The sequence below is a fragment of the uncultured Chloroflexus sp. genome, from assembly GCF_938091255.1.
In the GTDB taxonomy this organism is placed as follows: domain Bacteria; phylum Chloroflexota; class Chloroflexia; order Chloroflexales; family Chloroflexaceae; genus Chloroflexus.
This window is the reverse complement of the sequence record NZ_CALLJH010000007.1, coordinates 1-115,343: the sequence shown is the minus strand read 5'-3', so window position 1 is coordinate 115,343 and position 115,343 is coordinate 1. Positions and strand designations below refer to the sequence as shown.

Annotated in this window: 84 protein-coding genes, 1 tRNA gene and 1 riboswitch (1 of these 86 running past the window's edge); of the genes, 37 read left to right on the top strand and 48 right to left on the bottom strand. The window is 59.3% G+C overall.

What is annotated here, in order from left to right; translation table 11 throughout:
• Positions 1–2: a 2-nt sliver of a hypothetical protein gene (locus Q1A00_RS03605; protein WP_298482126.1), read on the bottom strand. Its footprint begins 1,969 nt before the window's first position; a 2-nt sliver of its 1,971-nt coding sequence is all that appears in the window; only part of the start codon is in view: it crosses the left edge, with 2 bases visible at positions 1–2; its stop codon lies beyond the left edge, outside the window.
• Positions 3–465: 463 nt separating this feature from the next.
• Here Q1A00_RS03605 and Q1A00_RS03600 point away from each other — a divergent pair, with 463 nt between their 5' ends.
• The 12 genes from Q1A00_RS03600 (at position 466) to Q1A00_RS03545 (ending at position 17,090) form a co-directional block, all read left to right on the top strand.
• Positions 466–843 (top strand): 6-carboxytetrahydropterin synthase, encoded by a 378-nt coding sequence (locus Q1A00_RS03600; RefSeq protein ID WP_298406485.1) that lies wholly within the window; start codon positions 466–468, stop codon positions 841–843.
• A gap of 199 nt (positions 844–1,042) precedes the next feature.
• Positions 1,043–2,074 (top strand): glycosyltransferase family 4 protein, encoded by a 1,032-nt coding sequence (locus Q1A00_RS03595; protein ID WP_298490020.1) that lies wholly within the window; start codon positions 1,043–1,045, stop codon positions 2,072–2,074.
• Between the two features lie 262 nt (positions 2,075–2,336).
• The gene (locus Q1A00_RS03590; RefSeq protein WP_298406481.1) at positions 2,337–3,473 is read left to right on the top strand and encodes a hypothetical protein; all 1,137 of its coding nucleotides are present in this window, start codon (positions 2,337–2,339) and stop codon (positions 3,471–3,473) included.
• A gap of 756 nt (positions 3,474–4,229) precedes the next feature.
• A complete protein-coding gene (gene ilvB, locus Q1A00_RS03585) occupies positions 4,230–5,972 on the top strand; it encodes a biosynthetic-type acetolactate synthase large subunit (RefSeq protein WP_298406479.1) in 1,743 nt (580 codons plus the stop codon).
• Between the two features lie 35 nt (positions 5,973–6,007).
• Positions 6,008–6,547 carry an acetolactate synthase small subunit gene (gene ilvN / locus Q1A00_RS03580; protein WP_298406477.1) on the top strand — a complete coding sequence of 180 codons (540 nt, stop codon included), beginning with the start codon at positions 6,008–6,010 and terminating at the stop codon, positions 6,545–6,547.
• Positions 6,548–6,646: 99 nt separating this feature from the next.
• Complete coding sequence (gene ilvC / locus Q1A00_RS03575; protein WP_298406475.1) at positions 6,647–7,669, top strand: ketol-acid reductoisomerase; 1,023 nt, start codon at positions 6,647–6,649, stop codon at positions 7,667–7,669.
• 327 nt (positions 7,670–7,996) lie between these two features.
• On the top strand, positions 7,997–9,703 hold the full coding sequence (locus Q1A00_RS03570) for a 2-isopropylmalate synthase (RefSeq protein ID WP_298406473.1): 1,707 nt from the start codon (positions 7,997–7,999) through the stop codon (positions 9,701–9,703).
• A gap of 64 nt (positions 9,704–9,767) precedes the next feature.
• Complete coding sequence (pheA, locus tag Q1A00_RS03565) at positions 9,768–10,646, top strand: prephenate dehydratase (protein ID WP_299755303.1); 879 nt, start codon at positions 9,768–9,770, stop codon at positions 10,644–10,646.
• Entirely contained in the window at positions 10,643–12,067 is a 1,425-nt protein-coding gene (gene leuC, locus Q1A00_RS03560; RefSeq protein WP_298406469.1) for a 3-isopropylmalate dehydratase large subunit, read from the top strand. The genes pheA and leuC overlap by 4 nt, the downstream gene beginning before the upstream one ends.
• 16 nt (positions 12,068–12,083) lie before the next feature.
• Positions 12,084–12,692 (top strand): 3-isopropylmalate dehydratase small subunit, encoded by a 609-nt coding sequence (leuD, locus tag Q1A00_RS03555; RefSeq protein WP_298406467.1) that lies wholly within the window; start codon positions 12,084–12,086, stop codon positions 12,690–12,692.
• A gap of 247 nt (positions 12,693–12,939) precedes the next feature.
• Complete coding sequence (locus tag Q1A00_RS03550; protein ID WP_299755299.1) at positions 12,940–15,315, top strand: LamG-like jellyroll fold domain-containing protein; 2,376 nt, start codon at positions 12,940–12,942, stop codon at positions 15,313–15,315.
• 191 nt (positions 15,316–15,506) lie between these two features.
• A complete protein-coding gene (locus tag Q1A00_RS03545) occupies positions 15,507–17,090 on the top strand; it encodes a choice-of-anchor I family protein (RefSeq protein WP_298490022.1) in 1,584 nt (527 codons plus the stop codon).
• A 64-nt stretch (positions 17,091–17,154) separates the two neighbouring features.
• On the opposite strand, the gene Q1A00_RS03540 is transcribed toward Q1A00_RS03545, so the two are convergent.
• The 8 genes from Q1A00_RS03540 to Q1A00_RS03505 form a co-directional block, all read right to left on the bottom strand.
• Entirely contained in the window at positions 17,155–17,508 is a 354-nt protein-coding gene (locus Q1A00_RS03540) for a hypothetical protein (RefSeq protein WP_298406461.1), read from the bottom strand.
• A 48-nt stretch (positions 17,509–17,556) separates the two neighbouring features.
• Positions 17,557–19,470, bottom strand: a complete 1,914-nt coding sequence (locus Q1A00_RS03535) for a hypothetical protein (RefSeq protein WP_299755296.1) — start codon at positions 19,468–19,470, stop codon at positions 17,557–17,559.
• Positions 19,467–20,990 (bottom strand): serine hydrolase, encoded by a 1,524-nt coding sequence (locus tag Q1A00_RS03530; RefSeq protein ID WP_299755293.1) that lies wholly within the window; start codon positions 20,988–20,990, stop codon positions 19,467–19,469. The genes Q1A00_RS03535 and Q1A00_RS03530 overlap by 4 nt, the downstream gene beginning before the upstream one ends.
• 229 nt (positions 20,991–21,219) lie before the next feature.
• Positions 21,220–21,543, bottom strand: coding sequence for an ATP-dependent Clp protease adaptor ClpS (locus Q1A00_RS03525; protein ID WP_298406456.1), 324 nt, complete (start codon positions 21,541–21,543; stop codon positions 21,220–21,222).
• A 61-nt stretch (positions 21,544–21,604) separates the two neighbouring features.
• Positions 21,605–24,328, bottom strand: a complete 2,724-nt coding sequence (locus Q1A00_RS03520) for a VWA domain-containing protein (RefSeq protein ID WP_298406454.1) — start codon at positions 24,326–24,328, stop codon at positions 21,605–21,607.
• Between the two features lie 333 nt (positions 24,329–24,661).
• A complete protein-coding gene (locus Q1A00_RS03515) occupies positions 24,662–28,633 on the bottom strand; it encodes a GAF domain-containing protein (RefSeq protein ID WP_298482133.1) in 3,972 nt (1,323 codons plus the stop codon).
• A complete protein-coding gene (locus Q1A00_RS03510; RefSeq protein ID WP_298406452.1) occupies positions 28,630–29,616 on the bottom strand; it encodes a glycine cleavage T C-terminal barrel domain-containing protein in 987 nt (328 codons plus the stop codon). The genes Q1A00_RS03515 and Q1A00_RS03510 overlap by 4 nt, the downstream gene beginning before the upstream one ends.
• A 56-nt stretch (positions 29,617–29,672) precedes the next feature.
• Complete coding sequence (locus Q1A00_RS03505; protein ID WP_298406451.1) at positions 29,673–31,013, bottom strand: cytochrome P450; 1,341 nt, start codon at positions 31,011–31,013, stop codon at positions 29,673–29,675.
• A 291-nt stretch (positions 31,014–31,304) separates the two neighbouring features.
• Between Q1A00_RS03505 and Q1A00_RS03500 the strand changes: the two genes are divergently transcribed.
• The 3 genes from Q1A00_RS03500 (at position 31,305) to Q1A00_RS03490 (ending at position 37,660) form a co-directional block, all read left to right on the top strand.
• Positions 31,305–34,964: an SDR family NAD(P)-dependent oxidoreductase gene (locus tag Q1A00_RS03500; protein ID WP_298406450.1), complete on the top strand. Its 3,660-nt coding sequence runs from the start codon at positions 31,305–31,307 to the stop codon at positions 34,962–34,964.
• A gap of 242 nt (positions 34,965–35,206) precedes the next feature.
• A complete protein-coding gene (locus Q1A00_RS03495) occupies positions 35,207–36,625 on the top strand; it encodes a hypothetical protein (RefSeq protein ID WP_299755288.1) in 1,419 nt (472 codons plus the stop codon).
• A 27-nt stretch (positions 36,626–36,652) separates the two neighbouring features.
• Entirely contained in the window at positions 36,653–37,660 is a 1,008-nt protein-coding gene (locus Q1A00_RS03490) for a tetratricopeptide repeat-containing protein (RefSeq protein ID WP_299755285.1), read from the top strand.
• Here the strand turns inward: Q1A00_RS03490 and Q1A00_RS03485 are convergent.
• From Q1A00_RS03485 to ltaE, 24 genes are all read right to left on the bottom strand, one after another.
• Positions 37,652–39,127: a cobyric acid synthase gene (locus Q1A00_RS03485; protein WP_298406447.1), complete on the bottom strand. Its 1,476-nt coding sequence runs from the start codon at positions 39,125–39,127 to the stop codon at positions 37,652–37,654. The two genes, Q1A00_RS03490 and Q1A00_RS03485, sit on opposite strands and share 9 nt — an antisense overlap.
• Before the next feature lie 183 nt (positions 39,128–39,310).
• The gene (locus tag Q1A00_RS03480) at positions 39,311–40,378 is read right to left on the bottom strand and encodes a histidinol-phosphate transaminase (RefSeq protein WP_298406444.1); all 1,068 of its coding nucleotides are present in this window, start codon (positions 40,376–40,378) and stop codon (positions 39,311–39,313) included.
• Positions 40,360–40,911, bottom strand: a complete 552-nt coding sequence (gene cobU, locus Q1A00_RS03475) for a bifunctional adenosylcobinamide kinase/adenosylcobinamide-phosphate guanylyltransferase (protein WP_298406442.1) — start codon at positions 40,909–40,911, stop codon at positions 40,360–40,362. The genes Q1A00_RS03480 and cobU overlap by 19 nt, the downstream gene beginning before the upstream one ends.
• 133 nt (positions 40,912–41,044) lie before the next feature.
• Positions 41,045–42,466, bottom strand: a complete 1,422-nt coding sequence (locus Q1A00_RS03470; protein ID WP_299755280.1) for a cobyrinate a,c-diamide synthase — start codon at positions 42,464–42,466, stop codon at positions 41,045–41,047.
• A 126-nt stretch (positions 42,467–42,592) separates the two neighbouring features.
• A complete protein-coding gene (gene cobA / locus Q1A00_RS03465; protein ID WP_298406438.1) occupies positions 42,593–43,372 on the bottom strand; it encodes a uroporphyrinogen-III C-methyltransferase in 780 nt (259 codons plus the stop codon).
• Between the two features lie 72 nt (positions 43,373–43,444).
• A complete protein-coding gene (gene cobJ, locus Q1A00_RS03460) occupies positions 43,445–45,787 on the bottom strand; it encodes a precorrin-3B C(17)-methyltransferase (RefSeq protein ID WP_299755277.1) in 2,343 nt (780 codons plus the stop codon).
• A 118-nt stretch (positions 45,788–45,905) separates the two neighbouring features.
• Positions 45,906–46,715, bottom strand: coding sequence for a precorrin-4 C(11)-methyltransferase (cobM, locus tag Q1A00_RS03455; RefSeq protein WP_298406435.1), 810 nt, complete (start codon positions 46,713–46,715; stop codon positions 45,906–45,908).
• Complete coding sequence (gene cobI, locus Q1A00_RS03450) at positions 46,712–47,434, bottom strand: precorrin-2 C(20)-methyltransferase (RefSeq protein WP_298482139.1); 723 nt, start codon at positions 47,432–47,434, stop codon at positions 46,712–46,714. Before cobI ends, cobM begins: the two co-directional genes overlap by 4 nt.
• 309 nt (positions 47,435–47,743) lie before the next feature.
• Positions 47,744–48,961 carry a precorrin-6y C5,15-methyltransferase (decarboxylating) subunit CbiE gene (cbiE, locus tag Q1A00_RS03445; protein ID WP_298406431.1) on the bottom strand — a complete coding sequence of 406 codons (1,218 nt, stop codon included), beginning with the start codon at positions 48,959–48,961 and terminating at the stop codon, positions 47,744–47,746.
• The gene (locus tag Q1A00_RS03440; protein ID WP_298406429.1) at positions 48,958–50,193 is read right to left on the bottom strand and encodes a cobalt-precorrin-5B (C(1))-methyltransferase; all 1,236 of its coding nucleotides are present in this window, start codon (positions 50,191–50,193) and stop codon (positions 48,958–48,960) included. The genes cbiE and Q1A00_RS03440 overlap by 4 nt, the downstream gene beginning before the upstream one ends.
• 212 nt (positions 50,194–50,405) lie before the next feature.
• Positions 50,406–51,065: a precorrin-8X methylmutase gene (locus tag Q1A00_RS03435; RefSeq protein ID WP_298406427.1), complete on the bottom strand. Its 660-nt coding sequence runs from the start codon at positions 51,063–51,065 to the stop codon at positions 50,406–50,408.
• The gene (locus tag Q1A00_RS03430; RefSeq protein WP_298406425.1) at positions 51,062–51,586 is read right to left on the bottom strand and encodes an NAD(P)H-dependent oxidoreductase; all 525 of its coding nucleotides are present in this window, start codon (positions 51,584–51,586) and stop codon (positions 51,062–51,064) included. Before Q1A00_RS03430 ends, Q1A00_RS03435 begins: the two co-directional genes overlap by 4 nt.
• On the bottom strand, positions 51,583–52,980 hold the full coding sequence (locus Q1A00_RS03425) for a sirohydrochlorin chelatase (protein ID WP_299755270.1): 1,398 nt from the start codon (positions 52,978–52,980) through the stop codon (positions 51,583–51,585). The genes Q1A00_RS03430 and Q1A00_RS03425 overlap by 4 nt, the downstream gene beginning before the upstream one ends.
• Positions 52,977–53,921, bottom strand: a complete 945-nt coding sequence (cbiB, locus tag Q1A00_RS03420; protein WP_298406423.1) for an adenosylcobinamide-phosphate synthase CbiB — start codon at positions 53,919–53,921, stop codon at positions 52,977–52,979. Before cbiB ends, Q1A00_RS03425 begins: the two co-directional genes overlap by 4 nt.
• 284 nt (positions 53,922–54,205) lie before the next feature.
• Entirely contained in the window at positions 54,206–54,949 is a 744-nt protein-coding gene (locus Q1A00_RS03415; protein ID WP_298406422.1) for an energy-coupling factor ABC transporter ATP-binding protein, read from the bottom strand.
• A complete protein-coding gene (gene cbiQ / locus Q1A00_RS03410; protein ID WP_298406420.1) occupies positions 54,946–55,719 on the bottom strand; it encodes a cobalt ECF transporter T component CbiQ in 774 nt (257 codons plus the stop codon). The genes Q1A00_RS03415 and cbiQ overlap by 4 nt, the downstream gene beginning before the upstream one ends.
• A gap of 3 nt (positions 55,720–55,722) precedes the next feature.
• Positions 55,723–56,022, bottom strand: a complete 300-nt coding sequence (locus Q1A00_RS03405; RefSeq protein WP_298406417.1) for an energy-coupling factor ABC transporter substrate-binding protein — start codon at positions 56,020–56,022, stop codon at positions 55,723–55,725.
• Positions 56,019–56,759: an energy-coupling factor ABC transporter permease gene (locus Q1A00_RS03400; RefSeq protein ID WP_298406415.1), complete on the bottom strand. Its 741-nt coding sequence runs from the start codon at positions 56,757–56,759 to the stop codon at positions 56,019–56,021. Before Q1A00_RS03400 ends, Q1A00_RS03405 begins: the two co-directional genes overlap by 4 nt.
• A gap of 72 nt (positions 56,760–56,831) precedes the next feature.
• A complete protein-coding gene (gene cobT / locus Q1A00_RS03395; protein WP_298406414.1) occupies positions 56,832–57,887 on the bottom strand; it encodes a nicotinate-nucleotide--dimethylbenzimidazole phosphoribosyltransferase in 1,056 nt (351 codons plus the stop codon).
• Between the two features lie 84 nt (positions 57,888–57,971).
• Complete coding sequence (gene cobN, locus Q1A00_RS03390) at positions 57,972–62,204, bottom strand: cobaltochelatase subunit CobN (protein WP_298406413.1); 4,233 nt, start codon at positions 62,202–62,204, stop codon at positions 57,972–57,974.
• A gap of 169 nt (positions 62,205–62,373) precedes the next feature.
• Positions 62,374–62,982 carry a cob(I)yrinic acid a,c-diamide adenosyltransferase gene (cobO, locus tag Q1A00_RS03385; protein ID WP_298406411.1) on the bottom strand — a complete coding sequence of 203 codons (609 nt, stop codon included), beginning with the start codon at positions 62,980–62,982 and terminating at the stop codon, positions 62,374–62,376.
• Between the two features lie 117 nt (positions 62,983–63,099).
• Positions 63,100–63,245, bottom strand: a riboswitch (cobalamin riboswitch).
• Between the two features lie 76 nt (positions 63,246–63,321).
• On the bottom strand, positions 63,322–64,839 hold the full coding sequence (gene ilvA / locus Q1A00_RS03380) for a threonine ammonia-lyase, biosynthetic (RefSeq protein WP_298406409.1): 1,518 nt from the start codon (positions 64,837–64,839) through the stop codon (positions 63,322–63,324).
• A complete protein-coding gene (locus Q1A00_RS03375) occupies positions 64,826–66,601 on the bottom strand; it encodes a sensor domain-containing diguanylate cyclase (protein WP_298406407.1) in 1,776 nt (591 codons plus the stop codon). The genes ilvA and Q1A00_RS03375 overlap by 14 nt, the downstream gene beginning before the upstream one ends.
• Positions 66,602–66,622: 21 nt before the next feature.
• The gene (gene ltaE / locus Q1A00_RS03370) at positions 66,623–67,696 is read right to left on the bottom strand and encodes a low-specificity L-threonine aldolase (RefSeq protein WP_298406406.1); all 1,074 of its coding nucleotides are present in this window, start codon (positions 67,694–67,696) and stop codon (positions 66,623–66,625) included.
• 485 nt (positions 67,697–68,181) lie between these two features.
• Here ltaE and bchM point away from each other — a divergent pair, with 485 nt between their 5' ends.
• The 16 genes from bchM (at position 68,182) to bchL (ending at position 89,174) form a co-directional block, all read left to right on the top strand.
• Positions 68,182–68,862 carry a magnesium protoporphyrin IX methyltransferase gene (bchM, locus tag Q1A00_RS03365; RefSeq protein WP_298406403.1) on the top strand — a complete coding sequence of 227 codons (681 nt, stop codon included), beginning with the start codon at positions 68,182–68,184 and terminating at the stop codon, positions 68,860–68,862.
• 44 nt (positions 68,863–68,906) lie between these two features.
• The gene (locus Q1A00_RS03360; protein WP_066789123.1) at positions 68,907–69,242 is read left to right on the top strand and encodes a hypothetical protein; all 336 of its coding nucleotides are present in this window, start codon (positions 68,907–68,909) and stop codon (positions 69,240–69,242) included.
• Positions 69,243–69,304: 62 nt separating this feature from the next.
• Positions 69,305–70,432 (top strand): magnesium-protoporphyrin IX monomethyl ester (oxidative) cyclase, encoded by a 1,128-nt coding sequence (gene acsF / locus Q1A00_RS03355; RefSeq protein WP_298406399.1) that lies wholly within the window; start codon positions 69,305–69,307, stop codon positions 70,430–70,432.
• A gap of 127 nt (positions 70,433–70,559) precedes the next feature.
• Positions 70,560–74,297 (top strand): magnesium chelatase subunit H, encoded by a 3,738-nt coding sequence (locus Q1A00_RS03350; protein ID WP_299755259.1) that lies wholly within the window; start codon positions 70,560–70,562, stop codon positions 74,295–74,297.
• Entirely contained in the window at positions 74,294–75,592 is a 1,299-nt protein-coding gene (locus Q1A00_RS03345; protein WP_298406397.1) for a BCD family MFS transporter, read from the top strand. The genes Q1A00_RS03350 and Q1A00_RS03345 overlap by 4 nt, the downstream gene beginning before the upstream one ends.
• 177 nt (positions 75,593–75,769) lie before the next feature.
• On the top strand, positions 75,770–77,119 hold the full coding sequence (gene hemA, locus Q1A00_RS03340) for a glutamyl-tRNA reductase (protein WP_298406396.1): 1,350 nt from the start codon (positions 75,770–75,772) through the stop codon (positions 77,117–77,119).
• Between the two features lie 208 nt (positions 77,120–77,327).
• Positions 77,328–78,302 carry a hydroxymethylbilane synthase gene (hemC, locus tag Q1A00_RS03335; protein WP_298406395.1) on the top strand — a complete coding sequence of 325 codons (975 nt, stop codon included), beginning with the start codon at positions 77,328–77,330 and terminating at the stop codon, positions 78,300–78,302.
• On the top strand, positions 78,299–79,054 hold the full coding sequence (locus Q1A00_RS03330; RefSeq protein WP_298406394.1) for a uroporphyrinogen-III synthase: 756 nt from the start codon (positions 78,299–78,301) through the stop codon (positions 79,052–79,054). Before hemC ends, Q1A00_RS03330 begins: the two co-directional genes overlap by 4 nt.
• 138 nt (positions 79,055–79,192) lie before the next feature.
• Positions 79,193–80,251, top strand: coding sequence for a porphobilinogen synthase (hemB, locus tag Q1A00_RS03325; RefSeq protein WP_298406393.1), 1,059 nt, complete (start codon positions 79,193–79,195; stop codon positions 80,249–80,251).
• 61 nt (positions 80,252–80,312) lie between these two features.
• Complete coding sequence (gene hemE / locus Q1A00_RS03320) at positions 80,313–81,383, top strand: uroporphyrinogen decarboxylase (protein ID WP_298406392.1); 1,071 nt, start codon at positions 80,313–80,315, stop codon at positions 81,381–81,383.
• Positions 81,380–82,696 carry a glutamate-1-semialdehyde 2,1-aminomutase gene (gene hemL, locus Q1A00_RS03315; RefSeq protein WP_299755253.1) on the top strand — a complete coding sequence of 439 codons (1,317 nt, stop codon included), beginning with the start codon at positions 81,380–81,382 and terminating at the stop codon, positions 82,694–82,696. Before hemE ends, hemL begins: the two co-directional genes overlap by 4 nt.
• 166 nt (positions 82,697–82,862) lie before the next feature.
• Positions 82,863–83,771 (top strand): oxygen-dependent coproporphyrinogen oxidase, encoded by a 909-nt coding sequence (hemF, locus tag Q1A00_RS03310; protein WP_298406388.1) that lies wholly within the window; start codon positions 82,863–82,865, stop codon positions 83,769–83,771.
• A gap of 209 nt (positions 83,772–83,980) precedes the next feature.
• A complete protein-coding gene (gene bchN / locus Q1A00_RS03305) occupies positions 83,981–85,258 on the top strand; it encodes a ferredoxin:protochlorophyllide reductase (ATP-dependent) subunit N (RefSeq protein WP_298406386.1) in 1,278 nt (425 codons plus the stop codon).
• A gap of 12 nt (positions 85,259–85,270) precedes the next feature.
• Positions 85,271–86,908: a ferredoxin:protochlorophyllide reductase (ATP-dependent) subunit B gene (locus Q1A00_RS03300; protein ID WP_298482503.1), complete on the top strand. Its 1,638-nt coding sequence runs from the start codon at positions 85,271–85,273 to the stop codon at positions 86,906–86,908.
• On the top strand, positions 86,905–88,191 hold the full coding sequence (locus Q1A00_RS03295; RefSeq protein ID WP_298405969.1) for a Coenzyme F420 hydrogenase/dehydrogenase, beta subunit C-terminal domain: 1,287 nt from the start codon (positions 86,905–86,907) through the stop codon (positions 88,189–88,191). Before Q1A00_RS03300 ends, Q1A00_RS03295 begins: the two co-directional genes overlap by 4 nt.
• 164 nt (positions 88,192–88,355) lie before the next feature.
• A complete protein-coding gene (gene bchL / locus Q1A00_RS03290; protein ID WP_298405967.1) occupies positions 88,356–89,174 on the top strand; it encodes a ferredoxin:protochlorophyllide reductase (ATP-dependent) iron-sulfur ATP-binding protein in 819 nt (272 codons plus the stop codon).
• 177 nt (positions 89,175–89,351) lie between these two features.
• Here bchL and pgl read toward each other — a convergent pair whose 3' ends face one another.
• The 7 genes from pgl to Q1A00_RS03255 form a co-directional block, all read right to left on the bottom strand.
• Positions 89,352–90,101, bottom strand: a complete 750-nt coding sequence (gene pgl / locus Q1A00_RS03285; protein ID WP_298405966.1) for a 6-phosphogluconolactonase — start codon at positions 90,099–90,101, stop codon at positions 89,352–89,354.
• A 249-nt stretch (positions 90,102–90,350) separates the two neighbouring features.
• Positions 90,351–91,349, bottom strand: coding sequence for an aminoglycoside phosphotransferase family protein (locus tag Q1A00_RS03280; RefSeq protein WP_298405964.1), 999 nt, complete (start codon positions 91,347–91,349; stop codon positions 90,351–90,353).
• Entirely contained in the window at positions 91,346–94,717 is a 3,372-nt protein-coding gene (locus Q1A00_RS03275) for a flippase activity-associated protein Agl23 (protein ID WP_299755245.1), read from the bottom strand. Before Q1A00_RS03275 ends, Q1A00_RS03280 begins: the two co-directional genes overlap by 4 nt.
• A 137-nt stretch (positions 94,718–94,854) precedes the next feature.
• Positions 94,855–97,302, bottom strand: coding sequence for a flippase activity-associated protein Agl23 (locus Q1A00_RS03270; protein WP_298482499.1), 2,448 nt, complete (start codon positions 97,300–97,302; stop codon positions 94,855–94,857).
• Positions 97,303–97,576: 274 nt separating this feature from the next.
• The gene (locus Q1A00_RS03265) at positions 97,577–97,864 is read right to left on the bottom strand and encodes a hypothetical protein (protein WP_298407351.1); all 288 of its coding nucleotides are present in this window, start codon (positions 97,862–97,864) and stop codon (positions 97,577–97,579) included.
• A gap of 170 nt (positions 97,865–98,034) precedes the next feature.
• On the bottom strand, positions 98,035–99,273 hold the full coding sequence (locus Q1A00_RS03260) for an MFS transporter (protein ID WP_299755241.1): 1,239 nt from the start codon (positions 99,271–99,273) through the stop codon (positions 98,035–98,037).
• 94 nt (positions 99,274–99,367) lie between these two features.
• Positions 99,368–99,444 (bottom strand) — tRNA-Val (locus Q1A00_RS03255).
• Positions 99,445–99,638: 194 nt separating this feature from the next.
• Here Q1A00_RS03255 and ppk1 point away from each other — a divergent pair.
• Positions 99,639–101,741 carry a polyphosphate kinase 1 gene (ppk1, locus tag Q1A00_RS03250; RefSeq protein WP_298482495.1) on the top strand — a complete coding sequence of 701 codons (2,103 nt, stop codon included), beginning with the start codon at positions 99,639–99,641 and terminating at the stop codon, positions 101,739–101,741.
• Here ppk1 and Q1A00_RS03245 read toward each other — a convergent pair.
• The gene (locus Q1A00_RS03245) at positions 101,725–102,918 is read right to left on the bottom strand and encodes a DUF3095 domain-containing protein (protein ID WP_299755238.1); all 1,194 of its coding nucleotides are present in this window, start codon (positions 102,916–102,918) and stop codon (positions 101,725–101,727) included. The genes ppk1 and Q1A00_RS03245 overlap by 17 nt on opposite strands.
• Positions 102,919–103,071: 153 nt before the next feature.
• Between Q1A00_RS03245 and Q1A00_RS03240 the strand changes: the two genes are divergently transcribed.
• Positions 103,072–104,454, top strand: coding sequence for a peptidase MA family metallohydrolase (locus Q1A00_RS03240; protein WP_299755235.1), 1,383 nt, complete (start codon positions 103,072–103,074; stop codon positions 104,452–104,454).
• A gap of 38 nt (positions 104,455–104,492) precedes the next feature.
• Here Q1A00_RS03240 and glyA read toward each other — a convergent pair whose 3' ends face one another.
• Both glyA and Q1A00_RS03230 read right to left on the bottom strand, forming a co-directional pair.
• Entirely contained in the window at positions 104,493–105,749 is a 1,257-nt protein-coding gene (glyA, locus tag Q1A00_RS03235) for a serine hydroxymethyltransferase (protein ID WP_298406332.1), read from the bottom strand.
• A gap of 102 nt (positions 105,750–105,851) precedes the next feature.
• Positions 105,852–106,583, bottom strand: coding sequence for a metal-dependent hydrolase (locus Q1A00_RS03230; RefSeq protein ID WP_298406331.1), 732 nt, complete (start codon positions 106,581–106,583; stop codon positions 105,852–105,854).
• 210 nt (positions 106,584–106,793) lie between these two features.
• On the opposite strand from Q1A00_RS03230, the gene trxA reads away from it, so the two are divergent.
• Both trxA and Q1A00_RS03220 read left to right on the top strand, forming a co-directional pair.
• Positions 106,794–107,126, top strand: coding sequence for a thioredoxin (gene trxA / locus Q1A00_RS03225; protein ID WP_298406322.1), 333 nt, complete (start codon positions 106,794–106,796; stop codon positions 107,124–107,126).
• Between the two features lie 41 nt (positions 107,127–107,167).
• Positions 107,168–107,446: a metal-sensitive transcriptional regulator gene (locus Q1A00_RS03220; protein ID WP_298406320.1), complete on the top strand. Its 279-nt coding sequence runs from the start codon at positions 107,168–107,170 to the stop codon at positions 107,444–107,446.
• Between the two features lie 45 nt (positions 107,447–107,491).
• Here the strand turns inward: Q1A00_RS03220 and Q1A00_RS03215 are convergent, their stop codons facing one another.
• The 4 genes from Q1A00_RS03215 to Q1A00_RS03200 form a co-directional block, all read right to left on the bottom strand.
• Positions 107,492–107,809, bottom strand: a complete 318-nt coding sequence (locus Q1A00_RS03215; protein WP_298406318.1) for a helix-turn-helix domain-containing protein — start codon at positions 107,807–107,809, stop codon at positions 107,492–107,494.
• Between the two features lie 112 nt (positions 107,810–107,921).
• Complete coding sequence (locus Q1A00_RS03210; RefSeq protein ID WP_299645093.1) at positions 107,922–109,184, bottom strand: DUF5010 domain-containing protein; 1,263 nt, start codon at positions 109,182–109,184, stop codon at positions 107,922–107,924.
• Between the two features lie 103 nt (positions 109,185–109,287).
• Positions 109,288–111,447 (bottom strand): sodium:solute symporter family protein, encoded by a 2,160-nt coding sequence (locus Q1A00_RS03205; RefSeq protein WP_299755228.1) that lies wholly within the window; start codon positions 111,445–111,447, stop codon positions 109,288–109,290.
• A gap of 39 nt (positions 111,448–111,486) precedes the next feature.
• Positions 111,487–111,768, bottom strand: coding sequence for a DUF4212 domain-containing protein (locus Q1A00_RS03200; protein WP_299755225.1), 282 nt, complete (start codon positions 111,766–111,768; stop codon positions 111,487–111,489).
• 344 nt (positions 111,769–112,112) lie between these two features.
• On the opposite strand from Q1A00_RS03200, the gene Q1A00_RS03195 reads away from it, so the two are divergent.
• A complete protein-coding gene (locus Q1A00_RS03195; protein WP_299755222.1) occupies positions 112,113–113,090 on the top strand; it encodes a deoxyhypusine synthase family protein in 978 nt (325 codons plus the stop codon).
• A 125-nt stretch (positions 113,091–113,215) separates the two neighbouring features.
• Positions 113,216–114,091, top strand: coding sequence for an alpha/beta hydrolase (locus tag Q1A00_RS03190; protein WP_299755220.1), 876 nt, complete (start codon positions 113,216–113,218; stop codon positions 114,089–114,091).
• Here Q1A00_RS03190 and Q1A00_RS03185 read toward each other — a convergent pair.
• The coding region (locus tag Q1A00_RS03185; RefSeq protein ID WP_299755218.1) for an FAD-binding oxidoreductase at positions 114,079–115,343 on the bottom strand (1,265 nt) is incomplete at its 5' end. The two genes, Q1A00_RS03190 and Q1A00_RS03185, sit on opposite strands and share 13 nt — an antisense overlap.

Here is a 115,343-nt window from a genome sequence, read left to right as displayed (position 1 = left end):
ATAGCAATAGCCTTGTGCTAGATGCGAGACTGCCTAACTGATTGCTAGGCGCAACGCAGCGATTATACCAAATAGACATCCTAGGCGCTTGCGCAGGAGATTGCGGCGGACGCTGCATACCCTCGCAATAACATCAGCCCGTTGGCCTACACACCATCTTGCCCCTCTCCCGCCGCTCCCCGCTGAGGGAAGGGGGGGGCAAGCGGTTTACCGCAGCGAATGCCGAGTATGCAGAGGGTGAAGGTGCAGAGGACGCAAAGGGTTTTATGCGACCTCTGCGCCCTTTCGTTAAAACTCTGTGCGCCCTCGGCGTCTACGATAGCGCACATTCCGCTTGCCCGAAACATAGACAAGACCTTGACAAATAAAGCAGGCTGTGAGATAAGGTGCTAACTTTCCACGACAACGAAATGCAGCAGCACGCTATCGCATCAACTGGCCATTATCCAAGACAGGAGTACCTCCATGTACGAAATCGGCGTCAATGCCCAATTTGAAGCTGCCCATCGGCTTGAAGGCAACTTCGGGCCGGCCACCCGGATGCATGGCCACACCTACCGGCTGGAGGCGATCGTGACTGGCCCGCACTTGCAACCCGACGGCACACTCTTCGACATTACCCGCCTGCACGAGGCGGTCAACGCGATTGTGGCCGATCTGCATTACCGTGATTTGGGCACCATCGAAGGGTTGCGTGACGTGAACACGACCGCCGAGAATGTCGCTCACTACTGTTGGGAACGCATCGCCGCTGCGCTGCGCGGGACCGGTCTCACCACGTTGACGGTTCGGATTTGGGAAAATCCGCAGGCGTATGCGGCGTATAGCAGTACGTTAGAATGAGGAGGGGCGTACTCAGCGGAAATAGCCTACGAGCCGGCGACCCGCGTCCTGATGCACTGAGATCGCGTGCGGGCTGGCGGCCTGCGCTCTTTACGCGCTGCGATCGCATGCGGGTCGGCGGCCCGCACTTCGTAGATGCGAGAGAGGCTGATAAGATCTTAGCGTTCTCTGCACCCTCTGTGGTTAACAAATGGACACTATGAACCTACACCTCGCCTTTCTCACCGTTGGCGATCCGAACCGGCTCACTGGCGGCTACCTCTACCACCGCGAAGTCTTCCGGCGCTGGCGCGCGCAGGGCCACCGTGTTGACGAAATCGCGTTAGGTCCGGCGGATGTCGCCGGGCAATTGGCGGCTGCGCCGCTAGCCGGGACACGAGTGGTCGCTGAACGCTACGACGCGCTGCTGGTTGATGCCCTAGCACGGGCCGTGGTTGCGCCATGGCTCGATCAGTGGCGCGCGCAGCGTCCGCTGATTGCGCTGATCCACGAATTGCCGGCAGTAGCCGGGGCGAGCGATTCGCGAGAACAGGAATGGGAACAGGCCCTGCTGCATGCCGATGCGCTCGTCGCAGTGAGTGATGACGGCGCTGCGACGCTCATTGCCCGCGGCGCCGATCCGGCGCGGGTCTTCGTTGCATCGGGTGGATGCGACCGTCTGTTGGCTCGCTTGCCGGCAGGTATGCCACGCGAGCCGCTGGTGATCGCGGTTGGGCAATGGATCCCGCGTAAGAATCTGGCTCACTTGGTGCGGGCATGGGGGCAAGCCGCGATTCACGATTGGCGATTGGACCTGATCGGCGAGACTAATGCTGATCCAGCCTATGCCGCCGAAGTTTGGCAAGCGGTGCGTAGCTGCCCGGCCCAAGTCAGTGTACGCGGCACGCTTGATGACGATGCGTTAGCAAACCTCTACGCGCGCGCCAGCGTCTTTGCCCTTCCCTCACGCTTTGAAGGCTACGGCTTGGTCTTCGCCGAGGCGCTGGCCTGCGGCTTGCCAGTGATTGCTGGCGCGGTAGGGCCAGTGCCAGCGCTGGTAGGCAATGGCGGCCTGCTCGTGCCGCCCGACGATGAAGCGGCGCTAGCCGCAGCGTTGCGCGCCATCACCACTGATCCTGCCCTGCGCGCGCGCCTCAGCGCCGCGGCTCGGCAACACGCTGCTGGCTTGCCGTGTTGGGATGATACTGCGGAGCGATTGTTGCAGGCGGTGGTATGGGCTTGCCGACAATGAGTTGTCACCCGCTGCTTATCACTTTATACCTCTTGCAACGCTTGGCGTCAGTTGCTAGGAAGCCTTCGACACTGATAGAAAGACCTGCAAGCCGCCTAGACTAGGTACATAAGCGGACCAGCACTATCTCACTTCACCGCATCGCTCCAACCCAAACCTGACAAAATCTTCATCCAATCTCCCTTGTGAGACCCTCTCTCGCATGCTACAGTGACAAACGTCAACTACGCTTCAGATCGCGATTAGTGGGGAGCAACTTCCGATGATCACCACCCGCAGCATCTTCACCCTGCTCAGCATTGCCCTCGTGGCGCTGCTCGCCGCCTGTGGCGGCGGCACAGCCAGCAATTCTTCACCAACACCAACCACGGAAGCCCCGCCGACCCGCACACCCCGCCCAACGGTAGCGGCAAATCCAGCAGCTACCGCAGCGCCAACGACGGCAACCGAGCCAACCGCTGCTGCGGGAGGTGTAACTGAACGCCCGCCGGTTACCAGCACTGAGACCGACTTTACGGCGCTTGGCAATGTGCAGGTCGAGATGAAGATTAACGGTTTGCTGAAGACCGAGGGCCAAGCCGATGAACCGATCAAACTGACCTTCCTCGAAATCTGGCTGCAAAATGGCAATCGCAGCCTCACCATTGAGTCTGATTCACCAGATACAGGATTTTCGCGCCTCATCTACATACAAATAGGCGACCAAGCATACCAGTATGTCGAGAGCGGCACTGATCGGAACTGCCTAAACATGACCGGCAGCGACATGTTCGCCGGCAGTATCTTGACCCCTGATTCGCTGATTGGCGACCTGAACGATGCCCGGCTCGCTGAACGCGGCGTACAGGTCAACGGCTTTACCACTGATCGCTACACCTTCAATTTAACTGAACAAACGCTTGGCTATCAGGGGCAAGCCAACGGTGAGATCTGGGTATCATCCAATCCGGCAGTGGTTGTGCGCCACATCGGCGAACTCACCGGCACTATTACTGATAATGCGCTCGACGAAAGCGGCGCACCGTTGCCGTTGCCCGGCGCGCTCAGCAACCTGCGCTGGGAGTACAACGTCACTAAGCTTCCCGGCAATGCCACTATCACCTTGCCCGAGGTATGTGCGCAACAGCAAGCCACCGGCGCTGACATTCCGCTACCGCCTAATGTCAGCAATCAGTTGCGAATGGGTGATCTGATCAGCTTTGAGACAACCGAATCGGCGGCGAATATAGCAGCCTTTTACAGAACAGAAATGGCTGCTAAGGGCTGGAAGGCCGGGGAAGAAGTGGAGTACGGTGGTACCTTCCAACTCTCATTCACCAAAGACGGACGCAGTGCAGCGATTACCATTTCGACTGCTGATAACAAGACAACGGTCATCATTTTGCTCTCGTCGTCGTAGACAACAAGGGTGCCATTTGCTGTGTTCCCCTGGGAACAACGCACGGTGTGACGGTGGATTTAATGATTCAATCCGGTACCGAGGGCACAGCGATGCTGTGCCCCTACTGGTGCCTTACGTTCTGACCTGCTGCCCCGTCGCCGCCCCCGCCGGTACGGGCACAGCGGTGCTGTGCCCCCTGCGATGCCATTCCCCCATAATGCTAGTTGACAAAGTGTTCACCTCATGGTATTCTCTTGGCGGATCGTCATTTAGGCAAAGTACACAAATCTATGGCCGCTCACTTTGTAAGCCTTATCCTCCTCGTACTCGTACTCCTCCTTAGCCTTATCGGCGGGTGGAGCAAGCGTGTTTAGGGAGGGGAAGGTCACAAAGCCCCGGCTCAGGAAGTAAGACTGAACCTCCCGCCTTGCGGGAGGTTTTTTAGTACCCGTGCGAGGATACGCGATGCGGCTCATCACCATCATCATCGGCTACTGGCAACAACAGTTGTTGCGGCCGCAACTCGCGCTGGCGCCGGTTATTATCATCCGGCGCCGTTAGATCCACGCTCAGTTCACCGCCGCCTTGCCAGCGCATTGCCTCGCGACTGGCGCTCACAGAGTGGTGAGCAGCGGCGCAGCGCCCCATTGCTGTGGCTCGTCGGTTGTTGGATCGGTCGTCGCCAGCGGTGCAGCGCACTGAAGCGCTCGACACCGTTGGGTACGGCTGCGTGCAAAGGTTTTGTTTCAGACTCATCATCACAGGAGTAGTTCGATGACCAAACCACTCACCGGCGCCCAGATTATGTGTGAGGCCCTCATCCGTGAGGGGGTCGAAGTTATGTTTGGTATCCCCGGCGGCGCAATTATGCCCTTCTATTACGCGATGTGGGATTACCGTGACCGGCTACGCCACGTACTCTGCCGCCACGAGCAGGGTGCCGGCCACGCCGCTGAAGGCTACGCTCGCGCTACCGGCAAAATTGGGGTCTGTATCGGCACTAGCGGCCCCGGTGCTACCAACCTTGTCACTCCGATTGCCGATGCGATGATGGACAGCACGCCGCTGCTGGCGATTACCGGTCAAGTTGGCAGCCACGTGCTCGGCAAAGATGCCTTCCAAGAGACTGACATCACCGGCATTACGATGCCGATCACCAAGCACAATTATCTAGTGAAAAATGTCGATGAATTGCCCTATGTGTTCAAAGAGGCAATCCATATCGCTACTACTGGCCGGCCCGGCCCGGTGCTGATCGACATTACAAAGGATGCGATGCAGAAGACGACCGTGCCCAATTGGGATATCAAGCTCAATCTACCCGGTTACAAGCCCACGTATCAAGGCAACCGCCGCCAAATCCGCGAGGCAATTAAGCTGCTGATCAGCGCTAAGAAGCCACTGATTATTGCCGGCCACGGCATCATTATGGCCGGTGCCCACCGCGAGCTGCAAGAATTCGCCGAACGGCTGCGCATCCCGGTGATTACGACCCTGCACGGCATCGGCGCCATTCCCGAAAATCACCCGCTCGCGATCGGTATGCCCGGTATGCACGGTTGGGTTCACGTTAATCGCGCCATTCAAGAGTGTGATGTATTGTTCAATATCGGTGGCCGCTTCGATGACCGCGTGACCGGCAAAGCCAGCACCTTCGCCCCCCACGCTCGCATTATCCACGTTGACATTGATCCGTCTGAGATTGGCAAGAATGTGCGGGTTGATGTGCCGATTGTCGGCGATGCTCGCCTTGTGTTGCAAGCACTGCTGGAAGACCTACCGCCGCCCAGCGAGCTGGCCGAGTTGCATACCCATGCTTCTGACTGGATGGAGCACATCCGCGAGATGCAAGACAAGCATCAGGGCAAGCAGCAGTACAAGAATCGGGCCGCGATGGCCAATATGTCACTGCCGCCGCACGATGTCTACGAAGCGCTCAGCCGCACCCTTAACGCGCGCGGCAACTATCGCGTCGTTACCGACGTTGGTCAGCATCAGATGTGGGCGGCGCAGTTGATTGACTGGAATCATGGCCCCCGCACCCATATCACCTCCGGCGGTGCCGGTACGATGGGTTTCGCCGTCCCGGCGGCATTGGGGGTGGCGATTGCCTACCCGAACGAAACGGTGTGGGCGATCGTCGGCGACGGCGGCTTCCAGATGACCAATCAAGAGATGGCGACGATCGTGCAAGAGGGGTTGAAGAATGTGAAGGTGGCGGTGATCAACAATGGCTACCTCGGCATGGTGCGCCAGTGGCAAGAGCTATTCGAGCACAAGCGTTACAGCGGCACCCCGCTCTCTGGCCCTAATTTCGCCAAGCTGGCTGAAGCCTACGGCTGGAAGGGGCTTACGGTTGAACGCAGCGAAGATGTGCAAGCCGCGATCGACGAAGCGCATGCTACCGATGGCCCGGTGCTGATCGACTTCCGCGTCGAGCGTGAGGTCAACGTCTTCCCGATGGTGCCGCAGAACAAGTCGATCGGCGAGATGATTTTGTCGGAGTCGCAGGCGTAGGGCGCCAATACCATTTCACTTGAGGAGTAGCAACCATGAAAAAACACACCATCGTCGCCCTTTTGCAAGATCGGCCCGGTGTGCTGAGCCGCGTGATCGGGTTGATCCGCCGCCGCGGCTACAACATCGAGAGCTTGGCCGTCGGCCATAGCGAGACCGCTGGCGTTAGCCGCCTTACCCTCGTAGTCGAGTCGGAAGATGTTGAGCAGGTTGTCAAACAACTCTACCGGTTGATCGAGGTGATTAAGGTAAGTGATGTCACCGATGATCCGACGGTTGAGCGCGAGATGACAATGATCAAACTGCACGCTCCACCTGCAGCACGCCACGAGATCATCTCGATGTGTAGCGTCTTTGGGGCGCGGATCGTTGATGTTGGCTCGAATACGATGATTATCGAGATGACCGGCACCCCCGGTAAGGTCGAGAATTTCATTGAGGTGGTACGTCCCTACGGGATCAAAGAGATGATGCGCACTGGCCGGATTGCCATGGTACGCGGCGCACGCGGCCACAACGCCAGCGAGTACGTTGAGCCGGCTACCAATGGCGTAGCTGTACCAGCCCTTAACTAGTCGCGCGATCCTCTGAGACGCCCTCGCTGGGCGTCTCAGTGGTTCTTGTTACCGTGCGCGGCGGATGATCGCCGCATAAGTTATGAGGAATAACATAACATGGCAGAGCTGTATTACGACAATCAGGCCGATCTCAACCGCTTGAAGAACAAGCCAATTGCCATCATTGGCTTTGGCAGCCAAGGTCATGCCCATGCCCGCAACCTTGCCGATAGCGGCCTCGATGTGCGGGTTGGTCTTTACCCCGGCTCGAAGAGCTGGAGCAAGGTTGAAGAAGCTGGCTTAAAGGTGATGACTGTCGCCGAAGCGGCCCGCGAAGCGCAGGTGGTTATGATTCTGACCCCTGACATCGGACAAGCCGACTTGTACCGCGAGCACATCGCGCCAGCAATGGAACCGGGCAAAACGCTGATGTTCGCCCACGGGTTCAACATCCGCTTCGGGCAGATTGTGCCGCCCAAAGGCATCGATGTGAGCATGGTCGCCCCAAAGGCACCCGGTCACCGCGTGCGCGAGGTGTTTGTGCAGGGCGGCGGCGTGCCGGCGCTGATCGCCGTCGAGCAAGACGCCACCGGCGGCGCGTTTGAGGATGCGCTGGCCTATGCTAAGGGCCTTGGCTGTACCCGCGCCGGTGTGTTGCGCACGACCTTCGCCGAAGAAACCGAGACCGACCTGTTCGGCGAGCAGGTGGTGCTCTGCGGCGGTGTCAGCGCGCTAGTCAAGGCCGCTTTTGAGACGTTGGTCGAGGCCGGTTATCAGCCGGAAGTTGCCTACTTCGAGTGCATGCACGAGCTGAAGCTGATCGTTGACCTGTTCTATCAGGGTGGTCTTAATTACATGCGCTACTCGGTGAGTGATACCGCCGAGTGGGGCGATTACACCGCCGGCCCCAAGATCATCACCGATCAGACCCGCGCCGCGATGCGCCAGATTCTGGCCGACATCCAGAGCGGCGCCTTTGCCGAAGACTGGATCGACGAAAACCACAATGGTCGGCCCCGGTTCAACGCCTACCGCCAAGCCGATATTAATCACCCAATTGAGCAAATCGGCCGCGAATTGCGCCGCATGATGCCCTTTGTTAATCCGCGCGAAGTTAAGCCGGGCGAGGGTGGGGCGTAAGGAGTTAGGGCCAAGGCAATGCCTTGCCCCTGCGTGAGCGGATTGCACCTGCACAAACAGTACACATACCTGTATCATTGCGAGCCGTAGAGGGGCATCACGTAGTGCTGCCCCGCCCGGCGAAGCAATCCCCCACGAGCACGGCAGAGGTGCGCTCAGGCATGCGTTCCGCCAAAGTGGGAGATTGCTGCGGGGGCTTGCGCCCCCTCGCAATGAAGAGGGCTGCCCGCCCTCACAAAGACGTATAGGCACCTATGCAATGGCAGCGTGAGCACCCCCGCCCAATAACCACGCGGAAATTGACTACCATCACATCAGGAGGCAACAATGACCAACACTACCGAACCGAGTGTAGATTACGTCCGTATCTTTGACACGACTCTGCGCGATGGCGAGCAGGCCCCCGGCTGCACCATGACGCTGGAAGAGAAGCTGGAAGTCGCTCGCCAACTGGCTCGCCTGAAAGTAGATATTATCGAGGCCGGCTTCCCCGCCGCGTCACCCGGCGACTGGGCCGCAGTGCATGAGATTGCCCGCGAAATCGGTACGCCCGATGGCCCGATTATCGCGGCGCTGGCCCGCGCGAACCGTGATGATATTGATAAGGCATGGAGCGCGATCCAGCCCGCAGCTAAGAAGCGCATCCATACTTTTATGTCAACTTCCGACATCCACCTCGAATACCAATTTCGCAAGACGCGGGCCGAGGCGCTGCAACTCATCCACGAAATGGTGAGCTATGCCCGCTCGCTGTGCGAGGATGTCGAGTTTTCGCCGATGGATGCCGGGCGCACCGATCCGCTCTTCTTGCGCGAGGCGGTGGCGGTCGCGGTGGCGGCGGGTGCCACGACGCTCAATATCCCCGATACGGTTGGCTATCTCACCCCCGACGAGTATGGTGCGATGATCCGCGATCTGCGCGAGCATGTGCCGGGGATCGAGAACTGCATCCTCTCGACCCACTGTCACGATGATCTAGGGATGGCGGTGGCCAACTCATTGGCCGGGGTACGGGCCGGTGCGCGGCAGGTGGAGTGTACGATTAACGGGATCGGCGAACGGGCCGGTAATGCTTCGCTCGAAGAGGTAGTGATGGCGCTGCACACGCGCCAGCAGTATTATGGCTTGCGCACCCGGATCGAGACGCGCGAAATCGCCCGCACCTCACGGCTGGTCAGCAGTTTCATTGGTGTACCGGTACCGCCCAACAAGGCCATCGTCGGCGCGAACGCCTTCGCCCACGAGTCGGGCATCCATCAGGATGGTGTCTTGAAGTATCGCCAGACCTACGAAATCATGAGCGCCGAGACGGTTGGTCTCGACAGCAATACGTTAGTGCTGGGCAAGCATTCTGGCCGCCATGCCTTCCGCAAGTACCTTGAAGAGAAGGGTTATACACTGAACGATGACGAGTTCCAGCACGTCTTCACCCGCTTCAAGGAGTTATGCGACCGTAAGAAGAAGGTCGATGACCGTGACATCGAGGCGCTGATTGCAGGTGAGATGCAACACACACCAGAGCTATACAAGCTCGATCACGTTCAGTACACATCAGGCGTGGGAATGATCCCAACCGCTACCGTGCGCTTGATCGGCCCCGATGGTCAGGCTAAGACCGATAGCGCGCAGGGTACCGGCCCGGTTGATGCGGTCTATCAGGCGATTAACCGGATTATTCAGCGCCCGAACGAGCTGATCGAGTTTTCGATCAACGCGATTACCGAGGGGCTGGATGCGGTCGCTGAGGTGACGGTGCGCATTCGCGAGCAGGGTGCGCCGGCCCGCCTAAACGAGAGCAGCAGCACAGCGACGAGCCTAACCGGTCGCCGGCAAGCGCAGCAGATCTTTAGCGGTTACGGTGTGAATACCGACACCATCGTCGCCGCGGCCCAAGCGTATATGGCAGCGTTGAACAAGATGCTGGCCGCTCGCCAAGAGCGGATTAAGGCCGAGGCGATGGCCTATTCCGCCGGGTACAGTGGTGAAGCAAACACGTTGCCGGTGGACATTTTCGGCGGGAGCACCCTCGGATAGGACAAGCTGAGTCGATGCGCGTAAGGGCGAAGTCTGCTTCGCCCTCACCCATCGTTTCATTCCCATGACATACACGATTGCCTATCTCGGCCCACCCGGCACCTTCAGCGAAGAAGCTGCATTAGCGCACGCCGCCGAACGTGATGCGCGTCTGTTGCCGCTGGCCAGCATTCCAGCGGTAGTTACCGCCATCGAAACCGAGGCGGCAACGGTCGGCGTGTTGCCAATTGAGAACCTGCTGGAAGGAAGTGTCAGTTATACGCTTGACTTGCTCATCCACGAAACCAATTTGCAAATCGCCGGCGAGATTGTCGTCCCAATTCGTCAGTATCTGCTGGCACGGCCCGGGTTGCAATTAAGCGACATCAAAGTCTTGTACGCCCATCCCCAATCACTCGCCCAATGCCGGCGTTTTGTGGAACGCTGCTTGCCCGGCGTCGCGACGGTCGCATCGCTGAGCAACTCAGCCGCACCTGCCGAGGCATTGGCCGACGAGCGACCGGCAGCCGCGATTGGCACCCTACGCGCCGCCGAATTGGTTGGAGCCAGCATCTTGGCCCGCGAGATTGCCGATAGCCCGCACAACGTCACTCGTTTCATCGTGCTGGCCCGCGAAGACGCGCCTCCTACCGGCGATGACAAGACCAGCTTCTGTTTTGGGTTTACCCGCGAAGACCGGCCCGGCAGTCTGGTTGGCGCACTGCAAGAATTGGCTGCGGAAAACATCAACATGACCAAACTCGAGTCGCGCCCGACTCGTGCTATTCTAGGACAATACATCTTCTTAGTTGACATTAACGGACACCGCCGCGATCCCCACGTTGCCCGCGCTCTTGAGCGCATTCGCCAGCATACCGGTATGCTCAAAATCTTTGGCAGCTATCCGCGCTGGCGAGGAACCAATGGCAACCATCATCATCTGCGGCAAGGAGAGGAGAAATGAGCAAACCGCGCACCTTGTTTGAAAAGGTCTGGGACGCACATCTGGTGCGGCCAGAGACGCCGGAGACGCCGGCGGTGCTCTATATTGATTTGCATTTGATCCACGAAGTAACTTCGCCGCAGGCGTTTACCGAATTGCGCCAGCGCGGCTTGCGGGTACGCCGGCCCGACAAGACGTTGGGGACGATGGATCATAGTACGCCAACAACCCCGCGTAACCATCTCGGCATTATTCCGGTGATTGACCCAATGGCGATCAGTCAACTGGAGCAATTGCGCAAAAACTGCGCCGAGTTCGGCATTCCGCTGTTTGAGTTGGGTGATGAAAATCAGGGCATTGTGCATGTGATCGGGCCAGAGCAGGGGTTGACCCAACCGGGCATGACAATCGTATGCGGCGATAGCCACACCAGCACCCACGGCGCGTTCGGCGCGCTGGCGTTCGGTATTGGCACCTCAGAAGTTGGGCACGTATTGGCGACCCAGTGCCTCTTGCAGCGCAAGCCCAAGACCTGCGCCGTGCGGATTGATGGCCGGCTTGGCCTCGGTGTGACGGCCAAAGACATTATTCTGGCGCTGATCGCCAAATATGGCGTCGGCGGCGGAACCGGTTACGTCTTTGAGTATATGGGGGAAGCGATCCGAGCACTCTCGATGGAAGAGCGCATGACGATCTGCAATATGAGCATCGAAGGCGGGGCACGAGCCGGGATGGTTGCACCCGATGACACTACCTTCGAGTATATTGCCGGACGACCATTCGCACCGAAGGGAGCTGATTTCGAGGCGGCGGTGGCACGCTGGCGCACCTTGCCCTCTGATGAAGGCGCAGTCTTTGATCACGAATTAACGCTCTCGGCCAGCGAGTTGAAACCGATGATTACCTACGGGACTAACCCCGGCATGGGCATTCCCATTGACGCTCCAGTGCCACGACCAGAAGACATGCCTGACCCACGCAGCCGGGCCGCGCTCGACAAAGCGCTGGCCTACATGGGGCTTGAACCGGGCAAGCCGCTGCTGGGGCATCCGGTCGATGTGGTCTTTATCGGTTCTTGCACCAACTCGCGGCTATCTGATCTGCGCCAAGCGGCCCAGTTCTTCCGCGGGCGTAAGGTGGCGCCGGGGGTGCGGGTAATGGTCGTACCCGGCTCGCAGCAAGTCAAGCGGGCTGCTGAAGCGGAAGGGCTGGATCGCATTTTCAAAGAGGCAGGTGCCGAATGGCGCGAAGCCGGCTGCAGCGCCTGCTTGGGGATGAACGACGACAAAGTGCCGCCCGGCAAGTACGCGGTCAGCACCTCGAACCGCAACTTCGAGGGCCGGCAAGGGCCGGGAGCACGCACGATGTTGGCCAGTCCGTTGACCGCCGCCGCCACCGCCGTGACTGGTGTCGTCACTGACCCGCGCACGTTGTTGAATTAACCTCAAGGAGAGCGGTATGCAACCTATTGCAACCATCACCGGCAAAGCGGTCGTCTTGCCGGTTGAAAATATCGATACTGACCAGATCATTCCGGCCCGCTTCCTAAAAGTTACCGACAAGAGTGGACTAGCTGCCGGCTTGTTCGAGGCGTGGCGCTACCTGCCCGATGGTACTCCCAACCCTGATTTCCCGCTCAATCGGCCAGAAGCGGCAGGCGCGACGATCCTGATCAGCGGGCGCAACTTCGGCTGCGGTAGCTCGCGTGAGCATGCACCGTGGGCTTTGCAAGACTACGGCTTCCGCGCAGTGATTGCACCCTCGTTTGCCGACATTTTCCGTAGCAATGCGCTGAAAATTGGCTTACTGCCGGTGACGATTGAGCAGACGATCTACGACGAGCTGGTGGCGATGTACGCCAGCGATCCGCAGATGACGCTGACCGTTGATCTGGCTGCGCAGACAGTGACACTGCCCAATGGCCGACAGGTGAACTTTCCAATCGATGCGTTCAGCAAATATTGCCTGTTGCACGGCGTTGACCAGCTTGGCTTTTTGCTCAGCCAAGCCGATGCTATTGCCGCATACGAAGCGAGCCACCCGCAGCCAGTGAAAACCACTGGCTAATGCGAAGGGCGCAACGTGTAACAACGCAAAGGCGCAAGGGGCGCAGAGGTATATAGGTATATACAGTTGTTCATACCAAGTACGCTTATTGCTCCTATTACCTTTGCGGCTTCGCGACTTTGCGTTTGCCATTCTTTGCACTTTTGCGTTTATTCCTCATCTGTGCGCAACCAACTGACGCTGGCTACGTTATTATAGATAGGAGCAGCAGCGCCGGGCTGATTCTGCGCATCACACCAATCGTCCCATGCACCGACTTGCCCGCTGGTTCTTGATTGTCTGTCTCATCTTCTTAGCAACCCCGTTGCACGCGCAACCGGCGGGTGGTTGGAATGTGGCTGAGTTTTTAGCCAAACAACCCGGCCTCTTGAAAGACCTTCGTACTGACGAGCGCAGCGCGGCCCAGATCATCGAAGAGCAGAGTACCTACTACGGCGTTAGCCCATTTCTAACCCTTGCCCTGCTCGAAGCGACCGCCGGCTTGCTTAGCAATCCCACACCGCCGGAGGCGGCGATCGCCCAACCCTTCGGCGCGCACGGGCCGGTTGGCTTTGCCGCGCAGATCGAGTGGGCGAACCGCGAGCTGCGCGCCGGGTTGGGGCCATACCAGCAACCGCCTACTATCCGGTTGCGCGACGGCTTGACCCTGACCCTCTCGCTCGATGAACCGGCGGAATGGATTGCGATCAAGCGCTTTCTAGCACGGGGACGCGATTCGGCTGAGTGGTTAGCGGCCATCAAAGCGACACACACTGCCTTACGCACCTACTTTGATGCCCAGCTCGCACCGCCGGCCACGGTCGCGGCAGATGTCGCCGGCTGGTTGCGTGCGCCGTGGCCATTGGGCACACGGGTCACGCATCTTGCCTACTTTGACCACATGTACCCGATGGTTGATCTTGGCGGCGACGGCAACAACGAGATGGTTGACTATCTGGGCCGACGCAACGTACAGTACAACAGCCACGACGGTCACGATTACGTCTTCCCCGATGCACCGTTCGCCACCCCCATCCTCGCCGCCGCCGCCGGCAGTGCGTATGCCTTTAACGAATCGCGCGGGATGGGAGTGGTCATTGTCCACCCTAATGGCTACGAGACGGTGTACTGGCATCTCAGCGCACTCGATCCGATCTTCAACAATGGCAATGGCATTCGTGTCACCACTGGCCAACAGATTGGCGTTAGCGGCGCTAGCGGCGTAAGCGGCACACCGCATCTGCACTTTGAGGTGCGACGTTGGGAAGGCGGCATTCGTAAGCAGGTTGACCCGTATGGTTGGTACGGCCCCGGCCCCGACCCGTGCCCGGCTTACGCCGGCTGCGCGGCCAGCACGTGGCTCTGGCACCCTGATTTGATCGGGATGTACGATTTTACGCCGCCCGACTACACGCCACCGCCGAGCGATACCACGCCGCCAATCGGAACGATGCGGGTCGCGCCACCTGCCGATCTGTTGCTAGCAGTCACCTTCAATGGGCACCCACTGCAAACCGTTGGGCAAGGATTGCCGCAGATTAACGGCACGCCAAGCTTCGGGCCGGGCCGGTTTGGGCAAGCACTGATCAGCGACAACGCCGAGGTTGCATTCCCTACCACCGGCAATCTTGATGTCGTCCAAGGTACGATTAGCCTGTGGGTCAAGATACCGGAATACTATCCGGCTAACCGTCGCAATCGTCATTACCTCCTCGCTGCCAGCGCCGAACCAGAAGGAGCACCCGTCTATACCGGCACGCTAGCGCTGCGCCGCGACCAGCTCGGCCCTGATGGGAGCGCACAGTGGACGTTCTGGACGGTAGGGGATGCCAGCAGTGGCGAAGATCTGCTTAGCGTGCCGGACACCTTGGCGGCAGGATGGCATCACTTCGCGGTGAGTTGGGACGCAACGAGTGGCAGCAAAGCCTTGTACATTGACGGTATCCTCGTGGCTGAACGGCGTAATGCTGTCTTGCCAATCATCACCGGCGTACACTTACACCTTGGCCGCTTTAGTACCGGTAGTGCGGCTGCTGGGGTACGCTTCGACGAATTAGCCATCTTCGCCCGTCCGCTCACTGCCGATGAAATTGCCGACCTAGCGACAGGGCCACTCTTTGGGCCAGAACCGATTGGTGTAACCGACCGCGCCATCCGCATCGACACCAATGCGATGGATGACAACGGCGGGATTGCGGCGGTCATCCTTGGTATCAACGGCGAACTGAGCGATCCAATGCCCTACTACGATAGCTACCGTTGGAGCCTGCCGCCAGTCGAAGGCGAGCACGTCGTGGAAGTTCGCTACCTTGATCGAGCCGGCAATACGACGACCGTCTCGCAAACAGTGACTCTCAATCTGCCGCCGCGGGTTGATCTCCAAACCACGTGGCTCACCGATGACACGGTACAGATACGAATCAATGCCACCGATCATCACTTACCAATCGATATGCAGTTTAGCGACACCCCGACCTTCGACGAAGCGCCGTGGCTGCCGTTGCTGCCAGAGGTGCGCTGGCGGTGGGATGGAACTGAACTCCCGCGCCTGTTTATGCGTTTCCGCGATGCCACCGGCCTGCCGAGCGAGCCGGTCGAGATTGAGCGGCAGTATCAGGTATTTGTGCCGCTGGTAGGGAGGTAAGGCGCGTTAAAGACGGGCATATCCAGTAATACCGCCCTTAAGCGCCTCTGCGGTTATATCGGCGTTAACCCCCACCCATGGCGCCGTGATCGCAATCACACCCACGCTTAACATACTCATGACACAGGCTTAATCGACAATGTATATATTAGTAGACGCAAGTGTCCGCGTTCAGGAAGGGAATTACCACTATGCGTCTCCGTGGGTTGACCATGTTTGTCGCCATCGCGCTGCTGATCGGCGCGATCAGTCCGTTGCCGGTATTTGCGGCAGCATCAGTCCCTACCTTTACCCTACTAGCCAGCTACACCACCGGACTCGGCAATTTGTCGGGAGAAACGGTTGCCTTTGGCCGCAACCGTATGTTCGTTACCAACAGCGTTAACAACTCGCTCGATATCGTCGATCTGAGCAACGCGAGTGCTCCCAACCGGCTGAGCCGGATCGATCTGTCGCCGTATGGAGCCGGGCCGAACAGTGTCGCCGTGCGTGGCAATCTAGTGGCCGTGGCAGTGGAAGCCGCGCCAAAGACCGATCCCGGTTTTGTGGTCTTTTTTGACCTCAATGGCAACTACCTGAATCAGGTGCAAGTAGGGGCATTGCCTGATATGCTGACCTTCACCCCTAACGGTCGCTTGTTGTTGGTGGCCAACGAAGGTGAGCCGAACGACGATTACACCATCGATCCTTACGGCACGATCAGCATTATCCCGGTCAGCGGTAATATTCGTCGCCTAAGCGATCACGATGTCATCCATCTCGGCTTTGCCGAGTTTGAAATTGGCGGCATGTACCGCGACCAGTTCGATCCAGCGACTCGCATCTTCGGGCCGACGGCCAACGACCCCGATGCAGTACAGAAGAATCTGGAGCCAGAATACATCACCGTGACACCGGACAATCTGTTCGCGTATGTGACACTGCAAGAGAACAATGCGATTGCCAAGATCGATCTGCGCTATTTCTGCATCGAGTGGGTGCGTTCACTTGGCCTGAAAGATCACAGTCTGCCGGGCAACGGGCTTGATGCCAGCGACCGTGACAATGCGATCAACATTACCAACTGGCCAGTGTTTGGGATGTATCAGCCGGACGCGATCGCTAGTTACCGCGTGCGCGGACAGACCTATCTAGTCACAGCCAATGAAGGCGACGCGCGCGAGTATGCCGGCTACGTAGAAGAGGTGCGAGTTGGCGCGAGCCGGTACCGGCTCGATCCCACCGCCTTCCCCAATGCGGCGGCGCTGAAGAACAATGCGGCGCTAGGCCGGCTGACCGTTAGCATTGCCAGCGGCGATCTCGATGGAGACGGCGACTTCGATCAGATCCATGTGTTTGGCGCGCGTTCATTCTCAATTTGGGATGCTGAAGGCCGGCTGGTGTTCGACAGTGGCGATCAGATCGAGCGGATCGTGGCTGAGACGTATCCTACCTTCTTCAACAGCAACCATAGCGCCAACGATTTCGATACGCGCAGCGACAACAAAGGGCCGGAACCGGAAGGACTTGCGTTGGGATCGATCCGTAACCGGACGTATGCCTTCATCGGTCTGGAACGGCAGGGGGGTGTGATGATATTCGACATCAGTAACCCGACAGCGCCGGTATTCGTACAATATGTCAATAACCGCGATTTCAGTAGCGCCACCGTTGGGCCAGACAGCGGGCCTGAGATTGTGAAGTTTGTGCCGGCTAACCAAAGCCCAACCGGCAAGCCGTTGTTGCTCGTAGCGAACGAGATCAGCGGAACGGTGAGTATATACGAGGCGAATTGAACGATTCGCAATCCAAGCCCCTTCTCTCGACCAATGAGAGAAGGGGCGATTCTACCTGTCTCTTCTACCTCCCTCGCCACCACGCCAGTGCGATCCCACCAATCAGGTGCAACGCTAAGACGCTAATGAAATAGACCGTGTGCGGGCCAACCGTCTGGCGAGCCGCATCAGGAGTAAGAATCGTCTCGATCCGGCCGGCGATAAAGGGGGTAAAGAAGTAGAGCGCACCGCAGCAGGCTACCGCCAGCCGCCATTCGTCACGTCGTGCTATCACCCAACCGAAAAAGATCGCCAGCGGCGTTGCCAGAATGACCAGCGCCAACCAGCGTAACACCTCAGGATTGCGGTTATCGCCAACGATAGTGTATGTAGCAGCAGCGATAGCCCAACCCACGAGGGTAGCGAGGGTGATGAACAAAAGCGTGCGCCTATCACGGATCATCGGTCTGATTGAGAACATCATCAATCACTTAAGACGGCGAAGCCGGCGCTCGATCTGGTCTTTGTACTTTTGAATGAGCGCATGCTGTTCAGCAATAGCGGTATCGATCTGTTCAACCTGATCTTCAAGCTGAGCCAGCGTTGCGACGTACCGCTGTCGCAACGCGCCTTCATCGCCATCGCTGCGCAGTGGCGCAATCTGCTGCTGCAAGCGTTGCTGACGCTCGAAGATACGCTGCCGTTCGCGCTCACGCTCGGCAATCGTCTGCTCGGCGGCACTGATCTGGCGGAAGAGGTTGAGTACACCTGATAACTGTTGGAAGGTTCCTGCATCGAGCACTTTGTCGCGTAGCCACTGCTGCAACTGTTCACCCGTTAGACTACTGATCTGCTCATAGCGTGAGAGCAACTGACGCTCGCAAACGACCAATTCGGCGTTGGCAAAAGCAGGAACAGCAACCGCCCACCGCGCAAGTTGATCCTCTTCACTCAATGGCGGTGGTGTATCAACAAGCTCGGTATTCTCGGCGCGAGGATGCTCAACGATGACAGTGCAAGGTTCGGCGAGAGTACTCGTGATGACATAGTGGTGAGATAAAAGCAGATACTCGTCAACGATCAAATCGCCGTCGTGTAACCTGATACTGTGCAAAGCACGGGTTGTTGCGGTCGTCTCTGCGACTGTCACACCTAATTCAACCGCGTGAAAGACATTGATCGCGGCGCCGGCGCGGGTAAAGGGCAGCACCGACTCGCCAGCGTATTCGCCGTTGATCAGTACCGTCACCGGACCTTGTTCGAGAGTTAGGCCCGTCTCATTGGTGAGGCGAATAGCCGCGAGCGGATGGCGTTCGCGCCGCGAGTGGTTGTAGACCAATTTGCGCCGGCCTGCTAATGCTGCGCCGATAATTGGAGCCATGGCCGATTTGCCACGCCCTACGCTGACCGGCTGGGTCACGCGATAGGCAAAGAGCGCCCCTCGATCTTCCCCTTCGGCTACCGGAGAAATGCTTGCATCGATGGTCTTTATCGACACTTCCGGCGACTCAGCTTCTTTGCGCAAGAAATGTATGTCGCTATCTAATCCGAAAACCTCTTTTCGTAATGCCAGTGGCCGCATGAAGGCTTTTTTTGGTTGAGGACGCTGAACATCATCGATCACCGGGCGTTCAGGCGTCTGCGGTTCGTAAAGCCGGTAACGGAACGAAACAGGCTGACCGGCGACGAGCGTGACCTCAACATCAACCAGATCTTCTTCCAACTGATTATCAAACAGGCCCCAGCCCTGTAACAAGCAACGGGCCGCGCCATCACCGTCATCTTCGCAGATCAAGCGATAACTGACCCGCCATGCCGACGCCGGCGCGACATAGCCTACCAGTAGATCGTGCTCACCGGGAGTGAGGTGAATAGTAGCGGTGCGATTGCGCTCATCGTTTTGGGCAGCGCGCAAGAAAAAGGCGAGATCGTTATGAGCCGCGTCATCGAGCAACTCAACGCGAGCGACATCATCGAGCGGGATAGGGCGCACAGCGCGTTCATCACTCAGATAGAGGCTTACTATTGCCCGCCGCAGCGGTTCTTCATCTTCCACATCCACCCCGATCACCAGACCGCTGATCGTCTCGCCCTGCTTACCGGCCAAGGTGAAGCGCGCGGTACGCCCGCGCAGATCGCGGAGCAAATCGAGCAAGCTCCGCTCGTGCGAAAGGTGAATACTGCCGCGGGCGATTAACGCAGTGCGATCTTCGGGAGTGGCCACATCAATATTGCGCACTTGCCCGCTGCGGTCAATGACAATCAGACTCTTGAGCACATCGTCCATCGCCTCGAGCGGAAAGCTGAGGGTCAGTGTTTCACCGTTCAACGTCCCGCGCCGCTCAAAATAACCTATCCCGTGTTTGTAGAGCACCATCCGCTTCACAGGCAAGTTGATCATGGCGTTTCTCCCGCAGGTAGCGTGTCAAGCCGGATCGGATTGTAGGCAGTGTACACCAGCCGGCTGACATCGGCAATCGCGCCGCCGAGCACTTCATCAGGCCATGCCCATTGGTCGCCAAGGGGTTTATAGACATAGATTGCCAGCACATAATCACCGCCGGTTGAGCGAACGATACCGGCATCGGCTTGGGTGTGTTCGATCCAACCCGACTTATGTTCAACCCGCACGCCAGCGGGGATACCGCCAACCATGCGCGTATCGTCAGCATTTTCTGACAGCAGATCGAGCATCTCTTGGCAGCGATTCGGCGTAAGCAGCTCAAACCTCTCAAGCAACGTCCCTTCACCACGAGCGCACTCATCAATCATGCGGTAGAGCTGCCCCATCGCATACGGAGTGGCCCGCAAGGCGCAGCCAGTTTCGGTGTACGGTGGTTCACCGACGGGGTCTTTCGGCCCGCAACGGAACTTGACATTATAGAGCTTGATGTAATCGAGCGACTCGAACGGAATATACAGATAGAGATGTTCGAGACCGAGATCGGCCAGCATATCGCTCATCTCTTCAGCGCCGCGGAAAGCCGTCTCGGTATTGGTGCCGCCGGCACCCGCCGCCAAAATATCATTCGCCGCCAGATTATCACTCTCGATAATCATCGCCCGCATGCTTTCCTTTTGCCGTTCGCTGAATTCGGCTAACTTGGCGTAGCCATACAACATAATTGCAGTTTTAATCGTACTCGCACCAGCAAACACACTGTGCGCATTCACCGCCACTTCGGCGCCAGTCGCCAGATCGTAAAGATAGACTCCGATCACGCCATCCCATGCGGCTGCCATCGCTTCAAGCTGTTCGGCAAGCTGCGCAAACGAAGCGCGGGGCGGATCAGTCGGCCAGCGAGTAAGGAATATCGGATCGGCGGTTTGGCCGCGGCGAAGGAAACTACTCACAATTTCAAATGAACGGTCGAGATTAATTTTTCGTCCGGGCACGTAGGCAAAACTGCGCGAGAGAACATCAGTTGAGCTAAGCACAGTCAGGGTGGGCGCAGTAGCCGACGCGACGGCAAACGCTGCCATCTGCTCACGCAATGCGGCTTGATCAAACGCCAACTGTAGCAGTACCGATACTGGCATATCGCTGCCTAGCGCTGGCGCTGCTGCCGCCAGCATTGCCGACAGATCAGGGCGTACCGCAATGGTGGTCGGATCGATAGTCTGGGAATACTCGTCAGCAACCAATTGCAACGGCATTATGTGTTCGGCAAGCGCGGCAGATAAGACAGTTTCTGCTTCAACAGGAGTCAGGCCACTAATCGACACACCAGCCACCTTAGAACTAGGCGCGTATACCGGCACGAGTGGCGGCAATACAGCAAGCGCTGGCGGTGTCCGCTCTACAGTTGATGCAGAAGCAACCACTGCATCAGCGGGTAACGAACGGGAAGCTGAGCTACATCCGGCAAGGACAGCCACGCAGAGCAGGGCGATGGCAACGAGACGGGGCCGGAGGTTCATAGTCGTGTTCATGCTCCTTTGCGATGTAGATTAGCAGGCAACACGCCCTCTCCGGCTAGGGAAAGGAAGCGTTTTCTAGCCTGCGCGAAACTCCTTTGGGCAATACGTTGCGCGTCGCTTCCTGCCAAGCAGAGCAGCCAGAGACTCCCGCTAGCAATGGAAAGCGAGAAGGGTAACAGCGCGACAGGCATCGTTCATTAATCCACACGTGGCCAGTAACGTACCGCCATCACTGATCTGGTTCAAGGTAGAACGTGAGCGGATAGCCAGCTTCACGGGCGGCGTGATGAGCCTGATAGACCCGCTCTTGCGCCTCTTGGAACGGTAACACCGTCACCAGCGCGCGCCCTTCGTAATGCGCCGTGAGCATCACTTGTTCGGCGCGGGCCAGATCAAGTTCAAAAAAGACGCGCAACACAATTACGACAAAATCCATCGGCGTCACGTCGTCATTTTCGACAATGACGCGATACGGACGCTCAAGCTCTTCATCGCTGGCAACCGCAAAGGTAACGGCGGGCCGCACGACGACTGTTGGTTGTTCAGTTGACATGGGCTGCTCCGACGGTGACAGCGAGAACCGATATTTTAAGGCAGTATAACACAAAGCGTTACTACTCTTTGCGCTGCCGGCGCCGTTTGGCCGCCAGCAAGGCTGCAATCCGCTCTTCGTCACTGAGGGTAGCCGCTGGCTTTGGCGGGGGCGGGGCAGCCGGCGGGGCCGACGGATCAGGCACGGCCACCCGGCGGGCAGGGCGTTTGAGCGGCACAGCAGTGAATTCGGGCAATGGTACAAACAGCCGGCGCAGCGCAATATCGATCGGCAACAGGATCAGCGCCAACCAGAGCAGTGGCATTGTTACAGGCCAGACATCGTACACAGCGCGGGTGGTAGGCGTAAAGATAGCAGTTGGCGGTGGATCGACGCTACCGCCGGTCAGAGCCGCAATATCGACCAACAAGCCGGGGTTGGCGGCAAACCGGCCATATTCGGGTGAATAGCTCACAGCAAAGCCGGCAGTGGCGCTGCCGAGAGACTGACCGGCACGATCGAGGGCGCTGACCTGCACCAGATACGCACCCACCTGATCGATCGTCGCAATGGCGCGATAACGACCGGGAGCAACTTGGGTAAATGCCAGCTCAAAACTGGTGGCCAGCCCGCTGACCCGGCTACGAATCTCGCCTAGTTCAAGCGGCAAGCCTCGCTCATCGAGCGCCATAAGATCGATCTCGGCGCGATTAGCCATCACCGACGCAGTAAGGGCTAGCCGTTCACCACCACTGAGTGGCAGTGTCTCGGCAACCAGATTGGCGGCAAAACGGGGGAACTCAGGCCATGTTAACCACGCTGCCGCCCAACGACCACTCAGATCGCTCGTCCACGCCAACACGCGCCCCAAGCCAACCTGCGCCGTAGCCAGCAGCGGCGCACCATCATCGGCCACTAACAACGTGCGGGCCAGCGAGCGATGATCAGCAGCATTGCGACCACGCAACGGCGGCAATGGAGTCAAATCGCGCAGCCACGGTGTAGGTAAAGCCAACGCCGGCACAAACGGCTCTTCGATCAGATCACGATTCGCGATTCGGACTGTCTCCTCAAGAAAAATGCGCGGTAGCGCATCAGCCCGCTGCACGAGATAGTACCGTCCCCCGCCAAGCTGTGCCGCGCGCTCAAGCGCCGGATCGGTATCTAACCCGATCGCCACGGTGCTTACCGTCACCCCCTGCGCGCGTAGATCGGCGATCAGATCGGCATAATTGGTTTCGGAAATACCATCAGTGAGCAGAATCAGGTGACGAATCCGGGCATTTGCTCGCGTGATCGTTTCGGCAGCAAGCGCCACCCCGCTGCGAATATTGGTGCCGCCGCCGGCAGCCAACCGGCTGAGCGCATCTTCGATCGTGAACAGATCGGGCAGCGGTTGCAACGGTAGTAGCGTATCAGCAAAACTATCGAAGGCGATAATGGCGATCTGATCATGTGGTGACAAGCCGCGGCTAGCTTGATAAACAGCTTCGCGGGCCAGATCAAGTTGGGTGCGCCTCCCATCAACCGGCGCGCTCATACTGCCGCTGCGGTCAATCACCAGCACCAGCGCCAGATCGGGCCGCTCTACACGAAACGGCGGATCAAGCGCCACCGGCAAGATCGACTCAAGGAGCGATCGCCGCCAACCGCCGGCGCCAAACGACTGCGTGCCACCTATTACAAGCAACCCACCACCCAAATCGCGGACATATGAGGTCAAGGCGCGTTGCAGCGCCGTCGAAACCGACTCAGCCGGCGTATCAACCAATGCAATCGCATCAAATGCGCGCAGATCGAGCGGATTGGCCGGAACTTGCACTGGCGCTTGCACTGCAATCTCGATCCCGGCAGCCCGCCACGCAGCAGCCAGCGCAGCGGTACGTTCAGGGTCAACCGTGATCAACAACACCCGCGGTGGCCCACTGACAAACGTAAACGCTACTGCACGATTATTAGCCGGTTGGGGGTCGAACGGCGCAATCAAACGCGCCTCGAACTGGCGAAAGCCCGGATTGCCCGCCGGCGCGGTAAGCGTTATTTGATTAAGCCCGGCAGCCAGCTCAACCGGCTCTTCAACCGTCAACTGCCCATCAACGATAAGCTGCACCGTTGCCGGCCCGATCACTTCGCTGTCAATCTGTACCGTGAGCGGAATAGTTTGCTCAACGCTGGCCGTCGTTGGCGCGATTAATGCAGTGATAAGCGCATCAGGGCCGCGCTCGGCCAAGAGCGGTACAACTTCAATCGGTACTTTACGCGCCGCAGCCAGCCGAGCAGCGACCAGCGCATCGCCCTCATTTTCGCCACCATCGGACAACAACACGAGGCGTTGATGCATTGCGCCGGGCAAGATCGCCAACCCAAGCTGGATCGCATCTTCGATATTGGTACGCGACGCAATAACCAACGAATCGAGCCGGGTCAGCGGTCGCGGTGGCTCAGCCACGCGCTCTACTGCTGCGCGCGCACCAAAGACGATCACCGCCATGCGATCATCGGGATCGGCTGCGGCGAGGGCCTGTTCGATATACGTCAGTGCGGCAGCGCGTTGGGCCGGCGCCACTGAATCACTCGCATCAATCAGAAACACGGTGGCGGTGGCTTGCACGGGCCGGCCCACCTGCAAACCGGCTAACGCCAAAACCAACGCTGCGAGCAGCGCCAAGCGCACAACGACCAGCGCCAACATGCGCGCCCGGCCAAGGCGACGGCGCAAATCGGCGCGGCCAAGCCACATGAACCACAGCAGAAGAATGGCGAGCGCAAACAGCCACAGAGCTGCCGGCTCAATCACACTCAGCACAATAACCTCCGTTCAACGGTTGCGGTGGATCGCTAGCCAGCCAACAACATTGTATACCAGATGCTGGGATCATCTCCTGTCATTGCGAGAAGGCGCACCTCCTTTGTCATTGTGAGGGCGCGTAGCGCCCGCAGCCATCGCCTACTCAGGCGGGATAATGCCACTAGGCATCCGTCCCGTGCTCGCGGGGGATTGCTGAGGGCACACCAGAGCCGAAGCGCTGGGGACGGATCCGTCCCGTGCTCGCGGGGGGGTTGCCTCGCTTCGCTCGGCTCACAACGACATAGGTGCGGGAAATTATTGCACCGTGCAGGGCATTGCAACGCGATGACCCTACTCAACCCGCACTACAACGAGGGTCATATCATCGTGAACCATTCGCCCTTCGCTAAACGCTTGCACTTCCGCCAACAGGCGATCAAGCAGAGCCTCGGGCGGCAAATAGCCCCAATGGCGCACCAATTGTTCAAGCCGGTCGAACCCGAACAATTCGCGTTGAGCATTCTGCGCTTCGACAATGCCATCAGTATAGAAAACGACGGTATCACCGGGAGCAAGCACCAACTCGATCTGATTGTAGCGGGTATCGCGCTGCACTCCTAATGGCAGCGCGCCAGCCGTTTCGAGAAATGTCGTGCGGCCATCGGCATGGCGCAACAAAGGCGCTAACTGGCCGGCATTGGCCAGCGTCAACCGCAGTTCAATCGGATCGATCAACGCATACCCCAAGGCGACAAAAGCATGACGTGGCACATCATCCACCAGCCAGCGATTGGTCTCGGCCAACACCAAACGGGGCAACTCGTGATTGCGCGCCTCGGAACGGGCTGTCGAACGAGCCACAGCCATCAGCATCGCCGCCGGCAATGATTTGCCGCTCACATCGCCAACGATCACCCCGATCCGCGAACCAAGATCGATCACATCGTAGAAATCGCCACCGGTCTCGCGGGCCGGCAAACAACGGGCAGCCACACTGAGACCGGGGCACACCGGCAGCTCACGCGGGAACAGATTCGATTGAATCTGGCGGGCAATTGCCAGTTCTTGTTCGACTCGCGCCACCGATTCTTGATAGAGTTGCGCATTCTCGATTGCCAGCGCTGCGTGATTAGCAAACGCTAACGCGACATCGAGATCTCGCTCGGTAAAGGCATACCGGCGATACGAATCGATATTGAGTACCCCCAGCACCCGCCCTTTAGAGATTAACGGCACGCCAAGCCATGTCAAAATGCGTTCACCAATATCACCGGGCGGCCAGATCGTGCCATCGGTCGGCGCCACCACCAAGATGGGCCGGCGCTCGCGCACAACCTGACCAGCGCCACTACCTGCGAGCGGCAAAATCTTCCCGCGCGGCATCTCTTCAGGTGGCCAACCGCTGGCAGCCACAATCCGCAACACTTGATCATCGATCAACATGATCGTGGCCGTATCGTAATTGATCACTTTGCGCAACTCGGCCAGCACGAGTTGCAATACCTCATTAGGGTCGAAACTCGAACTGAGCACCCGTGCCACCTCGCGCAGCGTCTCAGCCGTGCGCCGCTGTTCTTGCTCAGCGGCAAAGAGCAGCGCGTTTTCATAGGCAGTCGCAACCGAGGTCGTCACTGTCATCATCAAATCTAACTCTTCTTCAGAATATGACCGCGGTTCGCCAAAGCTGTCAAACGAGATCGAACCAAACACCCGATCGCGGCTGATCAGCGGCACAACCACGAGCGAGCGCAACCCCATCTCACGCCAACGGTCGCGAGAGATCATTGCGCGCGGATCGGTTTCGATGTCGGTAATCACTTGTGGACGACGGGTGGTGCAGAGCGACTTAATCAACAGATTGTGGCGCAGATCGATCGTCATGCCGAGAATACCGGTCGGCGGATATTCGGCCACAACTTCGCCGGTCTCGTCGTCGTGAAACAGCACCAAGCCAGTATGATCGGCCCAGAAGAGCTGCACCAACTCGCGGGCAGCAATATCGAGAATCGCCTGTTGGTCGAGACGAGCCGCGAGTAGGCCAGCGATCCGGTTGACTAACGCCATGCGGGCCGCTTGCTGTTCGGCGGCAACCGCGTGCGCCTGCGCCGCCTCAAAGAGACGTGCATTCTCGTGCGCCTGCCGCTCGCGCTCTTCAAACAACTGCACCTTCTGCACTGCCAGACTTATCAAGCTCACAATTTGGGCCAGAAAATCAATCGTGCCGTTATCGTACTGATAGGGACGCTCATCTTGCAGCACGATCACGCCGATGGCTTCCTCATGGTGAGCTAATATCGTCACACCAACCCACGACCGCATCAGGTGGGCCGAGCCAATCGGATAAGGCTTGATCCCCATCTCGTCAATCCGCTGACGATCAGCCATCAAATCATCAAAGCGCAGCGGCTGCCGGTGCGTCAACAGCCAATCGGTCAATGAATCCGGCGGCGTCCGCCGTCCCACCAGCTCATCACCAAGCGAACGATTATGCTCAACAAAGACGGCATAGCGCACCAAACGCGAGTGCGGATCGCAGAGGAGCAAATAAAAGACCGAGGCGGCGGTCAGATCAACCACAATCTGGCGCGTCTCATTCAGAATACGGTTCAGATCGTATGAAGCGGCCACCAGCGTGCCGATCTGATTAATCGCCTGCAACTCGGCAATCTGGCGCGCCCGTTGCGCCAGCAAAGTGACATTCTGCACGTGCAAGGCTAATTGAGCCGCCACATTACCGAGAAATTCCATATCGCGCGGCGTAAAGGCATGCGAACGGTAACTCTGCACGCTCACCATACCAATCGCGCGCCCATCGCGATCGAGCAGTGGCCATCCCATCCACGACCGCGCGGCCCGCTCGGTGCCAATGATCACGTTATCGACATCAGCCCAAGCTCGGATTTCAACTGGCAGATCGCGCAAGAAGATCGGCTGGCGTTCGCGCAGAATCCGCGCCGTCAGCGACCGAGGCGGCGGCGGCTGACTGATCCAATAGGTGTAGAGTTGACCTTCATCAAGCGTAATGCCATCGCTAATCAGGTGGCGTTCTGGATCGTAAATCACCATCGAAAAGACATCGAACGCCAAGCACGACTGTAACTCGATCGCGGTGCGTTGCAAGAGATCACGGGCCGTTTGGGTCGTTGAAGCCGCCAGACTAATTTCACGCATCGCACGCAGTTCGGCAATTTGGCGTTCGCGCTCTTGGGTCAAGCGGCTATGCTCGACGAGGATCGCAATCTGATTCGCCACCGACTGGGCCAACGCCAGCTCGTGCGGCGCAATCTCACGCGGTGTAAAACCAAAAAAGCTTAAGGTTCCCAATACATGCCGGCCCACTACCAGCGGCAAGTTAATCGTCGATTCAAAGCGGGGAAAGAGATGGAGCGGAAACGTGGCCGGATCATACTGAGCGTACCATTCACGGCTCACGATCCGCGGCTGCATCTGCGTAACCACCTCGCGCAGCGGGCTGATTTCAAGCGGAATTTGCCGGGTTTGCTCAATATATTCTGTGCTAAATCCGCGCTGCGCGCGCAAGACCAAGAGGGTGCCGGTGGAGTCGAGCAGGCGCACATTGCCGGCCTCGAAGTGCAAGGTTCTCATCGCGATCGCTAGCGCCTGATCGAGCAATTCATCGAGTGAGCGCGGATCGACCAGCGTCGAAGCCAGCGCACTCAGCGCAGCGAGTTCTTCGCGCCGTGCCGCTAGTTGCGCTGTCAATGTACGGCTCAGCCGTTCCTGATCTTCAACCAGCACTGCGTTCTCAAGCGCCAATGCGATCACATTGGCAATCCGTTGCAACAGTTCGAGCGTCTCGTGGGTGTAGAGGTTTGGCTGATAACTTTGCAGCGAGATAACACCGACCACCGCCTCGCTAATCATCAGCGGCACGCCGATCCACGAGCGCGAGAGTTTGGCGGTATTGCCAAAGGGTACCGGCGGCAAACTAGGATCGCGCTCGACCAACAGATCGCGGAAGAGCATCGGTTCGCGCCGGCGCACGATCATGCCGGTCAGGTAGCCATATTCGCGGTTTTCCAGAAAATCAATCTGACCTTCATCATACAAGAGCGCGGCTTTGAACCGTTCAGGCCGTTCATCGCAAAAGGCAAGGTAACAGGCGTCAAAATCGAACACTGTGTGCAATTCATGCACAATTGTTTCAAAGATCACGCGCAGCGACGGGCGGCTACGCGCAGCCAACCCAATCGCATACAGAGCCGCCAAAATCTGTTGATCACGCTCTTGCTGGCGTCGCAGCGCATCGCGCTGGCGTTCGAGATCACCGATCAATTGGCGACGGCGGGCCGTGCGAGTCATTGGTCGTAAACCTGTGCTGTGGCGGTAAATGGTAGGCGACAAACAATGGCCGGTTGATCATCGACAAACACAGTGACATCGGGTTCAGCGTAGGCGCTCCGCAGGTAGGCCAACCCGATCCAGCCGTGGCGCGGTGAGCGGACCACGCTGGTCAGATCGCCAATCTCTTTGCCATCAACGATGACCTTTGCCGGCAGGGATTGGGGGGCAGCCGGCAATCGTAAGCCGCGCAACTGTTTCGCAATCCGCCCGCGACTCTCCATGCGCGCGATAATCTCTTGGCCGACGTAACAACCCTTTTGAAAACTCACCGCTCGCCAGAGATCGGCTTCGAGCGGGATATAGTCGAGGGTGATTTCGCGTCCAAAGCTCGGATAGCCGTGTTCAACCCGCACGATGTCAAACGTATCTGCATCAAGCATTATTGCGCCCGCCGCTTGGCAGGCCGCCAGCAGAGCCGCAGTATACACTGCCGGCGGATAGAGCGTATAGCCGTCGCCGCCAAGCGGCTCACAGCGCGCCACTAACACCTGCGCTTCATTCCACTCACCGCTGGCGATGCCGTAGCGCGGCATATCTGCAGGCAAGCCCAATGCCTGTATAATCTGGCCGGCCTGCGGCCCATACACGCCGATCTGGCCCAACTCAGCGCCGGCATCGGCTACCGTCACCTGATCGTTAAAAAAGATATTCTTGCGCAGATGGCGGAGAACCGGCGTCCCATGGCGAGGGCCGGTCTCTAACAGGAAAGCATCAGGCAGCGCATAAACACGCAACAGATCGATCATCCGCCCGATTGGCGTGGTCAGCACGGTCAACGTGCCTTGGCCAGCTTGCAACCGCTCGATATGGTTGGTCGAAAGCCGGTGCAGCAACGAGGCCCGATCACGGCCCCGCATCCACAGCCGGCCCCGGTCTGACTCATCAATGGCTACAGCGCCGGCATATACCGCCTCGTAGCTCGACGTTACTGCCTCATTCATAGCAGCTCTCATGCTATCTGTATCATCATTGAAAATGGTGATCACACTCCATTGTATCATGTACTGCTTGCGGTTGGCTGAATCAACCGCAGTCGCAACGGCATCCCGTAGCGCGGGCGCAAGGTAATGCCGGTTTGCAATGTGATCGGATGCTCAGGCACCGGCTCAAAGCGCCAGCGCCGGGCCAGCGTTGCCAGTACCAACACCCCCTCCATCCATGCAAACGGCTCGCCGATACAGTTGCGCGGCCCGCCGCCAAACGGGAAGAAGGCGAATTTAGGGCGCGCCGCCTGCGCCTCCGGGGTATGGCGCAACGGATCGCACCGGTAAGGATCGGGAAAGAAGCGTGGATCGTGATGCATCAGCCACGGACTCATCAGAACAATCGTATTCGGTGCGACCCGCACCTCGCCAATCGTCACCGGCGTGATGGCGCGCCGCCCGATCAGCCATGCCGGCGGGTAGAGCCGCAGCGCCTCGGCGAACAACCACTCGGTGTAGCGCAGCGCAGGTAGGTCGGCCACAGTTGGTAAGCGATCGCCAAGCACGGTGTCGAGTTCGGCCGCCACTGCGGCAGCAATCGCAGGATGCTGCGCCAGCAGATACAAGGCCCATGCCAAGGCGTTGGCCGTCGTTTCGTGACCGGCGAGAAAGATAGTCAACAGCTCATCACGCAACTGGGTGTCGGTCATGCGGTAGCCATCACCCTCGTGATCGACCGCCATCAGCAGCATTGAAAGTAGATCACCGCGATCGACCGGGTTGGCGCGGCGTTCGGCAATGATCCGGTAGATAATTGCATCGAGCCGGGCTTTGGCCGCTTGAAACCGGCGCACCGGCGGTAAAGGCAGCCTCATCAACCAATCGGCGAGCGGCAGCACCGCCAGATCGAACATCGCCACCAGATCATGCATTGCGGCAAAGACCTCGGCAGCGTCGGCTTCGGTATTGGCGGAAAAGAGCGTTTCGCCAACGACGCGCAGCGTGATCGCCTGCAGCTCGCGGCTCATATCCAGCCTAGCGCCGTCGTGCCAGCGCGCGCTGCGTGCTTCAGCCGCCACCACCATCGCTTCGCCATAGGCAGCGATACGCTGGCGATGAAACGCCGGCTGGATCAACCGGCGCTGGCGGAGATGCACCGCTCCCTCGCTGGTCAGCAAGCCTTCACCCAGCAACCGTTTCGCCCGCTCTAACACCCGCCCCTTGACAAAGGCACGATTGTGCGTCACCAACACCTCGCGGATGAACGTCGGATGATTGACCAACAGCATAGCTTGCGGCCCGGCGCGAAACGGCACCACATCGCCGCGCATTGCCAGATCAGCCAGTAACGTGAGCGGATCGCGGCGGAATTGCTGAAGCGTATGAATTGCGCGAGGGGAAGGAAAACGGGCCATTGCGACCTCCAAAGAGGGTTAGAGCCGTTGCCTCATAACGGCTCGCCACATGCAGAGGCGGGATCCATGCTCATCTATGAATGTGCCGTAGCCAATTATCATACCACGTTGAGGGGCATAGCGACAATGAGTTACCTATCTCTTGCATAATGCCCATTGCAAAATGATATAAACTTTATGCTGCAAAGCGTCAACCATGCGTGAAATTTAGAACAACGCCATGTTATACTATACCCATCGGTGAAGTTTCAACAATACAGCAACGATGAACCGTTGGCGATGGGGGAATGCATGAGCGTGACAGGACGACTGGCAGGAAAGATTGCGCTAATTACCGGAGGAGCCGGCAACATTGGCAGTGAGATGACTCGGCGATTTCTGGCCGAGGGTGCAACCGTCGTCATTAGTGGTCGCAACAGCGCCAAGCTCGCAGCGCTAGCCGACCGGATGCGCGCTGAAGCAGGCGTGCCTGCGAAACGGATCGATCTCGAAGTGATGGATGGCGGTGATCCGGAAGCGGTGCGAGCCGGCATCGAGGCCATTATTGGCCGGCACGGTCGGATCGACATTCTGGTCAACAATGCCGGCAGCGCTGGCGCGCAGCGGCGGTTGGCCGAGATTCCACTCACAGCCGCCGATCTTGGTCCCGGCGCCGACGAGACGTTGCCCGAAAGCGTCGCGAACTTACTGGGAATGGGATGGCATCTGATGCGCATCGCTGCGCCGCACATTCCGGCTGGCGGTGTGATTATTAACATTTCGACCATCTTTTCACGCGCCGAATACTACGGGCGCATCCCATACGTTGCACCTAAAGCGGCGCTTAACACTCTGACCCAGATCGCGGCGCGCGAACTCGGCGCCCGCGGGATTCGGGTCAACACCATCCTCCCCGGTCCAATTGAGAGCGAACGGATCCGCACAGTGTTCCAACGCATGGATGAGTTAAAAGGCCGTCCGGAAGGCGATACGGCCAACCAGTTTTTTGCCACCATGCGGCTCTACCGGGCTGATGATCACGGCCAGCTTGAACGCCGGTTCCCCACCATTGGCGATGTCACCGATGCAGCGATCTTTCTTGCCAGCGACGAAGCTGCGGCGCTGACCGGCGAGACGATTGAGGTAACGCACGGCATGGAGTTGCCGGCCAGTAGCGAGACCAGCTTGCTGGCTCGCACCGATCTGCGCACGATTGATGCCAGCGGGCGCACGACGCTGATCTGTGCCGGCGATCAGATTGAAGAAGTGATGGCACTGACTGGCATGCTGCGCACGTGCGGCAGTGAAGTCATTATCGGCTTCCGCTCGGAAGCCGCGATTGAGCAGTTCGAGCAGGCGGTCAGCGAGAGCCGGCGTTTGGCCGGCGATGCCTTTACGCCGCCGATTGCCTTGCCACTCGATCCGCGCGATCCATCGACAATTGATGCCATCTTTGATTGGGCTGGCGAGAACACGGGCGGTATTCATGCAGCCGTCATTCTACCCGCGTCCAGTCGCGAACCGGCCACGCAGGTGATCGAGGTTGATGACGGCCCCGTGATGAACTTCCTTGCCAACGAAATTGTTGGCTCAATCGTGATTGCCAGCCGCTTGGCACACTACTGGCAGACCCAGCGCCTGACGCCGGGAGCGCGAGCACGCGGCCCACGGGTAATCTTCCTCTCAAATGGAGCAGATGCGGGTGGCAATGCCTATGGTCGCATCCAATGCGCCGCGATCGAGCAATTGATCCGGGTGTGGCGGCACGAAGCGGCGCTCGACTACGAGCGAGCGGTCGCCCATGGCGAGCATGTCTTGCCGGCAGTGTGGGCCAACCAGATCGTGCGCTTTAACAACCGCAGCCTCGAAGGGCTTGAGTTCGCCTGCGCGTGGACGGCCCAGTTGTTGCATAGCCAGCGCCAGATCAACGAGATCACGCTGACGATTCCCGCCAATATCAGTGCTACGACCGGCGCGCGTAGCGCTGCAGTCGGTTGGGCCGAGAGCTTAATTGGTCTGCATCTGGGCAAAGTGGCGTTAATTACCGGCGGCAGCGCCGGCATTGGCGGCCAGATCGGGCGGCTGTTGGCGCTGAGCGGGGCGCGGGTGATGTTAGCGGCGCGCGATCGCCATAAGCTTGAACAGATACAGGCCACAATCCGGGCCGAACTGGCCGAAGTCGGCTATACCGACGTGGAAGAGCGGGTGCAGATCGCGCCCGGCTGTGATGTCAGCAGCGAAGCGCAACTGGTAGATCTGGTTGAACGAACGTTGGCCGCCTTTGGTACCGTTGATTATCTGATCAACAATGCCGGAATCGCCGGGGTGGAAGAGATGGCGATCGATATGCCGGTCGAAGGCTGGCGCAATACCCTCTACGCCAACCTGATCAGCAACTATTCGCTGATGCGCAAGCTCGCCCCGTTGATGAAGAAGCAGGGTAGCGGCTACGTCCTTAACGTGTCATCATATTTCGGCGGCGAAAAGGACGCTGCTATCCCGTACCCCAACCGCTCGGATTATGCCGTCTCGAAGGCCGGCCAACGGGCTATGGCCGAGGTCTTTGCCCGCTTCCTCGGCCCAGAGGTGCAGATCAATGCGATCGCGCCGGGGCCGGTCGAGGGTGATCGCTTGCGCGGCACCGGCGAGCGGCCCGGCCTGTTTGCCCGGCGAGCACGGCTGATTTTGGAGAACAAGCGACTCAATGATCTGCACGCCGCCTTGATTGCTGCTGCGCGCACCGACACGCGCCCGATGCGCGAGCTTGTAGAGCTGCTCTTGCCGAACGATGTCGCGGCGCTCGAACAGCACCCGGCTGCGCCGGCTGAGCTACGCGAACTGGCTAAACGGCTGCGCAGCGAGGGCGACCCGGCGGCTTCGTCGAGCAGCGCCTTGCTCAACCGCTCGATCGCGGCCAAACTGCTGGCACGTTTGATTAACGGCGGTTATCAGTTACCTGCCGACATCTTCGCCAATCTGCCGGCCCCGCCCGATCCCTTCTTTACCCGCGCCCAAATCGACCGCGAGGCGCGTAAGGTGCGCGATGGCATTATGGGCATGCTCTACCTGCAACGCATGCCGACCGAGTTCGACGTGGCGATGGCGACGGTCTACTACCTCGCCGACCGCAACGTTAGCGGCGAAACGTTCCACCCATCGGGCGGCCTGCGCTACGAGCGCACCCCCACCGGCGGCGAACTGTTCGGCTTGCCGGCGCCAGAACGGCTGGCCGAGCTGGTTGGCGCAACCGTGTATCTGATTGGCGAACACCTCACCGAGCATCTCAACCTGTTGGCCCGCGCTTATCTCGAACGGTACGGCGCGCGACAGGTGGTGATGATCGTCGAGACCGAAGCTGGCGCGGAGACGATGCGCCATCTGTTGCACGATCACGTTGAAGCCGGCCGCCTGCCGATCATCGTCGCCGGCGATCAGATCGAAGCCGCGATCGATCAGGCGATTGCTAACTATGGCCGGCCGGGGCCGGTAGTCTGCACCCCCTTCCGCCCACTGCCGACTGCGCCGCTGGTGGGCCGCAAAGACAGCGACTGGAGTACGGTGCTGAGCGAGACCGATTTTGCCGAGCTGTGCGAACACCAGCTCACCCATCACTTCCGAGTGGCACGCAAGATCGCGCTCAGCGATGGGGCCAGTCTCGCTCTGGTGACGCCAGAAACGACTGCGACCTCGACCACCGAACAATTCGCGCTGGCCAACTTTGTCAAAACCACGCTGCACGCTTTCACCGCTACCATCGGTGTCGAAAGCGAACGCACGGCCCAGCGAATTTTGATTAATCAGGTTGATTTGACCCGGCGGGCGCGGGCCGAAGAGCCGCGCGATCCGCGCGAACGCCAGCAAGAGCTGGAACGCTTTATCCAAGCGGTGTTGCTGGTCACAGCGCCATTGCCGCCTGAAGCCGACACGCGCTACGCCGGACGGATTCACCGCGGGCGGGCGATTACGGTGTGAGCAAGGCAACCAAGGCCCGTTAACTTGCACGATGGAGAGACGTTGCAATGCAACGTCTCTCTCTGCTTAGATCGGTAAAAACTCTTTGCACTTTTAACAGCTATGTACGGTATCTAGCGCGTATGCGTGCGAAATTAACACCAAAAAGTGTTGACCGTTGCTAGTATCCATGCTAGAATAGGCGCGATTATCGCAGAATCCTGATCGCTGCCTTCAGGCGGGAGTAAAAGGAAGGATAGGTCATGGCGGATCCCGAAAGCATCTTGCAGCTTGGCGTTGAGGCCGCGCGTAAAGGGGAAAAGGACGAAGCACGAAAGCTCTTCCGCCTGCTGACCCGTGAACATCCAGAGAATATTCAGGGGTGGCTCTGGCTAGCCGGCGTTGCAGAGGATCGGGAAGAGCGACAGGCCGCACTTGAGCAAGTGTTGCGCCTTGATCCCAAGAATGATATGGCGTTGAAAGGGTTGCAAGCGTTGGGTGTCACTCCCAACCCCGCAGCAGCGCCACCCGCCGCTCCAACCACGCCGCCGCCGGCACCAGCCACCCCACCACCGGCAGCACCGGCAATGCCAGACTTTGACGAAGACGATCCCTTTGCTCAACTCGATGCCCTCTCAGAGGTGATGGCGACCGACGCCGGCCCGGTACGGCGTGATCCTGACGTTCCCCGGCCAGCGCCAACGCTGGGTAGCGCAGCCGAAGACGCGCCAGCGCCAGCATCGGCCCCCTCACGCTCGAGCCGTTCGAGCGAGCCGCCACCCAGCCGGTCCAACCGGCCCAGCACTAGTTGGGCACGCGGGAGCAGTAGCAGCAAGCCGGCCAAACCGGCAAAGCCAGCGCGCGGCGGCGGCTTGAATTTCGGCAATCTGTTCCGACGTTCCGGCCCACCCCCGCGCCGCGATGACGATCTGGAAGAAGAGACGGTACCGGCGAAGCGCGGATTCACGCCGCTGACGATAGCCCTTCTCGTCGTGCTGCTGTTAAGTTGTTTCGGGCTTGGGTTCATCTTCCTGTCACAGCGCAACCGTACTGCGACGGTACCGCCAGCACAGGCGACAAGCCAAGCAGCAACCAGCATGGCGGCGACTGCCGAGTCAACGTTGGCGCCGACAACGCCGCCAGCAAGCGAACCAACGCCAACGGCTGCTGCCAGTGAGGAACCAACCCCCGCAGCAACTGTCGAGCCAACACCAGAACCGGCGCCGCCACCGCCACCGGCAGTTGATCCCGCCCAAGCAAACCCCGATCTGGTCAGCCCCGGCACCGAACTGAGCAGCAATGGCTGGGCCTACGATTTTAACCAGCCCACTTACGCTGCGCCGATTATCGGAGCGATCAACGGCGTCACACCAAACAATGGTCGTTTCGTGGTAGTGCTCGCGTTCGTGCGTAATACGACTGGTCAAGACCAACCGCTCCCGCTTGATTTCTTCGTGCTAAAAGATGCACAGGGTCGAGTGTGGACACCACGCCTCGATGCGTCGGATGCGTATGTGATCCGTGGCATCAACGCAGATTTGAGCCACAGTGACTCGATACCTGCTGATGGGTTTGTGCGCAGTGTGGCTATCTTGTTCGATGTCGCGCCTGACGCAACCGATCTGGTCTTCTTTGCCCGCAGCAACCCTAATCAAGGCTGGTTGGTGCTGAGCCGGGTGTAAATGCGCCGGCGATGACACGGAGGCTAGGTGGGGGACGAGGTACCATTCGATCTTGAACAATGGCTGCACCGCGGCGCGCAGGCAGCGCGTCGCGGTGATGTTGTGTCAGCGCGCCGTATCTTTTGCGCCCTGAGCCGGCTCGCGCCACACGAGCGGCGGGTGTGGATCGGGTTGGCCCGTGTCGCCGAGACTGCCGCCGAACGTGATGAGGCGCTACGCCGGGCTGAAAACATTCTTCCCATAGAGACAGAGATTCACCCCACCCTCCCACCTTCCCTCGCCGTGGAGGGGGAAGGTGGAGTGGTTGAACTGGAGCTGCCGCCGCGGCTGGCCCCGGCTCAACAGCGCACTGAACGCCAGCCGCATCAGCGCCGGTTGGGATGGCTCCTGCCGGCAATGCTCTTGCTGATCGCTGCGGGCTTGCTGGCGATGAGCTTATGGCAGCGCCAACCGGCTACGTCACTGCCATCAAGCCAATTCCCCATCACCAATCTCCCCCCCACACTGGCGGCGATTGGGCCGCTGCCGATGCCATTGCCGACGGAGATTGTCGTGATGACGCCGGTCGTGCCGGCACCCTCACTACCGCCGCCAACCCCTTCACCGTTGCCTACTTTGACGCCGGAACTGCATACACGCGCGTTGGGGCAACTGATCACTTACGACCAGTGGCAGATCGGGCTGTTGCGGCGTGAGGATGTGGTGATGATTGATAGTGAACTTGGCGCCATCCGGCCCGCCGGTCGCTTCCTGATTGCGTTGTTGGCGGTAAGTAATGAAGCACCGGTCGAGCGGGTCTTGCCCACTACCCTCTTCGCAGTGGAAGATGAGATCGGGCAACGCTACACCCCCTTGTCGGACGCTTCGCGCCAGTATCTCGACCAGTTTGGGCGCGGGTTGTACGGCGATTTGGCACTCGAAGACGCTTTTGGGCCACAAAGCGGTTTACGCAGCGTGCCGGTGCTGTTCGATCTGCCAGCCAATCGCGCACCGGTACGGTTGTGGGCCGGCGACGAGGGCTGGCTGTTACGGTGAAATGGTGAATAATCGATTGAGCACCGATTCACCCAATGCCACCGCAACCTGATCGGCCAGCCGGTCGAGTGGGTCGGTTGGGGGCAGAGGATGAGCAGCCGGTTGCCAGCCTAACTGCCGCAACCATCCCCGCCGAAACTCGTCGTTGGCAAATAGGCCGTGCAGATAGCAGCCCCACACTCGGCCATCGGCGCTACGGCAACCATCATCGTCAGCGGCGGGCACCGCACCGCGCCGGACAATGCTCAGCAGCGGTTGCGCCGCCCCCAGCCGGCGGCTGCGGCCCATGTGGATTTCGTAACCGTGCAGTTCGGCTACGCCGGCCCACTCCACCTGCGCCTTCGCCACGGTTTGGGTGGTCTGTTTGTCAGGGGCAAAGACGGTTTCAACCGGCAACAAACCGAGGCCCTCTTCGTCGCCGCCGGCTCCCTCGACTGCCAACGGATCGCTGATGCGCTCGCCGAGCAGTTGGTAGCCGCCGCAGATGCCCACCACCGCGCCGGCAAACTGGCGCAGCGCCGCGTCAAACCCACGTTCGCGCAACCAGCGCCGGGCGGCGAGCGTGTGTTTGGTGCCGGGCAGAATTACTGCCGCAGCGCCAGCTAATTGAGATGGGTGATCAATGTAGCGCACCGTCACCCCCGGCTCGCGGGCCAGCGGGTCGAAGTCGTCGAAATTGGCGATGGCCGGCAAGCGGATGACGGCAATCGTCAGACCACGCGGTGCAACCGGCGGCACCTGCTCAAGTGCCACCGCATCCTCTTCAGGTAAGCCAAGGTCTTCGCACCACGGCACCACTCCGAGCACCGGCAAACCACTGCGCTCTTCCAGTATGCGCACACCATCGGCAAATAAAGCCGGATCGCCGCGGAAGCGGTTGACGATCAACCCCTTAAGTAAGGCGCGCTCATCTGGTTCAAGCAACATCAACGTGCCGAGCAATTGGGCAAAGATGCCACCGCGATCAATGTCGCCGACTAATACCGTGCGCGCTTGGGCATAGAGTGCTACCCGCATATTCACAATATCGCCCGCCTTGAGGTTCAACTCAACCGGACTGCCGGCCCCTTCAGCGATGATCAGGTCGTACTCGGCGCGTAGTGCGTCGAGATTGCGGGTGACAACCGACCATAATAGTACCTTGCGTTGCCAAAAATCAGTGGCAGCGAGGGTCTGCCACGGCTTGCCCTCGACGATAATCTGGCTCCGGCGTTGACCTTCTGGCTTGATCAAAATCGGATTCATCGCCACCGTCGGGGCAATGCCGGCAGCAGCGGCTTGCACCGCCGTACTGCGCGCGATCTCGCCACCATCGGCGGTTACGGCGGCGTTGTTGCTCATGTTTTGGGCTTTGAACGGGGCCACCCGCAACCCGCGACGAGCGGCCAACCGGCAGAGTGCAGCAACGAGCGTACTCTTACCAACCGACGAGGCAGTACCGACCACCATCAAGACAGGTGCAGGCATTATCGCTTTCCTCCAAGACTTGGAACGCAAAAGACGCAAAGGGACGAAAACCGCCAAGGCACGAAGGGCGCAAAGGACGTAACGTTGGATGTGGTTGGTTGCTCAGCCCGCTGATAGTAGCCATTTCTACGTCTTTGCATCTTTGCGTTTAACATTCTCTGCGTCTTCGCGTTTCCCATCCTTTCACCCAATCTCGCGCCACGCTGTCACCAACCGCGCATTATCTTCCGGGCGGCGCGGGGCGACGCGCACCCACTCCGATAAGCCGAACGAGGTGCAATCACGCACGACGCAACCGCGTGCTAGAAGCCGGCGACGGGTGAACGCCGCATCGGCGCATTGCACCAGCATAAACGGCATCTCTGAGCGCCACACAGTCAAACCAAGCTGGTGCAAACCGTGGGCCAATTCATCGCTGGCAGACCACAGGCGCGGTAACGTCGTTGGCAAAAAATCGGTGTCGGCCAACATTGCCAATGCTGCCGCCTGCGCCGCGCTACTCACGCTCCACGCCGGTTGGAAACGGACAATCGCGCTGACCGGCTCAGGATCGGCAATCAAGTAGCCGATACGCAAACCGGCCACCGCATAGCTCTTGGTAAGCGAATAGATGCGGATCAGATTGGCCGGCGCGTTATTATCGAGCGGATCGTGACCAGTATGATCGCGCAACAGCGACAGATAGGCCCGGTCGAGGATCAACCAACCGCCGTGCCGGGCACAAGCGTGGGCCAGCTCAACAATAGTCGCGGTCGCCACTTGCACACCGGTTGGGTTGTTGGGCGAGCAGAGCCACAGCAAGTGCGGCTGGAGCCGTTCAATAGCTACAAGCAGCGCCGCCGGATTAGGTTGAAACTGGGTCGCAGCCGTACTGCGCACTTCAACCACCTGCATCCCGACCAGCCGGCAAGCGTGGGCATACTCGCCATAGGCCGGCGCAATCACCAGCGCAGTTGCTCCCGGCACACCCAAAGCCCGCGCCGCCAGATGGATCAGTTCGTTCGCACCATTCCCTACCAGCACTGCGTCGGGTTGACAACGATGATGCATGGCTATCTGCTGCCGTAACCGCAGACAACTCCGGTCGGGGTACGGCGCCGGATCGAGTGTGCGCAGGGCGGCCAAGACTGCGCGAGGCGGGCCAAAGGGATTGATGTTGCTGCTGAAATCGATGACTTGATCGGCGCGTAGACCGAGGGTTGCCAACTCGGCCTCATCGAGCGCGCCATGCGTTACGGGGTGCGGTTCCATGCTGCCTCCAGTGCGCGCAGCTCGACCGGAATGCCGCAGACGACGAGATAGACCTCAGCGGCGGCGGCGGCGACGCGCTGATTAGCCAGACCGAGCAGATCGCGGTACTGCCGTCCGAGCGGATAAGCGGGCACAATCCCCATGCCAACTTCATTGGTGACGGCAATCAGCATCAGGTCGCGCTGGGCAACCATCGCCAGCAGATCAGCGAGTTCACGATTGATAGCCGGCTCAGGATCAGATTCATTAGCCAGCAAAAGATTACTTACCAGCAACGACAAACAATCGAGCAACACTACCGATCCCGCCGGCAGATCGGCGAGGACAGCGGCGACATTGGCCGGCGCTTCGCGCGTAGACCACGTTGGCGGGCGGCGGGCGCGATGATGGGCAATCCGATCACGCATCTCGTCGTCGCCCGCGGCAGCGGTTGCGACATACACCACCTGCTCGCTCAAGCGCGCCGCGTAGCGTTCGGCGCACCGGCTTTTGCCACTCCGCGCGCCGCCGGTAAAGAGAACAACCGTGCTCATAGCGCATTCCTTTCGCGCATATACCGGCGCAGAGGACATAAGGGCATATCGTAAACTCGAGGGTGCGAAGGCGCAAAGACATTGAATATGAGGGATAAGCATGCGTAGCAATCAACCATAGAGCTTTGCGTCCTTAGCGCACTTTGCGTCTTTGCGCTAGAACCCCTTGCGTTTGATCTTTTACAAACGCTTGTGCAGCAACGACAAAACGTTCAGCGGCGTGCGGACAGGACAGAAAGTGCATGTGAATATATGATGCCAATACCTGCCCGATTACCACACCTTCGTTAACCACTTGCGGACGCAGCGCATCAGGCAGGCAAGCGTAAAGCGGCGGCAGGTCGGTTGGCCGCGCTTCCCAGACCGAATAGTGAAACTCGTGGCCGCGCACCGTTTCGCCAGTGCGCCACAGCCACGTCTCGGCTTGGGCGGCGATGGTGCGATAGCCGAGAGTAAGGCGCGGCGTCATGCGCGAATAGCCGGGCAACACGCCGGCCATCGCAAAGGCTTGGCCGTACTGATCGATCAATGTCTCGGTCAGATACATCAAGCCGCCGCACTCGGCATAGATCGGCATCCCGGCAGCCGCTGCTTCCCGGATAGCGGCTAGCATCGCCTGATTAGCGCTCAGTTGATCGGCAAACAGTTCAGGAAAACCGCCGCACAAGTAGATCGCCGCCGTCCCTGCCGGCAAGGCGGTATCGTGGAGCGGGCTAAAAAAAGCGAGTTCCGCTCCAGCAACCTGCAACAGATCGAGATTATCGGGATAGATGAAATTAAACGCCTCATCGCGGGCAATGGCGATCACCGGTCGCACCGCGCTCACTGGCGCGAGCGTTGGCGGCGCGGGGGCAGGCAACGGCGGCGCGGTATGGGCCACAGCCAGCAACCGATCAAGGTCAATCGTCTGCTCAACCTGCGCCGCCGCCTCAGACAGCCACTCTTGCCAGCGGCCCGGTTCGGCTACCGGTACCAACCCAAGATGGCGTTCGGGTAAGGTGAGTGCATCATGACGCGGCACATAACCCAACACCGGCACTCCTACCGTCTGCTCAACGGCATCGCGGATGAGCGCAGCATGACGTGGGCTGCCAACCCGATTGAGGATCACGCCACCAATATGGACTCGCCGGTCGAAGTCGTACAGACCGGCGATCAGCGCGGCAGCAGTGCGTGCCATTGCCCGTGCATCGAGCACAATGATCACCGGTGTCGCGGTGAGACGGGCAATGTGGGCACTGCTACCGGTGTCGTCAGTGCCAGCATAGCCGTCAAACAATCCCATCACCCCTTCGATCACAGCCAGATCGGCCTCGACGCTGCGACGGGCCAGCACGCCGGCAATTTGGTCAGGCGGGATCAGCCACGAGTCGAGGTTATAGCAAGGTTGCCCAGCGGCAAGGGCGTGGTAGCCCGGATCAATGTAATCAGGGCCGCATTTAAACGGCGCAATGCGTAGACCGCGCCGGCGCAAGGCGGCGATCAGGCCGGCGGTGATAGTCGTCTTTCCGCTGCCGCTCATCGGTGCGGCGAGTAAGAGGCGTGGTAGGTGCATACAACCTTCCTTACTGCGCCAAGGACGCAAAGAGTTCCAACGCAAAGGCGCAAGGTACGCTAAGCGATATATTGTTGATTGCTAAGCATGCTTATCCCTCTATATCCAACATCTTTGCGCCTTTGGTTATTCATCCCACAGCATCAGCTCGGCAGGGTAGTGGGTCGGGTCATACCACGCCAACGTATCGGCTAACGCCGCCACTTCACCAACTACCAGCACAGCGGGAGGCGGCAACTGCGCCGCTTGTTGGCGGGCCGGCAAGGCAGCAAGCGTCGCCCGCAAGACACGCTGATCGGCGCTCGCCCCGCGGCTGATCAATGCTGCCGGCGTCTCTGGATTACGGCCAGCGTCGATCAGGTAAGCACACACTCGCGCCAGCCGTTCGAGCGCCATTAGCACCACGAGAGTCGGCGACGCAGCCAACAACGCCCAACTGATCCCGCTGCACCCCTGCGGGGTGGCTTCGTGACCAGAGACGACGGTAAATGCCGAGGCGACGCCGCGCCACGTGAGCGGGATGCCGGCATGGAGCGGTACTGCCAGAGCGGCTGAGACACCGGGTACGATCTCGAACGGTAAGCCAGCAGTGGCTAGCGCAGTTGCCTCTTCGGCAAGATGGGCAAAGACACTGGGATCGCCGCCTTTCAACCGCACAACCTGCAAGCCGGCACGCACAAGGCGAACCAGTGTCTCGGTGATACCGTCTTGGCGAACGGTGTGGTGGCCGGGCCGCTTGCCGACAAAGATCCGTTCGGCGTGGGGCGGCGCTTCGTCAAGCAGGCTCGCCGCGATTAGGCGGTCGTAGAGGACAGCATCAGCTTGGCGCAGCACGGCCAAACCGCGCACAGTGATGAGATCGGCGCGACCGGGGCCGGCGCCGACGAGATAGGCTTTGCCGGTCATACTCTTCTCCGGTTATTGTGGAAGGCACATTGTATGCAACATCGTTTGGGCAGCATCGTAATCATCGGCTTTTCATGTGAGCTTTGCCATGAACCACTCGGCAATTGCATCACGTATTGCAACTGCGCGGCTTGGCGCAGCCCCATGGCTGCTCACTGCGACCGTGAGACCGCCACTGCGATGCACCGCCGGCACATGGAAATCGCCGCCGTCGGGATCATCGGCGACGTTGCAAAGCGCGCCGGCAACGCTGGCCGCCGCGGCAATGCGAGCATTGACAGCGCGATCATTGGTGGCGGCGAAGACGAGCCGCGCACCGGTAAGGTCGCCAGCACGGTACTCACGCTGTTCCCAGACTAAGCGGCCCGCGCTAGCCCATGCTGCTAGTTGCGTCGTTGCCGTCGGACTAATGAGACGCACCGGAAAGCCAGCGTCAAGCAGACTGCGTACTTTCCGCTCGCCGACGGGGCCGCCACCGACTACGACCGTCGGTAACTGGGCCGGTTTGGTCAAGACAATCGGATATTCACTTGTCGCAACCTCCGTTGCGACCGGCGTTGACGCCACCGCACGGCTCGTGTAGCCGCGTGGCGTGACGAGATGACCGGCTAGTGTGAAACTCTGACTATTCCCGATCAGCACCACGGTCAGCATATCGGCCTGCGCCGGATCGGCCTCGGCCAAGGTGGTCAGCGTCATCTGTTCGTCAGCGCGGCTGACTTGGCGACCAAAGGCAACCGGTGTATGGGGCGAACGATGCTCACGCACGATGGCAAGAGCCGCCGCCAATTGCCAGTTGCGCCCTTGTGAGCGCGGATTGTAGAGCGCAATGACAAAATCGGCTTGAGCGGCGGCGCGCAACCGACGCTCGATCAGCGGCCACGGCGTGAGCAAGTCGCTAAGGCTGATCAGGCAGAGATCGTGATTGACCGGTGCACCGAGCCGAGCAGCCAAAGCTTGAAATGCGCTCACACCGGGGATAACCTCCACCCGTGGATCACGGCCATTCCAGCCTTCGGCACTGAGTGCCTCAAAGACCGGTGCCGCCATTGCGTAGATGCCGATGTCGCCACTGCTAACCAGTGCCACCCGCCGGCCAGCCCGCGCCAATTCGATAGCAGCTCGCGCCCGCCCCATCTCGTCACCCATCGCCGGGGTGACGATGACTTCTTGGTCGGGCCGCAGCAACGGACGGATGAGATCGATATAGCGACCGTAGCCGGTCACTACTTCGGCCTGTATCAACGCCTGCCGGGCCGCTTCAGTGAGGTGAACAAGATCGCCCGGCCCGATGCTGACCAGCATCAGTTGGCCGGTCGGCGACGGTGAGTCGCAGGGATAGACGGCTGATGTCTGTAACGCTACCGCAACGGTGCAGCGAGCAAATGACCGCTTCGGCACGAGCAATGGCCCGTGCGCCGCTACCACCGCGCACGGCTCGGCTACCCCCGGTAACTCGAAGCGGCTGGCGGCGCTGGGACTGAAGGCAGCGGGATCAAGCGCGTGCAATTGCTCGGTAGAAATGACTGCCAGCGGGACGCCAAGCTGCGTGGCGAGTGCGATAATTCCCGGCTCGGTCGCTTTGAGTTCGGCGGTCGCAATGGTAGCAACGCATTCGGGTAACAGATCGGCTTCGGCCAAGGTGGTCGCCAACGCAGCGGTTAACTCATCAACCGGTACATCTCGTCGGCAGCCAATGCCTACGACCAACACCGGCGGCACATACCGTAACCCCTTATCGCGCAGCTCGGCCCACAGCCCATCCAACCGACGATGCGAGACCAATATCACAGCGGCAAAACGCTCAGCAGTGAGTTCAGTCGGTTCACTTACCCATTCGACCATCGGCGCAGCAGCGAGTTCGGTCACGAGCAGTTCACGTGCTGTTGGCAGATCAGGATCAACCCAAACCCCAACAGGATCACCATTCACCAAACAAGCCATCACGTGCGTGATCGCCGAACCAGCGGCGATTCGCCAACCTCGCTTGCGTCCGATCAGATCGAGCGCCGGCAACCCTTGCGTATCGCTAGCCGTAGTCAGCACAGCTTGACCGCCGGTCATAACGGCAAGGCGACGGGCCAGTTCATTCGCACCGGCACGATGACCGCCGACAAGGGGTACTGCAAACCGACCTTCCTCGTCAAGACAAACCACCGCCGGGTCAACTGTCTTGTTGCGCAATAGCGGCGCAATCGAGCGCACGGCGATACCGGTAGAACCGATGAAAACGATGGCCTGCGTCGCCGTCCACACTGCTTGCACCGCTTGTGCCGCCGTTGCATAGGCACGCGCAGCCGGCACTGCCATAGCAAAGCGGGCCGGCACCCACACTGTTGCTGGCAGCTCGGCAGCGATGCGTTGGGCTAGTGCTACTCCGGCACGGGTCATAGCGATGATCGCGATGTTGGTCATAGGAGCCTCGGATCCATCACACAGCGGGCAAAGAGTGCTAGAATGCTAGACAGCAAATTTATGTCAATTTTTCTACACATAGGCCCCATCACTTCATTGCTCACTCGGCAGCGTCGGCTTACGACTCATCCAGCACCCGCCGGCGCAAGCGATGGCTGTAGGTTGGATCGTAGAGCCGACTGGTTGGACGATCGGTGCGTTTGTGCGCCGGATCGAGCGCCGGACTTACCAAAATCAGCGCCTGCCGGGTAAAGCCAGCCGCTTTGACCTTGGCGGCAATGTCGCCGAGCGTGCCGTACATAATCTCTTCATCCGGCCACGTCACCCGATACGCCACTACCACCGGCGTATCCGGCGTGTAAGCACCGCCGGCCAGCAAGTCTTCAACCACTTGCTGAATCCGGGTAATGCCGAGGTAAATCGCTAGCGACGCGCCGTGCGCCGCCAGCCGGGAAAGCTGCTCGCGCTCGGGCAACGGCGTGCGTCCGGCGGGACGGGTGAGGATAATCGTTTGTACCAATTCGGGTACAGTCAGCTCGACGCCGAGACGGGCCGCGAGCGCGAAGGCGGCAGTCACGCCGGGAACGACCTCATACGGAATGCCGGCTTCGTCGAGTGCAGCCATCTGCTCGTGGATCGCGCCATACAGCGCCGGATCACCACTGTGCAGCCGTACCACCACCTGCCCGGCCCGCACCGCTTCCCGCATCAACGTGACAATCTGATCGAGATGCATCTCGACCGAGCCAACAATCCGCGCATCAGGCTGAGCGTAAGCCGCAGGCAAGGCCGCGTCAACCAGACTATCGGCGTAAAGGATCAGATTGGCTTGGGCCAATAGATCACGCCCGCGCACGGTAATCAGATCAGGCGCGCCGGGGCCAGCCCCCACAAAATAGACAGTTCCGGGAACGGCAGGGTAGGTCATAGCACTTCTCCGCGGCGAACAATAACGAGCGACAAGTACGGGCGATGCTGCGGATCGAGTGTTCGCAGGTCGCGAGTAATAAATTCGCCCTCTAGTCCCACTCTCTCGGCATAGAGGGCGTGGTCAAGGAGACCGAGTTGTTCAAGCGCTGTGCGAATGGACGGCACTGCAGCACCGGCCTTCATCAACACCACCGTAGCAAACTCGGCGAGCAGACGTTGCAAGGCGGCAGCATCAGTCTCGTAGCTGGCCGGCAGCACAATCAGCCGCTCATCGGCCATAGCGAGCGGCACGCCAGCGGCGGCGGCAGCGGCAGCAAATGAGGTGACGCCGGGAATAACTTTGACCAGCAGCGCAGGCGCGCGCACGCGCAACTCGCGCCACAGGTAGAAAAAGGTACCATAGAGCAGCGGATCGCCGAGCAAGAGGTAGACACCGCGCCGATCAGCGCCGAGAGTCGCGGCCATTACTTCAGCGGCGGCTCGCCATGCAGGACGCAGTTGGCCAGAATCGCGTGTCATTGGCAGCGGCAACGTCACCACCGCTTGGCGGGATGGATCGATCCACGGCGTCGCGATGCGGAGGGCAATACTCGCATCGCCGTCACGGCTTTGGGGCGCGAAGATGACATCAGCGGTCTGCAAGGCGCGCAGGCCTTTGAGCGTGATCAATTCGGGGTCGCCGGGGCCAAGCCCGACCGCAGTGAGTTCAGCATTCATACCAATACCTAGCTGTAAGACGCGACGCAAGCAAAGGAGCAGAGTGTTTTAACGCAAAGGTGCGCAGAGCGCGAAGGGCGCAAAGATATTTTTGATTTTGCAACAAAAGTCATGTGATAACCATGGTCATCTAAATCTTGGCTACTTAGCATTTCTGTGTTTAGCAAATTATTCACAAAAACACGAATATGCACAACAAGTTCGAGATATGGTACAACCATACTGCGGCCAAACCACAAACAAATTTTGCGATCTTTGCGCCTTTGCGTTTGAAATCTGAGCGTTTTTGCGTTTGAACCATTAGCGTTTTTACTCACTTTGCGCCTTCAGCCATACCACGATAAACACCGGATTCAGCGCGGCGAAGCGCAGATCAGATTGGATCGGCGTGCCGCGGTTAACCTGAACTTGTACCATCCGCGCTGGAGGTAACAAGGCGAGTGTTTCAGCGAGATGGCCGGCAGTCACCAAATTAAGCACTAATCGACCACCGGGACGTAGTCGTTGCTGCGCTAGCATGATCAGCTCACGCAAATGACCACCGCTGCCACCGACGAAGATTGCGTCTGGATCGGGCCAATCAGCGCACGCTGCCGGCGCTTCGCCGTGGATTACCCGGACATTGGGAGCAGGGAAGCGATGCAGATTCACGTGAATATGTTCGATAAATTCAGCTCGCCGTTCAACCGCATAGACTTGTGCCAAAGGACAAGCACGGGCCGCTTCGATCGCCACCGCGCCACTGCCGGCCCCGATGTCCCACAACACTTCGCCGGGTTGCAAGGCTAGTTCGGCTAGACTGAGCAAGCGCACCTCGCGCTTGGTAATCTGTCCGGCCTCGGTGCTAAAGGCCTCGTCGGGCAAACCGGGAGGGATCGGACGCACAGGATGGTTGTTCCAGACCACCAGCACATTGAGCGGATCAAACGCGGCGGTGACGAGATCGGCAAGAGTCGCGCGTACTGTGCGCTGGCGTGGCCCGCCAAGCTGTTCACAGACCGCGCAACGGCTGGTGGGTTCCATACCGGCGGCGATTAACGTTTGCGCAATTATGGCTGGCGTCTGCTGGCGGTCGGTGAGAATAGCCACTTTGGATGCAGTCAACACTGCTGAAATGATAGCTGCTAATGGCCGGCCATGAGCACTGAGCAGCACAGCATCGTGCCACGGTTCAGCTAGCGCGGCAAAGGCGAGTTGGGCTGAGGTTGGCGCCGGCACAATCTCAAGCGCCGCTGGCGGAAACACCCGGCGCAAACTGGTGCCAATGCCGTACCAGAGCGGATCACCCGACGCCAGCACCACCGCCGTCTGGCCGGCTTCCCACGCCCGTTGCAACCGGGCCAACGCCGGCTCCACACTCGCTTCGACCACCAACCGCTCGGCGACCACTTCAGGAAATGCGGCCAGATGGCGCTTCCCACCTACCAGCAGATCGGCGCGGGCAATGCGTTGCAGAAGATTAGCCGGCAAACCATCTGCACCGGCATCGGTCAAACCTACCACCAGAATTGGTGTTCGCCGGCTCATAGTTCGTCCTCCACCGCTGTATCATCTTCAGGCAACGGATCAGTGGGTAGCCGCTCGATCAACGGCGGCGGCAGAGGCGATGGATGCAGGTGATCGGCAGCAACGGCGGCGGCGCGAGCTAGCACCGTGCCATCAAAATCGACCAGAATGGTCTCGAAATCCATCGTCCCGCCTTGGGCGGCAATGAAGCGCAGACACTGCTCAAGGGCTAAATCAACGATCCGCTGCAATGGCGCTTGCAGGCCATACTGCTGGCACAACTCGAGAAAATAGCGGCCAGTATGAGCCTGCTCCACCGCCTGCACCAACGCATCCGGCGCACCTACCTCACGGCAGACCTGCGCCAGAAAGGCGAAATCGACCTGATTACCAGCGACGTGAGTCTGCATATAGCCCTGCGCCGTCTTGATCATCTTGCCGATCATGCCCACAAACACGGCTGACGGCACCCCGTGCTCAACACACGTCTTCAACGCATCGCCGGTAAAAACGCTCAATTCAACAAAGGCGATCTCCGGCAGATCGGGAAAGATGCGCATCGCAAACTTCTCAGAACGGGCGCCGGTGCAAAGGATCATCTTCTGCACGCCATTGCGGGCTGCCATTTCGACCGCTTGGATCACGCTGGCCCGCCACGCGGCGGTGCTGTAGGGAAAGACCTTACCGGTAGTGCCGAGAATGCTGATCCCGCCAAGAATGCCAAGGCGCGGGTTGAGCGTCTTTTGCGCGATCTGCTCACCGCCGGGAACGCTGATGATCACCTCGATCCCGGCCTGTTCGAGAAACGTCTCGCCGCCGGGAGCGTATTCGCGTACCGCATCGATCACGTTGGCGGTAATTTGCTGGCGCGGCACCGGATTGATCGCCGGCCCGCCGATCGGCAGGCCCAAACCGGGCAGCGTCACCCGCCCCACCCCCTCGCCACCTTCAAGATGGATGCCCGGCGTATCAATTATCCGCACCAATGCACAGATTAACGCACCGTGTGTTACATCGGGGTCATCACCGGCATCTTTACGCATACAACAGTAGGCGCCTTCGGCATCGAGACGAGTAATGGTCGGTGTCATTGTGGCGGTTTCGCCAATCGGCAAGGTGATCGTCACCTGCGCCGGCCACTGCCCGCTGAAGAGAGCGATCGTCGCTGCCTTGGCCGCAGCCGCAGCGTTGCTGCCGGTGGTATAGCCGGTACGCGAACCGCGTTTGTTGCGAGGAGGAACCATATCAGCCATAGGTTACTCTATTTCAACACCCTAGACGCAAAGCGAGCAAAGACGCAAGGGGTTCAAACGCAAAAGTGCGAAGACGCGAAGTTTTTTACGGGTGGCGATAACGCCGCTTGTACCCTTGAACCAAACAAACCCTTTGCGTACTCTGCGCCTTTGTGGTAGAACCCTTCGCTCCCTTTGCATACTCTGTGCCTTTGCCCCTGTGCGCCTCCAAGCTACACTTCAGAGTTATCCTCGCCAGCCGCCAACCGCAGCAGCGCATTAACAATCGCCGCCGCCACCGGCGAACCGCCTTTGCGACCAACTGTCACGATCCACGGTACCTCAGAACGCGCCATCAGCGCCGCCTTACTCTCGACGGTGTTGACGAAGCCAACCGGCACGCCGATGATCAACGCCGGCTGCGCGCCATTATCGAGCAAATCAAGCAGCTCGAATAAAGCGGTCGGCGCATTGCCAACTGCGACAATCGCACCGGTAAGGTAGCCCTGATCGTGCGCCCACCGCAGTGCCGCAGCACTGCGAGTAAGCCCGGTCGCAACCGCGAGGTGGGTGACGTCCGGCAGGTCGTTGAAGCAATACACCGTGCCGCCGCAGCGGTGCAGCCGCCGCTGGTCAATGCCAACCCGTACCATCTGCACATCAGTAATGACCGCACAGCCGCGTTGCAGCGCAGCAACGCCGACTTCGATCGCACCGGAACTGGCTCTGGTAATCGTGGCGAACTCAAAGTCGGCGGTGGTGTGAATGATCCGCTCGATGACCGGCGCCAGCGGTTGCGGCAGTGTGATCCCGCCCTTGGTCAGCTCGGCACGAATAATCGCGAATGAGCGGGAGGCAATCTCGGCGCCAGCAACAGGCACGCGCTCATTCATAGGTTCGCTCCTCGGCGCAACTGTAAAGCGATCTGCGCCACCCGCCGGCCCAAAGCGCGCGCTTGCAGCAGATCGGCTTCGGTCAGGTCACCGACCGATGTCGCACCGTAATACGATCCTGCCTGCTCCATCAGCGGCGTCCACGGCAGCCCAACCACGATCATCCCGCTGCCAAGCATCCAGTGCAGCACTGAGAGCAGCGTAAACTCGGTGCCAGAATGGCGTCCGGCACTGCTAGTAAAGGCCGCGCCTACTTTGCCGGCTAAGCTTCCCTCTTCCCACAGATCGCCGGTGGTGTCGAGCCACCGCTTTAGCGTGCCCTTAATGCCCGTCCAGTTAGGCGTGCCGATAATGATCCCATCAGCTTCGAGCAGATCGGCTTTGGTGGCATGGTTGGGCTGACGCACCTTCACCTCGGCACCGGGAACGGTCGCTACACCGGCGGCGATGGCTTGGGCTAATTGGGCCACGTGATCACCCACATCGTGTAAGATAAAGATGCGGCACGTAACATCAGTCATTGGCGAATATGCTCCTTCCAGTAGTGGTAGGTCTTGGCGACGGCGGTCACGACATTCTTGATCTCGGCTGCGAGCCGGAACTGCGGCCCCGCCGGCAGCAGCAAGACCCGATCTTCACGCCGCACACTGACATTTTCCACGATAATTGCCCGCAACAGCCAGATCGCCATCTCTTCACTTTCGCAGACGAGGCCGATCCAACCGGGAGTAACATCGGTTTTAACCGGCAGATCGGTCACCGTTGTCAACGCACGCGACAGTTCGGCGATCACGCGAGCGTAACCGGCAGGATCGGCCTGCACCGTAACCGGATCGACCGGCTCGAGCAGGGTGCCGCGGTGAGGCGGGCCACCGGCCAGCGCCAATTCGCAGAAAGGGTTATTGGGATCATCGCCACCCCACACCCGATTCCACGCTACTTGCCCATGCTCGTCGAACACCAGCGGCGCAGCGGTCATTGGCGCTGCGCTCACCGGACGGCCACTGCGGTAGCGTGGCGGCAAGATCGCCTCAAGTCCACGCGCCGGTGTCTCGCCGCGTAAGCCGTGCTCGTGATCGCTGGTTTGCGGACGGCCAAAATCGGCGCTAAAGCCGGGGAAGAGGCGACGGTACTTGCACACGTCGCAGTTGACCGCGACTTGGCCTTGCACCGCTTCGTGAAATCGCTGCTCGATAGCCGCGATCACCCCCTCGTGCAGACCAAGATGTTCGGTAAGCAAGAGATCGCGATCCGCGTACTTTCGCCGAGCGGCGTCAACCTGCTCCACAATCCGCTGCAAAATCCGTCCGGTAAAGAGGAGGTACGGAATAACTATCACGCGCCGCGCACCGAGTGCTATGCAGGCATCAATCGTTTCAGGCACACGCGGCGTTGTAATGCTGTAAAAGCCATACATGACACGTGCATAGCCACGCCCCTCCCACAGCAAGCGCGCCATCCGGGCTACGTCGGCATTGCTATCGGGATCACTACTACCACGACCGATGACGGCTAGTGCTGTCTCGGCGCGGGGTACCGGTGGGGCAGCCGCTTCAGCCGCGGCTAACCGGTCACCGAGGGCCTTGAGCAACGGATATTGGACGCCGAGCGGCGCACCATACTGGATGGTCAATTCTGACCAACGCGCACGCGCTTCACGCAGCGCAACCGGAATATCATTCTTCTGGTGGCCGGCAGCGCCAAGCAAGAGCGGCAAAGCGACAATGCGCTGATAACCGGCGCGAGCGCAAGCATCTATCGCTTGACCAATCGGCGGATCGGCCAATTCGAGAAAGCAGGGTTGGACAAAGACATCAAGCCGTTGTTGCACCAACGCGGCTAGTTGGCGGTATTCCTCTAAACCAGCAGTATCATCGGTACCATGACCAATCAGCAACAGCGCAGTAGCAGTCATTGTGGAGACCTCGATTCAGCGAAACGCGCGAACACCAAAGCGCCCAACAAACCGGCTGTTATCAGCGCCATAACCAACTGTCCCAACCGGCGTGCTTCGCCGATCATCGCGGCATTGGGCAGGCACTGGCCAGCGCCGAGCGCATAGTGATCGCGCTTGGTCAGAACGGTATCTAACGCGCCAGCCATTGCCGCCATTGGCCAGCCGGCGTTCGGCGAAGCGGTGCGGCGCGCGTCACGCCACGCCACCGCGAGCGCCGCCCTGCCGCGCCGGTTGGCAAGCTGCGCGGCCAGCGCAATCAGCAGGGCCGTCAACCGGGCCGGCGCCAGATTGAACACATCATCGCAACGGGCCACAACTTTCCCCAGATGTTCAAAACGCTCGGTGCGATAGCCCCACATCGCGTCGGCAGTGTTGGTGAAACGATAGATGACCATCGCCGGCAAACCACCGCTCAAGAATGCTAGCAGTGGCGCCACCACACTATCACTCAGATTCTCGGCCAGCGACTCGATCGCCGCACCGGCCACTTCAGGCGCGCTCAGATCATCGGTTGGCCGGCTCACTAAATGCCAACCGAGCAACCGGCGCGCTTCGGCTAGATCGCCAGCGGCTAAAGCCGCCTCCACCTCTGCCACTGCTCGATCAAGCCCGCGATAGGCCAACAATAACGACATTAGTACCCCTTGCGCCAGCCAATGACGCGGCGCAAGTGCACCAACGCCACCGAACGCCACCCAACCACCGGCTAGCCAAACCGCGCCCCATACCAATCGCGCCCCCGGCGAGGACGGCGCGAACTGTTCACCCCAGCGCAACCAGCGCCCCATTACCCCGACCGGATGCAGATGGTTGGGCGGATCGCCGAGGGCGGCATCTATGGCCAAGGCAGCTAACGCCGCTGCGGCGCGTTGTTGGATGAGGTTGGGTATAGGTGGCATAGATGATGTATCTATGGAATGCGTCAGTCAAACTGCCGCACTCCATCATATAGTAGCGACCAATTTCAAGAGATTCTCTGCGTCTTTGCGTTAACAACCCGTCCCTCCCCCAGCGGGAGAGGGGCAGAGGTGGGGGCCACCCCGCCAATTGCACCGATCCCTGACCGGCGACCCGCCACACCCTGATGCCCTACCATAACAAACTCCTACGTCCTTCACGCTCCTCTGCATCTTCGCGTTAATCGCCCTCTGCGCCCTCAGCAGGGCCGGAGAGCCGTCTGGCGTTACGGCTCTTCCCACGCTTCCGATGGCGCAATCAGTGCGCGCAACGCCGGATCGGCCCACACCTCCGCTGGTGACGCAACCGCGACGATCCGGCCCTCGTGCAACACCACTACCAGATCGGCCCAGCGGCGAGCCAATACCAAATCATGGGTGGCCAGCACGACCGTTCCCCCTGCCACTACCAGTCGGTCAAACACTCGCACCACCTGTTGTCGCGCCCAAAGATCGAGACCCGCCGTCACCTCATCAACCAGCAGGCACTGTGGACGCATCGCCAAGACGCCGGCCAGCGCCACCCGTGCCTTTTGCCCGCCGCTCAAGGCATGGGTGGGACGGTCGAGAAGATCGGTTACGTCACACAGCACTGCCGCTTCCTGCACCGCCTGCCGCGCTTCCTCGGCGCTCAGACCAAGATTGAGCGGGCCAAAGCTCATGTCTTGCCAAACGCTCGCGCTAAACAGTTGATCGTCTGGCGACTGCATCACCAACCCGACATGCTGGCGCAACCGACGGAGACCAGACCGCGAATAATCAACCGGCGCGCCATGTAGCCAGACCCGGCCCTGCTGTGGGCGAACGATACCGCTCGCCACGAGGAGCAGCGTGCTCTTCCCGGCACCGTTACGACCCAGTACAACGATACGCCGACCGGCAGAGATCGACAACGACACTGACTGCAAAGCTGGGGTTGGATGGCCCGGAAAGTGGTATGAAACTGCTTCCAGTGTGAGCACTGCGGTCATGTCCACCACCCCGCCACCACGAGACTGCCCCCGATCATCACGCCGATCAGCCAGAGCTGCCGGTCAACGGTATAGCTGAGCGGCAACACCCGCAGGTCGCCGGCAAAGCCGCGCGCCGTCAACGCCATCTCCAGCGCTTGGCTCCGCTGGTAGGCAACGATAAACAACCGGCTGCCCAGCAGCGCCGAGCTTCGCATCGTTGCGCGCCACGAAGCGTAACCTAACCGTGCCGTCTGCGCCGTGACCATCTGATCAAGCGTATCGAGCAAGACAAAGAGCGCGCGGTAGCTGAGCGCCATCAATTCGATCAACAACACCGGCGCGCGCAACCGGCGCAACAGCTCGATCAGATCAATCAGCGGCGTGGTCAGAATCAGACCATTGAGCGCCGCTGCCGAACCGAGCGCGCGGCCGAGCACGTGCAATGCCGTTTGCACCGATGCCCCGGTCGCACTCAGCCAGAGCGGCCCGAACGGGATCGCCAGCAGCGCCGCAGGCGGTGGTTCGCTCCCCACACTGACTGCGATTCCGATCACCGACAGCGCAAGAAAGACGCTTTCAGCCCCAATCACGGCGCCGACCACGCGCAGCGGTACCCGCGCATACCACACCATCACCGTCACCATCCATGCCAACGCCAACCACCCCACCAACGGTCGATCGAGGATCAGACAGAGCAGGATCGTCATACCGGCCAACGCAGCCTTGTGCAGCGGATCGACCGCGCGCAACCGATTGGCAAAGGCATACTGGTCAATGATGCGTAGCATGCCTCACCGATCACGTCGTTGCCGGCGACCATGCTGCCAGCCGAAGAAGTAGCCGATCATTCCCGCCCCTAACCCGGCTTGCACGGCAAACAACAGACTCTCGGTCTCGCTACCCGGTGGCTCAAATAACGGCGCAAACCACGGCTCGTAGTCAGGCGCAATCTCGCCAATGGCAACTTCAGCGGCGGCATCAGCCCCGCCAAACTCGCTGTCCCGGATGAGCAAGATGGGTGCAATCGCCAGCCCGATCACCACCAGCCACAACGCTACTACCACTGGCCAACGTAACGGTTTGGTTGTCATGATCGCACCCCCTTGATTGCAAGCGCCTGCAACTCGGCGGCAGCGTTGGTTTGCAACGCATGCATGATCAACACGGTCAGAATCCCTTCACTGATGGCGAGTGGAATCTGAGTCACGGCAAAGATCGCGCCAAACTTGGCGAAGGCAGCGAGGATGCCACCCGCCGGATCGGGAAAGGCCAGCGCCAGTTGCAACGAAGTGACGACGTAGGTTGAGAGATCGGCCAGCGCCGCCGCCAAAAAGACCACCAACCAGAACGGCGCCCGCCCAACCAACCCGCGCCAAATCAGCCACGCTACCCATGGCCCGACCACCGCCATACTAAACGCATTCGCGCCAAGCGTAGTCAAGCCGCCGTGGGCAATCAGCAGGGCTTGAAAGAGCAAGACTATCGAACCGAGCACACTCATCACCCACGGCCCAAACAGGATTGCACCCAGACCGGTGCCGGTCGGGTGGCTACTCGAACCGGTAACGCTCGGAAGTTTCAACGCGCTCAGCACAAAGGTAAAGGCGGCGGCGAAACCGAGCAGCAACCGTACCTCGGGTTTTTCGCGCACCATGCGCTGAAGCTGGCGAAACCCGATCACCCAAAACGGGATGGTGACCGCAAACCAAATTAATGCCCACAGCGGCGGCAAGAAGCCTTCCATAATATGCATCGCATACGCTGGCCGCGCTTCACCTACGATGAGCAGCGCTGCTCCAATGACGATCATGACCCAACGGTGCTTCATGCGTGGTTTCTCCCCATCATAGCAGTAGAATGACCATGCGCCGGTTGCCACGGGGCGCACCGCCCTGCGCCGCTACTGTTTTTCTGACACACCTGCCTCGGCAAATGTCGCCATCTCGTCGAGCACCTTGCACGCCGCCTGACAGATCGACATGGCTAACACTGCACCGGTGCCTTCACCGAGGCGCATATTGAGATCAAGTAACGGTTGTAAATCAAGATGCGAAAAGACAGCCGCGTGGCCTCGCTCCACCGAGCGGTGACCGGCGATCATATACGACGTAGCCGCGGGAGCTATCGTCGCCGCGATGAGTGCTGCCGAGCCGGCAATGAACCCATCGATCACCACCGGCACCCGCCGTGCCGCTGCGCCGAGGATCACACCCGCCAAGCCGCCGATCTCCAACCCGCCTACTTTTGCTAGCACGTCAAGTCCGTCGCGTGGATTGGGCCGGTGCAACGCCAGCGCCTGCTCGATCACGGCAATCTTGCGCGCCAAAGCAGTATCATCAATGCCGGTGCCGCGGCCAGTCACTTCTGCGGCGGGCCGCTCGGTGATCGCCGCTACTACCGCACTTGCCGCCGTTGTGTTGGCAATACCCATCTCACCGGTTGCAAGCAGGTCAACTCCATTGTCAATCGCCTCGTTGGCGCAGGTAATCCCGACTTCAATCGCTTGCCGGGCTAGCTCAAGACTCATTGCCGGCTCTTGACTGAAGTCGGCAGTGCCATAGGCCAGCTTGCGACTGACGAGTTCAGGATGCGACGGCAGATCGGCGGCAACGCCAATATCGACGACGATCACCTGCGCCCCTACGTGACGGGCAAGCACGTTAATCGCCGCACCACCCCGCAAAAAGTTAAGCACCATCTGCGGTGTCACTTCAGTAGGGAAGGCGCTGACCCCTTGACGGGCCACGCCATGATCGGCGGCCATGACGATAACCGCCGGCTTGGTGAGCCGTGGTCGCTCGCGCCCGGTTATGCCGGCAATCCGGATCGAGAGTTCTTCTAGCCGCCCCAATGAACCAGCCGGTTTGGTGAGGGTGTCTTGCCGACGACGTGCTGCCGCTGCTGCTTGATCATCGAGCGGGCCGATGTGGTTGATGGTGTCGGTCAAAAGGGTCATAGGTGTCTCCTGATACTATGAAAGTCGGATGCCCGATAGCTTTACGGATTGTTCGCCGAATACCTCATCAATAAGAGCTATCCACTAAAGGGAACGTAATCCTTCGCGCTGTTCTTCACCGTAAACCAACACTGCTGCGATAGCGGCTTGCGCCTCGGCGGATGGTTCACGCCACATACCGCGTCCGATTGCTTCGTTCAACCGTTCGGCAATTGCTTGCAACGCCCACGGATTAACCGCTTGCAGCCATTGTTGCACCTCAGGATCACGCACGTAATGTTCGGTTACTTGTTCGTACATCCAATCGGCCAACACCTGCGCGGTCGCATCGTAGCCGAAGAGATAGTCAACAGTTGCGGCCAGTTCAAGGCCGCCTTTATAGCCGTGCCGGCGCATACTGGCAATCCATTTCGGATTAATTACTCGCGCTCGAAAAACGCGCCGCGCCTCTTCGCGCAGATCGCGAGTGCGGGGCCGCGCCGGATCGCTGCTGTCGCCGAAGTAACGAGCCGGGTTACGGCCGCTCAGTGCGCGAATGGCTGCGATCATGCCGCCGTGGAATTGGAAATAGTCGTCGCTGTCGAAGATGTCGTGTTCACGGGTGTCTTGATTTTTGGTGGCGACCTGCACCGTACTGAGCGCAGCGGCAAAGGCGGTCTCTGCCGGTACGCCTTGCTCGGTTGCGGTGTAGGCATACCCGCCCCACTTCAAGTACACCCGCGCCAGATCGGTTTCATCGCTCCAGTTTTGGCCGTCAATCAACTGGAGCATACCGGCGCCGTAGCTTCCCGGCGGACTGCCGAAGATGCGGTAGCGCGCCTCTCGCTGGGCAGACTCAGCATCTGTGCCGCTCTCGACCAACGCCTGTTCGGTCATCAAGACGTGTTTGCGCGGGAAGTTCATCGTCAGCGGTTCGTCAAGCGCAATCACTGCCTGTACCGCTTGATCGATCAACTCGATAAGATGGGGAAAGGCGTCGCGGAAGAAACCGCTAATCCGGCAGACGACATCGATCCGCGGGCGACCAAGTTCAGCGAGCGGGATAATATCGAAGCCGATCACGCGCCGATTCTCACGTTGCCAGCGCGGGCGCACGCCAAGCAGGGCTAATACCTGCGCCACGTCGTCACCGGCAGTGCGGATGAGGCTGGTGCCCCAGATGCTGATGCCGACACTTTCAGGGATGGCGCCGTATTCGCGCTGGTAGCGCTGGATCAGGTCGCGCGCCAGCCCTTGGCCGGTCTCCCACGCGGCGAGGCTTGGCACGCTGCGCGGATCAAGGCTGTAGAAGTTGCGTCCGGTCGGCAGAACGTGGGCCATGCCCCGCGTCGGCGCGCCGCTCGGCCCCGGCGGTACGAACCGACCGCCAAGCGCGGCCAGCAGATGTACGATTTCGTCAGTTGCGCTCTGGCGTAAGCGCGGTACGATCCATTCGCAGGCGTAGCGCAGCGCCGCAGCAACCGGCTCGTGATCTCTATGTGCCGGCAAAGCATCTGTCAGCACACCAGCAACTGCCGCTGTCTCCCAACCAGCATCATTGAGCCGGCTCAATATTTGCCGGCAAAGATTCTCAAGAGCCGCGATGCAATCGGCATTGGTTGCCCACTGCTCGTCACCGAACCGCCGTCGGCCCGGCTGTTCCTGCAAGGTGCGCCAGTCTTCTCCCAACGCCGCCGCGACCGTTGCCGGCAAGCTCGGCGCGTGCAGGTTGGGCAAACGCAGCAGGTGGTACACCAGATCGACCAACTGCGCGCCAACGGGTACCGTGCCGAGAATGTGCAGACCATCGCGGATCTGCGCGCCGGTCAGTTCGCACAAATAGCCTTCGATGTCTTCGAGTAGGTGAGCAACCTCACGCCCTTCTAACTCGGCCAACACGGTGGGCGTACCGTCTTCAAGCACACTCCCATCCCACTCGTGCTTGTGATCGCCGTGATCGGCCTGTAACACATAGCGCAGATCGTCAGCCAACTGGCTGCGTTGCAGCACCTCCCAAATCTGGCGCTGCAAGAGCGGCAGCTTGCTCGGATCGAGCCGTTCCATACGGTAGTATTCATCGACCAATTGGGCCAATTCGGCCAAATCGCCATATGCGCCTGCGTTGGTCATCGGCGGAGTGAGGTGATCGATGATTACCGCATGGGCGCGCCGCTTGGCTTGGGTACCTTCACCGGGATCGTTGATGATGAAGGGGTAGATCAAGGGCAGATCGGCAAGAAATGGATCGGGAAAGCAGGTAGCGCTCAACCCAACCCCTTTGCCGGGCAGCCATTCGAGCGTGCCGTGCTTACCGAGATGGATGATCGCATCGGCGCGCCATTCGTCGCGTAGCCAGCGATAGAGCGCGTAGTAGTTGTGCGGCGGCGGCAGGTCGGGCCGGTGGTAGATGGCATCGGGATCCATATCGTAACCGCGCGGCGGTTGCAGCGCTACAAACACGTTGCCGAATTCTAACCCGGCCAGCGCCAGCGCGCCGTTATGCACATACGCGCTTCCCGGCGGCGGCCCCCATTGGCGGGTCATAGCCGCTTGCACCTCCGCCGGCAGCTCGGCAAACCAGCGTTGGTAGGTAGCCACCGGAATCCGGTACGATTGGGCCAACTGCTCGGTAGTCAACCACGTCTCGTCATACGAGCAGCGTGCAATCAGATCGGCGATCAGCCGGTCGCCGTTTTCCGGCAAATCGCCGACCATATAGCCAGACTCGCGCAAGGCGGCAAACAGGCGCATCAGCGAGGCCGGTGCATCAAGGCCGACCGCATTGCCGATCCGCTGCGCTTTGGCGTTACTGTTAGTCAAGATGACCGCGATCCGCTTCTGCGCATTCGGGATGCACCGCAATTGCGTCAACCGCCAGACCATGCCGGCCAGCCGTTCGATCCGCTCTTGATCGGGCAATGAGCGCGCCGCCGACTCGCCCGCTTGGGCTTTAAACGCCACCGGTATGCCAATGATTCGGCCATCAAGTTCAGGCAAGGCCACATTCATCGCCGTATCGAGCGGCCCCAACCCGCGCCCGTCGCGCTGCCATACCTCGCGACTGGTACTGCTGATCAACGCCTGCACGACCGGCACATCGAGTTGCGCAAATGGATGCGGATCACTATCGCCAAGCGCAAAGCTGAGCGTCGAGACGATCACATCAACCGGCCCGGCTTGGCGCAACAGATCGAGCGCCACCGGCAGGCCCGCCGTATTCACCTCTTTGAGCGAATGGGTGTAGACTGCGCGCACGCGCAAGCCGTGCGCTTGCAAGCCAGCGATCAGCGCATCGACAAAGGCGGTATTGCCGCTGAGCAAATGGGCGCGGTAGAAGAGTAGGCCGGCTACCGGCGCGTCATCAGCCGCCAGCGCCGGTTGGGCCACCTTGCCGCGCCGACGTAGTTTGGGTGGGGTGTAGATACCGTGGAGCGGCAATTCGACCGGCGGATCGTAGCCCCACCCGCTCGCCAACAGGTAATCGCTCAGACACTGCAAGCCGTTGGCAAGATTGGCCGCGCCGCCAGCCTGAAAATAGGCGCTCGCCAGCATCGCCAACGGCACGCCAACTGTCGAACGTGCCATCAGATCAGGGTCAACCTGCTCGACTGCCGGCACACAGAGTAGGAAGCCGCCCGTCGCCGCCGCCCATTGTTGCAGCCGTTCGAGACCATAGGCGAATGCTGCCGGACTGTGCAGGCGCGCTACCACGATCGCAGCCGCAGGCAGATACTGTTCGAGCAAGCGGTCAATCGCCGCCGGTTCGGCCAACCGGCCCACGTGCGCCATCCGCACCGGCGCAAAGCCGTCGGGCAACAGGTCGAGCGCCTGCTCGAGCGCGAGCAAGTCAGTATCGGCTTGGCTCAGCACGAGAATGCCATCACCAACCACTGCCGGTAGTCGTTCGGCGATCGTGGTCGGCGCACTCACGCCATCCCAGCTAAAGCCGTTGAACAGGTGCGGCGCCAATGCCGACGGTGGCGGCAGCGGATGATCGGCTGCCAGTAGCTCCTCAATAAAATCGTACAGAATCGGGATAAGCGCCGGATCGTTCAGCGAATGAAACCAGTATGGCCGCCCATCCATCAGCAAAAGGGCCACATTCGCCAGTGGGCATGGCCCAAGACAACCGCCTTGGCTCAGATGCACCCGATTGCGCAGCCGCCGCCGCTCCCATTCGCGATGGTACAGATCAGTAGGTACCGGCGCAAAGCCGCGCTCGGTGTGGCCACAGCAGCAGCCGGTCGCACAGATGATCAGCATCCCGCGCCGGGCACCGGCATTGACCATCCGCCCATCGAGGCGCTGCACCATATTGCGTTTGAGCGATTCGACCATGGTTCCTCGCTGCTAGTGCCAAATTTACCGCCAAGAACGCAAAGGACGCGGAGGGGCGCTTCATTGGTCACACGCACAACCGAACTTGCTATTCAACTTCCTCAACCTCTGCGCTCTCCGCTTCCCCCTGCGGTAAAAAACTACCTCAGCAGTCAATGCTCGCAAACCCTCAATACTCAATCCCCGGCTGAGCGCGAATACCCTGATCACGGAACGGATGCTTTATTTCCTGCATTTCGGTGACCAGATCGGCATACTCAATCAACTCCGGCGGCGCATAGCGGCCAGTAATGATCAGATGAAGCATCGGCGGCTTATGCACCTTCAGCCACTCCACCACCTCAGTGGCCGGCACCCAGCCGTAGTGCATCACATAAGTAAACTCATCGAGCAAAAAGACATCGAAGTCGCCGCTGGCAATCTGCTGCTTGGCCAACTCCCAACCGTGCAACGCCCGCGCCTGCGTCTCATCGAGATTGCGGCTCGTCCACGTAAAGCCATCACCGAGCGGCGTCAGGGTAATCCCCATGCGCTCAAGCGCGCGCAACTCACCAAACTTAGCCTGTTCGTGTTTGATAAACTGCACACCACCGACACGCATATTGCGCCCCCACGCACGCAGCAGAATACCGAGGGCAGCAGTAGTTTTGCCTTTTCCATTGCCCGTATTGACGATCACCAACCCTTTAGGCTGATGACTAGCCCGCACTGCCTTGCGGCGCGCTTCAGCTTCAGGCGATGAACCCGGCTCAGTTGGTGTTGTGGGTGTATCTTCCATACGTTGCGCCTTTACAACTAAAACAAGAACCCCAGCCACTTGCACTGGCCGGGGTTATGAAACGATGACGCGCAGGTATGCGCCTCCCGTTCATCCTCCTTGGCACGAGAAGGGCTGAACGAACCATTACATCGCGGCAGGCGTCCTGGCTTCCGACCGATAACGGCCGGTTACAGTTGCGGCACAGCGCTGGACTTGCACCAGCTTCCACCTTTACGCCCTAGCATCCGGGCTAGCGGGACACCGCGATGGGTATGGAATTGCGTATGTGCAATAATGCGTCAATTATAACACAGAATCGCTGATGCACTATCAAGCGCAATGCTGCGCAAGCTAGTCTCACTTCAAAAACAGATGGTACGCCGGATTATCGCTCTGCTCTTGGTACGGATAGCCTAACCGACTCAGCGAAGCGTAAAACCGGTCGAGGTCAGCATCAGGCACCTGAATCCCCGCCAGCACCCGGCCATGGGCGCTGCCGTGATTGCGGTAGTGGAACAGACTAATATTCCACGACGCATCGAGTGACTCGAGAAACTGGAGCAACGCCCCCGGACGTTCAGGAAACTCGAACGAAAAGAGCCGTTCATCGGTCGCTTCTGGCGCGCGCCCACCAACCATGTGGCGCAGATGAATAATTGCCAGCTCATCATTGGTCAGATCGAGCACTGTGTAGCCGGCATTCCGCAACCGCTCGGCCAACTCGTGACGCTGACGCGCATCGGTCAGTTGCACACCAACAAACACGTTCGCATCGGGACGAGGTGCATAACGATAGTTGAACTCGGTAATGTTGTGCGGCCCAATGGTACGACAAAACTGCTTAAACGAACCGGGGCGTTCGGGGATAGTGACGGCAAAGAGGGCTTCGCGTCGTTCGCCAATCTCGGCCCGCTCGGCGACATGGCGCAGGCGGTCGAAATTCATATTTGCGCCACAGGTCAACGCCACTGCCGGCAGATCGGTGCCGTACTCGGCAATGTACCGCTTCAGACCGGCGACTGCCAACGCCCCCGCCGGTTCCATAATCGCGCGCGTATCTTCAAACACATCCTTAATCGCGGCGCAGACCTCATCGGTCGTCACGCGGACAAAATCATCAACGTAGCGTTGCACAATCGCAAAGGTATGCTCGCCGACACGCCGCACCGCCACGCCATCGACAAAGATGCCGACCTGATCGAGCGTCACCCGATAGCCAGCCCGCACGCTCTGATACATCGCATCGGAGTCGTCCGGCTCAACGGCAATAATTTCGATATTGGGGTTAATACTCTTGAGAAAGATCGCAATACCGGCGATCAAGCCGCCGCCCCCCACCGGCACAAAGACCCGGTAGCGTTCGGACCGCATCTGCTGCGAAATCTCAAGCCCAATCGTTCCCTGCCCGGCGATCACCAGCGGATCGTCATAGGGATGGATGAACGTCAGACCTAATTCCTTCTGCAAACGATAGGCATGGGCCTCGGCGTCACTGTAACTATCGCCGTAGAGCACCACCTCGGCGTTGCGGCGGCGGCACGCCGCAACCTTTATTTCAGGCGTGGTCACTGGCATCACGATGAGGGTGCGAATGCCCAGTTGCTGACCAGAATAGGCCACGCCTTGGGCATGATTCCCGGCAGAAGCGGTAATCACACCGCGCGCCTTCTCGTCGGGACTCAGATGCGCCATCCGATTATAAGCACCGCGCAGCTTAAACGAAAAGATTGGCAACAGATCTTCGCGCTTAAAGAAAATCTGCGCCCCCAGCCGCGCGCTGAGCAGCGGCGCCGGTTGCAGAGGCGTTTCTTGCACCACATCGTAGACCCGGCTGGTCAGAATCCGTTGCACATAGGTAAAATCAGGGTTCGGCATATGTAGAAAGCTCCTGTGCGCCGCAGACACGGTTGCGCCCTCGCTGCTTGGCCAGATAGAGCGCCCGATCGGCATCAGCAATGAGGGAAGACGGATCAGGATGAGAAACGGCTTGAAAGGTCGCAACACCGATGCTGAGCGTTAGCGTAATCTGTTGCTCATCAACTAGAAACGGCGTAGCCATCACCGTCTGGCACAAGCGTTCAGCCGCTAACAACGCCGCATGATACGGTGTTTCCGGTAAGATCAAACCAAACTCTTCGCCGCCATAACGCGCTAGGATATCGGTATCACGCAGTTGTTGCCGGCACCGGCGCGCCAATTCGCGCAAAATATGATCACCGGCCAGATGGCCGTAGGTATCGTTCACCTGCTTAAAATGATCAATATCAATCATCGCAATACTGACCGGGGTATGATACCGGCGCGAACGATCGATTTCGTGTTGTAAATGTTGCAGAAAATGGCGCCGGTTCACCAACTCGGTAAGCGTATCGGTCATCGCCAGCGTCTGCATATGGGCAAAGCGCAGAGCATTGTACAGCGCAACCGCCACCGTCGCCGCTAGCATCTCGAGTGCGCTCAAATCAGACATGGTATAGGCATCGAGGTGATCGTGCCACGCCAGCAATGCGCCAATAATCCGATCACCAACCACGAGCGGCGTCGCCAAGAGTGATTGATGATCCAGATCGCCTTCGATCTCAAGCGCGGGTTGCATCGCCGGTTCAGGCAGCGCGTGCGCCCCTGACAGCCGCAGCGAGACGCCGAAACGAAGCACGTAGCCAGCAATACCTTGCGTAAGCGGCAGTTGCAACCTTGGTTGGCGGCCAGCCGTCGTTACCAGATAGACATACTCGACCATCTGCTGGTCATTCAACAGCGCAATGGTAAAACCAGCATGGGAGATTAACCGGTTGACAGCGCGATGGATTGCCTGATAGAGTTGTTCGAGATCCAGCGTAGCACCAATCTCAATACTGGCTTGATAGAGGGTGTAGCGTTCATCGGCATTGCGAATGGCGCGCTGGTATAGGCGGGCGCTTTGCAAGGCAATCGCAGTCTGGTGGGCGATAGCTTGCAAGAGATCGCGATCGCTCTCGTGAAAGGGCTTGTTACGGAAACGATACACCGCCAAGATACCCAACGGCGTCTTGCCATGGATAATCGGTGTCGCCAGCAGCGAAGAAACCCCAATACGCACTAATTCCGGCAATGCCATTGGATGATTGGCGTAGTCTGGAATGAGGATCGACTTCCCATTCTCGATCATCTGCCACATCAACCCGCGCCGCGGCTCTTTAAAGGGCGTCACCAGATCAACCGGCAGATTCACGAGATGGCCAGACAACAACCGATCGTGATCCGGATCGTACACCGGCAGCGCGCCAGCATCAGCATCGAGGAGATCCATTGCAAAACGCACCACATGTTCCAGCACATGGTTCATCTCAAGTTTGCTGGACAGGGTGAGCGCCATTTCACCGAGCCGGTGATCAACCAGCGGCTCTGGCGCCGGTTGCCGGAACGTGATCAGCAGACCGAACGGTACTCCCGGCGCTTGCCACAAAAACTGGCGTTGTAGCGCATATTGCAACCCGTTTAGAAAGACATCCGCGCCATCGGCAGCCTGAACAAGATCAGGCAGCAACGGCTCAACATACGAAAGGAGTGGCAGCATCGCCTCACTTACAGCGAGCATCTGGCAGTTGGGCGACAAAAGGATAAATAGTTCAGATGTACCAGACAGATCAACCTTCATACCCGCCCACCGGCAGCGAGACTACGCCAAGATATCAGTCGCGACGCTGATCACGCGCTCAATGTGCGCCCGTTCGATACCATAGTGAGTGACAGCGCGGATGCTCGTATTGCTCATGCTTCCCATCAAGATGCCGTATGCACGCAGCGCCGCCAAAAATGCGTCTACGCTCAGGCGTGGATGAAAAAAGGTGAAGCGCACAATGTTGGTTTGCACTTTGCTGAGATCAATCTGGACTCCCGGCAACTCGGCCAGACCAGCGGCGAGCAACCGCGCATTGGCATGATCTTCTGCCAACCGATCTACCATCTCGGTGAGGGCCACGATGCCCGCCGCAGCAATCACACCCGCCTGCCGCATTCCGCCGCCGAGCATCTTGCGCACGCGGCGCACGCGGGCAATCACATCGGCTGGGCCGGCCACCAGCGAGCCAACTGGCGCGGCCAACCCTTTCGAAAGGCAAAACATCACTGTATCGACATGCGCCGTCAGCTCGGTGACCGGTACGCCCAACGCTACCGCCGCATTAAAGATACGCGCACCATCGAGATGCACCGGCAGGCCATGCGCGCGGGCCAGCGTATGCACCTGCGCCAGATACTCCGGCGCCAGCACCACGCCGCCACGGCGGTTATTGGTGTTTTCTAAACAGATGACGCCGGGCGGGGCAAAGTGATTATCGTCAATCGTAGTAGCCGCCTCATCCAACACTGCTAAATCGATCGTGCCATCATCCGCGGTCGGAAGCGGATGGTACACCAACCCGCCCAAGGCGCTGGCGCCGCCGGCTTCATAATGGTAGATATGGCTCTCGTTGCCAAGGATCACCCGCTGGCCGCGTTGGCAATAGGCCAACAGCGCCGCCAGATTGCCCATCGTCCCGCTGGTAACCAGCACTGCCGCCTCTTTGCCAACCCGCTCAGCAGCTAAACGCTCTAGCGCATTGACTGTCGGATCCTCGCCGTACACATCGTCACCCAGTGCTGCATTGGCCATCGCTGACCGCATCGCTGGGCTAGGCAGCGTCACCGTATCGCTGCGCAGATCGATCCGATCATCCGGCGCATCGGCAACAGGCAAAACATAGCCTTGCATATAAGAAGGTATCCTCCATGGCACATCATTTACATAGCATTGCCTCATTATATCACGCGGCTCGCCGATAAGTTCGGTAAAACAACACCGGTCGCACTGCACTGTACGCAATGGAATTGATAGGCTGAATCGTGCCGCGCACCGCCTTGGCCGACACAGCCGTGTGCGGCTAGGTAGTGGTGATTTCACAACTCATGTAAAAAATTGCCCCGGATATGCACCGTGACATGTTATTTCCTAGCGAATAATACCGCATTATAACGCTCAATTCGCCATTTTTAACCAAACGCAAAGATTTTGCACAAAGATTGTCTATATTCCATGTTGTTGACTCTCATGCTACAATTTGCTTGAACGTTCGTAGTTTTGATTCCGTACTACAATTCTCGTCTGATATTGCGTTCACCTTTATTCATTCGGCACGCGGTCATTCTTTGTGAACGTAGTTCCAAGTTTGGACTACCTGCGAGCTAGAGGAGAACGACGTGCTAGAGATCTCACAGCACAAAGCTCAACTGCGCGACTACTTCAACGGTTTGGGCTTTGAACGCTGGTCAGCCATCTACGGCAACGCTCCGCTGTCCCTCGTCCGGCAAAGTATTCGCGAAGGCCACAACCGCATGCTGGCGGTTGCCGATGCGTGGCTTGCCGATCAACCGCCCCCAACCACGGCGCTTGATGTCGGTTGCGGCGTTGGTCTGTTCAGTCTCATGTTAGCCCGCCGTGGCTACCGAGTGCGCGCCGCCGATATTGCGCCGCAAATGGTTGCTGCTACCCAGCAGGCCGCCGCCGAAGCCGGCTTGGCAGATCGCATTGAGTGCATCGAAGCCGATATCGAGTCACTACGCGAACCGGCGCAGGTGGTGGCTTGTTTCGATGTCTTGATTCATTACCCACAACCGGCCTTCGGCCAACTCTGCACCCATCTCGCTAACCTCACCGAGCAGACTTTGCTGCTAACATACGCACCATACAGCTCGTTGCTCGCTACCCTGCACCGGATCGGCGGCTGGTTCCCGCACAGCCAACGCCGCACTGAGATTCAGATGATTCGCGACCAAGAGGTCGTTAGCATTCTGACCCGCGCCGGATTGCGCGTGCGCCGCGTCCATCCGATCCGCAGCCGGTTCTATCACGTTACGTTGATCGAGGCCAATCGGGTCTAGTTTCATAAGGTTGTAGTTCAGAAACGCGACTACAGGAGCGAGACATGCGACGATTGCTAGCATTGGTGGCCCTTGGCGCAGCGGCGTTCGCGCTGCACAAGTGGTATAACCGCGAGGTGTTGCTCGAGGGGGAGGGGTTTGTTCGCTTGCAGAGCGAGCACGAGCATTTCCATTTCCACGTCGATCTGCCGCCCGGTATGGAGATTCAGCCCGGCGATACGCTCGAAATTATGCATTTGCCGCCGACTGAAGATGGTCGCACCAACGGTGAGATCTGCTACCGCAGCCCGATCCGGCTGTATAAGGCAAGCTGGCTGCGCCGCTTTCTGACCAAGAAGAGTAGCCTCGTCGAGATCAACGAGCTGGTCGAGCATCCGTAAGGTTGGGGTTGGGCGCAACGCCCGTAGTAAGGAAATTTCGACAGATCGCAAAGGAGCGGAGCATGTTTTGGATCAATCCGTTGATGATGGAAATGCCCGGTGAGTTTAGCCGTACCACTCGCCACGCCCTCAAAGAAGCTATTCTCTCGCCTCGCTTTTACACCACCGATTTTAAGGCTATTGATAAGCTAGAAATCGACCGTAATGGCATGCGCGACGAGTTCGATTGGATTCGCGACGAGTTTGCCTACGACTACAACCGTACCCACTTCCGCCGCACCGATGAGTTTTTGCAGAACTTTGATGATATGCCCGAGCGCGATGCGTTTATTGACTTTCTCGAGCGCTCATGCACCGCCGAGTTCAGCGGTTGTCTGCTCTATGCCGAGATGGTCAAGCATCTGCACGATCCGACCATGCGGGCAATTTTCAAGTATATGAGCCGCGATGAGGGTCGCCACGCCGGCTTCCTCAACCGCACGATGGCCGACTTGAATGTCGCTCTCGATCTGACCGTCTTGCAGAAGCGCAAGAAGTATACCTACTTCCAGCCGAAGTTTATCTTCTACTCGGTGTACCTCTCGGAGAAGATCGGCTATTCGCGCTATATCACTATCTATCGCCATCTGGAAAAGAATCCGCAATACTGCATTCACCCGATCTTCAAGTGGTTTGAGCAGTGGTGTAACGATGAGTATCGCCACGGCGAGTTCTTCGCTATGCTGATGCGCTCGCAGCCTGAGATGCTCGAAGGGGCGAACCGGCGCTGGATCCGCTTCTTCTTGCTCGCGGTCTATGCGACGATGTACCTCAACGATGCCCGCCGGGCTAATTTCTACGCCGCGCTGGGTCTGAATTGGCGCGACTACGACCAGAAGGTGATCCGGCTGTGTAATGATATTTCGACCCAAGTCTATCCTGAGACGATGAATCTTGATGATCCGCGCTTCTTTGGCTACATGGATAAGCTGGTCGAGTATGACCGCAAGCTGCGCGAACTGGAGGGACGCAACGATCCGGTGGCATTGGCTCAGTCGGCTCGCCTCAAGGCGGCGATTGCGCTGCGCCTGCTGGCGATTTATCGCCTGCCCACCCGCAAGACGACCGAGGCGATTCGCTGGAAGGGGTTGCCCGGCTTCCCCAATTACCCCGGCCCCAATCGGCCGCAGCGGGTGATGGCAGCCGATTAGGGTTACAGAGCGCCTCGGTCCGAACGAACTATTTCCAAGCTCCGGCGGCAGGAGCAATTCCTGCCGCTGTGGGTTCGCTTTTGCTGAGAACACTGGTTTCGCCCGGTACGAGTGGTGAGGAACGCCAATGCATTTCGTGGTTCTAACCATCGACGGCAACCATCGTCCGGCGCTGCTGGCAGCCGCCGACCGCCTGCGCCGCGAGCATAAGGTCGCGTTGACGCTGGCGGTGTACGATGCGGCTACGTTACGCGACGCCGCCGGATGGGCCCAGCTCGATCGCGATCTAGCCAAAGCGGATTTTGTTTTCGGCGCGCGCCTGTTTAGCGAGGATTTGGTGCGCCCGCTGGCCGACCGGTTGGCTCACCTCGATAAGCCGACTTTGATCATTACCTCTAACCCGGCACTGATCCGCTGTACCCACATCGGTGGATTTTCGCTGCGCCGCGAGCACGATAACGAGCCGGGGCCGATCCGGCGCTGGGTGCAGAAGCTGCGCCCGCAAGGCGGGGCTGGTGAGGCCCGCCGCCAGTTGGCGATCTTGCGCAACCTGAGCAAGGTGCTAAAGGTGATCCCCGGCACCTCGCGCGATCTCTATACCTATATCAGCAGCCACCAGTATTGGCTCAATGCTTCGCCGGAAAATCTCTACCGCTTGCTCTGCGTGCTGATTGCACGCTATGGCCCGCAGCCGCGGCCTAAACTACCCCAGCTCGACCCGCTGAGCTATCCCGATACAGCGCTCTACCATCCCGATGCGCCCAACCTATTCGCATCGCTCAACGATTACCGACGCTGGCGCGGCAAACGGATTCCCAATGGCGGCAGCGTTGGCATCCTCACCTTGCGCACGGTGGTACTGAGCGGGAATACGCCCCATATTGACGCACTGGCCCGCGCCATTGAGGCCCGCGGTCTCGAAGCGCGCGTCGCGTATGCTTCTGGTCTTGATATGCGCCCGCTGCTTGAGAAGGAACTGGCTGATGTTGATGTGCTGGTGAACGCAACTGGCTTCGCGCTGGTCGGTGGACCCGCCGAGAGCCAGCCCCAGCAAGCTGCCGAGGCGCTGACCCGGTTTGACCGGCCGTATTTCGGGCTAGTTCCGCTCGCCTTTCAGCGGATCGATGATTGGCGCACCGATGATAACGGTCTGGTGCCGGTGCAGCAGGCGTTGAGCGTGGCTATTCCCGAACTGGAAGGCGCTGCCGAGCCGATCATCTTTGGCGGGCCGGCTGCCGATGGCCAGCGCTTTGCCCCCGCTCAAGCCGAGATCGAACAGATTGCCGACCGAGTCGCGCGCCGGGTGGCGCTGCGCCGGATACCTAACGCGCAGAAACGCTTGGCAGTGGTGATCTACAACTTCCCGCCCTCGTTGGGGACGGTTGGCACCGCTGCGTATCTCGATGTGTTTGCTAGCCTCTTTAACGTGTTGCAGGCGCTGGCTGCTGATGGCTACCGGGTTGAGGTTCCTGCCAGCGTTGATGAGTTGCGCCGCCTGTTGTTGGCCGATGGTCCGGCCTACGGGGCCGACGCCCATATCGCCGATTGGCTCAGCCCCGATGAGTATCGCCGCCTCTTCCCGGCTTACACCGAGATCGAACCGTATTGGGGGCCGGCGCCGGGTGAATTGTGGCGCGATAACCGCGGCATCCGCATCCTTGGCCGCCAGTTTGGCAATGTCTTTATCGGCGTGCAGCCCAGCTTTGGCTACGAGCGCGATCCGATGCGGTTGCTGCTCGCGAAAGATGCTGCGCCGAATCATGCCTTCGCCGCGTTTTATACGTGGCTGACGCATAAGTTCCGTGCCGATGCGGTCATACACCTCGGCACCCACGGCGCGATGGAGTTTATGCCGGGTAAGCAGGTTGGCCTGAGCGCACGCTGTTGGCCCCTGCGCCTGATCGGGCCGCTGCCCAACTTTTATGTGTACAGTGTCAATAATCCAAGCGAAGCGGCGATCGCTAAACGACGCGGCGCGGCGACACTGGTGAGCTACCTTGTGCCGCCGGTGCAGCAGGCTGGTCTCTACAAAGGGCTGCGCGCGCTGCGCGATGCAATCGAGCAATACGAGCGCAACCCCGATCCGGCGCTGGTGGCCGATCTGCGCGATCGGGCGGCACAACTGGGCATTCCGATGGAGGCCAGCGGCGATGATTATGCTGATGTCGCTGGTTTGGCCCACGAGTTGCTACGCATCGAGCAGCGCATGATCCCGCTCGGTTTGCACGTGCTCGGCCAACCGCCCGCCCCTGCCGAGCTGGCCGACTTCTTGCTGCTGTACGCCAGTTTGCAGCCCGATGGCGGCTTGCCGGCCCTGATTGCGCGCGGGATGGGGATCGACTACCAGCAGCTTTGTCGCCGGCTGAGCAGCGATCTCGCCGCCCAGAATCAGATGCGCGAGATTGAAAGCCGGGGTCGCGCGGCGATGTTGGCCTACGCTGAAGCGCCTGATCCCGATACGGGCGCCCGTGCAGCCGCTGCCCAATTGACCGATCTGGTTCCTGCCTCGGCACTACGCCCACTTTGGCCAAAGTTGGCCGAACTGCGCAACGGCCTGCTCGCCAACCACGAGCTGCGCAACTTGTTGCACGGCCTACGCGGCGGTTTCATTCCACCCTCACCTAGCAACGACGCGGTACGCAACCCGGCGGTGTTGCCCACCGGCCGTAATCTGTTTGCACTCGATCCCTACCGGGTTCCAACACCGGCAGCTATGCAGCGCGGCGAGGCTTTGGCAAACGAGCTATTGGACCGGCTGCGCGCCGAGCAGGGGGCATGGCCGCAGAGCATCGCCATCGTGCTGTGGGGCACCGACAACCTCAAGAGTGATTGCGAAGGGGTAGCGCAAGTGTTGGCGCTGATCGGCGCCCGCCCAGTGATCGATGAATTGGGCAACGTGGCCGATATTGCCCTCCGGCCATTAGCTGAGCTGGGCCGCCCGCGCATTGATGTGGTGGTGACAGTGAGCGGCATCTTCCGCGATCTGCTCGGCAACCAGATGCGCTTGATTGACCGCGCCGCCTATCTCGCGGCAGCGGCTGATGAACCGCCGGAATGGAATTTCGTGCGCGCCCACGCGCAAGCACAAATGGCTGAGAGCAGCGTCACACTGGAAGAAGCGGCTATCCGCGTCTTCGCTAACGCTCCCGGCAGCTATGGCGCGAACGTCAACTTCCTCGTCGAGAGCGGCACGTGGGAAAGCGAGGATCAACTGAGCGACGCCTTCCTCGCACGCAAGAGCTTTGTCCGCACCGCCAACGGCCAATGGCGCGAAGCGCGCGGTTTGCTCGAAGGGGCGTTGCGCCACGTACAGGCCACCTTCCAGAATATTGATAGTTTTGAGGTGGGCTTGACCGACATCGACAACTATTACGAGAACCTTGGCGGCATGGCCAAGAGCGTCGAACGGATCCGCGGTGAAGCGCCACCCATACTGGTCGCTGATGCAATCAGCGCCCCGGGGTCTAGCCGTGTGGCCTCCATCGAGACCATGCTGCGGCTGGAAACCCGCGCCAAGCTGCTCAACCCGAAATGGCATGAGGCGATGCTGGCCCACGGCTTCGCCGGCGTGCGCGAAATCGAGGCCCGCGTTGGACACACCTACGGCTGGAGTGCCACCGCCAACGCGGTCGAAGATTGGGTCTACGACGAGATCGCTGCCACCTACGCGCTCGATGATGCGATGCGCGAGCGTATGGCTGCGCTGAACCCAGCCGCTGCCGCCGGCGTCGTGCGCCGGCTGCTCGAAGCCGCCGGACGCGGCTTCTGGGCCGCCGACGAAGCCACCCTCAATCGTCTGCAAGAGATTTACCACGATCTTGAAGATCGGCTCGAAGGCATTACCGAAGAGAGGAGTGTGGGATGAGCTGGTTCAAAATGATACGTCTTGGCATGCTACATGTAGCCGTTGCTATCAGTCTGGTACCGATCACTGGCGTGCTCAACCGGATTATGATCTACGAGCTGGGCATCATGGCCAGCGTCGTCGCGGCGCTGATCATCCTGCCACACCTCTTCTCACCGATACAGGTCATCATTGGCCAGTTCTCTGACCGGCATCCAATCTGGGGCTATCGCCGCACACCTTATATCGCACTCGGCATTTTGCTCTGCGTTGTTGGGGCAGCGTTGACCCCGTTTGCCGCCTTCGCGATGGACGCCAATTTCTGGCCGGGGTTGATGCTGGCACTGCTCATCTTTGGTATGTGGGGCATTGGCTTCAACACCGCTGTCGTCTCATACCTCTCGCTGGCGAGCGATATGTCGCCCTCGCACCTGCGCTCGCGCACGATTGCCATCATGTGGTTCATGATGATCACCGCCGTGATCGGCACCGCGATCGGGGCCGGACGGGCGCTGGAGCACTACACCCCCGAACGGCTGATTGAGGTGTTCGCGATCGCTGCTGGGATTGCGCTCACGATCGGCACCCTTGGCTTGATCGGCCTTGAACCGCGCAACGCCACCCCGGTCAGCCACGAAGAGCGCCATAGCGCTGCCGACTCGGTGCGCACAGTGCTCGGCGATCCGCTGGCACGCCGGTTCTTTATCTATCTGATGTTCATGCTGGCTGCTATTCTCGGTCAAGATGTGCTACTCGAGCCGTATGGCGCACAGGCGTTCGGTCTCAGCGTGCGCGAGACCACCCAGTTGACCGCGATATGGGGCGGCGCGACGCTACTGGCACTGCTTTTGCACGGTATCTTCTTTAGCCGCTGGCTGACCAACAAGCGCGGGGCGATGTTGGGCGGGGTCATTGCCGCTACCGGCTTGACCCTGATTGCGCTTAGCGGCATCCTGCATATCCAACCACTGTTTGTACCGGCAATCGCGCTACTCGGCTTCGGCACCGGCATTGCCACGGCGACCAACCTTGCCCTCATGCTCGATATGACCACGCCGCAGCAAGTTGGCCTCTTCATCGGCGCGTGGGGCGTCGCTGATGCGGCGGCGCGCGGCTTAGGCAACTTGCTGGCCGGCATCATTCGCGATCTCGCCGCCCTTGTCGTTGGCCCCACTGGTGCCTACGCCACGGTCTTCTTAATCGAAGCACTTATCCTATGCACCGCGTTGGTCATGCTACGCGCGATTGATGTCAGCGCCTTCCGCAGCCAGCGTCGCGAGCTGGGCCAATTGGTAGCGGTGATCGGCGATGCATAGAAAAGTATAGAAATACACAGATTTTGAAACGAAATAGGAGTATAATAAGACAGCCCGCGCCATTGCAACGGCGCACCGGCGCGGGTGTACTGGGCCATTTGCTGCCACAGCCCGGTTGGATGGAGGAGATCGTCACACTGTTACCGTAAAAGCCTTGCAGAGCAAAGGATCAGGCGTATGAATCTGTTCCTTGCCGGTCTCGATCACACAACCGCGCCGGTCGAGATTCGCGAACAGCTTGCTTTCAGTCAAACTGATTTGCCATCAGCATTGATGCAACTGACCAATCCCGACAACGGCGCTGCGCCACTCTTTACCGAGGCCGTCATTCTCTCGACGTGTAACCGCGTTGAGATCTACGGGGTTGCTAGTCCGGGCACTACTGCCCAACACGTGGTTGATTTTCTAGCCACGTTTCACCGGCGACCTGCCGATGCGTTCGTCCACACGCTTTACTTCTATCAGGGAGAAGCGGTTGCTCGCCATCTGTGCGCCACGGCAGCCGGTCTCCGCTCGCTGGTGCTCGGCGAAGCCCAGATTCAGGGTCAGGTGCGTACCGCTTACGAAGCAGCGCAACGGATCGGTAGTGTTGGCTCGATCTTGCATCGCTTGTTTCAGATTGCCTTGGTCGCCGGCAAGCGGGTGCGCCACGAAACGACCATCGGCAAAGGTGCGGCAAGTGTATCGCAGGCCGGGGTTGAATTAGCTAGGCGCCGGCTCGGCGATCTGCGCGGGCGCGAAGTGTTGCTGATCGGCGGCGGCGAAGTGAGCGAACTGGCGGCGCAGAATTTGATCGCTAACGGCGCTGACCGGTTGACGATCGTCAATCGCACGTCGTCCCGCGCCGCGGCGCTGGCCGAGCGCTACGGTGCCGAGATGCTCGATTTCGGCGCGTTGCCCGAAGCCCTTGCTCGCGCTGATATTGTCATTAGCTCGACTGCGGCGCCGGTGCCAATCATCTATCGCCACCATGTGATCGAGGCGCTTGACCACAAGCTGCGCGTTCGCGCTTGTGGCGATTGCGATCCGCCAGCGATGTTGTTGATCGATCTGGCCGTGCCGCGCGATATTGCCGCCGACGTCGCCACCGTGCCCGGCGTCCATCTCTTTACGGTCGATGATCTGCGCGAGGTGGTCAGCCATACGATCGAGCTGCGCAGCGCAGTGATTGAGATTGCCCAGAAGATTGTCGAAGAGCAGGTGCAGGAGTTCCTCGACTGGATGCGCACCCAAGAGGCGTTGCCGGTGTTGACGATGTTGCGCCAGCGCGCCGAGGAGGTGCGCAACGAGGAATTGGCGCGCGCACTGCGCCGGCTGAACAATCTTTCCCCCGAACAGCAGGCCGTCATCGAGGGCTTGTCACGCAGTATCGTCAATAAGCTGCTGCACCCACCCACCCGCTGCTTGCGCGAAGCTGCCGCGCACGGTCAGGGCAAGCGCTATGCAACCATTCTCGCCGAATTGTTTAACCTCGAACATGTAGGTGAACGAACCGCGAGCATGGTAGGAAATACGGAACCATCGTAACCAAGAATCCGGTATTGGCCATTGATACGTATGTCATTGCGAGCCGAGCGTAGCGAGGCGCAGCAATCTCTCGTCCACCGGCCTGTCCGATTTATGTAGTCGCGAGAGTTTGTTTGCAGAGGTGTAGCGTCGCTATGCCCTCCTGCGCAACGACACGACGGCGTACAGCATATGTTGGTGACGTTACCTTAGCACTTTGCGAGGAAGTATGGCACGCTTGCTTCTTGGCACCCGCGGCTCGGCGCTGGCCCGCACCCAATCAGAGTGGGTGGCGCATGCGCTCCGCGCTGCCTTCCCCGACCTTGTGGTGGAACTGCGAATTATTTCAACGACCGGCGACCGGGTGCTTGATGTGGCTTTAGCGGCAGTCGGCGACAAAGGGCTGTTTGTGAAGGAGTTGGAGCAGGCGCTGTTGGCTGGCGAGGTTGATCTGTGCGTGCATAGCGCCAAAGATATGCCGACCGAGACGCCAGAAGGTTTGGTGCTGGCGGCGTTTCCAGTGCGGGAAGACCCGCGTGACGCGCTGGTGCTGCGTCACGCGGGTATGGGTTCCGATCTGCATACGCTGCCTCAAGGCGCGCGAGTTGGCACATCGAGCCTGCGCCGCGCCAGCCAGTTGCGCTATCACCGGCCCGATCTGCAACTGGCCGATGTGCGCGGCAATGTCGATACCCGCCTGCGCAAACTGGCTGAAGGCCAATACGACGCGCTGATTCTGGCTACCGCCGGTCTGCGCCGGTTGGGGTTGTGGGATGGTACGCCCGGCGCAACAATCGGTGAAGCTGTGGTGTATCCACTCGATCCGTTGGTGATGCTGCCGGCAGTGTCGCAAGGCATTTTGGCAATCGAGACCCGCACTGCTGATTCTGCTACCCGCGCCTTCGTTGCGGCCCTCGACGATCCGGCAGCACGTGCAGCGGCGCTGGCCGAACGCGCCTTGCTGCGCCGGCTTGAAGGTGGTTGCCAAGTGCCGGTAGCGGCCCACGCGGCTGTCACCGAGAGCGGTCTGCGCTTGCGCGGCATGATCGGCGCGCTCGACGGGAGCGCGTTGGTCTTCGCCGAACAGACCGGCGCTACCGAGCAAGCCGAAGCGCTAGGCATTGCCGTGGCAGAAGCGTTGCTGGCCCAAGGCGGCGAAGCCATTCTGGCCGTGATCCGCAGCCAGTTGGAGGCGCGGCGATGAGCGCCCTCGCTGGTCGCCGGATTGCCATCACTCGCCCGGCTGGGCGCGGCGATACGTTAGCCGAGCGGTTGCGCGCGCTGGGTGCGATCCCGTTGCTGATGCCGTTGATTGCATACGCGCCGCCCACTGATCCGGCCCCGCTGCAACAGGCGCTGAGCCGGTTGGCCGCCGGCCAGTACGATTGGCTGGTCGTGACCAGTCGCCAAGCTGTACAAGCGTTGGCTGACGCAGTTGTGCCCGCTACCACCGCAATCGCCGCCGTCGGCAAGGGCACGGCTGCTGATTGCCGGCGGGTCTGGGGGCGTGAGCCGACCAGCGTGCCTGATGAGGAACTCGGCGCGGCCTTGCCCCAAGCGATGGGCAATCTTGCCGGGATGCGCGTGTTGCTGCCTTGCGCCGACATCGCGCCTCCCAGCTTGACCGAAGCCTTGCAAGCGGCGGGGGCGAGCGTTGATCGCGTCACTGCGTACCACACCATCGCCGGCCCCGGCGCTACCAATCTTGCCGCCGCCCTCGACCGCGGCGAAGTCGATGCAATTGTCTTGGCCAGTGGCTCGGCAGTACGCCAGTTGCGCGCGCTGATCCCGCCGCACACCCAGCCGCCGGCGTTGGTTTGCATCGGCCCTAGTACGGCGGCGGTCTGCGCTGCTATCGACCTGCCAGTAGCTGCTGTTGCCGAGCGGCCTAACGATGATGCGCTCATCACTGCGCTGGAGCAGGCATTGATTGGGCAAGGATTCGCCCGGCCCTGAAAGGCCGGGATCGTGAATGCAACCCCCGCTGGGGGAGGGGCTAGGGGTGGGGGTCACCCCAAGCGGGCTGGCGGCAAATGAGCAGAAAGCTTCTACAGATTGTACGACTACGGTTCTCTAAAATCACGGAGTGAACCCATGGAAACGCTCTCGTCACGAACGCCGTTAACGAACGGCACCGCCAACCATCTGCCAACGCCGGTGCAACGTCCGCGCCGGTTGCGCATCAGTCCCGCGCTACGCGATCTGGTGCGTGAAACCCGGCTGACGCCCTCGCAACTGATCGCGCCAATCTTTGTCCGTCACGGGCACGATCTGCGGGTTACCATTCGCTCGATGCCCGGCCAGTACCAGATGTCGCCCGACCAAGCCGCACGCGAGGCGCTTGAGCTAGCTGCTCGCGGTATTCGCGCCATCTTACTGTTTGGTATTCCGGCACGTAAAGATTCCTGTGGCAGTGAGAACCTTGATCCCGATGGGATTGTTCCCCAAGCGATTCGGGCAATCAAAGACGCTGTGCCGGGCATGGTCGTGATCAGCGATATGTGCTTCTGCGAATACACCCATCACGGTCACTGCGGTGTGCTCAATTCGCCTGACCGCAGCGATTTCCAACCGCAGCTCGGCGAAGGTTATTTGCTCAACGATGCCACCCTCACCCTCCTCGCCGAAGCATCGGTTGTCCATGCCCGCGCCGGCGCCGACATCATTGCACCGTCCGGCATGATCGACGGGATGGTCGCCACGATTCGTACTGCACTTGATACGGCTGGGCTTAGCCACGTCTCGATTATGAGCTACGCCGCCAAATATGCCAGCGGGTTCTACGGCCCCTTCCGCGATGCCGCCGAAAGCCCGCCCCAATTCGGCGACCGCAGCCAGTACCAGATGGATCCGGCTAATGCTCGCGAGGCGCTACGCGAAGTCGATCTCGATGTGGCCGAAGGCGCCGATATTCTCATGGTCAAGCCGGCGCTAGCTTACCTCGACATTATTCGCCAAGTGCGCGACCGCCATACCTTGCCACTGGCCGCCTACCAAGTCAGCGGTGAGTACAGTATGGTCAAGGCGGCTGCCTTGCAAGGCTGGCTCGATGAACAGCGCATCGCGCTTGAGACGTTGACTGCCATTCGCCGCGCCGGGGCCGATATGATTATCACCTATTGGGCCAAAGAGGCGGCAGAGTGGCTGGGTTAGATGGATGCTGCTGAGCGAGGACAAGCGTTCGCTGCGGTCATTCTGAAACAGTGAGGAGTCTATGCGAGATCGTTTCCTGCGCGCATGCCGCCGCCAACCGGTTGATCGCACCCCGATTTGGCTGATGCGCCAAGCGGGCCGCTATATGCCCGAATACCGCGCCGTGCGCGAGCGCTACGGCTTTTTGCAGATGGTGAAGACACCGGAAGTAGCCGCCGAGGTGACACTGCAACCGATACGGGCCTTTGGGGTTGACGCAGCGATCATCTTCGCCGATATTTTGCCGCCGCTCGAAGGGTTGGGCTTTCGGCTCACGTATGAAAAGGGTGAGGGGCCGGTGATCCATAACCCGATCCGCCAGCCACGTGATGTCGCTGGCCTCCATAGCAGCGATCCGCGCGAGACGGTTGCCTACACGCTCACCGCTCTGCGGCTGGTGAAGCGCGAATTGAACGGCTTGCCGCTGATCGGCTTTAGCGGTGCACCCTTTACGTTGGCGAGCTACGCCATCGAAGGCGGCGGCTCGAAAGAGTATCGCTTGACCAAGCGCTTTATGTACGAGCAACCGGCGGCGTGGCACGACTTGATGGAACGGCTGAGCCAACTGGTGGCCGAATACTTGATCGCGCAGGTCGAGGCCGGCGCCGACGCGGTGCAGATCTTTGATAGCTGGGCCGGCGCACTCGCGCCGGCCGACTACCGGGCCTTTGTGCTGCGCCATACCCAGAACGTGGTCGCGACTATTCGCGCCCGCCTCGGCGAAGCCGCGCCACCGATCATCTACTTCGGCACCGATATGGCCGGCCTCGCCGGCGAATTGCGCCAGATCGGGGCCGATGTGCTCGGCGTTGATTGGCGAATCGATCTCGATGTGGCGTGGGCGCAGTACGGGTACGAGCATGCGGTGCAGGGCAATCTCGACCCCATGACCCTCTTTGCGCCACGCGAATTGATTGCGGCCCGCGCCCGCGAGATTTTGCAACGTGCCGCCGGTCGCCCCGGCCACATCTTCAACCTCGGTCATGGCATTTTGACCGAAACGCCGGTCGATCACGTGCGCTATCTGGTCGAGTTCGTCCAGTCGTTCCCCTTGCCCACCGAAGCACCTGCGTTAGAGGAGGTTATGGAATGAGCGTCACCACCGAGCGCTACGCTCGCTCGCAAGCCAATTTTGCCGCTGCCCAAGCCGTTATTCCCGGCGGGGTCAATTCGCCAGTGCGCGCCTTCCGTGGCGTCGGCGGCACGCCGATCTTTTTCGATCGCGGGCAGGGGGCGTATGTTTGGGATGTCGATGGTAATCGCTACATCGACTATGTGCTCTCGTGGGGGCCGCTGCTGCTCGGTCATGCTGACCCAGCAGTGGCACAGGCGATTGCCGAACAAGCCCAGCGCGGCACCAGTTTCGGCGCACCAACCGAACTCGAAACCGAGCTAGCCCGGCTGGTAATCGAGCTGGTGCCGTCAATCGAACAGATCCGCTTTGTCAATAGCGGTACCGAAGCCACGATGAGCGCCTTGCGGCTGGCCCGTGCCGCCACCGGTCGCCGCCTGATCGTCAAGTTTACCGGCTGCTACCACGGTCATGCCGATATGCTGCTAGTGCAAGCCGGCAGCGGTGTCGCCACCCTTGGCCTGCCTGACAGCCCCGGCGTGCCGCCTGCCGTCGCCGCTGAGACGATCACCGTCGAGTACAACGATCTCGACGCAGTAGCAACCCTCTTCGCCAATCGCGGCCACGAGATTGCTGCTGTTATCGTCGAGCCTATCGCCGCCAATATGGGGTTCGTTCTCCCCAAACCCGGCTTCCTCAGCGGCTTGCGCGAAATCACGCAGCGCCACGGTGCCATCTTTATTCTCGACGAGGTGATGACCGGCTTTCGCGTTGCCCCCGGCGGCGCGCAGGCATTGTGGGGGCTTGACCCCGATCTGACCTGTTTGGGGAAAGTGATCGGCGGCGGCCTACCGGTCGGCGCGTATGCCGGCAAACGTCAATACATGCAACTGGTCGCACCGGCAGGGCCGATGTACCAAGCTGGCACCCTCAGCGGCAATCCACTGGCGATGATCGCCGGTTTGACCACACTGCGCACGGCATTCGCCAATGATGGTACTGCGTTCGAACGGGCTGTCACGCTGACTACCAATCTCGCCAACGGCCTGCGCGAACTGGGAACCCGCTACCACATCCCGTTGCAAGTCGGTAGCGTCGGCACCATGTTCGGCTGCTACTTCCTGCGCCATCCCGACGCCCAGATCACCAACTACGCCGAAGCTAAGGCCAACGCCGACACCCAACGCTACGCCCGCTTCTTCTGGGCAATGGCGGAACGCGGCGTCTACTTGGCACCGTCGCAGTTTGAAGCCGGCTTCGTTAGTACTGCGCATACCAGCGCTGACATCGACCAGACACTGGCGGCAGTGGAAGAGGCCTTCGCGCAGATGTGAAAGGCAACAAAAGATTACGCAAAGGCGCAGAGAGCGCGAAGAAAGGGAAGGTTTTGTGGTAATCACCCAATTGAGGCGGGCAGCAGATTGTGGAGCCACGGTAGGGCTACGGGGTGAAACACCTTCCCACCTTTGCGTTTACAGCATGCCTTAAAGGAGAAGAGAAATGACCGTAACCGACACTCGGATAATCGTGCATGACTTAATGCGCGATGGTCAACAACGGCTCTGCACTGCGTTTGAAGCGACCGATGGTCAACAACGCTTTATTGCCCAAACTTGGGAACGGCCCGGCGGCGGCGGTGGTACGGCCCGTGTTATGACTGAAGGTGCCGTCTTCGAGCGCGCTGGCGTCAATGTTTCGGCAGTCTACGGCGAAGAGGTACCGCCGAGCATCTGGCAGCACCGCCCATCAACTCGCGGCCAGCCCTACTTCGCCACCGGCATCTCGATGGTGTTACACCCGCGTAATCCCTACGTACCGGCGTTTCATGCCAACTTCCGCTACTTCGAGGCCGGCGACGATTGGTGGTTCGGCGGCGGCATGGATCTGACACCGAGCTACGGCTTTGAAGAAGACGCCCGCCACTTTCACGTCACGCTGCGCGACTACTGCACCCGCCACCCAATCGCCGACTATCAAACGATGAAAGAGACCTGTGATCGCTATTTCTACCTCAAGCATCGTAATGAAATGCGCGGCATCGGCGGCATCTTCTTCGACGATCTCCACCCGGAAGGGCCAGACGGCTTCGAGCGCGCGTTTGCGTTCGTCAGCGACGGGATCACCACTATTCTCGACGCCTACCTGCCAATTGTACGCCGGCGGATGCACACCCCTTACGGCGAGCGCGAACGCTCGTGGCAGCTCTATCGGCGCGGCAGGTACGTCGAATTTAACCTGATCTACGACCGCGGCACGCTGTTTGGCTTGCAAACCAGCGGCAACATTGAGGCCATCTTGATGTCGCTGCCGCCGCTGGCCCGCTGGGAATTCAATTTTCAGCCTGAACCCGGATCGCCTGAGGCAGCGATGGCCGAATTCCTTAAACCACGCGATTGGGCGGTCCTGTAGGGCCACACGGCGACGCGGCTCGATCAAGCCACACTGCGGTACCTCTTGGTGGAGCCGCACCGCAGTGTGGCTCCACCATCAATCGCTATTACCTCCTATGCACCAATTTTGCACTGGATTTGTTTATACTTCACCTTGTTGCTTTTTATGCTACAATGTTATTAAAGTCAGTAGTTCCAAATCGGCACTACACCCTGCGAGGAGGCGCTATGCACAAGGCGAGCACCATCCGCGAGGATGGCCTCTACCACTCGTTCTGCGGCTTAGTTAGCGTCGGCTGGCTCTACCAGAAGATCAAGGATAGCTTCTTCCTCATCCTTGGCACCCACACCTGCGCCCACCTGCTCCAAAATACGCTCGGCGTAATGATCTTCGCCCGCCCGCGCTTTGCCGTCTCATTGCTCGAAGAAGCCGATCTCAGTTCATCGCAGCCAAATATTTCGGCCCAAATCGAAGAGATCAAGCGCGAGCACCATCCTTCGGTAATCTTTTTGCTCTCGTCATGCACACCCGAAGTGATGAAGGTGGAGTTTGAAGGGTTAGCGGCCTCGGTCAGCACTCCCGAAGTGCCGGTGCTGTTCGTACCCGCCTCCGGCCTCGACTATACCTTCTCGCAGAGCGAGGATTCGGTCTTGCAGGCCCTCATCCCGTTCTGCCCGCCGGCCCCGCCCGAAGATAAGCGCGTCGTTTTCCTCGGCTCGGTCAACGACGCGATTGCCGATGACTTTTCGCTCGAAGCGGCCCGGCTGGGCATTCCGGTGGCCGGTTTCTTGCCCGCGAGCCATTTTACCGAGCTGCCGCCGATCGGGCCGGGCACCGTCATCGCTCCACTCCAACCCTACTTGCACAAAACCGCGACCCAACTGCGCAACGAGCGCGGTTGCACAGTGCTTTCCTCGCTCTTTCCATTCGGCCCCGACGGTACCCGCCGCTTCTGGGAAGATTTGGCCGCCCAGTTTGGTATGAAGGTCGATCTGAGCGATCGCGAGGCGGCGGCGTGGGAGCGTATCAAGCGCCATACCGATCTGTTGCGCGGCAAGAAGATTTTCTTCGCCAGCGATACCCTGATGGAGCTGCCGCTGGCGCGCTTCCTCAAGGCGTGCGGCGCCGAGGTGGTCGAGTGCTCGACTCCCTATATTAACCGCCGCTTCCACGCTGCCGAGCTGGCTGCGCTGGAAGGCGTGCGGCTGGTCGAACAGGCCAATTTCCATCGCCAGTTGCGCACCATCGCCGAAACCAAACCCGATCTGATTATCTCGAATATCATCACCACCAACCCGCTGGTTGGTCAAGGCGTGGTCGCCAAGTGGGGCACCGAGTACTGCTTCTTGCCGATCCACGGCTGGGCCGGCGTCAATGCGCTAGTGACGTCGTTCACCCGTGCGCTCGAACGCCACGCCAAGCTCGATCCGCTCGGCGCTGACCCGATCTGGTTAACCGGTATGATGCCTAGCTCCCCCGGTGGCGTCATCTCGTTGCAGTCCTAAAGGAGACAATCCATGCGGCTAGCCTATTGGATGTACGAGGGCACGGCCCATCACGGCGTTGGCCGGATTGCCAATAGCATGCGTAATGTCCACGCCGTCTTTCACGCTCCACAGGGCGACGATTATGTCAATGCGATTTTCGCGATGCTTGATCGCACGCCCAACTTTCCGGCGATGACGACCAGCGTGGTTAGCGGCACCGATCTGGCCCGCGGCACGATCCGCTTGCCCGAAACGCTCAAGCAAGTGGAAGAGCGCGTCCGCCCCGATTTGATCGTGGTGGTGGCCTCATGCTCGACGATCTTGCTGCAAGAGAATCTAGAGATTGCCGCTAAGCATGCTGGCTTGCAGTGCGAGGTCATGGTCTACGACGCCAACCCGTACCGCATGCAAGAGATTGTCGCCGCCGAGAGCCTGTTTACCGATCTGGTTAAGCGGTTTGCCCAACCCCAACCTCGCACCGAGCACCCGACCGTCAATATTCTTGGCCCGGCTTCGCTCGGCTTCCACGCCCGCCACGATCTGATTAGCCTGCGCCGCATGCTCAAGACGCTCGGCATCGAGGTGAATGTGGTTGCGCCGTGGGGGGCCACGATTGATGATCTGCGCCGGTTGCCCGCAGCGTGGCTGACGATCGCTCCCTACCGCGAGCTTGGCCTGCGCGCTGCAACCTATCTCGAAGAGCAGTTTGGCGTGCCGGCTCTGCTCGATGCACCGATCGGCGTCCAACCTACCTTGCGCTGGATCGAGCGTCTGCGCGAGTTGTTGGCCCAAGCCGGCGTCACTATTCCCATGCCGCCGTTGACTGCCTTCTCGCTCGATGGCATGTCGGCTCCCTCCGCTGTGCCATGGCTGGCCCGCACCGCCGATATGGATAGCTTCTCGGGTAAACCAGCGTTCGTGTTCGGCGACGCAACCCACGTAGTTGGGATTACCCGCTTCCTCAGCGACGAGCTAGGTATGCCGATTGCCGGCGCCGGTACGTATGTCAAGCATCAGGCCGATTGGGTGCGCGAGCAGTTGGCCGGCTATGTCGATGATCTGCTCGTGACCGATGAGTTTCAGACGGTGGCAAACCGCATTGCCGAGCTGCGCCCTGAATTGGTCTGCGGCACTCAGATGGAGCGCCATACCTCGCGCCGCTACAATCTGAACTGTATGGTAATTTCGCCGCCGACCCACATCGAGAACCATTTGCTTGCCTATCGCCCCTTCCTCGGTTTCGATGGCGCCGATGTGATCGCCGATGAGGTCTACACGACCTGTACGCTCGGTATGGAGAAGCACCTGATTGATCTGTTTGGAGACGCCGGCCTTGATCTCCCCGAGCAGGCCAAAACCGCTGCACCGCCTGAACCGGCACCGGTGGCAGTTACTGTTGAGAGTCCGAAACCGGTCACTGAGCCGGTTGTCGCGACAGTGGCTGCACCAGCGACGGTTGCCGCTCCGGCCAGCGTCGCTCCGCCACCTGCCCCTGCCGCACCGGTCGATCCGGTTTGGGCCGCTGACGCGGAAGCAATGCTCAAGAAGGTACCATTCTTTGTGCGCGGACGGGTACGGGGGAATGTCGAGAAGTATGCGCGCCAGCACGGCCATGCCGTCATTACCGCCCAAGTGCTGCTGGCCGCCAAAGAGGAGCTTGGTGCATGAGCACTGCCCTTTCACCTAGAGCGCCGCGCCGACCCCAACCGCCGCGTCAGTTGGCCGAGATTGCGCTGCTGGCTCGCGACGAGCGGCTGGCTGGCCGGCCCAAGCTGTGCAGCGATTGCGGCATCTGCACCGGTGAGTTGCGCCCATTTATGGCGCAGAGCTGCGTCTTCGTTAACAACCGCGCTGAGGAGATCGAGCGCCGCTTGCACGGGCGTAACCGGCACGACGGCGACGAGTTGCTCTTCGGGATTTACCGCGAGCTGCGCGTCTTTCGTATGAATCCGCCGGTGCCTGATGCGCAATGGAGCGGTGCCGTTACTAGCCTCGGCGCGCTCTTGCTCGAACGCGGACTGGTGGAAGGAGTCGTCACCACCGCTGCCGCTCCCGGCACCCGCTTCGCGCCGTTGCCGATCCTTGCCCGCACCCCCGATGAGGTCCGGGCCACGCGCGGCAATAAGCCATGCCTTGCTCCTACGCTCGACATACTCACGCAGGTACGTCAGGCCGGTTTACGCCGGATCGCCTACATCGGCACCGGCTGCCAAGTCCATGCCTTGCGCGCGATCGAGGATCAGCTTGGCCTCGAGCGGCTCTACGTGATCGGGATTCCCTGCACCGACAACACGACCTATCCTGATTTACAACGCTTTTTACAGGTAGTCTCGCGCTCGCCAGAAACAGTCGTTCACCACGAGTTTATGCAGGATTTCCGCATCTGGCTTAAGCACGAAGACGGATCGATCGAGAAGGTTAACTTTGTCGATCTCGATGTTAGCAAACTCGGCGGCGAAATAGGGGTGTTTCCACCAGCCTGTTTGAGCTGCTTCGATTATCAGAACGGGCTGTCAGACTTGACTATCGGCTATATGGGGGCGCCGCTGCCGCCAACCGAACGTTGGCAATGGACACTCATCCGCACTGAGCGCGGGGCCGAATTGTATAACCTCTTGCGGCCCTACGTTGAAGAGCGCGCACCGATTAGTGGCGGCGACCGCACCCGCGGGATGCCGGTCTACATCCAGATGTTGCGCAAACCACCGCGACGGGCGCCGTGGATTATTCGACAGTTGGTTGCGTTCATCCAGCGCCGCAGCGGGCCAAAGGGCCTCGAATTCGCCCGCTCGGTGATTGAGATGAAGTTGCTGCGCAATCTGCAATTCGTGCGCGAACGGCATGGCCGGCTCGAACGTCGGATTGTGCCCGGTTACGTCTACCGTGCCTTGGCTCGCTACGCCGATGTCTATCGGCGCGAGTTTGGTCGTGAGTTAGAACCATCGGCTTAGGTGATTAGATAAGGCAGACGCAAAGTTGTCGCGCGACGGTACAAGCATAGCATCAGAGCACTGATGATGCACCAAACAGCTATCTGCGCAGCTTTGCGTTATTACCCTTGGTTAGCGTTCGGTATTCGATGCCGGCATTGCCGGCCTACGAGAAGGAGTTGTTCATGTCCCTCATCCTCGCAATTTACGGCAAGGGTGGGATCGGCAAGTCGACCACCTCGGCCAACCTGTCGGCGGCTATGGCGCTCAAAGGCGCCAAAGTGCTCCAGATCGGTTGTGATCCAAAGCACGATAGCACCTTTCCGCTTACCGGCCACCTCCAGCCGACCGTGATCGACGTGCTGGACAGCGTGAACTTCCATCTTGAAGATGTCAGCAAAGAGGACGTAATCCACACCGGCTTTGCCGGCGTTGATACACTCGAATCGGGCGGCCCTCCTGCCGGCAGCGGCTGCGGCGGCTATGTCGTCGGCGAGACGGTGAAGCTGCTGAAGGAGTTCGGCCTCTACGACAAGTACGATGTGATCGTCTTCGACGTGCTCGGCGACGTGGTGTGCGGCGGCTTCTCTGCTCCGCTCAACTACGCCGACTACGGCCTGATCATCGCCTGCAACGACTTCGACAGCATCTTTGCTGCTAACCGGCTCTGCCTCGCCATCGCGCAGAAGTCGCAGCGCCATAAAGTCAAGCTGGCCGGTATCGTTGCTAACCGGGTCGATTACGAATTCGGTGGCACTACCCTGCTCGACCAGTTCGCTGAGAAAGTCGGCACCAAGGTGATTGGGCGTGTGCCCTATCACGACCTCATCCGCCGCTCGCGCCTCGCCGGCAAGACGTTGTTCGAGATGGAGGGGCCGGGCAAAGAGGAATGCACCCGCCCCTTCGAGGAGATGGCCGAGTATCTGCTCGCTCAACCGCAGGCTACTGTCCCCAACCCTTACCACGACCGCGCCATCTTCGAGGCAATCGGCGGCTGGCGTTAGGAGCATTTGGCCCATTCGGAAAACAAAAAAGGCCACGGATGAGCACAGATGGTGACGGCTGCTCGCGGATCACTAGCCGTGCTAATCCGTCACATCCGTGCCAATCCGTGGTCTATTCAGAATATTGGCCACAGATTACAACCACTCACCATCCGAGGCGTGTTCGGGAATGAACTCTCATAAATCCCCAACTCGTTCCCCGGCTGCCTGATCGAGCAGCCAAGCCACTTGTCCGTTCACCGGCTGGATCAAGCGGGTTGGTTGTTCGAGTGGGTCGCTCGTCTCCGCCAACGCTGCTGCCACTGCTGCCGCTTTGTCGCTCCCACTAACGACAAACAACACTGTGCGGGCAGTGTTTAATGCCGCCGGCGTGAGACTCAGCCGCAACGGTGGCGGCTTTGGTGCATCGGGTACCACCACCACCAATCGGTCGGCCAACGCAGCTAATGTCGGATGGCGCGGAAAGAGCGAGGCGGTGTGACCATCTGGCCCCATCCCCAATACCACCAGATCAAATTGACCACCGTGCGCAGTCAGCAGTGCCGCCGTTTGTTGTTGGTAGATCGCCGCTGCCTGCTCAGGGTCGCGATAGTAGGTTGGCACCGGAAAAACCTGCTCGGCCTGCACCGGCACGTGATCGAGCAACGTTTGGCGAGTGGCGCGGTAGGTGTTTTCGGTATCGTCAAACGGAACATACCGCTCATCGGCAAACAGCACACTTACTGTGCCCCAGTCGATCTGTTCACGCAACGGCGGGTTAGCCAAGAGCGGGTAGAGGCGCGTCGTCAAACTACCTCCTGAAAGTGCCACAAGCGCCTTCCCGCGCTCGTTAATCGCTGCCGCCAACTGCGTGGCCACCAGCGCCGCCGCTGCCCGGTACAGCTCATCGGCGCTGTCGTAGACCTCAATGGTGCGCTGTGGAGTCATAGTGCCATTCCTTGTGGTATAGCTGAGGCGCTATTCCTGTGCGGGATCGCGATGAGTGCGTTACCACCGAGAACGCAGAGAACGCCGAGTGATAATCCCCCCTCTGCATCCGCTGTGGTATCCCTTCTGCTATCCCGCCGTTACGGTTAAACAGTTGGGGAATGTTTTTATCTCCGCCTTCACCCCTACCCCACGTGGCGAGAGAGGCGATCAGCGAATTTCGGCCATGTACCTGCCAATGCCGCAACGCTACGGCGTCGATGATCCCACGACCACAAGCTCGGCCAGCATGCGCCGCGCTGCTTCCGCATCAGCCTCGTGCGGCAACCCGCGCACATAGCGATCGCAGGCGCTCCACGCGCAGGTTAGCAGACGCAACATCTGTAACCGCTCGCTCTCAGCTTGGCTCAAGGCGCCGGCGCTGCAATAGCCCTCATACAAGCCCTCACACCACGCTGCCGGCAAGTGCGCCCGCAGGCCAAACGCCAGATCAAAGAGGCCGTCGCCGCTGATGAACCAACCCGGTTCTTCCAATGCCTCTAAGTGGACGTGCTGACCGCCTACTGTGCAACGCACCGCCTGCGGGCCAAGATTGCCGTGGATCAACACCGGCGTTGGACAATCAAGCCGCGGATCGGCGAGCGCCGTCTGCAATGCCTGCACCTCTTCGGCACTAAAGACCAACTGCGGCGCCGGCGGGCTGGCCAACCGCTGACCAATCGCTTTTAAGACGTGCTGCCAGCTTAGCCGCGGCCACCTCCCACTGATGGTTGGCCGGCCCGCCCCCGGCATGCGCTGCCGGTGCAGCCGCCGCAAGGCTCGTCCCGCTTGGCGGGCAATGCTGTGGAGCAAGTGGTCATCAGCCAGCTCTGCCGCCGTCTGGCCAGCAATAAAACTCTCGACCGTATATGCAAAAGGCACGAAGGTTTTGCTCAGATCGCGATGAATGATACGCGCTCCCGGCACTCCTTCCAGCGCCATTCCCCGCAAGAAAGCCACATGCGCAGCCAGATCATCTTCCGGCGCGACCCGCAAGATAACGTGCTCGGTGGGCAAGGTCAACCGTACTAGCAGATGGCGCTCAGTTTGCCGGTAGAGCGTCGCCGCCTGCGGGCGCAAATTTAATGCCCGCACCACCATGCCGGTATAGTCACCCAACCGGCTCAAGCTGCGCTGCCACGCTTCACTCAACTCAGTTGCCGCTGGCGAGATAAAGTGATTGAGATGGCGAAAGTCAGTGACGATCATGGCGTTGCTGGCGCTAGTGCCGGTAAGCTAAAGCGAGCCGCTCGCCCGCCAATCCGATCCACAATCCAGATGCTGCCGTCTGTCGCGACAACCAACCCGCTGGGGCTGACAATCGGCACACCATCCTTGCCCACCCCCGTCCAACGCAATAGCGCCTCACCGCCAGCGTTCGCTGTCAGCACGTGCTGGCGCGACGGCACTGCTGCGTAGACCATCCCGTCAGTACTGACCGTCAGCATGGGGTCGTCGTAAGTATTGGCTTGCCAACCCGCCACCGGCCATGTCACCAATGGGGTAGGATCGATCCGGCCATCGGCGGCGCGGGTAAAGACCTGCACCCGCCCGTTCCACGTATCGGCCACATAGAGATTGCCAGCGGCGTCGAAGGCAAGGCTAGTCGGTTCGTTGAATTGGCCGGGGGCGCTGCCGGCGCCGCCGAATTGGTACAGGAAGTTGCCGTTGCTGTCGGTGACGACGATTCGCTTGTTGCCGGTATCAGCGATATAGACGTTGCCGGTGGAGTCAACCGCCACTCCGCGCGGCCCGAAGAAGCCGAGCGGCGCGGTAGCATTGCGAGCCGGATCGCCTTCAGTAATCGTCGCCCGCCGCCCGTCGCCCAAATCGAGATCGCCGCTGCCCCAGCTCGCTACCGGGCGCAAGCCGGCGTCGTATTTCACAATCCGCGCATTCCACGTATCGGCGACGTATAAGTTACCCTGCGCATCGAAAGCTAAGCCGCGCGGTTCGTAGAACTGATCAAGCCCGTTACCCTGCGTGCCGAAATTGCGCAGCAGGGTACCATCCGCCGCAAAGACCTCGATCCGGTGATTGAGTGTATCGGCCACGTAGATATTCCCCTGCCGATCAATAGCAATCCCGGTAGCGCCACCGCTTCCGCTCGACAGCCTGATCTCGTTGAGCGCGGCGAGGCGGAGCGACGGCGCGGCAGTCACAGTCGTGGTCGCCTGCCCGACGCCGCCGGCCAGATCGCGCCGCAGCCACACCTCCACTTCGCGCGCGCCGGGCACGAGCGGCTCCGGCAATTGGCGGAAGAGCAGATAGCGGCCTAACGCCGGCCAGTTCTCGCTCCGGAACGGCCACAACAGCGCGTCAAATGGCCCGTTCAATTCGCTGCTGAGGTCGCGCCCACAATCCTCTTGCGCCGCTGCGGCTGACCACGTGCTGTAGTAAAACCGCTTATAACCGGGGCTGCGCGGGGCGCATTTGCTACCTTCAGGGAACCACCAATTGAATACGCCCGCTTTGCCGTAGGGCTGCACATACGACTCGCGTAATATATCGCGTAGCCGATCGGTCACATACGGCCGGTAGAGCATCACCATCGGCGCCAGATCACGGTTACCGTCAGGCATCGTTACCGTCAGTTGATCGACCGACGGCACGCGCCCCAATTCGCTGCCATTCACCCAGACGATGTTCTTAAAGTCGCGCAGATACCACTGTAAGGGCCATGCCAGCGATCCCTCGGCAGTACGGTCACCGCCATCGAGAATGAGCGGCATTGTCAAGCCGCCAGTGGTATCTTGCGGGCTACGATTGCCCCGTGTCAAATTGATCGCCAAATCGCGAATATCAGCAGCGTACCGCGGTACGTCGGGAGCGGTTTGGGTGTAGATCAATGGCTCAACCGGCACGTCAGGATGGTCATAGACTACTAACCACGAAGCGCGGATCATATATGCTGACAGCACGGTTGCGACCGTCAGCCCCAATGCTACAAGGATCGGCTTGACCCCCAACCGCCCAATCAAGGTGAGCAGCGCATAGATCAAGCCAAATACGATCAGCAGCGGAATAATCGCTTGCAGAAATGCGTTTTGACTGCCGCTGCCCAACCGCCAGAAAGTCACGCCGATTGCTGCCGCTAGCAAGATCACGATGAGCGGGATCAACCAGATTTGCGCCAGCGACCGCTCACGCCGGATCAGATCGATCATCCGCCCAATCACCCACGCGGCCAGCAAGTTCCCCGGCAACGCCATATGTACAACTAGCCACGGCATCTTTTCGCCGGCCCACGAAAAGATGATGATCGCGGTAAAGAACCAAAACACTACCAGCAAGGGGTAGAGTGGCCACGGCGCGAACGTGGTGAGAGGCACCACTACGTCAACATCAGTCTCATCCTGCTCAGTTTCCTTCGGCGCCGGCTGCACCGCGCGCCGGCCCGCCAACCACCGCCGGACAACCGCTACCATCATAGCAACCACCACGCCGATCCCACTGAGCACTGCGAGCGGTTCGTACAGCGGCAGCAACATCAGGTAGTAATACCACGGTTGATCACCGCGGGCATACTCTTGCTGACTACCCAACCAATAAATCAGACCGGCAGTAATACCATCAATGGCACCGGGCAAATAGGTAAAGAAACTTGTATAGAGCACCAGATAAATACCACCGAGAATTGCCAATGCCGTCCACAGGACGAACCGCTCTTGTTGCCAGAGTTGGATCAAGCGAGTGGTCAAGATCGGCTCCGGCGGCCACAATCGTTGGCAGAGCCATGCCAATACCAAGGCCGAAGCAACTAAGAAGGCTTTTTCACCGACGTATAAGCCGCGGCCAAACGGCAACGGCGGGTTGATAACCATCAGCGCGACACAGATGCCGATCACTGCCAGCAGCACGATGTTGAGATACCGGGCAAACCGGCTTTCGGCCAGCAATCGCATCAGCACAAAGATACCAAAGATGAAGAGCAGGATGTAGTACAGCTCATGGGTAGCAATCGCCAACGCCAGCCCGGCTGCCGTCAAATATAGCCACTGTCGCCGACCAGTGTCGATCCAGCGCAGCGCCCCGATTACCATCCACAGCTCCCACAATACCATCAGACCATCGTGGCGAGCAAAGCGGGTATAGTAGAGCAACGTCGGTGAAAAGCCAAGCAACAGTGCAGCAATCAACGCCCCAGCGCGACCAAGGTACGGCCGCAGCCACCACGCCGACGCCACTAGCCCAATCCCGGCCAGCGCCATCGGCAAGCGCGCCTGTGCATCGCCGTCACCAAATAGGAAATAGACCAGCGCAGTGAGGAAGTAGAGCGACGGGCCGTGGTAAACCGGATCGTAACAATAGGTCTCGTGAAACACATTCCCACGAGGATTGCCGTTTTCATCCAGACCGCTCCAGCACGAAAACGCTCCTGCGCCACTGTAGAGTCGCCAGCTCGACCACGCATGGATCGACTCATCGTGGTGGAGCGCCATGCGCTCAAGCCCCCACAGATGGGCAATCACGCTGGTCAAGACGATCAACGCATAAAGCGCCGTCTCCCACCGCAGCCAACCGGCCCGCAAGCGCCGGTCGAGCAACGTATCGGTTGTCAGGGTTTGTATCGCCATAGCATCAATGCAAGAGCCACCAATTCGCTCGTATCATCCTTTATAGCGCGGGCCACCCGCCTACCTGCTCATCCAGCTCAATCCTACACGGTCACAGCACTACTGTACCCTAGGAATAGGGCATAACAGACCTACCCCTACCGCTCCGGCATCCGCAGCGATCCACCCAACCCCACCCCAATCTGCCGCGCCAACTCCGGGCGCACCGCGATGACGAAATCGGTCGAACCCAACCCAGCCGGCGGCTGGCGAAACATCAAGTAGCGCCACAATTGCGCCGACGTTTCATAATCAAACGGGTTCCGCAGCAGCCGGTCGAGCAGCGAATTGCCATTCAACCGATACGCTTGATCTTCGGGGAACCACCAGCGCAGGGGGTAGCGCTGCACCACGAACTCCTCTAAGTACGCCCGATTTTCGGGATAGCGGTCGAGGTTCTCTTGCAAGAGCAATACTGCTTGCACCTCTTCTGCCGGCGGCCCGTTTAAGCGGCCTCCCGGAACATAGATCGCTCCCGGCCAATCGCGCAAATACCAGAGCCACACCGTCTCGTTATCGTACATCACCGGCAAGCGCGTACCGCCGCCGCGCCGCATCGCCGCTTCTTCCAATCGCCTGATCACCCGCATCACGTCAGGGGAAGTCTGGGTATAGACCATCATCTCACGAGCGACATCACCGGTCTGATAAGCAAGGCGGACGCTGCTACGCACCGTGTACAGGCCAATTACAACAGCGAGCCAAATGGCCGTAATCGCCGCCATCACCCTCCATCCCCAGCGCAAACCAGCGCCAATCACCAGCAGGATGAAGAGCGTCATTGTGAAGAGGACTACCATCCACGGCTGGATCGGTGAGGCTGGCCCAGCGGCAACCGTGATCGAGAGCAACAAAAAACCAAGGCAAACAATAAGCGTAAAGAGGAGACCAAAACCAAGGAGCGCCCCTTTCGGCAAGCCCAACGCTCCCGGACGCCATTCATCCAGCCAGCGCCAGCTGCCAGACGGCATTGGTGCTACATCACCAGCGCCGGCCACACCACTCCGGTCAGTCATTACCGGTGCTTCCACCTCTGCCGTCGTCTCGTGCCACCCCATTGACCAACGAGCCACCTCTTGTTGGGCGAGTGAAATCAGCTTCGCCAACGCCCATGCAAACAACAGAGTCAGCGGTAGCGTAAGATGGATCGTCAGCCACGGCATTTTCTCGCCGGCCCACGTGTAGATGCCAAACGCGGCCACTGACCACCATGCGATCAAGCCAATCGCAAACGCTTCTGGCCAACGCTGGCGCACCGCTTGGATCGCCAGCGGCAAACCGACCGCCGCGCCTAACAGTAGCAACGGCTCGTAAGTAGCGAGGATCACGGCATAGTAATGGCCGGGTTGGCTGCCACGCTGCACGTTATGTTGCGCCAACCAATAGAGCAACGAACCGGCCACCCCCGAAATCAGGCCGAGCAGGTTGGTGAACATTGCCGTAAACAGCAATGTATAGATCGTGCCGGCAATGGCCAACGCCACGTACCAACGCTGATCCGCCGCCAGACTCGCCACCACCGTCGCCGCCGGATCGTCGCGTGCCAGTGCTCGTTCCCACGGCGTTGCGCCGCTCGCATCGCGCCGGCACCAAATCAGCCAGATCAGCAGCGCTAACCCACCAGTGAGCAGGATCACCACGCTGATCACCGCCGGATGGTTTACAAACCGGCCAATGTCGGCTAGATAGCGCACAGCATTCTCCCACACGGTACGTCCGCCATCGCTATCCGACCGGTTACGCACTAACAGCGCATACCCGTTGTCTTCAGTTTCCAGCGGCGGCCAACCAAAGATCGGCCCCGGCTGATCAACCACAATCACGCCGTTCACGTCACGCTGGGCATGGTGCCCGCCATCAACCACGGCAGTGCCGGGCAACACAAAAATCAGCAACACCAACGCCACGCCCAACCCGCCAATGATCGCTAATCCCGGCCGGTACACTTGCCAGCAGAAGATCGCTGCCAGTGGCGCAGCTATGATCAAGGTATAGAGGTAGGTCGTCTCTTGATTGGTCAACATCAACGCCAACGCCGCCGCTCCTAGATAGAGCCAGCGCGGACGAGGATCAGCAGCGTAGCGCACGATCGCCACCAAAACGAGTATCTCAAAGACGACCGAGTAAATATCGTGGCGAAAAAAGCGCCCTACATAGAGCGCTACTGGCGAGATCAGCAAGTAGAGGCTTGCAATCAGCGCCGCCGTTCGCCCAATCACCGGCCGTAGCAAGATTGGACTAAGGGTGAGGGCAATGCTGAACAAAGCTGCACTGAGACGTGCGGTCGTATCATTATCGCTAAACAGAAAGAAAAAGAATGCGCCAAGGTGGTAGAGCAGCGGCCCGTGCAAGAGCGGGTCATGCATATAGCCACGCCCACTGAAGAGGTACCATGAATACGCGGCGTGCAGCGTTTCGTCGTGGTGCAACGCGCGATCACCCAATGCCCACAACCGGCTCACAATCGCGAGCACTGCGATCACCGCATAGACCACCTGTTCAACTGTAGGAGTCCAGCGCCGTGTAACGGCTTCAGGCATCGACATAGTTTTCAGCACGCCGTGATATGTTTATCGAAGTCGCAGGCATTGTACACGAACGCTAGACGCAGAGCAAGCGTAGAGATTCTCTTCCCGCCACCGCTTGTCATTGCGGGGGCGCGTAGCACCCGCAGCAACCCCCTGCTTTAGCGAAGACAACCGCTGTGCGCCTCCTCTCGCCCGCGCAGGAGATTGCTTCACCGCCGCCGGCGGCTCGCCCTGATAAGGCATGCCCAGTACAACATCGAGTGCCGCAGTGTGACTGCCGCAATCGATAGCCTCAATACGGAAAAAAGTCCTCTGGCATCACCTGCACATCCTTCAAAATCGCGATCACCCGCTGATCATCGCGCCGCACCTGACTGATCTGCCCGCTCACATAACGTTCTTGCTCGCGCCAATAGACCGTATCGCCTTGCCGCAAATCGATCAACGCCGGACGCAAATAGCCACCAGCACAATCAATCACAATCCGTTGCTGGCTCAGCTCATCAACCGGCAAATCGGTATACCGCCGGCCATACCCACGCCGGATAACTGAAATGGTGCGAAGGGATGGTTGTGCCATAATAATGTTAAATGTTTGCCAATGCGTAATTGCTACCTCGCTTGATCAACGAATCCAAGCCGCAAAGTATCCAACGGGTATGGGAATGTAGCGAACCGCCACCAACATCCAGCCATCAAATCCCGCACTCCACCTACCTCCCCTACTCCCTATTCCCCACCCTCTACTCCCTACTTCCCCACTCGCAGCAAAGCAAACAAGGTCACCCCTAGCAACCGGATCACGCCGGCCACCAACAACATCGGCACAATCCCGATCACGTCAGCAAACAGTGTTGCCACCAGCGGCATCACAAACAGCGCAAGGTTTTGCAAGGTTTGAAACAGCCCAACATACGTCGCCTGCCGCTCAGCGGGAATCGTGCTCAACACCAAATCAAAATTGACTAGATCGTTGCCGGCGACACAGAACGTTACCAGTCCGGCCAGCACGGCCAGCAACCACGGTGAATCGGTCAGCGCCACCCCAAACGGGTACAACGCCATGCCGAGACTGCTCGCCAGCAACACGCCGCTATTGCCCAACCGTGGCGCCGCCGCCGACCAAACCGCGTATGCGACCAGCAGCACTCCATTGCCGACCATGCTAATCAAGCCGATCCAGCTATCGTTAAGCCCGGTCTCGCGCACGTAGTAGAGCGGTAACAGGGGGATCGCCATCGCCACACCGCTGCGGAACACAAATGCGCTCCACGCATAGTGCATAAACGCCGGCGGCGCTTGCTTCAGCGCCACAAGTAACGAATTATCACCGCGCTGAGTCGCTATCGGGGTGCGTTCGGGCAACGTAATCGCCCGCGAAAAGAAAAAGCTCAGCAATCCGCCAGCGACCGAGCCGATAAAGACGACTTGATAGTTAAGCGGAAAGGGTATCTGATCCAGCACTCTGCCGATCAATGCTACCGTTACTGCCGTCGCTAAGCCCAGCATCGACCAGCGCATGCTCATTAGCGCATAGCGGCGCTGCAGCCCAGCCACACTGCCCATCACAATCGTAAACGCGACATTGACAAAGGTTGAGGGGATCGTCACGAGTGCCCAGATAACGATAATCATCCACGGCACTGCGGTGAGCGGCAAAATGAACGGCAATAGGCCGAATACCGCATACGAGGCCAGCACCCAGAACCGCATGCCCGAATACCAGACCACAATGTTGCTTTGCCGTTCGAGGAACCGCCCGATCGGCAAGGCAAACAGCGCGCCGGCCAGCGCTGGCAGCGAGGTAATCATGCCTACCAGCAAGCTCGATGCACCCAAACGGACTAAAAAGACGGGCAAAAACACACTCACCCCGGTGACGATCCCAACCCCAATGCCATCAATCAGCACGTTGCGAATATTGCGTTCAGTGACATCGGTTGGACGTACCAGCGCGCGCAACTCGGCGCGCGAGATAAGCGGTCGCATGCTGCTGCTGCCTTTGATCGGCTCACACTCCGCGGTGAGCGATCTTCGATCGGTGTGAAAATCAGTGCGCGGCCACGTGGCCGCGCAAGTGGGGTGGTGGGCGATACTGGACTCGAACCAGTGACCTCATCGGTGTGAACGATGCGCTCTAACCAACTGAGCTAATCGCCCGCGTTCTGGCGAAGAGTATAGCACATCTGGCCGGTTTGTGCAAATCACTGATCCCAGCTATACTATGCTCATACAGAGCTGTTGCCGATCATTGAACGTTCATCTGCTGCTCGTTCGTTCCATCGCAGCCCGAAGTCTCACCCGACCCGTATTTGCTTAGCTGACGGGTTGATCATATTTTTACGGTCATGCCTATGACGGTTCCATCAGCACCGCTGCCCGATGTGCAGCCAGTTATTGAGTCGCGCTATTTCAATCGTGAATTAAGCCTGATCGAGTTTAACCGCCGCGTGCTCGAAGAGGCGATGGATCCGCGTAACCCGCTGCTCGAGCGGGTGAAGTTTCTGGCTATTTTTGCCTCTAACCTCGATGAGTTCTTCATGATCCGGGTCAGCGGCATTAAGCAACAGATCCGCGCCGGCGTTCAGAAACGATCGCCCGACGGCCAAACCCCCAGCGAGCAGTTGAGCGCTATTCGCCGCACCCTGTTGCCGATTCTTGAACAAGAGCGCGATCTGCTGCTGAACGATCTGCTCCCGGCGCTGCACGAACATGGTATTTCGATCCTGAATACCGTCGCCCTCAACGAAGCACAACGGGCATGGGTCGCCGACTATTTCCGTCGCCAGATCTTCCCGGTGCTGACGCCGTTGGCGTTCGATTCGAGCCGGCCGTTCCCTTTTATCTCGAATTTGAGCCTCAATCTGGCTGTGGTCATCCGCGATCAGGCCAAAGGCGAGCTCTTTGCCCGCATCAAGGTACCCGAAGTCTTGCCGCGGCTTATTCCTTTGCCCACCGAACTTTGCCCGCCTAAAGGCGATATTCCGCCCGGCCGTTGTCATTGCTTCGTCTGGCTTGAACAGGTGATCGCCGATCATCTCGAACAACTCTTTCCCGGCATGAATGTAGTTGAGGTCTATCCCTTCCGCGTTACCCGCAACGCCGATGTCGAGATTGAAGAAGACGAAGCAGATGATTTGTTGGCAACCATTGAACAGGGCCTGCGCCAGCGTCGCTTCGGCGAAGTGGTGCGCTTAGCGATTGACGATGGCATGCCTGAACGGATTTGCCAGTTGCTCGCCGCCAATCTCAAGGTTGGCCCCGAAGACATCTATTCGGTGCGCGGCCCGCTCGGCTTAAGTGATTTAATGCAATTGACGCGCCTTGATCGCCCCGATCTGAAGGATCCGCCGTATGTGCCGCGGCTGCCAGCGATGCTGAAGAACGGGAATAATATTTTCGATACCATCCGACAGGGTGATATTTTGCTCCACCATCCGTACCACTCGTTTACGCCAATCATTGATTTTATTCAGGCTGCTGCCGAAGACCCAAATGTGCTGGCGATTAAGCAAACCCTCTACCGCGTGGGGCGCAATTCGCCCATCGTGCAGGCGCTCATGCATGCCCGCGAGCAGGGCAAACAGGTGACGGTAGTGGTTGAACTCAAAGCCCGTTTCGACGAAGAAAACAATATTACATGGGCGCGGGCAATGGAACGGGCCGGTGTGCATGTCGTCTATGGCTTGGTTGGCCTCAAAGTGCATGCCAAACTAGCCATGGTTGTACGCCAAGAGAGCGATGGCATTAGGTGTTATGTCCATCTCGGCACCGGTAACTACAACGCGGTGACAGCCCGAGTCTACACCGACCTTGGCCTGCTCACCTGCCGGCCCGAAATTGCCGCCGATGTGGTTGATCTGTTCAATTATTTGACCGCTTACAGCCGGCAGAAGGAGTACCGCACCCTCTTGGTCGCTCCGGTCAATCTGCGCCGGCGTATGATCGAACTGATTGAAGAAGAGATTGCGCTCCACCGCTTGCACGGCAATGGCCGGATTATCTTTAAGATGAACGCACTGGTCGATCGCAAGATCATTGATGCCCTTTACGCCGCCTCGCAAGCCGGCGTCCAGATCGATCTGATCGTGCGCGGGATGTGCTCGCTCCGCCCGCAAGTGCCCGGTCTATCCGACAACATCCGCGTGCGGTCGATTGTCGGCCCGTATCTCGAACATAGCCGGATCTACTATTTCTACCACGGGGGCAAACCCAAGATTTACATCGGCAGCGCTGATATGATGGAACGCAATCTCGATCGCCGTGTCGAGGAACTCTTCCCGCTGACCGATCCGGCAGCAGTGCATTACGTTACCGAGACGTTGTTGACGACCTATCTGGCCGATAATGTGCGCGCCCGCGAACTGCAACCTGATGGCCGTTACGTGCGGGTGACACCCAACGGCCACGAAGTGATCGATAGCCAAGACCCGGCCCGGATTATTCCCGGCTGCTGACCGGAGCCATCTGGCGCAGCCGCCGTTTGAGGTCAAGCGCGGCAAGGGTAAAACCGCCATCAGCGCCGTCAACAAAGTGAATCTGGCGCCCCATCCGCTCGAAGACCACGCAGGTGAGCATCACCTCTGGCGAGCGGTGCGCACCAAACACTAGCTCACCCGCTGCAGCGCGCGCTTCCAACCATGCGAGTAGTTGTGCATGCTGCTCATCATCGCCCGAAATGATCATCCGCAGCACATCATCGTATTTGCGATAGTCGGCTGCCGTCACCACATGCTGCCGGTAACGATCCCACCATGGATCTTCGCCGCGCAATTGTTGCAGCCACCGATAGCCGAGTACACCTAAATTGAGGCTATAAATCTGCGCCCAGTACGCTAGTTGCGCCATCCGGCCCAACCCGCCGCGTAGCCGCGCCTCTGGCCAGAGCGCCACCGGCTTGGCACTGGCTTGCATTCGTGAATAGTGCAACGGATGATACGCCTGATCGCCACCATAGATCTGCTCAATCGCGTCGATGACCATCCGGTACACCGCCATAGTAGCCGCCGAATCAGCCTGCGGCAAGACCTGTACAATCAGGCACAAAGCCGCTCCATGCGCTGGTGGGATGGTGTTCCAACGACACTCGAGACCGTTCAGGTTCGCTTCATCAGGATTGCCGGGAGCAACCAACACATCTACCGCCGTCTCTTCATCTTTCACTAACCGCTCGGCATAACTCATTCCGCCACCGCTAAACACCGCCTGCGCGACCTGTTGGTTCAGCGCTAGTCGCCCAACTAACACCCGATAACCGGCCTGCGCGATCGCGTTCGCTGGCACGGCCCCAACCCGCAGCTCAAGGTTAAACGCCTGCTGGGCCAAGCCGCTGACCGCGCTGAGCGCCCGTAACGTCGCCTCAGCCAATTCTGGCGGTACTGCCAACGACGCACCGTCACCGCCAAACACGAATGGTATCTCGACGTCACCAGCCACATTCAGCGCCGCAGTGATTGTGGCGGCCCCGGCCATATTCACCTCTTTATACCGGCCTTCGGCCACCGCGCGCGTCGATCCACGCACATCGCAAACGATGACCGTCCAATCATCAGGCAACGGCTGGTAAGCGTTCAAATCAGCAATATCGCTGAACTTGGTCAAGAGTGGCAGTTGCGCGAAAAAAGATGTTGTCATAGACGTTTAGTTAGGATGGCAATGAAGTTCGTTACCTTGGTACAAGCGCTGGCGGCAATAAAGCAGGAGCTCACTTCCGCCAGCAATGTTCTAGCATATCCCCTATGACCATGGTACACTATCATCGTTATGGATTGCCTTACTACAAAGATTATGATCAGATTACGGCTCTGGCTGATCACGCTGGCAGCATTATGCGCATGGCTGGCTGGTGGCGTGGCGCTGGCTCAACCAACGTGGATCGAGCAAAGCACGGCCTATTTCCGCCTCGTCTATGCGCCCGAAGATGAGGCGATTGCTGACGAATACGCTCTTATTATCGATACATTGTATAACGAACTAAGCACCACCTTCGCCTTTCAACCACCTACACCGCTGACTTTACGTCTCTACCCCACTAGCGCGTCCTACTTTACCGCCAACCCTGCTGCGCGCAATGTCCCCGGCGTGATCGCCCACGCCGATTTTCGCCGCCGCGAAGTGGTGGTCATTGTCGAGCGGGCGCGCCACCAGAGTGAGACGGCTCAGATCAACAACTTGCGCCACGAGTTGACCCACATCTTCGCCGCCGAGCTCAGCAATGGCCGGTTGAATGTCGGTTTGCAAGAGGGAATTGCGCAGTACATGGAATTGCCGGGGCCGGATCGCGACGACAAAATCGCTCTTCTGCGCGATCTCACTCAGCGCGGGGCGTTGTGGTCGTGGGCCATGTTAGATGACCGTAACGCGATCTACGGCCAACCCGAACTGAGCTACCCGCAAACATGGTCAATTGTTACCTTTTTGATCGAGCGTGATGGCTTCGAGCAGTTTCGCCAATTTCTCACCGCATTGCCCCAAAGCAGCGGCTACCGTTCGGCAATGGCAGCGATCTATGGCGTCTCGGCCACCACCCTCGAAAGCGAATGGCGGGCATGGCTGCCTGCCTTTTTGCAGCTCGAACCGGCTGCTATTCCCCCGACGATGATTGATTTAGCGCCGGCACAGGCATTGCTTTCCGCCGGCGATTATGATCGCGCCTTGCACGAACTCGAACGCCTTAGTGCAATTGCCGGCGCCGAGACGCAAAACCGCATCGCTGCGCTGCGAGCGCGGGCACAGATCGGGCAGCGCGCCAATCAATTAACTGAGGCGGCTCGTACCGCATTGCTTAACGGAGATTATGAACAGGCCGAGCGCCTCATTGGTCAAGCCGAGCAAGCCTACCGCGAGATCAATGACCGCCGTCAAGCAAACGTGCTCGCCGAGTATCGATCGCGGGTGGCGCGCGGGTTACAAGCCGGTGAGACACTGCGCCGGGCTGATGCACAAGCCCGCCGGTTCGATATCTTTGGCGCACAGGCAAATGCTGAAGCGGCTGCGCGTGAGTTTGCCGCTTTGGGTGATGAGGTGCGGCGCGATAACGCTTTAGCGCTGCGCCGCAGCCTTGCCGAACAGCAGCGTACTCTCGCCGCTGCTTTACTCTTCTTTGGCGCGGCTGGGCTGGCAATCCGGTTCATTGGTCGCCAATTGTGGCCCGCGCCTGAAGCGTGGTGATGGGTCATACCGCGGTGCGGCCCGCCAACAAATGGATGTTAGCGCACCTGTACCATATCGGCAGGCACCGGAAAATGGCGGCACAACTCGCCCACTTCAGATGCGATTCGCGCCAACCGTGCTTCGTCGTCAGGATACATCAATACCTCGCCGATCCACGCCGCAATTTGCACCATTTCACGCTCGCGCATGCCGCGCGTCGTCACTGCCGGTGTCCCAATCCGAATACCGCTCGTCTTCATTGGCGGCTGCGGATCGTCGGGGATGGCATTCTTATTGACCGTGATCGCCGCTTTATCCAACGCCCGCTGCGCCTGCGCACCGGTCAGGCCGGTGCTTCGCAAATCGACCAGCATCAGGTGATTATCGGTACCGCCACTCACCAACGTTAACCCTTGCCCGCGCAACCCTTCCGCTAGCGCCCGTGCGTTAAGCCGGATCTGGACGGCATACTGCTTGAATTCAGGCCGCAGCGCCTCGCCGAAGGCAACCGCTTTGCCGGCAATCACATGCATCAGCGGCCCGCCTTGCGTCCCCGGAAAGACGCTGGAATTGATCTGCTTGGCAAACTCTTCCCCCATCAAAATAAGACCACCACGCGGCCCACGCAACGTTTTGTGCGTCGTGGTGGTAATGATATGCGCGTGCCCCACCGGCGACGGATGCTCGTCGGCGGCCACTAACCCGGCAATATGGGCAATATCGGCCATTAACAATGCGCCGACTTCATCTGCGATCTGGCGCATACGAGCAAAATCGATGATCCGCGGGTAGGCGCTTGCACCTGATGTAATCAACTTGGGCCGGATTGCACGCGCCTTGGCGGCTAAATCGTCGTAGTCGATCTGGCCGCTCTGCGGATCGACGCCATAGAACTGCACGTTATACCACTTACCGGAAAAATTGACCGGGCTGCCATGAGTGAGGTGGCCGCCGTGATCAAGCCGCATGCCGAGAATGGTATCACCGGGTTGCAACAGAGCAGTGAACACCGCGATATTGGCTTGCGCCCCGCTATGCGGCTGGACATTCGCGTGCGTCGTGCCAAATAACTGGCAGGCGCGATCGATCGCTATCTGCTCGATTGCGTCGACAAACTCACAGCCACCGTAGTAGCGCCGTCCGGGCAAGCCCTCGGCATACTTGTTGGTCAACACCGAACCCTGCGCTTCCATCACGGCGAGGCTGGTGTAATTCTCGCTAGCGATCAGCTCAAGCCCTTGGCGCTGGCGTTGCGCTTCACGCTCGATCAAATCGGCAATGATCGGGTCAGTTGCGCGCAAATGTTCAAGCATCGTCTCTTCTCCCTGTGTTTATGTCGTGTAAAAGTGAAAAAGCCGTTCTGTTTGCCGGATGATACCGGCAAACAGAACGAACGTGCCATCATCGCTCCTCGCTTAACTTACCGACTCACCGGGCTTGAGCGCAATCACCTCAGTGGTTACGCCAAACTCGCGGCAATGTTCGACCAAAGCCTCTGGCGTCCCGCTCAAAATAGGGAACGTGCCAAAATGTTCCGGGATCGCATACTTGGCGCCGATCAACTTCAAGGCATACGCCGCCTGTCGCGGATCCATCGTAAAGTGATCGCCGATCGGCAAGATCACCAGCTCAGGACGGTACAATTCGCCGATGATCTGCATGTCCATGGTCACGCAGGTATCGCCGGTGTGATAGATGGTAAAACCATTGCTAAACCGTAACACATAACCGGCTGCCGTGCCCAGACTGACAATTTGGCCATTCTCGTAGATCGTGCTCGAATGGTGGGCTGTCGTCATTGTCGCCCGCACATCGGCGACTGTCACCGTGCCGCCTTTGTTAAAGCCGACAATTTGCGCCGCCGGGATGCCTTCGCCTTCAAGGTAGGCCACCATATCGTATTGACAAACGACTGTCGCCCCGGTTTCACGGGCAATATCCACCAGATCGGCAATGTGGTCAAAATGGCCATGCGTCACAAAAATCGCTGCCAAGTTCTCACGCACCCGTGCCTTCCACGGCTCAGGGCAGGCCGGATTACCGTCAACCCACGCATCGATCAAGATATTGCGGCCCTCCGGCGTCGTTAAGTGGAAGGTGCCATGACCAATCAGGGTAATCGTAACATCACGCCCTAGCGTTGCCAAGGTTGCCTCCTTCCGGTCACAAAACACGAACTACTTATGGGCCGATGAAAGCTCTAGATGGTGCTGATCATGCTCTCAGTATAACACAGAGCATCATCCTCTTGACAACTGGCCCAGTGCTAGGTATAGTATACCCCCGGGGGGTATGTTTACTACCCGCACTGCGGCAAAGCAACCGCTACTTACGAATGAATGAGGAGGATAGAATCAATGGCTAAGCCCATCGTCGTCAACGATTCCGATTTTTCCGAGAAGGTCTTGCAATCGAGCACGCCGGTCGTGGTCGATTTTTGGGCGCCGTGGTGCGGGCCGTGCCGTGTCATCGCCCCTATCCTTGACAAGCTAGCCAACGAGTATGAGGGCCGGCTCACTATTGCCAAGGTCAATACCGATGATAATGTGCAGTACGCTTCCCAGCTCGGCATTCAAGGTATTCCGACGCTAGTCATCTTTAAGAATGGCAAAGAAGTTGGGCGGTTGATCGGCGCGCGACCGGAAGCGATGTATCGCGAGATCTTCGATAAAGTGCTGGCAATGGCGTGAGCACTCCACCACCAACGCCAGACCCGGCAGGTGAACGGCCTATGAACGCCGGTTACCATCCATTGGCGCCTGAACGGCGCGACGAACTGGTGCGTCGTCTACGGCGTATTGAAGGCCAGGTGCGCGGCATTCAGCGCATGGTGGAAGAGGGTCGTGACTGCCGCGATATTGTTCATCAGATCGCGGCCATTCGGCAGGCATTGGCCAGCGCCAGTAGCGTTGTACTCGAATGCTATGCGCAAAATTGCCTGAGCGATAGCGAACGTTGCCGCGCCGAAACGATCAACGAGCTGATCGAGCTATTTAAAGACGTTTGTTAGCCCGCTATGCGCCGGGGGTGAGCATTTACTCACCCCCGGCTTGTGTTATTCAGAACCTACTGCGGTTGCCACCTCGCCGGTTTCGGTCGCTTTCCCATTCAGCAAGATAGCGAGTAAATCGCGCACTACCAAACCTTGCTGGGCTGGATGGCGCAACGGGCGATCGGCATAGATGGTGTACCGGTTGTGCCGGCCCTCGCGCACGTGCGAAATGTAGCCAGCCTCGTGCAGATCGTGCAAAATACGTTGTACAGCCCGCTCGGTAATTCCAACCGTCTGCGCTATGTCGTGCGCTGTCACCCGCGGGTTACGGGCAATACAGAGCAAGACTTGCGCATGGTTGGTCAAGAATGTCCAACTCATACGATCGTCTTTCTAGACGTAGAATGCAAATTCTCGTTTCATAATATTGTACCAGCGTTATTGGTTGCGAGCGAGGGAAGGGAAAGGATACACGCCTCAATAGTGAGCGACTTCACGGCGCTGACCCAAAGGTTGCTCGCCATTCACGAATGATTTGCAGGTAGAAATCGGGCGGCAGGGGGCGACCATCGCGGTCAGTGTACGTCGCCGGCGCCACTGCGGTATTCTCCGGCCATTCATTCCACGTCTCGATCAGTACCAGATCGGTATCGGGCGGGATGGCCGCAAGGCTGGCGCGCAGAAATGCGCCGGGAGCGACAGGACCGCCGCCGGGAGGTTCATCACGCGGCTGCACCCGCGGGTCGCTTACCCCCGGAATGCGCGAGTTATCGAACCCCGGCCCGACGCTGCTCACCTTAAACCCGCGCAATTCGCCGGTATACGGCCCGACTAGCGCCGTCCCCCAGCGGTAGACGCCATCAGCCACCTCGGCACTGCTCGGCAAACCCGCCGGTGGGGCCAGCGCCTGTGGGTTAAGCCACGTCTCTTCGAGGATCAACCACGGCTCGACACCAAAATCGGCACGAAAGGCATCTTTAACTGCCCGCCATAAAGCGCCACTCAATTCGATATGATCGCAGCACAGAGCCGTATAGGTAATGATGATCGGGCGGCCATCAATGATTGCCCACATCTCACGAGGCACCCGCTGAAAGAAATCGCGAATGTGCAGGTTGTAAAAGAAATACCCACTGCGCGGATCGCTGAGCGGTAAGCGCGGCACATTCGGCCCAAACCGGTACCCGTTGCCCAAAAACTCTTGGTACATCCCCTGTTGTGCCGTTGTATCGAGAAACATACCGATTTGTAATGGGCGGTCAAGTACACCATTCGCTTGCACCAGCAGATTAATCCGATCTTGTTGAAACCACGGATGAGGGTGATCACCCCAGCTTACCGGAAACACGATGTCGATGCCGGTAGCGGCCATTGTGCGTAGCTCTTGTTCGTACCAGTCGTAGTTGTACGATGAATAACTTAAGCCATCACGCGGGTCAGGATCGTCAGGCAAAGGTGTCAACCAACCGGGTGGCACTGCGCGCAGTTGGTCAGCATTACATTCTTGTTGTGGGCAGTTGTACCAGTAGAAAAAAAACGTGCCGAGCGGCGGACTGCGCCGGGCCGGAGTTGGGGGAACTGTGGTGGCTGCCGGTGGGGTTGGCAAGATTGAGTTGGTTGGCGAAGGCACTGCTGTTGCTGACACTGCCGGCGTAGGCTCAGCAGGCGGCGGCAAGCTACAGGCAGCTACGGTAACGAGCAGCGTCACCGCGATAAACGATTGTAGACGCACTAGCAGAGTCTTGATCGTATCCATACACTGGCAGTATAGCACGATCAAGCACCAGCCGGCGGTTTACCCAAACACAAACACGGCGCGAGCAACGTGCCCGCGCCGTGACTGCCGTTGAACAACCAACCTACTTCGCTGTCGCCACCTTATCGAGCATCTTGGTCATTCCCTCATCGTCAGTGATGGGATTGCGCAAGCTTTCGACCAGATCCTGCGTTTCTTTCGAGGGTTCCTTCGTCAGCAGGCTCACGACCACAATCAAGATGATCGCCACCGGCAGACCGAAGATGCCCGAACCGAGGTGCGAAATGCCCAGCACATTAAACGCCGGGTTCATATAGTTGTTGAACATGTAGAAGAGGGTAACACCCAAACCGCCGATCATACCGGCAATCGCACCGGGGCCATTGGCTCGCTTCCAGAAGATACCGAGCAGCACCACCGGGAAGAAGGTCGCGGCGGCCATCGAGAAGGCCCATGCCACCATTTGGGCAATGAGGGCAAGGCGCGGCAGTGCCAACAATGCTGCAATGACAGCAGCCACCACGATCATCGACTTGCCTAGCACAATGCGGGTATTGAGGCTTGCCTTGGGGTTAATGGTGCGGAAGTAGATATCGTGGGCAATGGCCGATGCAATCACCACCAGCAGACCATCAGCGGTGCTGAGCGCCGCGGCAAGGCCACCAGCCGCAATCAGCGCGCCGATAGTGAAGGGCAGACCAGCAATATCCGGCGTCGAGAGCACCACGAGGTCGCCGTCAATACCATCAGCCACAGCGCGGCCCAGCTCATTGAGTTGCAAGATGCCGTCCGTGCGAGCCTTCGTCACTACGGTGCCCGAAATCTCACCCGCGCGGCCTTTGCCCTCACCTAGATCCTCCCACGGGCCAAGGTCGATCTTGCCGTTACCATTGGTGTCTTCCACCACCAACGACTTCGCATTGATCAAATTCTTCACCCAGCCCGGTTCTTTACCAATTTCGACGCCATCAATTGCCTTCAGGTCGCGGATCACAATCAGACCATTGCTGGCCCACGTCTTCGTCCACGCTGGCAACTGGCTAATCTCCTTGCCAACCACATTCTCAAGAATCTGCCAGCGCGAGAAGGCAGCATAGGCCGGCGCAGTGAAGTAGAGCAAGAAGATGAAGAAGAGCGACCAACCGACGCTCATCCGGCTTTCACGCACGCTTGGCACCGTGTAGAAGCGAATGAGAATGTGCGGCAGACCAGCAGTGCCCAGCATCAAACATGCCATCAAGGCGAGGAAGTTCCACGGCGTGCCACGCCAGTCGCCGAGTTCAGGCTTCTTAGCATCAGGAATGGTCTGCAGCGCCGGTGGCGTCAGATTCAACCCGAACTGGGTGTTCAGCTGCTTGACGGCATCGACTGCGGCTGCGTTGCTCAAACCTTCATTAAAGGGCGGAATGTAACCGCTGGTAACGAATTTCCCCGGCACCACTGGCGACTCGCTGGTCTTTGCCAGACCTTGCTCTTTCTCAAGCACTTGGATACGCTGGAGCGCTTGTCCGTAGCTCAACTGCGGGATAGGGAAGCCGGTCAATTGGATCGAAAGCGCTGTTACTGGGATTAGGTAGGCAATAATGAGAATAATGTACTGCGCCACCTGCGTCCACGTCACTGCCTTCATTCCACCGAGGAACGAACAGACCAGCACACCCGACAGGCCGAGCACCACACCGATCGTATAGTCAACGCCGACGAAGCGCTGCATGATCAGACCAACGCCGACCACCTGCGCCGTTACGTAGGTCAGCGAAACGATAATCGCGCAGATCGCCGCTACCACGCGGGCGGTGTTGCCACCGAAGCGCGCGCCGACAAAGTCGGGAATGGTGTATTGGCCAAACTTGCGCAGGTACGGCGCGAAGAGCAGCGCCAGCAACACGTAACCGCCTGTCCAGCCCATAATATAGGCCAGACCATCGTAACCGAGCAGCCAGAGCGTACCGGCCATCGAGATGAACGATGCCGCACTCATCCAGTCAGCGCCAGTAGCCATCCCATTGAAGACAGCCGGCACATTGCGCCCGGCGACATAGTACTCATCGAGCAACTTTGTGCGCGACAGAATGCCGATGGTCGCGTAGAGCGCCATTGTGAGCAGCAGGAAGACCCAGCCAATGATCTGCGTGGGCAGACCGGCAAAGACCTCAAGCATGAGCATAACCAAGCTCACGACGATGAAACCGATCGTAAAGTAGCCGTAATAGCGCGCCATCCGATTGCGGAAGACGCTCTGGCTCTGGGCCGAAGCAGACATGCGCGTTTCTCCTCTGCAACTACGGAAACCGATACCAAACTAGCGATCGCGATCACTCAAACCGTACTTCGCATCCAACTTGTTCATGGCATAGGCGTAATAGAAAATTTCCACCACGAACACGATCAACGATCCTTGGCTACCCATGTAGTAGCCGAAGGGAAAACCAGCAATCACAATGTTGTTTAGAGCTTCAACAAATAGAACCGGCACATACGAGACGACGAACCAGATCGCGATGAGAATCGAGATCAGGCGTAGGTTCTCCTTCCAGTACAGCCGATTACGCTCCGCCGCCGGGAGCTTCGCCAGATCCGACATAGGACCTCCTTCACAGACGCTGTGCTTCTCCAAGGCGATGCATATCCAATATTGTTGCGAACAGAACGCTGATCTCACAAACATGGTGAGAGAAGCCACAGACAGGGTCGGCAATCGAAACAGCGCAATGTTCGCAACACGCTGGCTATGCATCTTATATCGCGGTACGATGATTGTAGCAACCCTTTTTCAGTGCAGGTTAAGTTTTGTGTAAAGTTTTGGTAAATTATCCCCTTATTTCGGGTGATACCCTTCACGATCCGGTCGTTGTTCTTGCCATGCTATAATCAGCCGTAGGCTTCGTATCACCTTGCAATGCCCATACGAACGAAGGGAACAGACCCATGACCAATAGCACAATCAGTCAATTCATCCGTCACCATTTTCGCCACTTTAACGCGGCAGCGCTCGTCGATGCCGCCGATGGCTATCGCGCTCACCTTGAACAGGGCGGCAAGATGATGATCACGCTGGCCGGAGCAATGAGCACCGCCGAACTAGGCCTTTCGCTGGCCGAGATGATCCGGCAAGAGAAGGTGCATGCCATCTCATGCACTGGCGCGAATCTGGAAGAAGATATCTTTAACCTTATCGCGCACGATTTTTACGAGCGAGTACCGCACTATCGCGACCTTAGCCCCCAGCAAGAGCAAGAACTGCTCGAACGTCACATGAACCGGGTAACCGACACCTGCATCCCGGAAGAAGAGGCGATGCGGCGGCTTGAGAAGGCCCTGCTCGATGAGTGGATGAACGCCGACCGCGCTGGCGAGCGCTATTTCCCGCACGAGTTTATCTATCGCCTTTTGCGCACCGGTAAACTCGAACAGTATTACCAGATCGATCCGCGTGATTCGTGGGTTTACGCGGCAATGGAGCGCAATCTGCCGATCTATGTGCCGGGTTGGGAAGACTCGACCACCGGCAATATGTATGCCGCCCACTGCATCACCGGCGAGATCAAGAATGTGCATACGGTGCGCACTGGCATCGAGTACATGATCGATCTGGCCGATTGGTATACACGCACGTCCGCCGAATCTTCGATCGGTTTCTTCCAGATCGGCGGTGGTATCGCCGGCGATTTCCCGATCTGTGTAGTGCCGATGCTGCATCAAGATTTGGGTCGGGAGGGGGTGCCGGTGTGGGGCTATTTCTGCCAGATTAGCGACTCAACGACGAGTTATGGTTCGTATTCTGGCGCTGTTCCTAATGAGAAGATCACGTGGGGTAAGCTGGCAGTTGATACGCCCAAATTTATTATTGAGTCGGATGCAACGATTGTGGCGCCGCTGATCTTTGCGCTCGTGCTCGGATGGTGAGGCCGGCGGATGGTGGCGTCGCACGGCTATGCGACGCCACTGTTGGTCATCCACCCGCAAGCCAGTATCATGCAGGTGATGCGTTTATTAGAACGTTAGTCGCTACCGGCTCAAGAGATTCACCATTGCTGAAACTAATGGTGCAACTGCTTGGCGTCATGGCGCTCGGATATACCCTACTGTGCGCTACAGCATACGTGGCGCAAGAACGGCTGCTCTTCTTTCCTGAATATGACCCGCCCGGCACACAATACAATTTTGGCTGGCCAGTAGAAGAGGTGTTTATTCCGGTCGAAGGCGCAACCCTGCACGCGCTCTGGTTTCGCACCACCAACCCCACGGGTGTTATCCTTTACTTCCACGGCAACGGCGGCAGTTTACGGAGTTGGGGCGCAGTAGCGCCTGATTTTATTATCCGCGGCTACGAGGTGGTTATGGTAGATTATCGCGGGTATGGCCAGAGCAGCGGTTCGATCAGCAGCGAAGCGCAACTGCTCGCCGACGCAGAAGCAGTTTATGCTTGGGTGCTGGAGCGCTACCCAGAATCGCAGGTTGTCCTCTACGGCAGTTCGTTAGGAACCGGTTTTGCCTCGTGGCTGGCAGCCAATCATCAACCCAGCCTGCTCATTCTTGAAAGCCCATTCTACAGCATTGAAACGCTCGCGCGCCGGATGTTTCCGTGGGTGCCGAGTATTCTGCTTAAATATCCGCTCCGCACGCATAGTTGGATCGACCGAGTCCGTTGCCCGGTCGTGATCTTCCATGGCACAAACGATACCGTTATCCCGTTTGCCGACGGTGAGCGGCTGGCCAGTACGGTGACAGCGCCGCTGACGTTTTACCGCTTAGAAGGCGGTGGCCATGTCGATTTTGGTAGGTATCGTATCTATCACGAGGCACTCAATCAAGCCCTCGGTCCTCGACGCTGCTGTAACAGTGAACCGGCGCCAACGTATCACCATTCGTGCCCTATGAATGGTCAGTTGTTTTACTCAGAATAGGGGTTGACCGCTCTCATTCCAAATGGCCAACGTCGTCGGTTGAGCCGATGAGCGGGGTCAAAGGCATCTTTGAGCCATGCACTTAGTTCTTCGTTGAACAACGTTGTACTTCGTCCCCACCGCCACTGTTCGTGCGATAAAGGTAACGGGCCGGCGGGGAGCTGAGTATGCGGCCAACGGGTCACAAGATCGGTCAGCATTCGACCAACCTGATCGATGTTACCTTGTAGATGACCGTACACAAGGCCTTGATATGGACGACCAGCAATGGTTGCTGTTACACCATGCTGAGCTGCACTCTGCCGAAGATCGGCAAAGACTGCGGCAAACTGATCCGGATCAACGGCTACCCGGATGGGCCAGATTGTTGGCTCAGACGGAATTGTCGCTACCCGTAATACCGGCTGCCAGAGCTGGTCTTGTTCGCTCCCTCGCGCAAGCCACAGAGTGCGCGCTCGGTGGGCAGTTGCGAGGGAGGCACTCTCAACTGCCGATCGCTCGCACGCCGCAGGATGGCCGTCAAACTGAGCCAGCACCACCAGCGTTCCCGCGAATTGTTGCCTATCCTGCGCAGCGGCATCGCATACCTCAACCGCAACCGGACGCAACCGTGTGGCGGCGAGTGCAGCCAGAAAATAGCTCACATCCTGCAGGTCGAGAAAGCCAGCAGCAAGAGTTATCGTTGCTGGCGGGCAAGGGAATGTGCGCAGCCGTACCTCGGTGATCACGCCGAGCGTGCCATAACTGCCGGTAAACAGTTTTACCAGATCGTAGCCGCTGACATTTTTTACCACCTGCCCGCCAAGCCGAATCACCGTACCATCACCTTGCACCACTGTCAGACCAAGCACAAGATCACGCCAAGAACCGTATCCCCAACAGCGCGGCCCGTTAGTCGCCGTAGCGACGAGACCACCCAATGTAGTATGCTCTTGATCAGCAACTGCTACGGGGAAGTGTTGATGATGCGTCGCAAGCACTACTTTCAGCTCAGCTAATGACATCCCGGCCTCAACCCCAATCGTCAGATCATCGGGATCGTAGCGTAAAACCTGATTCAACCGTCGGGTGACGATAATCACCTCTGGACGATCAAGCAACGGGCCAATGGCCTGCTGCGTACCGCCACCCCACGGCACCACATGGACGCCTGCTTGGTGACACGCTTTCATCACAGCAGCGAGTTCTGCGGTTGTAGCCGGACTCACAACACACTGTGGTAGCATCCCTTGAATCGCATACTGGACAACAG

Bases quoted from the DNA above. Each gene is read 5' to 3' on its own strand.
- Q1A00_RS03600 (WP_298406485.1), top strand. From the start codon at position 466: ATGTACGAAATCGGCGTCAATGCCCAATTTGAAGCTGCCCATCGGCTT.
- Q1A00_RS03595 (WP_298490020.1), top strand. From the start codon at position 1,043: ATGAACCTACACCTCGCCTTTCTCACCGTTGGCGATCCGAACCGGCTC.
- Q1A00_RS03590 (WP_298406481.1), top strand. From the start codon at position 2,337: ATGATCACCACCCGCAGCATCTTCACCCTGCTCAGCATTGCCCTCGTG.
- ilvB (WP_298406479.1), top strand. From the start codon at position 4,230: ATGACCAAACCACTCACCGGCGCCCAGATTATGTGTGAGGCCCTCATC.
- ilvN (WP_298406477.1), top strand. From the start codon at position 6,008: ATGAAAAAACACACCATCGTCGCCCTTTTGCAAGATCGGCCCGGTGTG.
- ilvC (WP_298406475.1), top strand. From the start codon at position 6,647: ATGGCAGAGCTGTATTACGACAATCAGGCCGATCTCAACCGCTTGAAG.
- Q1A00_RS03570 (WP_298406473.1), top strand. From the start codon at position 7,997: ATGACCAACACTACCGAACCGAGTGTAGATTACGTCCGTATCTTTGAC.
- pheA (WP_299755303.1), top strand. From the start codon at position 9,768: ATGACATACACGATTGCCTATCTCGGCCCACCCGGCACCTTCAGCGAA.
- leuC (WP_298406469.1), top strand. From the start codon at position 10,643: ATGAGCAAACCGCGCACCTTGTTTGAAAAGGTCTGGGACGCACATCTG.
- leuD (WP_298406467.1), top strand. From the start codon at position 12,084: ATGCAACCTATTGCAACCATCACCGGCAAAGCGGTCGTCTTGCCGGTT.
- Q1A00_RS03550 (WP_299755299.1), top strand. From the start codon at position 12,940: ATGCACCGACTTGCCCGCTGGTTCTTGATTGTCTGTCTCATCTTCTTA.
- Q1A00_RS03545 (WP_298490022.1), top strand. From the start codon at position 15,507: ATGCGTCTCCGTGGGTTGACCATGTTTGTCGCCATCGCGCTGCTGATC.
- Q1A00_RS03535 (WP_299755296.1), bottom strand. From the start codon at position 19,470: ATGATCAACTTGCCTGTGAAGCGGATGGTGCTCTACAAACACGGGATA.
- Q1A00_RS03530 (WP_299755293.1), bottom strand. From the start codon at position 20,990: ATGAACCTCCGGCCCCGTCTCGTTGCCATCGCCCTGCTCTGCGTGGCT.
- Q1A00_RS03525 (WP_298406456.1), bottom strand. From the start codon at position 21,543: ATGTCAACTGAACAACCAACAGTCGTCGTGCGGCCCGCCGTTACCTTT.
- Q1A00_RS03515 (WP_298482133.1), bottom strand. From the start codon at position 28,633: ATGACTCGCACGGCCCGCCGTCGCCAATTGATCGGTGATCTCGAACGC.
- Q1A00_RS03510 (WP_298406452.1), bottom strand. From the start codon at position 29,616: ATGAATGAGGCAGTAACGTCGAGCTACGAGGCGGTATATGCCGGCGCT.
- Q1A00_RS03505 (WP_298406451.1), bottom strand. From the start codon at position 31,013: ATGGCCCGTTTTCCTTCCCCTCGCGCAATTCATACGCTTCAGCAATTC.
- Q1A00_RS03500 (WP_298406450.1), top strand. From the start codon at position 31,305: ATGAGCGTGACAGGACGACTGGCAGGAAAGATTGCGCTAATTACCGGA.
- Q1A00_RS03495 (WP_299755288.1), top strand. From the start codon at position 35,207: ATGGCGGATCCCGAAAGCATCTTGCAGCTTGGCGTTGAGGCCGCGCGT.
- Q1A00_RS03485 (WP_298406447.1), bottom strand. From the start codon at position 39,127: ATGCCTGCACCTGTCTTGATGGTGGTCGGTACTGCCTCGTCGGTTGGT.
- Q1A00_RS03480 (WP_298406444.1), bottom strand. From the start codon at position 40,378: ATGGAACCGCACCCCGTAACGCATGGCGCGCTCGATGAGGCCGAGTTG.
- cobU (WP_298406442.1), bottom strand. From the start codon at position 40,911: ATGAGCACGGTTGTTCTCTTTACCGGCGGCGCGCGGAGTGGCAAAAGC.
- Q1A00_RS03470 (WP_299755280.1), bottom strand. From the start codon at position 42,466: ATGCACCTACCACGCCTCTTACTCGCCGCACCGATGAGCGGCAGCGGA.
- cobA (WP_298406438.1), bottom strand. From the start codon at position 43,372: ATGACCGGCAAAGCCTATCTCGTCGGCGCCGGCCCCGGTCGCGCCGAT.
- cobJ (WP_299755277.1), bottom strand. From the start codon at position 45,787: ATGACCAACATCGCGATCATCGCTATGACCCGTGCCGGAGTAGCACTA.
- cobM (WP_298406435.1), bottom strand. From the start codon at position 46,715: ATGACCTACCCTGCCGTTCCCGGAACTGTCTATTTTGTGGGGGCTGGC.
- cobI (WP_298482139.1), bottom strand. From the start codon at position 47,434: ATGAATGCTGAACTCACTGCGGTCGGGCTTGGCCCCGGCGACCCCGAA.
- cbiE (WP_298406431.1), bottom strand. From the start codon at position 48,961: ATGAGCCGGCGAACACCAATTCTGGTGGTAGGTTTGACCGATGCCGGT.
- Q1A00_RS03440 (WP_298406429.1), bottom strand. From the start codon at position 50,193: ATGGCTGATATGGTTCCTCCTCGCAACAAACGCGGTTCGCGTACCGGC.
- Q1A00_RS03435 (WP_298406427.1), bottom strand. From the start codon at position 51,065: ATGAATGAGCGCGTGCCTGTTGCTGGCGCCGAGATTGCCTCCCGCTCA.
- Q1A00_RS03430 (WP_298406425.1), bottom strand. From the start codon at position 51,586: ATGACTGATGTTACGTGCCGCATCTTTATCTTACACGATGTGGGTGAT.
- Q1A00_RS03425 (WP_299755270.1), bottom strand. From the start codon at position 52,980: ATGACTGCTACTGCGCTGTTGCTGATTGGTCATGGTACCGATGATACT.
- cbiB (WP_298406423.1), bottom strand. From the start codon at position 53,921: ATGCCACCTATACCCAACCTCATCCAACAACGCGCCGCAGCGGCGTTA.
- Q1A00_RS03415 (WP_298406422.1), bottom strand. From the start codon at position 54,949: ATGACCGCAGTGCTCACACTGGAAGCAGTTTCATACCACTTTCCGGGC.
- cbiQ (WP_298406420.1), bottom strand. From the start codon at position 55,719: ATGCTACGCATCATTGACCAGTATGCCTTTGCCAATCGGTTGCGCGCG.
- Q1A00_RS03405 (WP_298406417.1), bottom strand. From the start codon at position 56,022: ATGACAACCAAACCGTTACGTTGGCCAGTGGTAGTAGCGTTGTGGCTG.
- Q1A00_RS03400 (WP_298406415.1), bottom strand. From the start codon at position 56,759: ATGAAGCACCGTTGGGTCATGATCGTCATTGGAGCAGCGCTGCTCATC.
- cobT (WP_298406414.1), bottom strand. From the start codon at position 57,887: ATGACCCTTTTGACCGACACCATCAACCACATCGGCCCGCTCGATGAT.
- cobN (WP_298406413.1), bottom strand. From the start codon at position 62,204: ATGGTCGAATCGCTCAAACGCAATATGGTGCAGCGCCTCGATGGGCGG.
- cobO (WP_298406411.1), bottom strand. From the start codon at position 62,982: ATGGAAGATACACCCACAACACCAACTGAGCCGGGTTCATCGCCTGAA.
- ilvA (WP_298406409.1), bottom strand. From the start codon at position 64,839: ATGCCGAACCCTGATTTTACCTATGTGCAACGGATTCTGACCAGCCGG.
- Q1A00_RS03375 (WP_298406407.1), bottom strand. From the start codon at position 66,601: ATGAAGGTTGATCTGTCTGGTACATCTGAACTATTTATCCTTTTGTCG.
- ltaE (WP_298406406.1), bottom strand. From the start codon at position 67,696: ATGCAAGGCTATGTTTTGCCTGTTGCCGATGCGCCGGATGATCGGATC.
- Q1A00_RS03360 (WP_066789123.1), top strand. From the start codon at position 68,907: ATGCGACGATTGCTAGCATTGGTGGCCCTTGGCGCAGCGGCGTTCGCG.
- acsF (WP_298406399.1), top strand. From the start codon at position 69,305: ATGTTTTGGATCAATCCGTTGATGATGGAAATGCCCGGTGAGTTTAGC.
- Q1A00_RS03350 (WP_299755259.1), top strand. From the start codon at position 70,560: ATGCATTTCGTGGTTCTAACCATCGACGGCAACCATCGTCCGGCGCTG.
- Q1A00_RS03345 (WP_298406397.1), top strand. From the start codon at position 74,294: ATGAGCTGGTTCAAAATGATACGTCTTGGCATGCTACATGTAGCCGTT.
- hemA (WP_298406396.1), top strand. From the start codon at position 75,770: ATGAATCTGTTCCTTGCCGGTCTCGATCACACAACCGCGCCGGTCGAG.
- hemC (WP_298406395.1), top strand. From the start codon at position 77,328: ATGGCACGCTTGCTTCTTGGCACCCGCGGCTCGGCGCTGGCCCGCACC.
- Q1A00_RS03330 (WP_298406394.1), top strand. From the start codon at position 78,299: ATGAGCGCCCTCGCTGGTCGCCGGATTGCCATCACTCGCCCGGCTGGG.
- hemB (WP_298406393.1), top strand. From the start codon at position 79,193: ATGGAAACGCTCTCGTCACGAACGCCGTTAACGAACGGCACCGCCAAC.
- hemE (WP_298406392.1), top strand. From the start codon at position 80,313: ATGCGAGATCGTTTCCTGCGCGCATGCCGCCGCCAACCGGTTGATCGC.
- hemL (WP_299755253.1), top strand. From the start codon at position 81,380: ATGAGCGTCACCACCGAGCGCTACGCTCGCTCGCAAGCCAATTTTGCC.
- hemF (WP_298406388.1), top strand. From the start codon at position 82,863: ATGACCGTAACCGACACTCGGATAATCGTGCATGACTTAATGCGCGAT.
- bchN (WP_298406386.1), top strand. From the start codon at position 83,981: ATGCACAAGGCGAGCACCATCCGCGAGGATGGCCTCTACCACTCGTTC.
- Q1A00_RS03300 (WP_298482503.1), top strand. From the start codon at position 85,271: ATGCGGCTAGCCTATTGGATGTACGAGGGCACGGCCCATCACGGCGTT.
- Q1A00_RS03295 (WP_298405969.1), top strand. From the start codon at position 86,905: ATGAGCACTGCCCTTTCACCTAGAGCGCCGCGCCGACCCCAACCGCCG.
- bchL (WP_298405967.1), top strand. From the start codon at position 88,356: ATGTCCCTCATCCTCGCAATTTACGGCAAGGGTGGGATCGGCAAGTCG.
- pgl (WP_298405966.1), bottom strand. From the start codon at position 90,101: ATGACTCCACAGCGCACCATTGAGGTCTACGACAGCGCCGATGAGCTG.
- Q1A00_RS03280 (WP_298405964.1), bottom strand. From the start codon at position 91,349: ATGATCGTCACTGACTTTCGCCATCTCAATCACTTTATCTCGCCAGCG.
- Q1A00_RS03275 (WP_299755245.1), bottom strand. From the start codon at position 94,717: ATGGCGATACAAACCCTGACAACCGATACGTTGCTCGACCGGCGCTTG.
- Q1A00_RS03270 (WP_298482499.1), bottom strand. From the start codon at position 97,302: ATGTCGATGCCTGAAGCCGTTACACGGCGCTGGACTCCTACAGTTGAA.
- Q1A00_RS03265 (WP_298407351.1), bottom strand. From the start codon at position 97,864: ATGGCACAACCATCCCTTCGCACCATTTCAGTTATCCGGCGTGGGTAT.
- Q1A00_RS03260 (WP_299755241.1), bottom strand. From the start codon at position 99,273: ATGCGACCGCTTATCTCGCGCGCCGAGTTGCGCGCGCTGGTACGTCCA.
- ppk1 (WP_298482495.1), top strand. From the start codon at position 99,639: ATGACGGTTCCATCAGCACCGCTGCCCGATGTGCAGCCAGTTATTGAG.
- Q1A00_RS03245 (WP_299755238.1), bottom strand. From the start codon at position 102,918: ATGACAACATCTTTTTTCGCGCAACTGCCACTCTTGACCAAGTTCAGC.
- Q1A00_RS03240 (WP_299755235.1), top strand. From the start codon at position 103,072: ATGATCAGATTACGGCTCTGGCTGATCACGCTGGCAGCATTATGCGCA.
- glyA (WP_298406332.1), bottom strand. From the start codon at position 105,749: ATGCTTGAACATTTGCGCGCAACTGACCCGATCATTGCCGATTTGATC.
- trxA (WP_298406322.1), top strand. From the start codon at position 106,794: ATGGCTAAGCCCATCGTCGTCAACGATTCCGATTTTTCCGAGAAGGTC.
- Q1A00_RS03220 (WP_298406320.1), top strand. From the start codon at position 107,168: ATGAACGCCGGTTACCATCCATTGGCGCCTGAACGGCGCGACGAACTG.
- Q1A00_RS03215 (WP_298406318.1), bottom strand. From the start codon at position 107,809: ATGAGTTGGACATTCTTGACCAACCATGCGCAAGTCTTGCTCTGTATT.
- Q1A00_RS03210 (WP_299645093.1), bottom strand. From the start codon at position 109,184: ATGGATACGATCAAGACTCTGCTAGTGCGTCTACAATCGTTTATCGCG.
- Q1A00_RS03205 (WP_299755228.1), bottom strand. From the start codon at position 111,447: ATGTCTGCTTCGGCCCAGAGCCAGAGCGTCTTCCGCAATCGGATGGCG.
- Q1A00_RS03200 (WP_299755225.1), bottom strand. From the start codon at position 111,768: ATGTCGGATCTGGCGAAGCTCCCGGCGGCGGAGCGTAATCGGCTGTAC.
- Q1A00_RS03195 (WP_299755222.1), top strand. From the start codon at position 112,113: ATGACCAATAGCACAATCAGTCAATTCATCCGTCACCATTTTCGCCAC.